Source organism: Armatimonadota bacterium (assembly GCA_013314775.1).
Classification (GTDB): Bacteria; Armatimonadota; Zipacnadia; order Zipacnadales; family JABUFB01; genus JABUFB01.
Genome location: JABUFB010000002.1, coordinates 57,672 through 173,014, shown reverse-complemented (window position 1 = coordinate 173,014; position 115,343 = coordinate 57,672). Strand labels below are relative to the sequence as shown.

Annotated in this window: 94 protein-coding genes (1 of these 94 only partly in view); 43 read left to right on the top strand and 51 right to left on the bottom strand. The window is 63.7% G+C overall.

What is annotated here, in order from left to right; translation table 11 throughout:
• Window positions 1-273: 273 nt before the first annotated feature.
• Both HPY44_02090 and HPY44_02085 read right to left on the bottom strand, forming a co-directional pair.
• Window positions 274-852, bottom strand: a complete 579-nt coding sequence (locus HPY44_02090; GenBank protein NSW54780.1) for a hypothetical protein — start codon at window positions 850-852, stop codon at window positions 274-276.
• Between the two features lie 51 nt (window positions 853-903).
• Window positions 904-1,470 (bottom strand): hypothetical protein, encoded by a 567-nt coding sequence (locus HPY44_02085; protein ID NSW54779.1) that lies wholly within the window; start codon window positions 1,468-1,470, stop codon window positions 904-906.
• A 127-nt stretch (window positions 1,471-1,597) separates the two neighbouring features.
• Between HPY44_02085 and HPY44_02080 the strand changes: the two genes are divergently transcribed.
• Together HPY44_02080 and HPY44_02075 are read left to right on the top strand one after the other, a co-directional pair.
• Entirely contained in the window at window positions 1,598-2,632 is a 1,035-nt protein-coding gene (locus tag HPY44_02080; protein ID NSW54778.1) for a prolyl oligopeptidase family serine peptidase, read from the top strand.
• A gap of 102 nt (window positions 2,633-2,734) precedes the next feature.
• On the top strand, window positions 2,735-3,841 hold the full coding sequence (locus HPY44_02075; GenBank protein NSW54777.1) for a Fic family protein: 1,107 nt from the start codon (window positions 2,735-2,737) through the stop codon (window positions 3,839-3,841).
• A gap of 75 nt (window positions 3,842-3,916) precedes the next feature.
• Here the strand turns inward: HPY44_02075 and HPY44_02070 are convergent, their stop codons facing one another.
• From HPY44_02070 to HPY44_02025, 10 genes are all read right to left on the bottom strand, one after another.
• Window positions 3,917-4,585, bottom strand: coding sequence for a hypothetical protein (locus tag HPY44_02070; GenBank protein NSW54776.1), 669 nt, complete (start codon window positions 4,583-4,585; stop codon window positions 3,917-3,919).
• Window positions 4,586-4,609: 24 nt separating this feature from the next.
• A complete protein-coding gene (pta, locus tag HPY44_02065; GenBank protein ID NSW54775.1) occupies window positions 4,610-5,614 on the bottom strand; it encodes a phosphate acetyltransferase in 1,005 nt (334 codons plus the stop codon).
• Window positions 5,615-5,709: 95 nt separating this feature from the next.
• Window positions 5,710-6,876, bottom strand: a complete 1,167-nt coding sequence (locus tag HPY44_02060; GenBank protein NSW54774.1) for a glycosyltransferase — start codon at window positions 6,874-6,876, stop codon at window positions 5,710-5,712.
• A 78-nt stretch (window positions 6,877-6,954) separates the two neighbouring features.
• The gene (locus tag HPY44_02055) at window positions 6,955-7,764 is read right to left on the bottom strand and encodes a hypothetical protein (GenBank protein NSW54773.1); all 810 of its coding nucleotides are present in this window, start codon (window positions 7,762-7,764) and stop codon (window positions 6,955-6,957) included.
• A 94-nt stretch (window positions 7,765-7,858) separates the two neighbouring features.
• Entirely contained in the window at window positions 7,859-9,124 is a 1,266-nt protein-coding gene (rho, locus tag HPY44_02050) for a transcription termination factor Rho (protein NSW54772.1), read from the bottom strand.
• A gap of 77 nt (window positions 9,125-9,201) precedes the next feature.
• The gene (gene hpt / locus HPY44_02045; GenBank protein NSW54771.1) at window positions 9,202-9,756 is read right to left on the bottom strand and encodes a hypoxanthine phosphoribosyltransferase; all 555 of its coding nucleotides are present in this window, start codon (window positions 9,754-9,756) and stop codon (window positions 9,202-9,204) included.
• Window positions 9,757-9,761: 5 nt separating this feature from the next.
• Window positions 9,762-11,321, bottom strand: coding sequence for a glutamine-hydrolyzing GMP synthase (gene guaA, locus HPY44_02040; protein ID NSW54770.1), 1,560 nt, complete (start codon window positions 11,319-11,321; stop codon window positions 9,762-9,764).
• Between the two features lie 464 nt (window positions 11,322-11,785).
• Window positions 11,786-13,159, bottom strand: a complete 1,374-nt coding sequence (locus HPY44_02035) for an NTP transferase domain-containing protein (GenBank protein NSW54769.1) — start codon at window positions 13,157-13,159, stop codon at window positions 11,786-11,788.
• Entirely contained in the window at window positions 13,156-14,007 is an 852-nt protein-coding gene (locus HPY44_02030) for a hypothetical protein (GenBank protein NSW54768.1), read from the bottom strand. The genes HPY44_02035 and HPY44_02030 overlap by 4 nt, the downstream gene beginning before the upstream one ends.
• A 79-nt stretch (window positions 14,008-14,086) precedes the next feature.
• Window positions 14,087-15,607, bottom strand: coding sequence for a hypothetical protein (locus tag HPY44_02025; protein NSW54767.1), 1,521 nt, complete (start codon window positions 15,605-15,607; stop codon window positions 14,087-14,089).
• Window positions 15,608-15,846: 239 nt separating this feature from the next.
• On the opposite strand from HPY44_02025, the gene HPY44_02020 reads away from it, so the two are divergent.
• From HPY44_02020 to yfcE, 7 genes are all read left to right on the top strand, one after another.
• Complete coding sequence (locus tag HPY44_02020; protein ID NSW54766.1) at window positions 15,847-16,410, top strand: hypothetical protein; 564 nt, start codon at window positions 15,847-15,849, stop codon at window positions 16,408-16,410.
• 67 nt (window positions 16,411-16,477) lie between these two features.
• Window positions 16,478-17,275, top strand: coding sequence for a DUF1449 family protein (locus tag HPY44_02015; GenBank protein NSW54765.1), 798 nt, complete (start codon window positions 16,478-16,480; stop codon window positions 17,273-17,275).
• 202 nt (window positions 17,276-17,477) lie between these two features.
• Window positions 17,478-19,400 (top strand): hypothetical protein, encoded by a 1,923-nt coding sequence (locus HPY44_02010; GenBank protein ID NSW54764.1) that lies wholly within the window; start codon window positions 17,478-17,480, stop codon window positions 19,398-19,400.
• Window positions 19,401-19,776: 376 nt separating this feature from the next.
• Complete coding sequence (locus HPY44_02005) at window positions 19,777-22,470, top strand: hypothetical protein (GenBank protein NSW54763.1); 2,694 nt, start codon at window positions 19,777-19,779, stop codon at window positions 22,468-22,470.
• A gap of 452 nt (window positions 22,471-22,922) precedes the next feature.
• On the top strand, window positions 22,923-24,593 hold the full coding sequence (locus HPY44_02000; protein NSW54762.1) for a hypothetical protein: 1,671 nt from the start codon (window positions 22,923-22,925) through the stop codon (window positions 24,591-24,593).
• Window positions 24,594-24,598: 5 nt separating this feature from the next.
• Window positions 24,599-26,545 (top strand): prolyl oligopeptidase family serine peptidase, encoded by a 1,947-nt coding sequence (locus HPY44_01995; GenBank protein ID NSW54761.1) that lies wholly within the window; start codon window positions 24,599-24,601, stop codon window positions 26,543-26,545.
• 16 nt (window positions 26,546-26,561) lie between these two features.
• Window positions 26,562-27,113 (top strand): phosphodiesterase, encoded by a 552-nt coding sequence (yfcE, locus tag HPY44_01990; protein ID NSW54760.1) that lies wholly within the window; start codon window positions 26,562-26,564, stop codon window positions 27,111-27,113.
• A gap of 109 nt (window positions 27,114-27,222) precedes the next feature.
• On the opposite strand, the gene HPY44_01985 is transcribed toward yfcE, so the two are convergent.
• Together HPY44_01985 and HPY44_01980 are read right to left on the bottom strand one after the other, a co-directional pair.
• Window positions 27,223-27,921: an HAD-IA family hydrolase gene (locus HPY44_01985; protein NSW54759.1), complete on the bottom strand. Its 699-nt coding sequence runs from the start codon at window positions 27,919-27,921 to the stop codon at window positions 27,223-27,225.
• A gap of 31 nt (window positions 27,922-27,952) precedes the next feature.
• On the bottom strand, window positions 27,953-28,831 hold the full coding sequence (locus tag HPY44_01980) for an alpha/beta hydrolase (GenBank protein ID NSW54758.1): 879 nt from the start codon (window positions 28,829-28,831) through the stop codon (window positions 27,953-27,955).
• A 188-nt stretch (window positions 28,832-29,019) separates the two neighbouring features.
• Here HPY44_01980 and HPY44_01975 point away from each other — a divergent pair, with 188 nt between their 5' ends.
• The 6 genes from HPY44_01975 to HPY44_01950 all read left to right on the top strand — a co-directional run bounded on the left by HPY44_01975 (window position 29,020) and on the right by HPY44_01950 (window position 37,622).
• Complete coding sequence (locus HPY44_01975) at window positions 29,020-30,021, top strand: hypothetical protein (protein NSW54757.1); 1,002 nt, start codon at window positions 29,020-29,022, stop codon at window positions 30,019-30,021.
• Between the two features lie 50 nt (window positions 30,022-30,071).
• Window positions 30,072-30,323, top strand: coding sequence for a hypothetical protein (locus HPY44_01970; protein ID NSW54756.1), 252 nt, complete (start codon window positions 30,072-30,074; stop codon window positions 30,321-30,323).
• A 256-nt stretch (window positions 30,324-30,579) separates the two neighbouring features.
• Complete coding sequence (locus tag HPY44_01965; GenBank protein NSW54755.1) at window positions 30,580-32,853, top strand: pyruvate dehydrogenase; 2,274 nt, start codon at window positions 30,580-30,582, stop codon at window positions 32,851-32,853.
• 468 nt (window positions 32,854-33,321) lie between these two features.
• Window positions 33,322-34,530, top strand: a complete 1,209-nt coding sequence (locus tag HPY44_01960; protein NSW54754.1) for a HEAT repeat domain-containing protein — start codon at window positions 33,322-33,324, stop codon at window positions 34,528-34,530.
• A 72-nt stretch (window positions 34,531-34,602) separates the two neighbouring features.
• A complete protein-coding gene (locus HPY44_01955) occupies window positions 34,603-35,436 on the top strand; it encodes a hypothetical protein (protein ID NSW54753.1) in 834 nt (277 codons plus the stop codon).
• Window positions 35,437-35,642: 206 nt separating this feature from the next.
• Window positions 35,643-37,622 (top strand): peptide transporter, encoded by a 1,980-nt coding sequence (locus HPY44_01950; GenBank protein NSW54752.1) that lies wholly within the window; start codon window positions 35,643-35,645, stop codon window positions 37,620-37,622.
• A 422-nt stretch (window positions 37,623-38,044) separates the two neighbouring features.
• Here HPY44_01950 and HPY44_01945 read toward each other — a convergent pair whose 3' ends face one another.
• The 3 genes from HPY44_01945 to HPY44_01935 all read right to left on the bottom strand — a co-directional run bounded on the left by HPY44_01945 (window position 38,045) and on the right by HPY44_01935 (window position 40,361).
• Window positions 38,045-38,908 (bottom strand): hypothetical protein, encoded by an 864-nt coding sequence (locus HPY44_01945; GenBank protein NSW54751.1) that lies wholly within the window; start codon window positions 38,906-38,908, stop codon window positions 38,045-38,047.
• Complete coding sequence (gene lptC, locus HPY44_01940) at window positions 38,905-39,588, bottom strand: LPS export ABC transporter periplasmic protein LptC (protein ID NSW54750.1); 684 nt, start codon at window positions 39,586-39,588, stop codon at window positions 38,905-38,907. Before lptC ends, HPY44_01945 begins: the two co-directional genes overlap by 4 nt.
• 164 nt (window positions 39,589-39,752) lie before the next feature.
• Complete coding sequence (locus HPY44_01935; protein ID NSW54749.1) at window positions 39,753-40,361, bottom strand: carboxypeptidase regulatory-like domain-containing protein; 609 nt, start codon at window positions 40,359-40,361, stop codon at window positions 39,753-39,755.
• A gap of 283 nt (window positions 40,362-40,644) precedes the next feature.
• Between HPY44_01935 and HPY44_01930 the strand changes: the two genes are divergently transcribed.
• Entirely contained in the window at window positions 40,645-41,190 is a 546-nt protein-coding gene (locus HPY44_01930) for a hypothetical protein (protein ID NSW54748.1), read from the top strand.
• A 1-nt stretch (window position 41,191) separates the two neighbouring features.
• Here HPY44_01930 and HPY44_01925 read toward each other — a convergent pair whose 3' ends face one another.
• From HPY44_01925 to HPY44_01900, 6 genes are all read right to left on the bottom strand, one after another.
• On the bottom strand, window positions 41,192-42,304 hold the full coding sequence (locus HPY44_01925; GenBank protein ID NSW54747.1) for a hypothetical protein: 1,113 nt from the start codon (window positions 42,302-42,304) through the stop codon (window positions 41,192-41,194).
• Window positions 42,305-42,313: 9 nt separating this feature from the next.
• Window positions 42,314-43,375, bottom strand: a complete 1,062-nt coding sequence (locus tag HPY44_01920; protein ID NSW54746.1) for a hypothetical protein — start codon at window positions 43,373-43,375, stop codon at window positions 42,314-42,316.
• Window positions 43,376-43,389: 14 nt separating this feature from the next.
• Window positions 43,390-44,181, bottom strand: a complete 792-nt coding sequence (locus HPY44_01915; GenBank protein ID NSW54745.1) for a helix-turn-helix domain-containing protein — start codon at window positions 44,179-44,181, stop codon at window positions 43,390-43,392.
• Window positions 44,182-44,235: 54 nt separating this feature from the next.
• On the bottom strand, window positions 44,236-45,393 hold the full coding sequence (locus HPY44_01910; GenBank protein ID NSW54744.1) for a tetratricopeptide repeat protein: 1,158 nt from the start codon (window positions 45,391-45,393) through the stop codon (window positions 44,236-44,238).
• The gene (locus HPY44_01905; GenBank protein NSW54743.1) at window positions 45,390-47,069 is read right to left on the bottom strand and encodes a zinc-ribbon domain-containing protein; all 1,680 of its coding nucleotides are present in this window, start codon (window positions 47,067-47,069) and stop codon (window positions 45,390-45,392) included. The genes HPY44_01910 and HPY44_01905 overlap by 4 nt, the downstream gene beginning before the upstream one ends.
• A 289-nt stretch (window positions 47,070-47,358) precedes the next feature.
• Window positions 47,359-48,048 (bottom strand): DUF1559 domain-containing protein, encoded by a 690-nt coding sequence (locus tag HPY44_01900; GenBank protein NSW54742.1) that lies wholly within the window; start codon window positions 48,046-48,048, stop codon window positions 47,359-47,361.
• 250 nt (window positions 48,049-48,298) lie between these two features.
• On the opposite strand from HPY44_01900, the gene HPY44_01895 reads away from it, so the two are divergent.
• A complete protein-coding gene (locus HPY44_01895; protein NSW54741.1) occupies window positions 48,299-51,745 on the top strand; it encodes a beta-galactosidase in 3,447 nt (1,148 codons plus the stop codon).
• A gap of 41 nt (window positions 51,746-51,786) precedes the next feature.
• Window positions 51,787-55,098, top strand: coding sequence for a hypothetical protein (locus HPY44_01890; GenBank protein NSW54740.1), 3,312 nt, complete (start codon window positions 51,787-51,789; stop codon window positions 55,096-55,098).
• Between the two features lie 18 nt (window positions 55,099-55,116).
• On the opposite strand, the gene HPY44_01885 is transcribed toward HPY44_01890, so the two are convergent.
• Window positions 55,117-56,418, bottom strand: a complete 1,302-nt coding sequence (locus HPY44_01885; GenBank protein NSW54739.1) for a sigma-54-dependent Fis family transcriptional regulator — start codon at window positions 56,416-56,418, stop codon at window positions 55,117-55,119.
• Window positions 56,419-56,662: 244 nt separating this feature from the next.
• Complete coding sequence (locus tag HPY44_01880) at window positions 56,663-57,517, bottom strand: HDOD domain-containing protein (GenBank protein NSW54738.1); 855 nt, start codon at window positions 57,515-57,517, stop codon at window positions 56,663-56,665.
• Window positions 57,518-57,713: 196 nt separating this feature from the next.
• On the opposite strand from HPY44_01880, the gene HPY44_01875 reads away from it, so the two are divergent.
• The 14 genes from HPY44_01875 (at window position 57,714) to HPY44_01810 (ending at window position 72,701) form a co-directional block, all read left to right on the top strand.
• On the top strand, window positions 57,714-58,763 hold the full coding sequence (locus tag HPY44_01875; protein ID NSW54737.1) for a hypothetical protein: 1,050 nt from the start codon (window positions 57,714-57,716) through the stop codon (window positions 58,761-58,763).
• Between the two features lie 3 nt (window positions 58,764-58,766).
• A complete protein-coding gene (locus HPY44_01870) occupies window positions 58,767-59,660 on the top strand; it encodes a FliM/FliN family flagellar motor switch protein (GenBank protein NSW54736.1) in 894 nt (297 codons plus the stop codon).
• A 111-nt stretch (window positions 59,661-59,771) separates the two neighbouring features.
• Entirely contained in the window at window positions 59,772-60,923 is a 1,152-nt protein-coding gene (locus HPY44_01865; GenBank protein ID NSW54735.1) for an NAD/NADP octopine/nopaline dehydrogenase family protein, read from the top strand.
• Window positions 60,924-60,976: 53 nt separating this feature from the next.
• A complete protein-coding gene (locus HPY44_01860) occupies window positions 60,977-61,858 on the top strand; it encodes a sugar ABC transporter permease (protein ID NSW54734.1) in 882 nt (293 codons plus the stop codon).
• Window positions 61,855-62,724 (top strand): carbohydrate ABC transporter permease, encoded by an 870-nt coding sequence (locus tag HPY44_01855; GenBank protein NSW54733.1) that lies wholly within the window; start codon window positions 61,855-61,857, stop codon window positions 62,722-62,724. The genes HPY44_01860 and HPY44_01855 overlap by 4 nt, the downstream gene beginning before the upstream one ends.
• 58 nt (window positions 62,725-62,782) lie before the next feature.
• Window positions 62,783-63,772 (top strand): LysM peptidoglycan-binding domain-containing protein, encoded by a 990-nt coding sequence (locus HPY44_01850; GenBank protein ID NSW54732.1) that lies wholly within the window; start codon window positions 62,783-62,785, stop codon window positions 63,770-63,772.
• On the top strand, window positions 63,769-64,485 hold the full coding sequence (locus HPY44_01845; protein ID NSW54731.1) for a Mov34/MPN/PAD-1 family protein: 717 nt from the start codon (window positions 63,769-63,771) through the stop codon (window positions 64,483-64,485). The genes HPY44_01850 and HPY44_01845 overlap by 4 nt, the downstream gene beginning before the upstream one ends.
• Window positions 64,486-64,535: 50 nt before the next feature.
• The gene (locus HPY44_01840) at window positions 64,536-65,105 is read left to right on the top strand and encodes a hypothetical protein (GenBank protein ID NSW54730.1); all 570 of its coding nucleotides are present in this window, start codon (window positions 64,536-64,538) and stop codon (window positions 65,103-65,105) included.
• A 57-nt stretch (window positions 65,106-65,162) separates the two neighbouring features.
• Window positions 65,163-65,834, top strand: coding sequence for a hypothetical protein (locus tag HPY44_01835; protein ID NSW54729.1), 672 nt, complete (start codon window positions 65,163-65,165; stop codon window positions 65,832-65,834).
• A gap of 24 nt (window positions 65,835-65,858) precedes the next feature.
• Complete coding sequence (locus tag HPY44_01830; GenBank protein ID NSW54728.1) at window positions 65,859-66,497, top strand: Mov34/MPN/PAD-1 family protein; 639 nt, start codon at window positions 65,859-65,861, stop codon at window positions 66,495-66,497.
• Window positions 66,498-66,506: 9 nt separating this feature from the next.
• Entirely contained in the window at window positions 66,507-67,625 is a 1,119-nt protein-coding gene (locus tag HPY44_01825) for an FHA domain-containing protein (GenBank protein ID NSW54727.1), read from the top strand.
• A gap of 184 nt (window positions 67,626-67,809) precedes the next feature.
• The gene (locus HPY44_01820; protein ID NSW54726.1) at window positions 67,810-69,165 is read left to right on the top strand and encodes a hypothetical protein; all 1,356 of its coding nucleotides are present in this window, start codon (window positions 67,810-67,812) and stop codon (window positions 69,163-69,165) included.
• Between the two features lie 5 nt (window positions 69,166-69,170).
• A complete protein-coding gene (locus HPY44_01815) occupies window positions 69,171-70,910 on the top strand; it encodes a hypothetical protein (protein ID NSW54725.1) in 1,740 nt (579 codons plus the stop codon).
• Between the two features lie 42 nt (window positions 70,911-70,952).
• Entirely contained in the window at window positions 70,953-72,701 is a 1,749-nt protein-coding gene (locus HPY44_01810) for a hypothetical protein (protein ID NSW54724.1), read from the top strand.
• A gap of 8 nt (window positions 72,702-72,709) precedes the next feature.
• Here the strand turns inward: HPY44_01810 and HPY44_01805 are convergent, their stop codons facing one another.
• Entirely contained in the window at window positions 72,710-73,315 is a 606-nt protein-coding gene (locus HPY44_01805) for a nitroreductase family protein (protein NSW54723.1), read from the bottom strand.
• A 113-nt stretch (window positions 73,316-73,428) separates the two neighbouring features.
• On the opposite strand from HPY44_01805, the gene HPY44_01800 reads away from it, so the two are divergent.
• Window positions 73,429-75,117, top strand: a complete 1,689-nt coding sequence (locus tag HPY44_01800; GenBank protein NSW54722.1) for a DUF4091 domain-containing protein — start codon at window positions 73,429-73,431, stop codon at window positions 75,115-75,117.
• A gap of 84 nt (window positions 75,118-75,201) precedes the next feature.
• Here the strand turns inward: HPY44_01800 and HPY44_01795 are convergent, their stop codons facing one another.
• The 11 genes from HPY44_01795 to HPY44_01745 form a co-directional block, all read right to left on the bottom strand.
• Window positions 75,202-75,894 (bottom strand): response regulator transcription factor, encoded by a 693-nt coding sequence (locus HPY44_01795; protein ID NSW54721.1) that lies wholly within the window; start codon window positions 75,892-75,894, stop codon window positions 75,202-75,204.
• Window positions 75,895-75,931: 37 nt separating this feature from the next.
• A complete protein-coding gene (locus tag HPY44_01790) occupies window positions 75,932-78,487 on the bottom strand; it encodes a GAF domain-containing protein (GenBank protein NSW54720.1) in 2,556 nt (851 codons plus the stop codon).
• Window positions 78,488-78,750: 263 nt separating this feature from the next.
• The gene (locus tag HPY44_01785) at window positions 78,751-79,689 is read right to left on the bottom strand and encodes a type II secretion system F family protein (protein ID NSW54719.1); all 939 of its coding nucleotides are present in this window, start codon (window positions 79,687-79,689) and stop codon (window positions 78,751-78,753) included.
• 48 nt (window positions 79,690-79,737) lie between these two features.
• Entirely contained in the window at window positions 79,738-80,697 is a 960-nt protein-coding gene (locus HPY44_01780) for a type II secretion system F family protein (protein ID NSW54718.1), read from the bottom strand.
• 55 nt (window positions 80,698-80,752) lie between these two features.
• A complete protein-coding gene (locus tag HPY44_01775; GenBank protein ID NSW54717.1) occupies window positions 80,753-82,009 on the bottom strand; it encodes a CpaF family protein in 1,257 nt (418 codons plus the stop codon).
• Between the two features lie 317 nt (window positions 82,010-82,326).
• Window positions 82,327-83,508 carry an AAA family ATPase gene (locus tag HPY44_01770; GenBank protein ID NSW54716.1) on the bottom strand — a complete coding sequence of 394 codons (1,182 nt, stop codon included), beginning with the start codon at window positions 83,506-83,508 and terminating at the stop codon, window positions 82,327-82,329.
• A gap of 66 nt (window positions 83,509-83,574) precedes the next feature.
• Window positions 83,575-87,276, bottom strand: a complete 3,702-nt coding sequence (locus HPY44_01765; GenBank protein NSW54715.1) for a pilus assembly protein N-terminal domain-containing protein — start codon at window positions 87,274-87,276, stop codon at window positions 83,575-83,577.
• Window positions 87,277-87,369: 93 nt separating this feature from the next.
• Entirely contained in the window at window positions 87,370-88,392 is a 1,023-nt protein-coding gene (gene cpaB, locus HPY44_01760) for a Flp pilus assembly protein CpaB (protein NSW54714.1), read from the bottom strand.
• A gap of 263 nt (window positions 88,393-88,655) precedes the next feature.
• Window positions 88,656-89,195: a prepilin peptidase gene (locus HPY44_01755; protein NSW54713.1), complete on the bottom strand. Its 540-nt coding sequence runs from the start codon at window positions 89,193-89,195 to the stop codon at window positions 88,656-88,658.
• Between the two features lie 76 nt (window positions 89,196-89,271).
• A complete protein-coding gene (locus HPY44_01750; protein NSW54712.1) occupies window positions 89,272-89,442 on the bottom strand; it encodes a Flp family type IVb pilin in 171 nt (56 codons plus the stop codon).
• Between the two features lie 300 nt (window positions 89,443-89,742).
• On the bottom strand, window positions 89,743-89,922 hold the full coding sequence (locus HPY44_01745; GenBank protein NSW54711.1) for a Flp family type IVb pilin: 180 nt from the start codon (window positions 89,920-89,922) through the stop codon (window positions 89,743-89,745).
• Between the two features lie 445 nt (window positions 89,923-90,367).
• Here HPY44_01745 and HPY44_01740 point away from each other — a divergent pair, with 445 nt between their 5' ends.
• The 3 genes from HPY44_01740 to HPY44_01730 all read left to right on the top strand — a co-directional run bounded on the left by HPY44_01740 (window position 90,368) and on the right by HPY44_01730 (window position 93,705).
• Window positions 90,368-91,549, top strand: a complete 1,182-nt coding sequence (locus tag HPY44_01740) for a glycosyltransferase family 9 protein (protein NSW54710.1) — start codon at window positions 90,368-90,370, stop codon at window positions 91,547-91,549.
• Between the two features lie 89 nt (window positions 91,550-91,638).
• Window positions 91,639-93,219, top strand: coding sequence for a DUF2029 domain-containing protein (locus tag HPY44_01735; protein ID NSW54709.1), 1,581 nt, complete (start codon window positions 91,639-91,641; stop codon window positions 93,217-93,219).
• Between the two features lie 33 nt (window positions 93,220-93,252).
• Complete coding sequence (locus tag HPY44_01730; GenBank protein NSW54708.1) at window positions 93,253-93,705, top strand: GNAT family N-acetyltransferase; 453 nt, start codon at window positions 93,253-93,255, stop codon at window positions 93,703-93,705.
• A gap of 6 nt (window positions 93,706-93,711) precedes the next feature.
• Here the strand turns inward: HPY44_01730 and HPY44_01725 are convergent, their stop codons facing one another.
• The 10 genes from HPY44_01725 to HPY44_01680 form a co-directional block, all read right to left on the bottom strand.
• Window positions 93,712-94,332 carry a sugar transferase gene (locus tag HPY44_01725; GenBank protein ID NSW54707.1) on the bottom strand — a complete coding sequence of 207 codons (621 nt, stop codon included), beginning with the start codon at window positions 94,330-94,332 and terminating at the stop codon, window positions 93,712-93,714.
• A 53-nt stretch (window positions 94,333-94,385) separates the two neighbouring features.
• A complete protein-coding gene (locus HPY44_01720) occupies window positions 94,386-95,066 on the bottom strand; it encodes an exosortase-associated EpsI family protein (protein NSW54706.1) in 681 nt (226 codons plus the stop codon).
• Window positions 95,039-95,911: an exosortase/archaeosortase family protein gene (locus HPY44_01715; GenBank protein ID NSW54705.1), complete on the bottom strand. Its 873-nt coding sequence runs from the start codon at window positions 95,909-95,911 to the stop codon at window positions 95,039-95,041. Before HPY44_01715 ends, HPY44_01720 begins: the two co-directional genes overlap by 28 nt.
• Window positions 95,912-95,916: 5 nt before the next feature.
• Window positions 95,917-96,504, bottom strand: coding sequence for a hypothetical protein (locus HPY44_01710; GenBank protein ID NSW54704.1), 588 nt, complete (start codon window positions 96,502-96,504; stop codon window positions 95,917-95,919).
• 68 nt (window positions 96,505-96,572) lie between these two features.
• Window positions 96,573-98,294, bottom strand: coding sequence for a glycosyltransferase family 39 protein (locus HPY44_01705; GenBank protein NSW54703.1), 1,722 nt, complete (start codon window positions 98,292-98,294; stop codon window positions 96,573-96,575).
• 122 nt (window positions 98,295-98,416) lie between these two features.
• Window positions 98,417-99,397 carry a Gfo/Idh/MocA family oxidoreductase gene (locus HPY44_01700; protein ID NSW54702.1) on the bottom strand — a complete coding sequence of 327 codons (981 nt, stop codon included), beginning with the start codon at window positions 99,395-99,397 and terminating at the stop codon, window positions 98,417-98,419.
• Window positions 99,398-99,451: 54 nt separating this feature from the next.
• Entirely contained in the window at window positions 99,452-100,180 is a 729-nt protein-coding gene (locus HPY44_01695) for an outer membrane lipoprotein-sorting protein (protein ID NSW54701.1), read from the bottom strand.
• Entirely contained in the window at window positions 100,180-101,022 is an 843-nt protein-coding gene (locus HPY44_01690; protein NSW54700.1) for an ABC transporter permease subunit, read from the bottom strand. The genes HPY44_01695 and HPY44_01690 overlap by 1 nt, the downstream gene beginning before the upstream one ends.
• 37 nt (window positions 101,023-101,059) lie before the next feature.
• The gene (locus HPY44_01685) at window positions 101,060-101,977 is read right to left on the bottom strand and encodes an ABC transporter ATP-binding protein (protein ID NSW54699.1); all 918 of its coding nucleotides are present in this window, start codon (window positions 101,975-101,977) and stop codon (window positions 101,060-101,062) included.
• 30 nt (window positions 101,978-102,007) lie between these two features.
• Window positions 102,008-103,360 (bottom strand): aspartate aminotransferase family protein, encoded by a 1,353-nt coding sequence (locus HPY44_01680; GenBank protein ID NSW54698.1) that lies wholly within the window; start codon window positions 103,358-103,360, stop codon window positions 102,008-102,010.
• A 267-nt stretch (window positions 103,361-103,627) separates the two neighbouring features.
• On the opposite strand from HPY44_01680, the gene HPY44_01675 reads away from it, so the two are divergent.
• The 5 genes from HPY44_01675 to HPY44_01655 all read left to right on the top strand — a co-directional run bounded on the left by HPY44_01675 (window position 103,628) and on the right by HPY44_01655 (window position 108,725).
• A complete protein-coding gene (locus HPY44_01675; protein NSW54697.1) occupies window positions 103,628-105,586 on the top strand; it encodes a hypothetical protein in 1,959 nt (652 codons plus the stop codon).
• A gap of 38 nt (window positions 105,587-105,624) precedes the next feature.
• On the top strand, window positions 105,625-106,617 hold the full coding sequence (locus tag HPY44_01670; protein NSW54696.1) for a Gfo/Idh/MocA family oxidoreductase: 993 nt from the start codon (window positions 105,625-105,627) through the stop codon (window positions 106,615-106,617).
• Between the two features lie 93 nt (window positions 106,618-106,710).
• Complete coding sequence (locus tag HPY44_01665) at window positions 106,711-107,187, top strand: hypothetical protein (GenBank protein NSW54695.1); 477 nt, start codon at window positions 106,711-106,713, stop codon at window positions 107,185-107,187.
• Between the two features lie 156 nt (window positions 107,188-107,343).
• Entirely contained in the window at window positions 107,344-108,132 is a 789-nt protein-coding gene (gene folP, locus HPY44_01660) for a dihydropteroate synthase (protein ID NSW54694.1), read from the top strand.
• The gene (locus tag HPY44_01655) at window positions 108,129-108,725 is read left to right on the top strand and encodes a 5-formyltetrahydrofolate cyclo-ligase (protein NSW54693.1); all 597 of its coding nucleotides are present in this window, start codon (window positions 108,129-108,131) and stop codon (window positions 108,723-108,725) included. Before folP ends, HPY44_01655 begins: the two co-directional genes overlap by 4 nt.
• An 81-nt stretch (window positions 108,726-108,806) precedes the next feature.
• Here the strand turns inward: HPY44_01655 and HPY44_01650 are convergent, their stop codons facing one another.
• Both HPY44_01650 and HPY44_01645 read right to left on the bottom strand, forming a co-directional pair.
• Window positions 108,807-109,844, bottom strand: coding sequence for a hypothetical protein (locus HPY44_01650; GenBank protein NSW54692.1), 1,038 nt, complete (start codon window positions 109,842-109,844; stop codon window positions 108,807-108,809).
• Between the two features lie 5 nt (window positions 109,845-109,849).
• The gene (locus HPY44_01645; GenBank protein NSW54691.1) at window positions 109,850-111,478 is read right to left on the bottom strand and encodes a hypothetical protein; all 1,629 of its coding nucleotides are present in this window, start codon (window positions 111,476-111,478) and stop codon (window positions 109,850-109,852) included.
• Window positions 111,479-111,773: 295 nt separating this feature from the next.
• On the opposite strand from HPY44_01645, the gene grpE reads away from it, so the two are divergent.
• Complete coding sequence (gene grpE / locus HPY44_01640; protein ID NSW54690.1) at window positions 111,774-112,355, top strand: nucleotide exchange factor GrpE; 582 nt, start codon at window positions 111,774-111,776, stop codon at window positions 112,353-112,355.
• A gap of 88 nt (window positions 112,356-112,443) precedes the next feature.
• Here the strand turns inward: grpE and HPY44_01635 are convergent, their stop codons facing one another.
• Window positions 112,444-113,343, bottom strand: coding sequence for a hypothetical protein (locus HPY44_01635; protein ID NSW54689.1), 900 nt, complete (start codon window positions 113,341-113,343; stop codon window positions 112,444-112,446).
• Between the two features lie 213 nt (window positions 113,344-113,556).
• Here HPY44_01635 and HPY44_01630 point away from each other — a divergent pair, with 213 nt between their 5' ends.
• A complete protein-coding gene (locus HPY44_01630) occupies window positions 113,557-114,570 on the top strand; it encodes a Gfo/Idh/MocA family oxidoreductase (protein NSW54688.1) in 1,014 nt (337 codons plus the stop codon).
• Between the two features lie 358 nt (window positions 114,571-114,928).
• Here the strand turns inward: HPY44_01630 and HPY44_01625 are convergent, their stop codons facing one another.
• Window positions 114,929-115,343, bottom strand: partial view of an exo-alpha-sialidase gene (locus tag HPY44_01625; protein NSW54687.1) — the final stretch only. Its footprint extends 839 nt past the window's final position; the window shows 415 of its 1,254 coding nt (coding positions 840-1,254); the start codon falls outside the window, past its right edge; the stop codon is at window positions 114,929-114,931.

Here is a 115,343-nt window from a genome sequence, read left to right as displayed (position 1 = left end):
CTCTTGCGCCTGCGGGGGGTATTGGCACGTCTCAGAAAGTGAAGTCAATTCACGGGGCGGTGGGGCAGGGGAGGAGATAGTCGTGCCTTGGCCTTGCTTTCCGAAGGTGCCCGGGCTTCACAGACGCCCCAGCAATCCGGCGAGGGGTGGCGGCGACGGCCGTTTGCCGTCGCCGCGTGCAAGATGCGGGCTTGCGCTCTGAATGCCGTCTACCCTTCCACCTGGCACCCATGCTTCCGGCGAAGCCTCAACAATGTTCACGGTGATTGGCCTTCACCGCACGACACCCTTCTGTGGGCCCTGCGGGCAACCATAGACCCCGCAGCCACCGTAGTACTCCCAGCAGTCCTGATGGTGCGGAGTGCCACACGCCGGGCATGTCACATACAACTCGCCGCGGAGAACCCTGCCCTGGCACACGGGACATTCAGCCATGCTCTTTTCGGCTCGGCCTGGCTCCATTCGGCGGCGCGGGATGACCTCGATCACCGGAATACGATGCGCACTCTCGACCTCCCACTCATCCTCGGCGTCCAGATCAATCACCAGTGTCTCGCGCGCAGCGGCCTCAACGGGCTCCAGCGGGGGAATTGCAGCCGCGGGGGCTCCGGCCGGGTATCCGCCCAGGCGTGAGCGCTCACGCTCGCGCCGGAGTCTCTCGGCGCGCTCAATCAGCGCTTTGCGGGCCCGCTCATCCTGTATCAGGTCCCAGATCATCAGGATCCCGGTGGCAAGGCCGACGATGCCGCAGCCCAGGATGAGCACGGTCCAACCGTACCCGAAGGGCCACGCCATGAGGCTTGCGAAGGCGATCAAGGCGCAGCCGCCCACGGTGAATGTGTCCCTGTTCATCCCGTCACTCGCAGACTCCCAAAGGTTCGCTACAGGTGTGACAGCCCGCCTTCAGAGCCGGGCCTTGCAGCCGAAAACCGCGCAGCCCCCGTTGTACTCCCAGCAGTCTTTGTGATGCGTCGCCCTGCAGACCGGGCATGACACAATCTGCTCCGCTTGGAAGATCCTGGTCTGGCATACCGGGCACTCCTTGAGGTCCTTCTCGGCCCGAATCGCCGCAGGAGTGACCACCCGGTCTGCGGAAGTCGAGGACCCGGCCTGACCCACGATAGGCGCTGTCTTACCCTGGATCGTCGGCGCGCGCGGCACTGCGGCCGGAGGTGTGGCCGCTGCGGCCCTCGCCCTGGCCTGTTCGCGCTCCCTGCGCAGGCGTTCCGCGCGCTGAATAAGGTCCTGTTGCGCCTGGTCGATTCGGCCGCGGTAGAGCCAGACCTGAACTCCCAGGACTGCACCGACCACCAGCGGTCCCCCGATAGCCACCGTAAGGGCGGCCCTGAACAAGGCGCGCGCCTCCGCGTAGTGCCCGTTCGCCTGGGCGATAGCCGACATAGCGAACAGGATGACGAACAAAGCCACCACAGCCGCGCATCCCACGGGGGCCAGGGAATCCCGGTTCATGACTCAGGAACTCCGCAAAAGCCTTCGATCGGAATGAAATTCGCCGCTTTCGCCTCCTTACCTACCCGCGGCGGAAGGAGACCTCGCGAGATTCAGCGAAAACCCACACCCGAAAGGGGGCCTCAACATGGCCAAGCGCAACTTCTCAATGATCGAGTACTTCAACCGCATCGCCGCAGACTGGGAGCCGCTGCTCGCGTTCAGGGGTTCGACCCAGGAGGACTTCGAGGAGTGGCAGTCGCACGCCAGCGAGAAGTACTTCGAACTGCTGGGAGACTTCCCGGAGCCCGTGGACCTGGACCCGGAAGTCATTTTCAGCGTCGAGGAGAACGGGATCATCCGCGAACGCGTGATCTTCGACTCCGAAGAACACATGTCGGTACCCTGCGTGGTCCTGCGGCCGGCGGACATGCCCTCCAACGGCAAAGGCGCGGCCATCGTCTGCAGCCATGGACACGGAGCCTTCGGCAAGGAGGCCGTGGCGGGCAATGCAACGACGCCCGCATTGCGCAGCGACATCGACCAGCACTGCTACAACTACGGCGAGATCATGGCCCGCGCGGGCTATCTCACCATCAGCCCCGACCTGCGGGTGTTCGGTGAGCGCGCCGACGGGGGCAATCCTTACCCGGGTCGGGACAAGTGCAATGTGCACTTCATCCGGGGCGCCATCTTCGGCATCTACACTCTCACCCTGAACATCTGGGACATGAAGCGCTGCGTGGATTACCTGGAGACCCGGGCGGAGGTCGACCCGGCGCGTATCGGGATGATGGGCCTGTCCCAGGGCGGCACGATGACCACCTGGGCGGTTGCCGCCGAGCCCCGCTTCAAGTGCGCGGACATCATCGGTTACCTCAACCCGTGGGAGCGCTTCGGGGTGAACCGCGCCAACTTCTGCGGCTCCCAGATTGTGCCCGAGATTCACAAGTACTTCGACACCCACGACATCGCCGGATTGATTGCCCCGCGGCCGCTTCTGGTGGAGGCCGGGGTTCATGACACCTGCTTCCCTATCGAAGACCAGCTCATCAGCATTGAAGCCCTCAAACGCATCTACGCGGCGGCGGGAGCGGAAGAGGACCTCTGGGTGGACATTCACCCGGGTGAGCACGCCTTCGCGAATAACAAGGCGCATGCGTTTTTCGGGAAGTATCTGTGAGGCAGTATGCGGTGAATGACGGCCCTATTCGCCGCAAATTCTGCGGCGAATAGTTGCGCTTGCGGTGGACACCGAGTATAATCGCCGCATGGGGTGCGGCGAATGAGCCAGTACATCTACGATCAGCAGGATTGGCCACAATTCCGTTGGGATGCTGGACTTCTGTCTCAGCGTCTGGCTGGGGTCCGGTTTCAGCAGGGCCGCCTGCTAGGGCAACTTGAGTCGCTGGGCTTTGCCGTTCGTGACGAGACAACCCTCGGCGTGCTCACTGAGGATGCTCTCCGAACCAGCGACATCGAAGGAGAACACCTGGACGCTGCGCAGGTCCGCTCATCCGTGGCGAGACGGCTGGGTATGGATGCGGGCGGGCTGCAGACCGTAGACCGCCGGGTCGAGGGAGTGGTGGAGGTGGTGGTGGACGCTACCCAGCGCTACCGCGAGCCGCTGACCGCCGACAGGCTCCGCGGCTGGCACGCGTCCCTGTTCCCCACTGGGCGCAGCGGAATGCGGCGGATCACCGTTGGCGCCTGGCGCACAGACGAGACAGGCCCGATGCAGGTTGTCTCGGGCCGCACCGGGCGCGAGCGTGTTCACTTTGAGGCCCCGTCGGCAGACAAGCTTGAGCGGGAGATGCAGGCCTTCCTGGAGTGGTTTGAGGGCGACCCGAAGATCGACGGAATCCTGCAGGCGGGGATCGCCCATCTGTGGTTGGTCACGGTTCACCCCTTCGACGACGGCAACGGGCGCATCGCCCGGGCGGTTGCCGATATGGCTCTTGCGCGCTGTGAGGGCACGGCACAGCGTGCGTACAGCATGTCCGCGCAGATCCGCCTGGAACGCGAGGCCTACTACACGATTCTGGAGCGCACGCAGAAGGGGACGATGGACGTCACGCCGTGGCTGGACTGGTTCATCGAGTGCCTGGGGCGGGCAATCAGCGGCGCGCAGGACACGCTGTCACGGACCATCCACAGGGCGCGTTTCTGGGATGCTGCGGGGCCAGTCAACGAGCGCCAACGCCGGGTGCTGAACCTCCTGCTGGGCGAGTTCGAAGGAAAGCTGACTACCTCGAAGTGGGCGCGAATCGCGAAATGCTCCAAGGATACTGCGCTGCGCGACATTCGCGATCTCCTCGAGCGCGGCATTCTGGTCCGAGGCCCGGGCGGAGGTCGCAGCGTGAGCTATGAACTCGGCCAGCCGGTTGACTGACCGGCCGCCGTATACTCCACGGGCCGCCTTCAGCGCGAAGGCGGCCCGTTTGCTATCTCCAGTCACACTGCGGCGTTACAGCCCGGCGCTCTGGATCTGCTCCATCACCCACGCACGTGCTTCCTGCCCCTCCGCTTGCAGCTTCCCATCAGGTCCGTAGACCCGCAGGTGCGGGATGGACTGCAGGCCGAACTGCTGCGCGGTCGGTGATCCCCAGTCGATGCCTTTGTGTCCCGGCCGGTTGATGTCCACCTTGATCAGCACGATGTCTTCGCGCAACTCGGTCAGTTTGTCGATGTACGCGCCCAAGCTGACGCACGGGCCACAGTACAGACTGAAGAAGTCCACGATATTGGTCTTCCCCGGGATCAGCAGCTTCTCCAGGTCCACCTCTTCCCCGTGCGCGACGACCCGGATGTCCTCCTGCCCAAGAGCGACTTCGCTCAGGCGCGTGGCCTTGGCCTTCTGTTCCGCGGTGATGTCCGGTCTCTCCAGCGCCATGCCGTACAGGTGCGCCATGAGCAGGCTGTGAGCCCCTGCCACCTGCATCAACTCGGCGGTGTCCAGCTTATCCCAGCCCTTCTCAGCAGCGAGGGCAAGGATGCGGGACAGGGCGGGAACGGCGTCGGCAAGCTTCCCCTGCGCTACGAGGGCGGAGGCCGCTTGATACTCCTCGGCGATTGTGGCGGCACTGCATGGCAGAATGACCCACACCAGCATGACCACGAGCAGCAGCGCGCGCATCTCATCCAACTCCTTCGTGTTCGGTTAGATTCCCGCGCCTGCGCGCAGGGCGGCAATGGCAATGACGTTGACGATCTCGTCGGCGGTGGAACCCCGGGACAGGTCCAGGCCGGGCTTGGCCAGTCCCTGAACCAATGGGCCGTAGGCCTCGCCGCCGGTGAGTCTCTGCACCAGCTTGTAGGCGATGTTCCCGGCATCCAGATCGGGAAAGATCAGGACGTTGGCAGTCCCCTGTAGCTTGTCGCCCGGGCACTTCTGGGCGGCCACTTCAGGGATAATTGCCGCATCGCCCTGCAGTTCGCCCTCGATCAGCAGGTCCGGTCGGCGGCTTTGGGCCAGACGGGTGGCCTCGACGACCTTGTCCACGTCCGGATGGGTCGCGCTTCCCTTAGTTGAGAACGACAGCATGGCCACGCGCGGTTCCACCTCGAAATAGAGACGGGCGCTGTCGGCGGTGCTGATGGCGATATCCGCAAGCTGGTCGGCGGTGGGCTGGGGCACCACGCCCGCGTCGGCAAAGATGAACATGCCGTTCTTGCCCAGATGGCGCTGTGGAGTGGTCATGATGAAGCAACTTGAGACCGTATTGCAGCCCTCACGCGTGCCGACGATGCGCAGCAGGGCCCGCAGGACATTGGCGGTGGAGTTGAGACGCCCCGCGACGCTGCCGTCTACCTTGCCCTGCTTCAAGAGTGCGGCGGCGCAGTAGAGCGGGTCTGCAACGGCCTCGTACGCTTCCTCTTCCGTCAGGCCCTTGTCCTTGCGCGCCTCGTAGTAGGTGGCCGCACATTCCTGACGCACCTGCGGATCCTCGGGGTCAATGACTTCGAGGGATGTGAGATCCAGTCCGAGATGCTTACCGCGGGTCTCGACATACTTGGGTGAGCCGACAAGGACGACTTCAGCAAGCCTGGCCTCCTGAGCGGTGAGGGCGGCCTGCAGTGTGCGGTCGCAGTCGGTCTCCGGAAGTGCAATGCGCTTGTGGTATCGGACGGCACGCTCGCGGATGGAGTTGATGACGCTTTGCAAGACAATCGCCCCTCGATAGATTGGGTCTGGTTGAATGACTCAAACCATGTGATATTGAGACTGCGTCGGAACGCAGGGACTTCCGTGGGCCGGACTCAGCGGCGTTCCAGCCTGCAGATTGATGCGGCCCGGTCGTATACTTCCAGCAGCTTATCCGTCACGGCGGAGATGTCATATCGCTGCACGCGCTCCCGGGCAGTGCGGACGATCCTGTCTCGCAAGCCCGGATCGTTGTGCAGGGCCATGACCTGCTCGGCTAGACCTTCCGGCCCGCTCTCCGGGGAGCTGAGCAATCCATTCTCCCCGTGGTCCACCATATCCTGAGCGCCGGGGGCCCGGACGGCCACCAGTGGCGTACCCACTGCCATGGCTTCGGTGTAAGACAGCGGCTGCGTCTCGCTCATGCTGGCGGTCATGAACACGTCCAGGGCCGCCTGATAGTGTGCGACATCGGAATGTGGCACCGCGCCGGCGAAGGTGACCCGGTCTGCAATGCCCAGTTCCTTCGCGAGGGTCTGCAGAGGCTTGGCCTCGGCGCCGCTGCCCACCATCAGAAAATGGGCATTTCGAACCTGCGCCATGACAATCGCGGCGGCTCTCAGGACCACATCAAGGCTCTTCTCGGGGGCAAGGCGCCCGATGAACCCCATGACGAAGCGGTCTTTCAGGCCGAAACGCTCGCGCACCGGCCCGGGTTCAGGCACGGGCAGGGCGCTCAGGTCAATAGGATTGGGCAGGATCTCGATGGGCGTGGTGATCCCCTGTTGCCGCAGGCGGGCGCGGGTGGACGGGACCGGCGTGGTGATCATGTGACACTTGTTGCAGTAGGTGGTGACGCGGGTCTTGAGGTATGCCTCGACAAGCTGTTCCGGCAGCGGCACGAGCTGCTTGTACAGCTCATATTCGGTATGCACCGTAGTGACCAGCGGCAGGCCCACCCACTGCGCGAACCACTGTCCCCAGACTCCGACCCAGACCGGATGCTGGGTGTGCACGAGATCGAACTCCACCCGCTTCAAGGCGTCCAGAACCGGTCTGGAATAGGGGACGGCGATGTCGTAGTCCCAGTCGCCGGGCAGCGGAACCGAGGGGAAACGGCTCACGCGCTCGTGGTCCAGGGAGACATCATAGTCGTCGGGCGCGGGGGCGAAGATAAAAACCTGATGCCCACGGTTTTCAAGACCCACCCGGTAAGCCTCGACACAATTAGCGACACCGTTGAGGGTCGGGTGATAGGTGTTCGTGAAGATGGCGACTCGCACGACCGGAGGCCTCCCGGGGCATCCGCGGGTGCCGAAGATTGGCGCTTCAGTCTACTCGGGCACAAGACGGAGCCTGCGCTACCCCGAAGCCCGGTCCATGGCGGCGGCCTTCTCGCGCAGCAGTGGCAGGATATGTGGATCTGCGAAAGACTGGGCAAGCAACCAGTCGGCCGTCTCGCCCACGGGCAGGAAGGCGGGCTCGAGTTGTTCGGCCATCTTGACCCTGGCGGTGGCGTATTCGTCATCGCTGAAGGTCCGGGCCTCTCGGAAAAGCGCCTCAATCTGGTTCGCCGTGAGGCCCTTGGAGTCGGCGGCGAGGTTGGCAGCGAAGGGGCCAATCTCGGCGTCGAAATCCTCCTGAGTCAGGCTGCGGAAACCGTCGAGCATCTCAAGGGCGTCCGCACGCGCCTGTCCAGCACCCGACGCGATCCGTAGTTGGTCCTCCGACAGGATGCCGCGCAACTCTTTGGCGAGTGCGCTTTCACCACCAGCACCGAGCCACGGCTCGCCGTCCAGACGCGTCTCGAGCGCGACGATCCCTCGCTTGACTTCCTCGGAGACGTCTTCGCCTGCGATCAACGCCTTCCGCCGCTGCTGCAGCAGGGGCAAGAGTTCGGCTTCGGTGGCCTTGCGGGTCTCTCGCGTGGCCTGAAGTGTGGCGTCGACTTTCTCGAGCGCGTCGATGAGACGCTCGACCTGCTCCCGAGACAGCGACAGGTCATTAATAAACTCGATCGACCGAATTTCCGAACGCAGTGCGTCGATGTCCACGGGCTTCTCCGCAGGCGGCGTTGGCCTGCACCCCGCGAGGATGCACACCGCCAGGACAAAGAAGGCGAGGGCACAAAGCGGGTATCTGGGTTGGCGTGCCGCGCCGCGGTGTATCATCGCGTCCTCGCTCGCTCCAGAATAGTTCTTCACGATCAAAGATTCGACAAATGGCGGTGAACACCTGCCCGAGTCGCCAGTGCGGCCCCGCGCATTACCGCCGCTTGAACGAATGGGCGGCCATGGCCAGGAACTCCTGATTAGTCTTGGTGCGGCGCAGGCCCTGCAGGAGGGTCTCGGTGGCGTCGGTGGTATCCATCACGTTGAGCGCCCGGCGAAGCTGCCAGACATTCTGCATTTCGTCGTCGTTGAACAGCAGCTCCTGGTGGCGGGTATTGGACTTCTGGATGTCCACCGCGGGGAATGTGCCACGGTTGGCAAGTTCGCGAGACAAGACCAGGTCCAGGTTGCCCGTGGCCTTGAACTCCTCATAGATCATTTCATCCATGCGGCTGCCGGTCTCGATGAGAATGGTCGCAAGGATGGTGAGGCTGCCACCGTGCTCGATATTCCGGGCGGCGCCGAAGAACCTCTTTGGCCGATACAGGGCGGTGGGGTCCAGACCCCCGGACAGGGTGCGTCCGCTTGGGTCCACAGTCAGATTGCTGGCGCGGGCAAGGCGGGTGATGCTGTCCAGGAGGATGACCACGTCTTCGCCCATCTCGACCAGGCGCTTTGCCCGGGCCATGACGGTCTCGGCCACCCGCAGGTGGTTCTCGGGAAGCTCGTCGAAAGTCGAGCTAATGACTTCGCCGTCGACGGAGCGCGCGATATCCGTAACCTCTTCGGGGCGCTCGTCGATGAGCAGCACCATGAGGCGCAGGTCGTCATAGTTCTCCGTGATGCAGTTAGCAATCTGCTTGATGATCGTCGTCTTGCCGGCCTTGGGCGGGGCAATGATGAGCCCGCGCTGGCCCCGGCCGATAGGCGTGATCAGGTCAAGCATGCGGCCGGTAATGTTCGAGGGCGATTCGGTCTCCAGCCGAATGCGCTCTTGCGGGTAGACCGGGGTCAAGTCCTCGAAATGCGGCCGGCCCTTGAGCTTCTCCGGCGGCTCACCGTTGATGGTCTGCACCCGCAGCAGTGACCAGTAGCGCTCGGTGTCCTTGGGCGGGCGCACGGGGCCGCTTACAAGGTCCCCATATCGCAGGTCAAATCGCTTGATCTGGGTTTCGGCCACATACACGTCCATCTCAGGATTAGGCGTGTACCCGTCGGCGCGCAGAATCCCGCGGCCGTCGGGAAGGGCCTCGAGCACCCCGTAGCGATAGCTGTGGCCGTTCCTCTCGCTCTGGGCCACGAGCAGCTTCATGCACAGATCTTGCTTCTTCGCCGAAGAGTACCCCGGGATGCTCATCTGTGCGGCGATCTGACGCAGTTCATCAACGGTCTTCCGCTGAAGTTCGGCAAGTTCCAACATGGGTGCACCACAGCTCTCGATAGATTGCGGAGCAAAGCCCCGCTCGCGACAAGTAAGGTAGTTGGGCGCCAATGCCCCTACTGACGGTAGGCCTGGGGTTTCAGAACAGCAACGTATGGGAGGTCCCGGTGTTTCTGGGCGAAGTCCAGGCCATACCCCACGACGAACAGGTCAGGGATCTCGAAGCCGGTATAGTCAGGCTTCAGATCTGTCTTGCGGCGCGAGGGCTTGTCCAGCAGGCAGCAGATCCTCAGCGACGCAGGTCCCATCCCCGCGACTTCATGTGCCAGGCGGCTCAGAGTCTGACCGGTGTCCACGATGTCTTCGACGATAAGCACATCCCGGCCGCGGAGATCCGTGCATTCGCCGAGTTTCAGAGTCACTTCGCCTGAGGAACTCGTTGAATCGCCGTAGCTTGCAGCCGACACGAACTCTACCGCAACGGGGACAGTCATCGCGCGCATGAGATCAGCCAGGAAGACCACGGCGCCCTTGAGTACGCCGAGCAGGACCAGATCACGGCCTTGATAATCGGCGCTGATCTGCAGGGCCAACTCGCCCACGCGACGGGCAAGGGTGCCCTCGTCCAGCAAGATGCGTTCGACATCGTCGGGTACGTCGGCGGCAGACACGGGATCTACTCCCACTCAATGGTCCCCGGGGGTTTGGACGTGATATCGTAGACGACGCGGTTGATGCCCCTGATCTCGTTGGTGATGCGGTTGGAGATGCGCGCCAGCACCTCGTGGGGAATGCGCACCCAGTCGGCGGTCATGAAGTCGTCGGTCTCCACCGCACGGACAATGATAGGATGCCCATAAGTGCGGCCGTCCCCCATGACGCCAACGCTGCGCATGGTCGCCAGGACGGCAAAGCACTGGGAGATGGAGCGCTCAAGTCCTGCAGCCTTGAGCTCCTCGCGCACAATGGCGTCCGCCTCACGCACCAGGGCCAGGCGTTCTCGGTCAACGGATCCGATGATGCGTACTGCAAGACCTGGGCCGGGGAAGGGCTGGCGCCACACAATCTCTTCAGGCAACCCCAGTTCCAGGCCGGCACGGCGGCATTCGTCCTTGAACAGCCACCGCAGGGGCTCCAGGTTCTCGTGTTTCATATCCGCGGGCAGTCCGCCCACATTGTGGTGGGTCTTGATGACATCGGTTGCACCCGAGCTTCCGCCGCTCTCGATGACATCGGGATAGAGAGTACCATGGGCGATGAAACGGTATTCGCCCAGCTTCTCGCTCTCTTCTTCAAAGGTTCGGATGAAGGTTTCGCCGATGATCTTGCGCTTTGCTTCGGGGTCTTCGACGCCTTCGAGTTTGGCCAGGAACCGGTCGGAGGCGTCAACAGCCACGAAGCGGTCGCCCAGGAGGTTGCCGAAGAACTCGCGCACTTGCTCGGGCTCGTTCTTGCGCATGAGACCGTGGTCGATGAACATGCACAGGAGGCGGTCGCCCACTGCGCGGTCAAGCAGAGCGGCGCAGACCGACGAATCCACCCCACCAGATAGCGCGCACAGAACCCGGTCGTCACCGATGGTCGCGCGCAGATCCGCAACGGCTTCCTCAATGAAGGATGATGATTTCCAATCGCCACTGCAGCCACAGGCGCGCTTGAGGAAGTTCTCGAGCACCGTCTGCCCGAGGGGCGTATGGTGCACTTCGGGGTGGAACTGCACACCGTATAGTTTCCGCGACTCGTCACCCATTGCAGCCACAGGCGAATGCTCGGTGTGAGCCAGCACCTGGAATCCGTCGGGGACCCGGGTGACCTTGTCCCCGTGGCTCATCCACACCTGCATTTGGTCGCCGCAGCCCTCAAGAAGGGTGCCCGGACGCTCGATGACCGCTGTCTGGCGGCCGTACTCGCGCTGGTTGCCGCCCGGCGACACGACGCCGCCCAGTACCTGCGCCATAAGCTGCTGACCGTAGCAGATGCCGAGGACCGGGATTCCTGCCTCGAACAGGGCGCGCTCCACCCGTGGCGCCCCGTCCTCATACACACTGGCGGGGCCGCCTGAGAGGATGATCCCCCGCGGCTCTTCGGCGAGAAGCTTTTCCACGGGGGTATCGTAAGGCCTGATCTCGGCGTACACGTTCAGTGCACGGACCTTCCGCACAATCAGCTGAACGTACTGTGCCCCGAAATCGAGCACAAGCACGCGTTCGCCACGATGTCCCTGGCGTTCAGTCACGGCCGTTTACCTGTCCTGCGCGGGATTCATGGAATGCGGGCGATACGATGGAGGATTGCCTGCGAAAGGCGCCGATAATGGTTGATTGCCCTCGTGACGGTCCGTGACAGGCCGCCGTATGCTGCGCTTGACTCAGGTTCCCGATCCACACTCACCGTCTGGTCTGCCGGCCTCGGCTGCACTGTGGCGGAACGCCGCCGTTAGCACACCGGCGTGCGGAGCGATCTCCTGACGTGTTCTACCCGGGGTTATCATCAGTGCACGTGATCCGTGCCTGTACGGCCCTGCCCCACCAGGACACGTGCCGGAGGCTTCTGTCGGAATCAAGGAGCGTTGCGCGCTCGGGAAATCTTCGGACAGCACTGGGGACTTACGAGCTACTTAGCGAGTATAACAGTGGCCCCGTGCAGTGTCAACGGTTCCGGGCCTCGTTTTTCGCGGAATCCGGGGCGAATCCGGGCTAACTACCAGCCATAGCGGTTGGGGCCCCACTCCTTGCGAACCGTCTGCTGTTCCAAGAGCACCACGGTGTTGTGGGGCAGATCCTCACTCTGCACCACACCCGGCCCCACGCAGGAGTACGCGCCGACCTTCACGCCGGGCATGATAATCGCGTTCACCCCGGTGCGTGTATAATCGCCGAAGTAGGCCACATTCGCGCCGACTTCCGGGATCTCGCGGCGGCCGGCCACCAGGTGCGTCGTGTTCCCGTCGTCAAAGCGCAGGGTACCGCAGACTGTGGCTGCACCCACATCATGCCGCGCCCCAAAGACCCCGGCCATCTCGCAGTAGTGGTAGAGGTAGACGCCCTCGAACAGCACCCCTCCCAGCTCCGCGCCGTGGCCGATGAGCGAGTCCGACCCCACGCAGGCTCCGCCGCCCACCTGGCAGTAGTCCCGGCACCGGACCTTGCTGCCCAGCACGCAGTTGCCGCCCAGGATCGCCCCATTGGTGATCTGACTACCCGCCCCCGCGATGAGGTTTCCCTGGATCACCACCCGGTTGCCGATGACCGCGCCCGGTCCCAGGCACACGTAGCCGCTGATCTCCGCGCCGTCGTGGATGCGCGCATCCGGGGCGATACGATTGTCCGTCAGGCGGCCGCAGAGATACCGCGCGAAAGCATGGTTTGCTTCGAGCACATGCCACGGCTTGTCGATGTCCACGAACAGCCCGGTATGCTCCCAGGCCATCACGGAGTTCCCGGCATCAATGGCAAGCTGGAGCGACTGAGCGAGTTCGGCCTCATGCGCCGGCATACCGCCCACATTCACGCAGTCTACGAAGCCCGGGTTAGCGCGGATGAAAGGCACGCAGTCCGGTGAGAACCCGTACAACCCGCACAGACGGTGCGATGCCGCGCGCGGGTGACCAGAAATGCCGGTGAGCTCGCCGCTTGCGGACAACGATCCACAGAGCCAGTTGAGCGAGTCACGCTCTCCAAGTGGCGACAATGCGGCTGCTGCGAAAGGCTGCTGATCTTTGAAGGCCTGCAGGAACCCCCGCAAGCCCTCCTCGTCGAACAGACAGTCGCCGTAGATGACCAGGAACGGCTCGTCTTCGCCCGCAATGGCGAGGGCATCCAGGACCGCTCCGGCGGTGCCCGTAGCGCCCTTCTGGTGCACGAAGACGACATCCAGGCCAAGCAGCGCGTGGCGGACGCGTTCGTGCAGGTAGCCCACGACAACGAGTACATCTTCAATCCCGGCGCGGTTCAGGCATTCCACTGTCCAGCGCGCAAGGTACGTGTCGCCAACGGGCAGGGCGGCCTTTTGGCGCGTCAGCTCGTACGGGAAATTGCGGCTGCCTGCTCCCGCGGCCAGGATGATGGCCTTCATGGGGCTTCCTCCTGCAGTGCTTCACCCGTCTTGCTCGCCTCGCGGGCCAGGGAATCGGCTATCTTCTCGCGCGCCTCGTCGATGAGCATCTGGACGTCCTCAGTGCGGTAGGTGCGCTGTTCCCAGGACCGCTGGGCGACGCTTTTCAGAAAGCCTTCGAACTCGTCGAAATACGATCCGTAGATGTGGAATGAGTCCACGACATGGTTGTACTGACCCACGCGGATGGGGCGGCCGAGGCGCTCGCTGATCCTTTCTGCCACCACTCGCTGCAGATCGGTGAAGGCGTACATGTTCATGAAGGCGGCCTTGAAGGCGTCATTGCTGCGCATGTGGGCCGCAAGCACCAGGGCGTCATCGAAAATGCGAAACCACAGGCGCTGCAGGCAGGCCGGGTGATCGATACCCGCATCATCCCAGGCTTTCCAGATGACCGCCTGGGCGCGCCGGGAATGAGGGGTTTCAACGAGCGTGTCCACCACGTACTGGATCTGGTCGATGGGCTGTTCGATGCCGGGCACGGTGTACCTGGCAAAGCGCTCGTGGTAGGTGTATTGCCACTTGCCCTCATCGGGTGCGATCCAGTGGTCATGGATGCCGTCGATGACCTCCTGGCGGTAGACCTCGAGTTCATAGAAGCCGCCGGGCATGGCGCGGTGGATTCGGGGCTCGGCGAAGGGATCGGCCACGGCGAGCATGAGGGAAGCATCGCGGCTCTCCGGGTCGCCGGGCTGGTCATACTGGGTGGCAATGCGCGCACCCCGCTCCCAGGTGGCAAGGACGGCCTTCTCCCAGCCTTCCGCCAGGGTCTGGCTCTCAATGTGGATCGTAGGCAACTGGAACTGCATGATGTCGGGTACCTCCGGGTGCGTCGCGTGATTCAGGCGGCGTTTCTTGTGGGATCGGCGAAGAGCTACTGCCGGCACGTCAGGCGGCGGGGGGCTTCTCCATGGAAGCCATCAGCTCATCCCAGGCTCTGATCTGTTCCTCACTGCGCTCCTCAAGTTCGATGCGCTCCTGCTCGGAATAGCTCGGTATCCTCGACGCCAGCGCACAACTGAGCCAGAAGTAGGTCCCCGCGGGGGCCAGATACAATGCGGAGCCCACCATCAATTGAATACTCAGGTTGATGGCTCCTGCCACAAGGCCCGCGGCGAGCACGCTGTCCCTGCGATTGCCGCCGGATAGCCCGGTGGCGGCGGATGTCATCGCCCTCCAAAGAAGCCAGACGAACAGCGCGAGACCGGGCAGGCCAAGCTCCTTCATGGCGCGCCCGAACTCGTTCTCGATCATTACGGCAGTCTCGCCCTTGACGGCCATCTCTTCCTCGATCATCCCATAAGCCCGCCCGGCTCCGGCTCCACTGGCGACGCCGGTTCCCAAAGGGTACTTCGCGAGCATTTCCAAACCCTTGCCCAGGGGCTCGATAGCCCGGTCCACGATAGCCGGGATATTCAGTCGACTCTGGCTGTAGCGGGCGGACATCATGCGCCCGACGTGGACGTCCGCCTGCCAAAGGCCAATGATGGCCAGGACGAACAGGCCCACGAGAAGCTGTGGGCGTCGGGCCATGATGACGAAGGCCACCACGCCGAAGACCGCCCCAACCAGGGGCGCTCTCCCACCGGTGGCCGCCATCGCAACGACGCAGATCGGACCGGAAATGAGCAGGAGTATCTGGACTAAGGAGAAAGGACGGGCAGCAAGGGCGCAGGCCATGCATACCACCGCCGCGTAGCTCATGGTCGCGCCCGCGACACCGGGGTGGACGTAAGAGCCGGGCGCCCGGAACAGGTCGTTGTTCTGGAAACGGGCGTAGAAATCGAAACTGCTGTTGATCGCCAGCAGGTGTTCGTAGCCGATCTGCCCCTGGACGATAATATAGATCCCCGTGGCCCCGCTGATGAAGGCGATGAACATCAGCAGCCGTTCGAATTGCCTGCGCGTGACGATGCTGTCGTAGGCGATGAAGAAGATGGGTATCCAGATGATCCAGGAGCGCAGCCCGGCGAGAGCCAGCAGACCGCTCATGTTCTCGGAATTGAACATCTGCGCCATGCAGTACAGGATGAACATGATCGCGGGCACGGCTACGCGGGTCTGCAGCGAGGTCCGCCCCAGTCCGTTCATCCCGTCCCAGATCCAGTGGAGCACAGCAAGCATCAGGTAGATGTCCTTGAGCAGGACCGTGAACATCCCCGGGTAGATGCCTTTGATGAGGCCGTCCACGCAGCCGATGGTGATGACGGCGTAGATCGAGGCTTCTGTGGAAGAAATGGCAGCGACAGTGCCCAGGGTCGCGACGCCGGCAGCCAGCGCGAGCAGCGGCTGGTTGGTCGCGATCATCGTGGCCAGACTCACTGCTATGGCGCCGGCGATGGTGCCCATCGTCAGCAGGGCGGTGAGCTGCGAGCCCGGGTTCGACGTCTGCGCGGTTGTCGCGTTCACTCGTGGTGGTTCCGGGAGGTCGCGGCACGCAGGCCATGAACTTCCTGCGCGGGACGGAATGGTGGATCGCGAAGGGCTCGGGAGCCACATGGGGCGGCTGCAATGCGCGGCAGGAATTGCCCCGCCTGTCGCGAAGGTAACCCTGACTGCGTCGGCTGCCGGGCGGAATCCGGTTTCCGTTTGGCCCCATCAGGCCCGGGTATATTATCACAAAGCGAGGTCCATAGCGAGAAGATACCATGTCCATTCTGAGTTGGCTGCAGCGAATTGTAGCTGACTTTTTTTGTGCCGACACCAACGACCAGCAGCGCGCCATTGCCCAGGCTGAAGCGGAACTGGAGGTGGCCAGGACGGCAGCGGCACTCTCCGTGGCCCGGGCGCACAGGGCCAGGCTCGAGCTGCAGGACGCCATCGCCGAAGGGGACGCTCCGGCGTACCAACTGCTGGGTATCGCCGAAGACGCCGACGAAAGAGCGCGCCGTGACATCAGCAACTACCGCGAGCGCCGCGACCAACTGGAGCGGGTCCTGCGGAGGGCAGACGAAGCCGGCAGGCTCGAACGCGAGAACCGTGAGCGGGAGAAGCTGCGAGAGTTTATCCAGCGAGCCGAGGCCGCGCGAGACCGGGCGGCTCTGGAGAAGCTCGAGACGCAGGCATTGGAGCAAGCCGCGCGCTTGGACGTGCTGGACGCGCTTGATCGCGGAGAAGCGCCCGATGCCCGCCACCACGGCGCGGGGTTCGAGGAGCGCGTTCGCAGGTTGTTGGACAGGCCCTTGTCCGCCGAGCTGAACGGCCAGTTGTAGCTCGCCAACGCGGAGTAACCGCACGTTCGGAACCGGACGGGCATCGTCCGAGAAGGGGGTACGCAGCATGGAATTGCTCGCCTGGTACAATCTGATTTTCGTCGCACCCATCGGCCTTGCGGGGGTTTACCTCATCCTCAGCGCCACTGGGTTGGGCGGCGACCATGACGTGGACAGCGGCGTTGACCACGACGTCGACGTGGACCACGACGTCGACCTGACCGTAGACCATGATGTCGACGTGGACATGGACCACGACGTCGATGCTGACATGGACCATGATTTCGATGTGGCCCACGACGTGGACGCTGACTCCGGCCACCTCGATGTTCACCATGGCGGGGTGGAGCACGAGGTGCATGATCACCATGTGTCGGCGCACGCCGGGGACTCTTTCGCTCTCCGCGCCCTTTCCGTCCTGGGACTTGGCAAGGTGCCGGTCTCGATCCTGGTCACCACATTGATGGTGCTCTTCGGGGCCACGGGGCTAGCTTGCAACGGCCTGTTCGGCACCGTGTTCCCGTGGGACTGGGCGCCCAACGTCTATGTCTGGCCGTCCCTGGCTGTCGCCATATTGCTGTCGTTGACCCTTACGAGCAGCATCGCTCAGTTGCTCAACAAGATCATGCCCACCAGCGAGACCTACGCGATCCGCGAAGATGACCTCGTGGGCCGGATCGGCGAAGTCCTTTACGCCGTGCCCGCGGGCCAAAGAGGCATGGCTGATGTGAAAGATGAGGGCGGCACCTGGCATCGCGTCAGGGTGCAGCCCGTGGACGGGGACTTGCCCAAGGGCGCCGATATCATCGTGGTGCGGTACCACCGGGAGGGGGATTACTTCGATGTCAGCCAATCGCCGCTCTAGGCCGGGCATGCAGCCGGTGGCCGGTATCGGCACATCTGACGTGCACCCGCTGAGTGTCCCCGGGCCCGAGATGGCAGGAGGGATGGCCCGGTTCAGGGGGGCTGCCAATCTGCCACCCCCCTGATGTCGCGGATCGGTCGCGAGTCAAGCTGCACTGACGGGCACGACCAGTGATGAAGCGAAATGACAGGAGGGAGCTCTTGTGTTGATGGCAATTGGCATGGTGGTGCTGGGTCTGGGGCTCATTTTTGTCGCGCCGGGGTTCGCCCCTGACCCGATCAGTCGTCTCATTTTCGTAGTGCTGGGCGCATTGGTCCTGATCGCGTCGGCGATTGTTATCATCATCGCCAAGCTCTACCAGCGCACCAGCGCGAACGAGGCATTCGTCAGAACCGGCATGGGGGGACGCCGAGTCGTACTGGACGGTGGCTGCATCGTGGTGCCGGTGGTCCATAAGATTGTCCCCGTGTCCCTGGAGACCATGAAACTCGAGGTCGAGCGTATCGCCGAGGACGCGCTGATCACGAAGGATAACCTGCGCTGCGATATCCGCGGGGAGTTCTACATCAAAGTGCAGGCGGTGGGCGATGACATCCTGAACGCCTCCCGGTCCCTGGGTGACCGCTCTGTTGACGCAAGCGCAGTGCGGGAACTCGTCTTCGAAAAGCTCGTCTCCGCCCTGCGGTCTGTAGCCGCAACGCGAGACCTCGCCCAGCTCCACACGGAACGGGACGACTTCGCCAACGCCGTATCCCAACTGGTGCGCGAGGACCTCAAGTCCAACGGCCTGACCCTTGAGTCGGTCACCATCTCCCGTCTCGACCAGACCAGCGCCCAGCGTCTCAACGAAGGCAACGTTTTCGACGCCCAGGGCCTGCGGAAGATCGCGGAGATCACCCAGAAGGCCCGGGTCGAACGCAACATGTACGAGCGCGACGCCGAGCGTGAGATCGTCGATAAGAACGTGGCGACTCGCAAGCAGATCCTGATGCTGGAAAAGGAACAGGCGGAGGCCGAGGCGATCCAGGCCGCCGAAGTCAGTATCATCCAGGCCGAGCGGCGCCGGCAGGCCGAGACATATGAGATCGAGCAGCGACGCCTGGTTGAGACCTCGGAGATCGATAAGGATCGCCAGGTTCAAGAGGCCGGCGTCGCCCGCGACCTGCAGGTTGACGTGGCCAAGATTGAGGCACAGAAGGCCTTGATCGCCCGGGAGCAGGAGCGGCAGACCGCCGACGTCCTGCGCAACCAGGCGGTGCAGACGGCGGATGTTGAGCGCGAGCGCGAGGTTGAAGTTGCTCGCCGCGAGCAGCAGATCGCCATTGCCGAAGCTGAACAGCGCCGGGCTGCAGCGGAGCAGTTGCGTCTGGCCGCTGAGGCCGAACGCGAGAGGGCTGCCCAGGAAGTGGTCACCGTTGAAGAAGTCGCCGGGGCCGACCGCGAGAAGCGTGTCCAGGTGATCCTCGCCGAGCAGATGGCTGCACAGGAGCAGATCAAGCAGCAGATGGAGGCGGACATCGAAGCGTACAAGGCCGCCAAGGTTGCCGAAGGTGAGCAGCTTGCGGCCGTCAAGATCGCTGAGGCCATCCGCCTCAAAGCCGAGGCCCAGAGAGACGCTGCGACCCTCGAAGCGGAAGGTGAACAGGCCCGCGAGATGGTCCCGGTCAATGTGAAGCGCGAGCAGGTTGCCGTCGAGGCCCGACAGGTGCAGGACGTGGAGGCCGCCCGCGTCGAGGTCCTGCGCAAAGAGCTGAGCGCCAAAGCCGAGTATGAGCAGATCTCCGTGGAACTGGAGAAGGCGCTGGCGCAGATCAACGCCAACAAGGAAGTCGGTGTGGCCTTCGCCAGCAGCTTCGGCGACGCCTTCAGCCGCGCCAAGATCAACCTGTACGGCGACCCGGACATGCTCGGGAACGCCATGTCCTCCTTCAGCCGTGCCGCGGGCATCGGCGCCTTCGTCGACGGCATGAAGGAGACCTTGCCCGAAGGGACCGTGCAGGCTGGTGCCGCCGCCCTGCAGAGCCTCTTCCCCGGGCTGCAGCAGGCGCTGGACCTGATCCAGGCCGCCGGCAAGTCCGAGAAGGAAGATGCGTCGGACGAAGAGCCTCAGGACGTCGAGAAGTAGCCTGCCACGGAAGAGACAGGGGAGTTTCACGAAAGGGGCGTCGGAAAACCCGGCGCCCCTTCTGTCTGGGCGGGGTAGGCATTTGAGCCGACATCGCAAGATTATCCCTCTTCGTGTCTGCCTGCTTTTCTCCGGACACTGTCGCCGACTCCGCGGCCTCCATCTCGGTTCGCACAATCCACCCGTCACCCTGGCCTGCTACCAGCTTCACGGCCTGCTGGACGCGGTGCCCGGCGCATATACCCGTCCACCCTGAGGTCGGCGACCGGATGACCTGGGGCCACCTGGCGCACCGCGTCACAACATGGGAGGGCAGCGGAGCCGGGCTATCGAATAGACGGCCATTCCTTTCTGATGGACTCCGGAGGTTACGACGATGTCGGATTACAAGACCAGCCATCACCCGCGTCCCGATATGAACCGCGGCGTTGACGAAGGCGCTGACTGGGTCTCCCTTGACGGTGTCTGGGACTTCCAGTTCGAAGCCATCGGCACCCAGGACCCGCCACAGTCTCCAACCGCCACCCCGTACACCCGCACCATCCGGGTGCCCTTCCCCTGGCAGAGCCATCTCGCCTGGGGCACGGAACACCTCGCGGGTAACGACAACTGGTACAGCCTCGAGGCTTTCATCGATCCCGCGCAGGCCAACATGAAGCCCCGGGAGCACGGAAACTTGCCCCAGTACGAAGTCGGTTGGTACCGGCGCGCGTTCACCATCCCGGAAGCCTGGGCCGGCAGACGGATCATTCTCAATATCGGCGCCGCCGACTGGCATGTGACGGTCTGGTGCAACGGGAAGCAAGTAGGAGACTCTGACAGCGGGTACATCCCCGTCGCCTTCGATCTGACTGACGCGCTCCAGCCCGGCGAGAACGAGCTGGTCATCCGCGTGTTCGACCCTATGGACCACGCGCAGAAGCCAGTCGGCAAGCAGTGGGACTGGTACACCCGGACTTCCGGCATTTGGCAGCCGGTGTGGCTCGAGCCTCGCCCGGAGACCCATGTCGCGAGTATCAAGATCAATCCAGACGTGGAGCGCGGGACCGCGTTTATTTGCGCGCAGGCCCGGAACGCCCAGACTGGAGATATCCTCCGCGTTGAGGCGCTTGCCCCCGACGGCGCCGAAAATGTGTGCGAGCTCGAGCTGAATGATGGCTGGTTCGCTGGGGAACTCGCTTTCGATGAGGTAATCTTGTGGACCCCGGAGACGCCGGACCTGTACCAGGTCACTGCGAGCCTTATTCGCAACGGGAAGGTCCTGGACGAGGTCTACAGCTACTTCGGCATGCGCACCATCAGCGTCGGGCCGCTGTATGAAGGGGGCCCGAACTACGTGCTGCTCAACGGCGAGCCGGTCTACCTGCGCGGCGCGCTGGACCAGTCTTTCAACCCCTGGGGCGTGTACTCCTGGGCAGACACCGAAGCAGCCCGCAGGGACGTGGAACTGGCAAAGGAATCGGGCTACAACTTCCTGCGCATCCATATCAAGCTGGAGGATCCGCGGTTCCTGTACTGGTGTGACCGTCTGGGAATGCTTCTGCAGTGCGACTTGCCGAGTTGGGGCTACAGCGGGTACTCCGATATCGCCCGCGAGCGCCACGAGGTCATGCTGCGCGGCGCGGTGGAGCGCGACTTCAACCACCCCTCCATCTTCTCCTGGTGCCTGTTCAACGAAACCTGGGGCCTGGGCGATGACCGCGACTTCCAGGCATACAAGCAGGCCACAGACCGCCAGGAGTATGTGGCGGACCTGTACCGGCTGGCCAAGGAGCTTGACCCCACGCGGATCATCGAAGACCAGTCGCCCTGCCACTACGATCACGTGGTCACGGACCTGAACTCGTGGCATTACTACATCAATGACTACGAGAAAGCGCGGGAGCATGTCGAGCAGGTGGTGGCCGAGACCTACCCCGGCAGCGGCTTCAACTACGTGCCGGGACGTGTCCAGGGCAACGAGCCGTTGATGAACAGTGAGTATGGAGGCATCTCCGCGGGCATGGGCGATATGGACGTGTCGTGGTGCTTCCGCTTCCTCACCACAGACCTGCGCCGCCATGAAAAGATCTGCGGCTATGTCTACACCGAACTGCAGGACATCGAGTGGGAGCGCAATGGCTTCTACAACTACGACCGTTCCCCCAAAGAGTTCGGCTACGATCCCGCGCTTCTCCAGGGAGCCTGGTTCGTGGGCTTCCACGGCCCGCCGGCCAGGACAATTGCGCCCGGGCAGGCCGTGGATATGAGCCTGTTCGTCAGTTGCATGGACGCCCCGGAATCGCCGCAGGTCGATGTGGAGTTGGTCGCCACCCACGTGGACAGCTTCGGCCGGGAGACCCCGGTCGGCGAGGCGACTGTGCAGGTGGATGGCATCACCCATCGCGGCGTCTTCGACGCAGCAGTACCCGGATCGCTGCGTAGCTTCGATGCCCCCGGCCTGGTAACCCTCGAAGCCCGCATTCCGGGGCGGCCCGCATGGAACTGCACCGTGTTGGAAGTTCGCGAGCAGCGACTTCCGGTGATGGAAACCGACGGAGCGGGACGAATCATCCTGAGAAAGCTGGCGGGGGAGTTCGAGACTTCCACCGCCTGGCACGAGGCCGAAATCGAGCGCGGCAAAGTGGGCGAGGAGCAGCACCTGATCGCGGGTGTGGGTGCCGGGTACATCGACTACCGCTTCGAGCTGCCCGACGGCTTCAAGGCGCGCACCTTACTCCTGTTGTTCGAAGCGTCCAGCAAGCGTGCCGGCGCCCCGCAGACCAGTTCGGACCGCAGGCCCAGCGACCTGCGCGTCACGGTCAATGGGACGGTGGTTGCTGAGAAGACGCTGGGCGACCAGTACGCAGATTCACGGGGCGCCCTGTCCCACTTGCACGGCTTCCACGGGCGGTACGGCGAGCTCGTAAGGGTGGAGTTTGACGCCGGGCTGGTGGGGGAAGACCGCGTGGTACACGTGCGACTGGAGGTTCCGAAAGAGGCCTGCAACCGGAATGGGCTCACACTGTACAGCTCGCGCGCGGGCAGGTTCCCGTGTGACATCACGCTGATTGGGGAACCGTCAAACTAACGATTGCGTTGGTTCGTATATAGGAAGGTTACAGGCTTGACAGGGCATGAGTCCCGTGCTAACCTTCTATTGTCGTGGGGTGTAACCCCATAACCGCAATCAATCCAGGAGGTGGTGCCAAGCATGTCTGAGAGTAAGGGCTGCTGTACCAAGAAGAAGGAAGAGAAGAAAGAGGAGACCAAGAAGTCCGGGTGCGGTTGCGGTTGCGGTAGCAAGAAGAAGGCGTAACGAGCTATTGCATCCATAGACTGCGCCAGGGCCGAGCCTGAGGGGAGAAAACCTCAGAGGTAGGCGGTCTTCTGCCTTCTTCGGTCCAGCAGTCTCTTCCGATCCGTGATGCGGGGCCCGGTCCAGGTGGCCGGGCCCCGTATCTTCGTAAGCTCCCATGAAAGGCACAGGATTCCAGCTCCGCGAGGCGAACTTGCAGACACCACGGAGGTCTATTGGGAGTAATGAAAGCGATTTCCGCCGCACCATTCATTCTCGCACTCATCCTCACATCCGCCGCCGTCGCCGTGGACCTGCCGAACCCGGGCTTCGAACAGCTGGGCGAGGGGGGCCTGCCCGAAGGCTGGGCCTCTTACAACTGGGGCGCCGCCGGCTCCGACGGTGTCTCATCGCGCAGCACCGAGTTCGCAAACTCCGGCGAGGCATCCCTGCGGGCCGATAGCCGGGACGGATCATCCCGGCCTGGCGTCTATACCCGCGTGCCCCTGGAGCCCGGGCGCTATGCCATACGCTTCTCTGCGCGCGCCGAAAACGGCCGCAAAGCCCTGGTGCGCGCCTATCTGGCCGACCGCTACTCACCTCCACTGCTGGTCACCGATCGCTGGACGACGGTGGAGTTCGAGCACTCCGTCAACCAGAAGCGATTGAACGCGGAGATCAACATCCAGCATTTCGGTGGAGAGCCGGGCAGCGTGTGGTTCGATGATGTCGCACTCGTAAGACTGCCGTCCGTCCGGGCGAAACTTATCCCCGACCCTCGTGATCCCGAAATTCAGCCGAAAATGCTCTACTTCTGCGGCAATACGAACTATGCTGCACAGACAGCACGAACATGGGTGCGCAGAGGCTTCGCGGGGTTCTTCCACAGTTACCTGTTTCACGACTGGATTACCGACATCTGGTCCCTGGATGATGACCCAGACCAGGGCGATGGAGACAGGCTGCTGGAGGAGGTGCGTCAGGCCCTGGCCCGATCGGCGGAGGAGGGTCTGTCCCACAATGTCCTCAAAGTCGCCTTCTACACCCAGTTGCCTGATCCCGCTGACGACGAGGCCTGGGGCCTGCTCACCAGCAATTTCCGCGAAGGGGCGCGCTTCGCACGCCTCGCCGGTTTCCGTATGCTGGCTATCGACACCGAGTATGTGTCCGAGCAGTACCAGTACCAGTGGGAGGGCTACAGTGAGTTCGAGGGCGGCCGAGAAGCCCTTGCGGCGAAGTTCCGGGAGCGCTGGCGGACTGTGGGTACGGTACTGGCCGAGGAGCTGGCGGACCTGGACCTTGGCGTCCTGCCCGAGGGCATGGTTTACTACGGGCCGCTCTGGACGGAACTTTTCGCCGGGCTTCTCGAAGGCCTTGAAGAGGGGCAGTACCCGGGAAAGGTTCACATCTTCTGCGAGGGCACTTACTCCGAACGAGACCCCGACAACATCCGCGACCATGCGGCAGCCGTGCGCAACACCGCCCGGGCCCTGCTGGACGGTCGCGCGCTGGAGTCCTGGAACAGACGCGGACGCGTGGCTCTTGCCGCCTGGCCGTTAGGTTACTACCGAGCAATCAAGGACGCGGACGGCAAGTTCCTGGGCTGGTCCGGACGAGCAGAGACCTTCGGGAACCAGATCGTGGGCTCTTACGCCGATAAGAGTGCCCGCTATCCGGTGGAGGAGTTCGAGACCCAGCTTGCCGCGATCCGCACTTACTCCGACGATTATTGCTGGATCTACGGTCACGGGGCATCCTGGTGGCAACTGACGCCCGAGCAGGCAGACCAGCTCTCCGGGAAGCTCCAGTATTTTTCGCGCGAGAACTATTTGGTGCCGGTGGCCGAGAACATTGACGCCTTCTACGAAGCCGCCGGGAAGCGCAATATTATCCAGCTCGTCCCCCAAGAGGACTGATCATCTTGTATAGTGCCGGCTCCGCGTGGTTCAGAGTTCCGGTCGCCCTTGCTGTAATCATCTGCGCCTCCTGCACCGCTCAAAACGGTGCTCCGGCCGCAGGGAGGACTGCAGATGACCTCGAGGCGGCGATCAACCGCATCGAGGCCTCGGACATCGACCGCTCTACTCTCGCCTACCGCACCAATATGCCCCTCGCGAAGCTGCAGCTCAAGAAGGCGGAACTTGCGGCAGCCAGACGCTGGGGATATTATGGCGAGAGCCCCGCGAAAACACTGGAGAAGGGTTTCGCGGCGCTGGATCGGCTGCAGGCCGGAACCCCCTACTTCGCCGAGAAGACTGTGCTCGACGAGCTGGCGTACGTTGCCGAGAATGACGGCTCCGTGCAGCCGTACTACCTGCACCTGCCCGCCGACTACGACCCCGCGAAGCCTTGGCCGCTCATTGTCTTCCTCCACGGCTATGTACCCACCATCTCTGTCCTGGACCCGTGGATCCTCAGCGAGAGCGTCTGCCAGATCGCCGAGGACAATGGGTGCATCCTGCTGATCCCCTACGGCCGGCGCAATACGGACTTCCAGGGCGTGGGCGAGGTTGACGTGCTCGCCGCCACCGAACAGGTCAAGAGCCTTTACAATATCGACCCCTTGCGCATTCACATCAGCGGGGTATCCATGGGCGGCATGGGCACCTGGAACATGGCCTTGCGGCACCCCGGCATGTACGCCACCGCCACGCCGATTTCAGGCCAGACCGATATGCACGTCTGGTGGCCCCGCGCACTGCCCAACTGGCCCGCGAGTCGCGATCAGATCCCGCCTTTCCGCAGGTTCCTGGTAGAGTGGGACAATCCGATTGATCTCGTCCCCAGCGCACGCAACCAGAACATTTTCGTACAGCATGGCGAAGAGGACAACCTCATCCCGGTCCAGCAGTCACGCGACATGGTCGAGGCCGCACGGCGGCTGGGAATAAACATTAAAATCCACGAGTTCAAGGGCGAGGGGCACTACATCTACTGGGACCTGCCGTGCTTCCAGAACGCCTGGAGTTGGGCCAAGGGCTTCACGCTGGACCCGTCGCCCAGGCGCATCACCCACAAGACCTACAGCCTGGAATATGACACCGCCTACTGGCTGCGCATCGCCGACTTCCTGCGGTGGGGCATCCCGGCCAGTGTGGACTGCCAGGTGAGCGGGAACGGCTCGGGCCTGCGGATAGCCTGCGAGAACGTCCGGCTCCTGGAGATCGATCTCGCCACCGCGCCGCTGAAGAAGACACAGAACTTTGACATCGTGGTCAACGGCAAGCGCGGCACCGCGCGGGTATCCTCCGAAGGCAGACTCCAGATCACCTGCGCCGATGTCCAGGCCCAGGACACCACCTGGCCCCCGCGTAAGCGCAAGGGGCTCTGCGGCCCGGTGGAAGAAGTCTTCGACGGGCCTTTCGTAGTGGTCATCGGCACCTTGGGCGACGAGAAAGCCGACCGCGAGAACACCGAGAGGGCATTGCGTTGGTCGGAGGAATGGGACAGCTTTGCCGACGGCGTGCCCCGGGTGAAGATCGATGCGGAGGTCAGCGAGGAAGACATCCGGCAGTACAACCTGGTGCTGTTCGGCACTCCGGCGAGCAACTCGGTCCTCGCCCGCATGGCCGACCGCCTGCCTATCACCATCGGCGGGTCCAGCTACACTCTCGCCGGGAAGACCTACACTGGCAGTGACATCGGCCTGGTCTTCTGCTACCCGAACCCTCTCGCGCCGGACAGGTACGTGGCGGTGTATTCGGGCGAGCTGTATGGCGCGAAATGCGGGATCAACCACAAGCATGACCTGATCCCGGACTTCATCGTGTTCGACGGCAAGGAGTTCAACTACGACGACACCAACCGCCACCTGGTGGCGGGGTATTTTGACATGAACTGGCAGTTGAGCCCGGAGACCACGTGGTAGCCCGGAGGTGCTCCCCATGCGAATCGGCGTCATCAGCGACACACACGGGAATCTGTGGGGCTGGGAGCGGGCCTGGGCCCATGCGCTGCGGGACGCGGATGTGATCGTGCACTGTGGCGACCTGCTGTACCACGGCCCGAAGTTCAAGCCTGCTGAGGCATACGACCCGAAAGCTCTGGCCGAAGCGATGAACGCAGTGTCGCAACCCCTCCTCATCGCAAAGGGCAATGGCGATTCCGAAGTCGATCAGCTTGTGGTCAATCCGCCAATCCAGACTCCGTACCTGTTCGCGCAGATCGAGGGCGTACGTCTACTGGCGACCCACGGGCACATCATGGCGCCGGATCAGCTTTTCCCCCTCTGCGAGAAATGGGGCGTGAACTGGCTGCTCACCGGGCACACCCACGTGCCGGGGATCATTCCCCACGGCTGCTGCACCCACATCAACCCGGGCACTCCCACATACCCGCTGGATCCGGATGAGAGCAAGCGACGCCCCACCTGCGCGGTAATCGAGGACGGCCAGGCGTGGCTGGTCGACCTGGGAACGGGGGAACGGCTGGAATAGCCCGGGCCCGAGAGGCGCGGAAGCCACGCAAAGCCCCGCCTGCGGTGCTTTGCAGCACACATCGTTTCGAGAAGCACAACCGTTCCGAATGGCGGCGATACCCGCTCCGCTACTCCGCGAACTCGGTCATCATCAACTCCGGCAGATCCGCCACGCTCCGGATCAGGTGTGTGTGGCGGTGTCTTCCCAGTGAAATCGCGTCGTGCGAGCCAGACAGAACCCCGACCACGCCGCCGCAACCCGCGCGCGTTCCCGCTTGCAGGTCTCGCGGGGTGTCTCCGACGGCCATGACCCGGCGCGGCTCGTGGATATCCAGAGTTTTCATGCACTCGAAGATCATCCAGGGCGCAGGGCGGCTCTCGGGCACCTGGTCGCTACAGCAGACTGCCTCTACCAGGCCCTGGTCCCAACCGAACCTCGCCAGGATGCGCCGGGTGGTGGGTGTATCGAAGCCCGTGGTGACCCCGACCCGAATGCCGTGCTTTTTCAGCCACGCGAAGGTCGCGTCCGCCCCGTCCATGGGTCGGGCGATCTCGTCGATCAGCCGCCGCAGGTTGCGCTCGAAGCTACCCATTGTCTTGTCCGCTAACTCGGGGGCAGCATCCGGGCAATGCCGGGCGATCATCGCCTCGATGATGGGGCGCTTGGCCGAGCCTCGGTAGGGCAGCAACTCGTCCTCACGCGCGCCGATCCCGTGCTCGGCGAAGGCGTCCATGAAGGCCTTCTCCACCATGTCCTCATCGGCAACGGTGGTTCCCGCGAGGTCGAAGGTCACGAGGTCGATGGTGAACTGTCTGGCCAGGGTCATTCCCGATAGTCTCCGTTCGTTGGCGGCGGGGTCAGCCCAGCTCGCCAAGGAATTCGTTCAGAAGGCGCGCCGTTTGCTCTGGATGCTCCTCGTGGGGGCAATGCCCGCAGTCGTCGAGGATCTGCAGCTGCGCCGAGGGCAGGAGCTTCACCAGCCTCTCCCCCACGTTCAGCGGCACGATGGGGTCTTGCCTGCCCCAGATGAGCAATGCGGGGATGTTGATCGCCGCATAGCGTGCCGACAGGGCGTCGATATCCCGCGGGATCATCTGCCGCGCAGTGGCCAGCATTGCTTCGCGCCCACCCGGGAGGGCAACCGTGGATGCGTACGCGCCGGCCACTTCCCAGGTGTACGCGCGGGGCTGTCGGCAGGCCAGTCGGAGCGCGACCGCAGCGGCAAGACGCAGCGGCGCAAGATGAACCAGCGCCTCCGCCAGCCCCCGCGGCCGCAGCAGGTAAAGGAAGTAAGGCAATCTCTGCGGAAGCGCCGCACTATCCACGAGCACCAGCCCGCGCAGACGTGCAGGGTCGGTCTCGCACAGATCTGCAGCAACCACCAGCGAGACGCCGCCGCCGAAACTGTGTCCGACGAGCACAAGGTCGCGCAGCCCGAGGGTCAGGATGAACTCACGGATCAGTGCTGCCTGCGAGAACAGCCCGTAATCACCGTCCCGGGGCTTGTCTGACCAACCGTACCCTTTCAGGTCCACGGTGAGTACCCGGTGGCCTGGTATCGCGCGCACGATGTCCCGCCAAGCGTACGAGCTCTGGCCGAAACCGTGGACCAGCAGCACCGGCGGGCCTGCGCCTGCGTAGGAGTATGCCAGATTCACATCGCCGACCCGGACCTTGCTGACGGTCTCATCCGCACTCGTCGTCACCTGAATATGCCCTCCCACTGTCTCCTGCATTCAACCACTTCGCGCCTGGAGGACTATCCCCTCCCCGGTATGACAGCACACCCAACGGAGATGACGAGGGATGATTCTGTGCAGGCCTTCGACGCACCGATTGCGGATGTGGTAATATGACTCCGAGCGTCTTGAGGGCGCAGGTTGGTTTGAGAAGCCGGCCGCCGAGTTGGTGGAGTTGAGGCGAGTTGACGACGGTCACGCCATACCGTCCCAGGCGCAAGCGAGATCCGCGCATTGCAGGCATCTTCTGGGAGGGCATCTATCTTGCCCTGCTGGTCGGACTGCTGGCGGGAGCGGCGCTGTGGGTATTTCTCATCATGGGCGGCGCGCCTTTTGCGGAAAGCCGGGCGCGTGCAGTAGCAACCCTGACGGCCTGCGCAGGACTGGGCGCACTTTTCTCGTGCGCCTGGGGCTGGGGCAGGCGGTCCCTGGAGACATTAGCGCCCGACTGGGTAGCCGATGTCGGTGCGCATCTGGAATGGCTCGTTTGGCCCTTCGTCATGGAGAGCCAAGACGAGCAGTACGATCGGGGCGAGGCGGTGGCGCAGATCGCCCAGAGCATGGCCGCGGCGATCCTATCGCCAATGCTGGGCCTGTCGCTCATGACCGCCTTGGGAGCTTCCGGCAAGTTGCGGGCGTTTTCGCGGGGAGCACTGAGCTTTCTCGCCGTCCTGGGAGCGGCGATCTGGATCGTGCTCGCCGTGGCGCTTTGGCATTGGCTGTTTCCGCCGGTCTCAGCGCAGATCGCGGAAGCCTCGCCCTCGCCAGAGCTTGTGGTCACCGACGATCCTGACCCGGTCTCGAACGATCCGAACTATGACAGCAATCTGGAATTGGCTGTGGCCCGGGCGAAGATAGCCAAGGAGAGCGGGGAGCAGGACCGGGCTGTGCAAATCCTCGAGCAGGCCCTGCGCGACGCCCGGGCGCAGGGCAAAGATGTGGGGCACGTTGAGCTTCACCGAGTGCTCGGATGGCTGTATGCCGAGCGCGGGGAAATCGCGGCAGCGATGGTGATGTTCGAAACCGTCGCACGCCTCACACCCGAGGATTCGCCAAAGCACGCCGAGGCGTTGCAGACACTGGACAGACTGGCTCGTCGGGCCGGGCTTGCAGCTGCGCCCGTTTCGACGCCCAGCCGAGTGCTTGAGCAGGACACAGACAGTTCGGAGAAGGCCGAAGAGCAGTAGGCCTATGTCCTCCAGGATGGCGATGACACAAAGGCAGCAGGGAGGCTAATATGGCAAGGAAACTCGTGGATTGCCCGCATTGTGGCGGGAAGAAGAACTGCACCAAGAGCGGCGGCAGGGGCTGCAAAGCCTGCATGCAGGCCGCCGGGATGGGCCGCGGTTCGTGGTCGGCGGTCCGGTGCTCTTACTGTGGCGGACGGGGCAAAGTCTGGGAGGAGCCCGAAGAGGAGAAGGCAGCAAAAGCCGAGCCGACCACGGAAGAGGTCCCGGAAGAAGAGAGCGCCGATAAGCCTGAAAAGTAAGAGTGCTCGCCGAAGCTGGCAGCCGTCCATGCGCACAACAGCAACAAGATCACCGGATTAGCCCAATGAATGCGGCACGGTGGTCTTTCTTTCATGGGCGGCTTATGGCATAATGCCCCGTCGGGACGAGTCTAGGCGCGGTTGCCGATGGGTCGTATGGTTTCCCCGTTGAAACTCGCGGGCGGTGCGAGTGCCGTCCGGCCACAGATTACGGACCCGGCCGATGTGCCGGCCCGTGAATACAGGGAGTGCCTCAATGCCAAGAGACATCGATGTTCTGCCCGTTTTTCCCCGGGGTGAAATCACCTTCGCCCCCATTCCACTGTTCCAGTACGACGGCGATCTCAAGAGCGCCATGGCCGCGGGTCTGGGCCGCACCGATGCTCTGAAGCTCCTCGAGTACATGCTCACCATCCGCAATTTCGAGGAGATGATCATCAAGCTCAAGAACGGGAAGTTCGAACCCCTCACCCGTTACAAGTTCATCGGCGCCACTCACCTGTCCATCGGGCAGGAGGCAGTCGCGGTCGGCGCAATATCCGCCCTGCGTGGCGATGACTACATCACCAGCACCCACCGCGGGCATGGCCACTCCATCGCCAAAGGCGCTTACGCCCTGGAAAATGCCGACGCCAAGTTCTTGATGGAGTTCGTGAACCAGCAGGGCGACCCTGGTGATCCCCGTGGACTGCTGGACTGCGCGATCCAGGAGCACCTCAACCGGACCATGGCCGAGCTATTCGGGAAGGAAGAGGGCTATTGCCGGGGTCGTGGCGGCGGCATGCACATCGCCGACTTCCACGCCGGGCATCTCGGGGCAAATGCCATCGTCGGCGGCTCGTATGCAATCGCCGTGGGTGCTGCGCTCGCGTCCATGAAGCTTGGGCAGGACCGCCTCTGCCTATGCATCGTCGGCGATGGCGCCACCAACAATGGTATCGCTCACGAGGCTTACAACTTCGCCAGCATGGCTCAGTTCAAGCAAGGCTGCCCGGTGATCTTCCTCATCGAGAATAACCAGTATGGCATGACCGGGCAGGAACGCGGCGAGGTTACGGGCGTTGATTACCTCGCGCGGCGCGGAGCGGGCTACAACCTGCAGAACATGCACGCCGAAGTGGTCAACGGAATGGACGTCCTGGCGGTGCGCGACGCAGTCTCCCGCGCGGCCGACCTGTGCCGGAATGGACAGGGGCCCGTGCTGCTCGAGTGCATGACCTACCGCTATATGGGCCATTCCCTGAGCGACACCCGGGAGACCTACCGCAGCCAGGAAGAAGAGGACGCCTGGCAGAAGGTTGACCCGATCAAGCTCTACGCAACCGCTCTCGTGAAGCACGAGGTCGCCTCCAAGGACGAAATCCGGCTCATCCGGGATATCGCCCGTGAGCGCATCGAGCGCGCGACCCTGTTCGCGTACGAGGCCCATGATCCCGACCCGTCCACCATCTACGAGGGCCTGTTCGCGGACACTACCTCCGACGACCTCGATCCGAAATGGGCAACCCCGAGGGAGTCCCTCGTCTCCGAGCCTTTCGTGCAGAAGCGCGATGCACAGGGTCGCATCCTGTACCGCCACGCGGTCATCGAGGCGCTCATGGAGGAGATGCTGCGCGACAAGCGCGTGGTCCTGTACGGTGAGGATGTGGCCGATTACGGCGGCGCTTTCCAGGCTACCAAGGGGTTGTTCGAGGTCTTCGGGCGCGAGCGGGTCTTCAATACCGCGATCTCCGAAGCCGCGATAATCGGCACTGCTGCAGGCGCATCCATGGCCGGCTTGCGTCCCGTGGTTGAGCTGATGTATATCGACTTCATTCTCATGACCATGGACCAGCTTGGCAACCAGGCCGCGAAGAACCGCTACATGTTCGGCGGCAAGGCCAAGCTCCCAATGGTTGTCCGCACTACCATCGGTGGCGGGAAAGGCTATGCGGGGCAACACTCACAGAGCCTGGAGGCCGTGGCCACCATGTTCCCCGGGCTCAAAGTCATCGCCCCCAGCACCGCCTATGATGTCAAGGGCCTGCTCAAGTCCGCGATCCGCGATGACAACCCGGTGGTGTTCATTGAGCATCAACACTGCTACACCTTCACCGACGAAGTGCCGGCTACCGACTACACCATTCCCATCGGGGTCGCTCGAGTAGGCCGCGAGGGTACAGACGTCACAGTGGTGGCCTACAGCTGGATGTACCACCGGGCCATGGAAGCTGCGGCGCTGGCCGAGGCTGAGGGGATTTCGGTCGAGGTCGTTGACCCTCGAACCCTGGTGCCGCTGGACGTAGACACCATCGCGGCGTCGGTGGAGAAGACCGGAAGGCTGGTCTGCGTCGTGCAGGCGCCCTCCGTGGGTTGTTTCGCCGAACACATCGCCTACAAAGTGCAGGAGCGTTGTTTCGCATCCCTGAAGAAGCCCGCGCGCATCGTGTCCGCACACGATGTGCCCCCACCAATGGCGGCCACCCTCGAGGAGGAGAATCTGCCGACGCCCGAGAAGATCCTGGCGAATATCAAAGCGCTCATGGTGTAGTCGGCACGCTATCGGTCAGACAGCACAACGGGGACGGAATGAATTGCATCCGTCCCCGTTTCTTGTTCTCTACCGGGCAGACTAGTTCATCGCCTCGTGGAAATGCGCGAGCCCGCCTCTGCTCTGCCTTCGCTGCCTGCATTTGGGAGAAGGACTCCCCGGGTGGGTCGTTTCCGACATTCCACCAAAATCGTCGCTTCGGCAGGTTAGGCCAGACGGGCTCGGGTCGCAACTGCGAGATTATCTATTTGACGACCGCTTCCCTTCTTCGCCTGCGCCCCTCGCAGGTTGGTAAGGTACTCTGCGCGAATGGTTTCAATGGCTTCGTCTGCTGCCCTATTGCAAACAAAATATACCCTCTGCGATCCTCTCCCAAACGCGGAACACGGGATATTCCCGGCCTCCCAAGGCGTTCTCCTGTGAAGGACGACACCTCCATGCCGCCTAGCGCGGAGATGGGAGCCCACCATGAACACAGGAGTCTACCTGGACATTCGATCAGGCGGGACAGCCAGCACCGCCGGCGTGGGCAGGGGCATTGTGATGTTCATCGCCGCGCTTCTGGGCCCTATGTGCATGGCAGCCCCGCCCGGTCCCGGCGCACCGATGATGGAACCGCCCGCACCGATGGCTCCTGCGTCGGAGAACTCCGACAACTCCGACGCTGAGCATCTCGGCCGCTTTGATCAGCTTGCATCCCTGCCCAGCCGTCCCACCTGGGCGCCGCTGCCGTTGCTCAGGCAGGACGTGGCCGCCGTGCCCCTCTTGCTCACCGCGCTGCAGTCCCCGGACCATGCACCCCGCGAGCGAGCGGCCTTCCTGTTGGGCCAGATCGGCTCCCCCGATGCTACCCCGGCGCTGGTGCGCGCTCTCAACGACGACTGGCGGCAGGTCCGCATCCACGCGGCGATTGCCCTGGGCTGCATGGGGGATCGGCGCGGCATGCACGGTTCCATCGCCGCCCTTCGCGGTCAGCCGCCCTGGGTGCGTTATTATGCAGCTTTGGCGCTCTGGCATATCCAGGGCAACGACCCAACCGCACGGCGCCTGATCGTGCGGGAACTCCGGCAAGCCCTGAACGGCGCACCGCCAGTTGCAGTCAAGGCGATTGAAGGCGCGCTCTCAACCCCATACGTGGCGCCGCCACCCGTTGATGACCTACCCCTGAAGCCTGCCGAGAGTCCCCAAATGCCTGAAGAGCAAATGTGGGAGCAAGCCGCGGATGTGCTCATCGCCGAGTCAGACTGGTGGTATCATTGCGGCGATTACGACCAGGCAATCCGCTGCAGCGAAGCTAGCATCCTTCTGGATCCCGATTACGTGGAGACCTATTCCGTGATCGCCTGGCTGGAATGGAGCATGGGGCGCAATGTGGACGCAATCGGCACGCTCCACAGGGCCATCGGCGCGGCGCCCATGGACCCGGACTCCTGGAACGCTCTGGGGTTCCACTACTTCAACATCGGCGAGTACCAGAAGGCCGAGCCGCCGCTGTCACAGGCCGTGGCACTCAAAGGCGACCACCTGGCATACCGCACCTATGCCCACTGTCTGGAACGTCTCGGGAAGACTGAGAAGTCCCTGGCGGTCTGGGAGGAACTCATGAAATTGCGCCCCGGCGACGGTTCGGTGAAGCTCAACTACGAGCGGGTCAAAGCCGCGGTTGAACGGCAGTAGCTCCGGCGCAGGCTGAACTCATCCGCTTGTCGCACGTCTACCTTTGCATGCCGTGCTCCGGGAGGTCGCAGAATGTACCGTATTGGCTGGCTGATCTCTGTTGCCCTGTTGTCTCTGGTGGTATGCGCTGCACCCGCTCCCGAGGATGGTCCGCGCTTGCTCGAGGACATCGAACTCCTCCGCCAGATCGCACCATTGAAGCTCACCGTCCCCCAGATCGACCAGGTACTCGCAATGTATGCGAAACTGGGGATTGCCGAAACTGAGGCTTCCTTCAATGAGCAGACCCTCCGAGAGCTTACGGAAATCAAGGCCCGGCTGCTTCGGGGCGGCGAGATGACGCGCGAGGACACTGTCGTGCTCAACGGAGTGCTGAAGCTAACCGGGGCCGGCAGGATGCGTGCAAGGTTCCTTCCCCAGATCGAGGCCGCCTTGCGGGAGATACTCACGCCCAGCCAGATGCTCCTGCTCCGGCAGCCGCAGATCGCGGAACGGGCCGCGGACAGACCGCAGGAGCAGGTGGCCCGGGCGAACCTGAAGATACTGGCGGCGGCGGTTGCCGCCGCGGCCGAAGACTGGCCGGCGGTTCGCGACGCCGCAATTGCCGGACTCGTCCTGAACATCGCGGACGCAGCTGAGAAGCAGGCCGCGCAGCAGGCACTGCCCGCGTTCCTGGATCGCCTCCGCGAACTGGGCCCGGAGGGCATCTCCCGGGAAATCGAAGAACTTGCCGGAGACCTGCAGGCCCTCATGCCCTCGGGGATGAGCCTGCTGACCGCCGACGCGCTGGTGGTGGCGAGAGGGGGCAAGGCACAGGATCGTGCGAGCCTGCGAGCCGTCGCGATTTTCGCCTCCCCCGAACTGCCGCGCATCCTGCAGGAGATGAAAGCCGCGATGGAGCAGTGACGAGAGGCGGGCGCCAATTCTTACGAAGGCCGGTGCAATGCGCCGGCCTTCACTGTTTTGCGGGGAAGGAATGGTTGCGCGGGCGGCGAAATAGTGGGTTCGCAAAGTGGTCAATGTCGTCTGAGGCGGCGGATCGCCTCGGACGCAAACCGCGGACGCCCAGGCTTGGCATACTGTAGTCCGCTGCGGAGTAGACGCCTATGCAGATGCGAGAGGCCCAGGAACTGGCGCAGTACCGCTCGCTGATGGAAGCGCCCGAGACCTACGCGGATGGGTTCGGGCTGAAGACTATCCTCGGCGCACTGTTCATCGGCTTCGTCATGATGCCCGGGTCCATATACCTCGGGCTCGTGGTCGGCCAGTCCATGGGCCCGGCCGCCGAGTGGACCACGATTATTCTCTTCACCGAGGTGGCCCGGCGTTCGTTCACGCAACTGTCCAAACAGGAAGTCTACGTATTGTACTACATCGCCGGCGGCCTCACGGCGATGATCGGGCAGCTAGCACTGTCCGGCGGGCCCTTCGCGATGCTGATCTGGAACCAGTTCTTCCGCTCCGCGGCACCGGCCGGCCTCGGGGACCAGGTGCCGAACTGGGTCGCGCCGCCGGGGACTTCCGAAGCCATCCGCCTGCGGACTTTCATGCACCCCGACTGGGTCCCTGCGATCACCGTGCTTCTGCTGACCCAGGTCTTCAGCCGCGTCGCCTGGTTCACCTTCGGATACACCCTGTTCCGGCTCACCTCCGACGGTGAAAAACTGCCTTTCCCTATGGCTCCTATCGCGGCGCAGGGAGCGACCGCCCTTGCCGAGGCTTCGAAGAAGGAGGAAACCTGGCGCTGGCGCATCTTCTCCATCGGCAGCATGATCGGCATCGGTTTCGGCCTCATCTACGTCGCCATCCCAACGCTGACCGATGTCATCCTCGTCCAGCCGATCCAGATTCTGCCCATCCCCTGGATCGACTTCACCCAGGGCACCGAACGCATCCTGCCGGGTGTGGCCACGGGTATCGTCACCAATATCTCCACGATCTTCCTGGGCTTCGTGCTGCCATTCTGGATGATCGCCGGTAGCTTCTCCGCAGCCGTTGCCACCATGTTCATCAATCCCATCGCGCAGGTCACCGGTCACATGCCCACGTGGCGCCCGGGCATGGAATCCACGCGCACCGTCTGGGCGGCATCCATCGACATCTGGCTGTCCTTTGGCGTCGGCACCGCTTTCGCCGTGGCTCTGCTGGGCATCTACAAAATGGTGGGCACTTGGCTCGAAGCCCGGCGCGCGGGCCTGTCGGCGGCCGAAAAGAGCGTCGGCCTCGGCAAGCCACCAGAGGGCCGGGGTGACTTCAACCTCACCGCCTGCATATTGCTCTTCGCCGCCACGACCACAGGCTACATCATCCTGTGCAAGAAACTGGTGCCCGACTTCCCGCTAGTGTTCCTTATCGTCTACGGGTACCTGTGGACCCCCTTCGAGTCCTACGTCAATGCGCGGATGATCGGGTTGACAGGGCAGTTCATTTCCTTCCCCATGGTGCGAGAGGCGACGTTCATCTTTAGCGGCTACAAGGGCGTGGCTATATGGTTCGCGCCGATCCCCCTCGCGAACTACGGAGCCACCACGGGAAGGTTCCGAGAAGTTGAGCTTACAGGCACGAAATTCACGAGCATCCTGAAAGCCGAAGTCCTCATGCTTTTGGTGGTGATTCCCTGCAGCTTCCTTTTCTGGAGTTACATTTGGCGGCTGAACCCGATCCCATCCATCAGTTACCCCTACGCTCAGAAGTTCTGGGATTTCACCGCGCTGCAGCAGTGGGTCTGGTATTCGGCGACCACCGAGGGTGGCCACCGCGAGATCTTCGAGCGCGCCATCAAGCCCGGACTTATGGTGGGCGGTCTTGGATTCGGGCTCATCGCCTACGCGATCCTGGACCGGATACGCCTGCCAGTTATGCTGATCTACGGATTCATCCGCGGACTGGGGATGATGCCCCACTTCATTTTCCCGGAGTTCATAGGGGCGTTGGTGGGGCGATACTACATGCAGAAGCGGTTCGGCGAGGAGAACTGGCGACGCTGGCCGCCGGTTCTGTACGCGGGTTTCAGCTGCGGCATGGGACTGGTGGCGATGCTGGCAATTGCGATTTCACTGGTCTCGCAGTCGATCACCCAGATGCCGTTCTGAGCCGCTCGGCCGGCCCCCGGTGGGACAGGCAATCCTGCCTGTCAGCCGTCTAGTTATCATTGTGGCCGCCACCTTGCGCCGCGTGGGGCGGGCGGCCCGCGCCCGCCGGCCGTTGCCGTGTCCTTGCAGGCGCGGGCTTGTAACGGGTGGCCGCGCGCGGTCGTCTGCTGCGCCTTTGCCTTTCTGTCGTCGCCTTTGCCGTCAGGCCCCGAATGGGCCGCTCTCGTGGAGTCCGCCCCTGAACACTCCCCCAGAGCCCCAACGGGGCGACAAGCCTTGTTCGGGTCTCTGCCGCCCCCTGTTCGGGGGCTGTGAGACGCAAGGGCAGAAAACCTGGCGTGTCCTCCGCCCGGAATCACTCGGGGCCCGACGACCACCGCCGAGCCCCGTTTCGTTCCCGCTGATCGGCAACCGCTCGCCGGTTATCCGTTCTCGCCTTCGGGAGCTGCTGGCGGTGGGGCGGGCGTGGGAGCCTCCTCAGGCTTGCCCGCTTCCCCGCCCTGCTCTTCGTCCTTGTTGTCAATGAAGAACCCCGTGATGTTTCCCGTCTCCATCCAATCATCTGCGGTGCTGATGGTCGCCCCGTCGGTGGTGAACTCGCTGCCATTGTCCAACTGAATACGTACGGGCGGACTGAGAACCACAATCTCCTTCTCGAGATCGTAGTCCGCTTTCGGGGAGAAGACCGTCTTATCCTCCTGGACGCCCTTCAGGTTACCCGTGGCGATTGCGCGGCGCTTGCCCTCGGTGTAGGTATACTCCACCAGATCGCACACCAGCGTTGTGATCCGGGTCTTCTCCTCTCCTTCTTCCCCCTCTTTCGGCTTCACTTTCTCGGTGGTGACGATCTTGACGCTGCCCTCCACCCGTGCGACTTCCGCATCAAAATCCACGTAGATGTGGGCCCCGGTGATGACGCTGTCTTCGTCCACGATCTTCAGGTCCCCTGCGCAGGCCGCTGTGTCGTCGGTCTCGTTGTAGACCGCCTCATTGCAGGTGAGCTTCATCTCGTCATCCTGGAACTCAATGGGCCCTTTGGAGTTGGTCTTGTCCCGGTAGAGGTAGAACATCTTGCGGGCGCTGTCGTACCGGGCGCGGTCGGCGTGGTTGATACGGACCTTCTTCTGTTTCTTCGCTTCGGTTTGGTCGCGGGGGGCCAGCTTCTTCGGGGTGCCGACTTCCGTGGACAGGCCGGCGTTCCCCTGCGCCCAGGCGCCGGCGCAAGCCGCTGCGAGAATTGCCAGCGCCCAGTACGTCGCCGCCACGTAGCCTCGGGCGCGTCTCATGGATTGCTCCACTCCTTTAGGATCTGCCTGCCTTCCTCGGGGTTGATGACCATCTGGATATCTCGTAGATCAACGTTACCGGTCTTCACGTCATACACCAGCGAGTGCCCCACCACGCGGTTGTCCCCGGAATACATGCGAACCTGGTTCGGGCAGGCCACCTGGTCGGTCTGCAGCGCGTAGACCAGGCCGGTGGTCGCAATCACGATGTTCTTCGCCTTCATGCTCACCGCGCCAGGGCAGTCGATCTTCTGCACATCATTCCGCCAGGTGGCTCGTTCGGTGCGGATCACGAAACCTTTCGGGCTAGTGACGACCACCTGGCCGCTGACTTCGAAGTCCCGGCGCTGAGTGTCGCCCTTCACCTGCTTGGCAGTGATGCGCAACACAGGCTTGCCATTGCTATCGTAGATCAGCCCTTCGCGCAGGCCCTGCACCGCCACATTACCGCCGCCCGTCTGAAGTTCAAGACGATCCAGGAGCACCTTCCAGGCCAGCTTACCATTCTCGATGTGCTGCAGTTCCGGCGACTTGATGACCGCCCCGGCGCCGCGTTCCGCGCTGGGAGGGAGATCGGCCGGCCGGTCGCGGCGCGTCAGTGCCCGGACCGCCAGGAAAGAGAGCGCCCCTGCGACCACCAGCACCGATATTCCGATGAGGATGCGCTGAGTATTTTTCACCCTGAACCGGATTCGCCGCCCGGGCGGATCTTGGCGCAACACGGGGTGTGTCCCCGCAAGCGCGCAATACGCCGTAATGCTAGCATAGACTGAAAAGGCGACCCGCTGGTTCCCAGGGCCGCCTCTTGGTCACGGATTCGTGGCTCTTGAACGTCAGACTTCTACTACAGAGCAGGGGGCGTGGGCGGTGAGACGCTGAGCCCCAGCACCACCGACGTCGTCTGGTCGGCTGTTACGGTGATGTTCGCCCGCGCGATTTTCGCTGAGAACTGCGCGGTAACCGCAGTGGCACCGGGAGCCACATTATAGATGGCGAACTGTCCATTGGGTTTGCTCACTGCGGTCTTCCCGCCCGCCACAATGGTACCGCCGGCAACGGTGCCTGCATTGTCGCGCAACTCCCCCACAATGTGTCCCTGCCCGGGAATGGGCACCGGAGGAACGTACACGGTGCCGATATTGGTGCCGCCCCTGTTGACGGTTATCGGCACGGTCACCGTCTGGTACCCGGAGAGCGCGATCACTAGCTGCCGGGTGCCGACCGGCACGTTCTCGACGGTGAAGAACCCGTTCGGGCCGGTGGGGGCGGATGTGCGGGAATCCACCCGGGCTACTGCGCCCGACAGGCCGGCAAGGCTGCTGTCGTCCTGAATAGTCCCGGTCACGTCGGCGGTGGCAACGTCACCGCCACCCCCGCCACAACCGGACAGACAGAGGGCTGCGAATACCACGGACACGAGCGCACCAGTGATTGCCAGTTTGCTGACAGACACGATGAACCTCCCGCGGCAGGTGGCGACCGCGTTGGTTTGTGAGGACTGGTCGAAGTGTACCAGAAATGAACAAGCCCCTCAATAGCCCCGGCAAAAAACGGGCGACAGAAAGCGCTGTTCAGCCTTGAGACGGCCTCCCCGGCACTCTTGTTCCGCACTCGCTGCCCGTTAGCCTCCTCCGACAAGACAAAGACAAGGGCTGCCAAAGGACCCGACAATGCCCAATTCGCTACCGTCTCGCCGTCGCAAGCAATTCCCGTAGGCCACAATGGAGGCCGCACCGATGAACAAGTCTCGCGACGCGGACAGACGTGCCCGGCAGGATTCCGAACTCGAGGAGAAAGCGGACCGTCTACTCGTAGATAGCCTGAAGACCTTGGGCCGTGGCGAGTATCCTTTCTACAGCCGGAGCTATCTGCGGCGGCTTGCCACCGCGGACGAGCGTTCTCTCGTGGATGACGAGGGCGAGCACCCATCCCAGCAGATGCCCGGAGCGGGGATCATCTGGCGCATCGCGCGCAAGGCCGAATTGTCTCCTCTGGAGACCGACCTTCTGCGCCTTGCAGCCACCGGCCATACCACCGCCGACAGCGCGCGGGTCCTGGGAATCACCCCCGCAAGAGCCCGGAACGGCCTGCGCCGGGCCGTTGTGAAGCTTCAGGCCCATGCGGCGGACGTCGAGCTTCCCGTGGACAGCCAGATTGGAGCAGTGTGGGTCGAGGAGCAGAACCGCCGGGGGCGGGTGACGGAGAGTCACTGCAGACCGGGGCAGGAATTGTGTCGAAAGACTGGGCTGTGCCAAAGACGCTGGTACTTGCGGGAAGGGTGAATCAGTCCGGTCTGCGAACCACGAACAGGTCCAGGGCTCCCAGCGGCTGGCTCATCTGCTGGTCACTCCACAAGGGGTGCGGGAACGGCCCCTCCGGGGCAAGCTCGTCCACCGCCAGCACAAAGGGCAGGGCGATCCCCTGGGCCCGTCGCAGGTCCAGGGCGATGGCCAGTTCGTACAGTGCCGCGCCCTCCATCGACCCGCAATGGACCACCGCTGCCCCGCCAGTTTCCAGCGGGGCGAACAGTTCATCCCATTCGGATACCGACAGCATGCAGCGCCCGGCCGGTAGACGCAGGGGCACCAGTCCGCCATAGCTTTCCGCGAGCGCGGCGCGGATCTCGTCGAATTGCTCGTCGGGAAGCTGTATGAACACTTTCGGCTCCACATATTCGTGTCCGAGGGCGAGCTCGCTCTTCACCAGAGCAACCGCCTGCTGGGCGGACAAGACCATCGAGTTGCCCAGCACAAACTGCTCGAAGGAAAGCGCGGATCGGATTTCCTGGAGGATGTTCGGGTCGCCGGTGCAGAAAAAGTTGGCGCACTTTCCGGGTTTCCAGCGGCCGAGCGTGCAGCCGTGGCGGGCCGAGTGGAACAGGCAGCGGGGTGGGGCGATGCGCCGTCCACGGAATCTGAAGCTCGAGCCCTCTTTCGCGAAGTTCGCCAGGGCCGAGTGACCTCCTGGGAATGCCGCGATGGCGCGCAGGACAAGGGCGCGGATTCCCGCGAACTTCAGCATCTCATCGAGGCTCTCGGGGGTGGCGTCCCACGGGCCCGAGATGAAGGTGATAAAATCCTCCCACTGCCGGATCAGTGAATCAAGGTGGTCGCGCTGCTGCTCGTCGCCGAGATTGGCGGCCTTGAGCAGATTCCCCACTGCTTTCAGCGTCTCCAGGTCGGCGGTGAGTACCTCGGCACGCTCGCGCAGCCCTTCGCGCACAGCGCTGGCCCGTCCCGGCTCCAGCGCCATCCCCTTGATCAGCCGCAGGGCATCATGACTGCCGACCATGGTGCCCTGGTGGCAGCAACTATCCCCACACGCGCCGCAGACGCGCTGGACGATCTCTCGCACTCTGGCTTCGCACTCGGTCGCCCGCGTTGACAGCTCGTCCATAGGGCTCACTCAGGCCTCGAAAATGGCGACAGGTTCGATCCCCTCGGCAAGGTCTGCGATTCCGCTCCAACCCGGCTCATCGCCGAGGTGCAGGAACCCATCACGGACCGCACCGGGAAGTGCGCGGCGCAAGGCTTCCAGCGCAGATGGGGTGATGCGCAGCGGGTAGACTTCTGGCCGCGCGAAAGAGATATGCATCGCCGCGAGAACCGACGCTGGTGTAGACCCAGGCAACACGCTCATGCGCAGGCCACGCATGCCCACCATCACGGAGAGAGAGAGTGCGCCAGTCGGCCCGCCTACCGAGTCCAGGCGGGGAGTGATGATGTCCGCACACGCGCCCTCGATCGGGCGCACAAATCGTTTGTAGCCGATAGTCTGTGAGCCGCAGGCGGTGGCTGACGCGATCCGCTCCCGTATCTGCGCCATTTCGCGCCACTGGCCGTCGGGCAGCAGGCCCTCGACCCAGTACGGGTCGAGACGATCGAGAATCTGCCCCCACGCAACGGCCTCGTCCACATCGGCAGCGGGTGTCGGACACTGCAGAAGCAAGAGAGCCTGGGGTCCGAGGCTGCCTCGCAGCTTGCTCACACGTGCCACGGCGGCATCATCTCGCGGGTCGACGGTAAGCGCGAAAATGCGCACACCCTCGGCGTGGGCCGCCTTCGCATCCTCGACCTGGGTCCCGCAGTCCAGGCAAATCTCCAGCGCTGAGCGGGTTCGGCCGCCCATCACTGCGACGCACGGAAGCCCGACGGATGCGCACCAGGCATCCCATATAGCGGCATCCAGCGCTGACAAGCAGGCGGACATTACGTCCGGCGGGCCTTCCCAGTCCCCCGCCGCACCACACATCGCCTGCCAGATCGCGGTTCGGTTGGCTGAAGGCCGCCCGAGCACCTGAACGGCGAGTTCCTCCACGACTTCGGAGACCTCGTCCAAAGGCGCGTCACACGCTTCTCCCACGCCGGAAGCGCCGGCACCCGTCTGAACGCGCACAAGATATGCCGGGGCGTCGGTGCCGGTCGGAAAAGGCACGACCTGGATACAGTCGATCGAAGGGGCGTTCATTGGCGTATCGGGGCTCAGATTTCGCCCCGCTGCTGGCGCTCCATGAAGTCGAGAATGTCGGAGAGATTGAACCGGCGCTGGTTCCCCGGGGTGCGGAAACAGCGCAACAGGCCGCGGTCCGTGTACCGGCGCACCGTAGTACGGCACACGCCCAGCAATACCGCGGCCTCATGCAGGTTGAGAGTGGGGTCCAGGAGACGCTGAACCAGTTCATCCCGGCGCTCACGGGGACTGGAGGCGGCTTTTTCGGAGACTTCCTGGCGCGCCTCAATGTCCAGCGGCAGCTGTGCCTGGCGCGCGAGCACCTGCTCCAGGCGGTCACGCAAGCTCTGTACGGGCACATCAAGGCGCTCCACCACCGCTCGCACATCATCGCGGGGCGGTGCGGGCTCCACCTGCTCTGGCGCAGGCGGCTCAGCCGCCACGGTGGGCGCTTCCATTTCCTCGTTCTCCGCTTCATCGTCCGACGCAGGCTCGGGTGCCTCGTCCTGGTCCGCGAGCACGTCTTCGGGCCAAGGCGTCATCGCGTCTTCCGAATCTGCCGCAACATTGGCGTGGGGGACTTCGGCGGCATCCTCCCCGGCCGCGTCCGTCGCGGAACTATCGGTTTCCCAGGTCGCAGCAACCTCCGTCGGCCAGGGCTCCTGTTCCAGAGCCACCTCGGCGTGGTCGTCTTCGCCCAGGCCCAGCACGGCGTCCAGGGACGCCTCTTCGTCGAACAGGCGGTCATCCTGCTCCGACAGGCCGTCCTGTCCGAACCGTCGGGTACGCCGGTCGCGCTTGCGCATCCAGTCATGTTTCAGCATGGCGTGAGCACCATCCCGCGGATGTTACCAGGGCTCGGAGATCGGGTGGCGAACTCAGCCCTCGGGACTTGCTGCTCCCTGGTCCACGGTCTTTTTCGCCAGGTCTGCATCCTGTCGCCGGTCCAGCGCGTCCTGCGCCAGCACCGCGTCGCCGGTGTCCAGGTACGAAACGGCATTGACCAGCGTCTCACAAATCAGGCTGTATAGAAGCCGCCGCTGGGCATGAAGCGCGGCCATGGCTTTGGGCGCATGGACGGAATCGATGAATGCGTTGATCTCATTGCATTCGGCCAGCGCCTCTGTGGCCCGAAGGTAGACTTCCTCGCGCTCCATTGCGGGGTCTTTATTGTCCAGATAGTCCTGGAATGGCCGCCACTGGTCATCGAACAGCTTCCAGATGGCCCGGTCGGTCGCAAGAGCCACCCGGCCGTATGACTCCGGGGTGAGAATTACGCCTTCCGCCACCGCGGCGCGGTAGTAGCCCACCGCAACCCCATAGTCTTCGAGTTTGACGCTGATATCCCCCACCTTCATGAGAGCGGCCAGCCGGGTCTTGCCCGTGTCCATCCTGGCGACCTGCTGGTAGTCCACCCGGGCCTGCTCATACTGCCCGACATATTCCCGGGCGCTCGCCAGGGCGAAAAGCACGTTCACGTCATCGGGGATTGCTTTACGCGCATCCAACAGCACCTCGATGGCGTTCTGGAGCCGCTCGCGTTCCTGCAGGAGACGCGCCAGCTTCAGGTACGCCCCCGCCTGCCCCGGTGCCGATGCGATGGCCTGCCGATACAGGTCGGCCGATTCCAGCCACAATCCCCTGCTCTCCTGGATCGCCGCGAGCCGCAGGCAGGCCTCCACCAGAGCCGGGTCCTGGTGCAGCGCGCCGCGCAGTTGCTGCTCCTCCGCAGCCAGGTCCTGCTTTGCAGCGTAAACGCGCGCTTTGAGGAGGTGAACCTTGGCCGCAGGCAGGCCGCGAGCATACGCGCCGTCAACCACCAGCAGTGCCCGATCGTACTCGCCTTTCGCCAAGGCACCCACAACGGCCGTTTCCGTCTCTGTGAAAAGGGCAATCGCCGGGTCCTGTGCCTCAACCGCCGGAGCCCCTTCAGCGTCGGCTTCGCCAACGGCAGCCGGAGCATCGGGCTGCGCAATCACGGGCCCGCACAGGATGGCCGCAAGCAACAGGGATGACACGTGCAACTGGATCCTCATTGAGATGCATCCAGGGCATCGAGAGATCGCTGGCAACTGTCAATGGCACTGCGGCTGGAAGCGGCTCTGGCGGGATTGGCTGCTGCCTCGCGAGCGTAGCCCTCGATGGCGGCCTTGTAGAGCAAGCGGGCCTGCTGGCTGTTGCCCGATGCCTGGGCGCGCTGCGCCTGGGCCCTCAAAGCCGATGCTGTGGAGCCTGACGCCCCGTTGCCTGCGGAAGACCCGCCCTGCTGAGACGGAGTCACTCCCGCCAGGCGCTGCACCTGGGCCGAAGTAGCAACGGGCGCACTTCGCGTCTGGGCCGGCTGGCGGGTGGCCGCACTGGTTGAGGGTCCGTGGTAGTTGCGCGGCTGGACGTGAGCTCCGTTGGTCTCATCTCGCTGGGTGGGCATGACTGAGCCGGTGTACCCGCCGCCTTGCCTTGCGCGCGGCTGATACTGAAGTCCGGAAGCGCCGCCATTATTGCCGCCGTTACCGGCGCGAGCGGTCAGGCGACCTGCTGTCCCTCCAACGCCGGAGCTCGACTGGGTTTTGGGGGCGAACCGGGGGCCGCCGCTTCCATCGCTGTCCATGGCGCTGCCCGAGCGAGTCGTCACCGTCGCGCCGGTTCGGCTGTTGACGGACCAGCGCTCGCGCTGGGACAGAGAAGGCCCCTGGTAACCCTGGCCCTGAGTTGGAGCCTGTCCCCCGCCCCGGTTCCCGCTCACAGGCGCCGGCGAGTCATCCCCCACCCAGATACGCACCTTACCCCGGGATTCCTGGGGCAAGGGCTCAGGTTCACTTGCGGTGGGCGGCCCGATAGCCGATGGCGCCGGTATGGAGGGTGTGGGTGTGGTCGCCGGCTCAGGCGCTGGGGTGGTCAGCGGGCCCGTGCCCTGGGGCTTGCTGTCAACGGTGGGTGGCGGCAGGGGGATCGGCTCCACCGAGGCAGTGCGCGATCGCCCGCCACCTCCGCTGTTCGATTGGCCCTGCTGATAGGCGTTGGGCTTCTGCTGGGCCGTCTGGTCCTGGATCGTCGCACCGATCGGTGTCGTCGGGATCACGCCGCCGCCTGTCTTGAGGGATTCCACGCCCTCACCGGTGGCCGCGGGTTGCCCGACCTGGGGGCTCGTTTCCTGCAAGAGGAAGCCGCCGGACTGACCTTCGTCAAGGGCGGCAGTGTCGTCAGCGCGGTCTCGCGCGCCGGCCGAGATGATCAGCCCGCCCACGAGCAGCACCACCAGCGCGGCACCCACGGCGATGAGCGCGGGCATGTAGCGCCGCAGCCGGTTCTCTTCTTCGGGGATTGCCGGTCCGGCCTCACGCCGCACAAGCGCCCGCATGCGGTCGGCTTTCTCGCGCTCCGCCGTGCGCTCCGGGGCGAGCCGGATGACCGCCTCGTACTCCGCAAGCGCCGCGGCGTAGTTTCCGCGGTCCTCTTCGATCATCCCGAGAAGCGCCCGGGCGGATACGAGCTCCGGATCGATGTCCAAAGCAGCGTGGCAGGCTTCGGCCGCGTCATCCAACTGGTTGGCGGCGTACAGTTCGGCGGCCTCATCCACAAGCCGGCTCGGATCCACCTGGCGGGGAGACTCCAGGGGGCCAAGGCCTCTCGGCGCCGAGAACTGGGTGCCGCAGCGTATGCAGAATGTGCTGTTATCAGCGTTCTGTGCGCCGCAATCCGGACACTCGATCATCTCATCCGTCCCCGATGCCCGCGCGGTTGTGGCTTCGCGAGGCCTGATCCGTTCGGGCCAGGTTCAACTCTGTGTTCATTCTCGGCCCAAACTTCTACAGAATGCAGTATACACTCCGCAAGAACCGAGCGCAAGAAACTCGCGGGCGCGTTCCCCGAAGTCCCGGCCCGGTTCTCTTGGATACAGAACGCCCAGATGTGCCTGCGGTTTCTTTGGTCGGAGTCAACAGCGCCCGGAACCTGCCTCCAGGTTCCGGGCGCCATGCCGCGCGTGGTCGGCCGGTGGTCGGTTAGTCGTTCTCGGTGATGGTCCACATACCTTTGGCCGGCCCGCCGAGGGTACACGGCTCCATTCCGCCGTATCCCTGCCACTTGACGTGACCGTCGCAGTATAGGACGTTGGCGCCCTCATTGTGACGCAGGCTGTAGGGCAGATTCCCTGAGGTCTGGGTCCCATCGGAGGGCCAAACGCCCGGGGGAGAAGCCACGACGCAGTGACTGTCGGCCACGAGAAGCGTGGTTGATGGCGCCGGAATGTCCGACTCCTTCCGGCCGCTGGGAACGGGCCAGGGGTTGAGACGGCTGGTGTCACCGTAGTTTGGGCCATACCCGCCGCGCAGGCGGTAGTAGGTGCCGGCGCAGGCGCAATTCGTGGCGCCCTGGATACCCACGGCAGCAGTGGCTTGCAGGGTGTTGTATGACGGGCAGACCCAGATCTGGGTATTCTTGATGTACGGCTGGAGCAAGCCGGGGACCCAGACGGTGCCCATGGCCGATCCAATCGAGTTCGGAGCGATCCTCTCGTCGTAGTCCTGGGAGTACATGGCATAGGCCAGACCGATCTGCTTCAGGTTCGACTGACAGCTGGACTGTCGCGCCTTCTCTCGAGCCCTGGCGAAAACGGGGAAGAGGATTGCCGCAAGGATCGCGATGATCGCGATGACAACCAACAACTCAATCAAAGTGAATCCACGCCTCATGCAGTTCGCCCTCCGAATAGCTGCCTTCTGGCAACTTGTCGGACCGGTGGCGCTGAAGCGCCGCTTGCAGGTCCGTGACTCTCGTTGACAAATCTACGGGCCAAAAGGTTCATCTCCAAAAGTTATATTACTGTGGACTTTGATGGTGACTTTCGCACGAGTGTGTCGGTGGAGAGCGCTGGCAGGAGATGCAGGGAGAACGGGCGAATCTCCTCGATGCTGGCTAAGACACGCGATCGGAGCTAATACCATGGTCCGCTACGTCCGCCTTCTGATGGTCACATTCGCCATCTTCATTCCATCCGTTGTTTTCCCCGCTCCGCCGCCCATGGCCACCTGGTACGACTTCGAGGACCCGGCCGACCTCGGGCACAGTGTTGGGATGACGGTCTGGCCCGCTGTAGTAACCGGGCACACCAGCGCAGGCGGTGTCCTGAGCCTGCCCGGCACCGGTGGAAACGGGCTCTATCTCCCCAATCCCGTCTCGTTCTTCGGACACCAGGTCACCGCAGGCACCATCGCCATGCGCGCGAAAGCTGGATTTGACCCCGGCGCGGACAAGACCACCCGGGTCCTCATCGACTTCATGAAACAGACCGGGAATACCCAGGTGGACGGATACGAAATCGCCATCTACCTGCACGAGGGCAAGCTCAAGGCCAAGCCCTGGCTCACCGGAGTGATGGAGATCGACAACCCGCTCAGCCAGGAGAAGTGGGTCCACGTGTGCATGACCTGGGACAGCGCACAGGGTGCCACGCTTTACCTCGACGGCAAGAAGGTGGGTGAGCGAAACGGGGCCTTTGCCCCGACGGAACTCGAGGCCGGCTGGCCCGGTCGAGTAGGCTGCCACACGCCCGGCGGCGGCTTCCCATTCTGGGGGCAGATTGATGACTTGCAGCTGTTCAACACGCGCCTCACCGCGGACGAAGTGGCGCGGATAGCCGTGGTCACCAGCGCCCCCGAGCTCTCGGCGACCATCGCCCACCCCCGGGCGCTGGACATTCGGAACAATGGGCAAGCGCCGGCAACGATCACGGTCCAGCGCTGGGAGCCCGGTAAGAGCGCGCCTGCACCCTTGTACGGGCCGATGCCCATCGGATTCGAGACAGAGGGGTTCATCGCGGGTGCGGTGCCGTCTACAGTCATCGACGAGGGCATTCGCCTCTTCCCCGGCGAGCAGCAGCGTGTTCGCCTGCCCCGTGAGGAGGGCTATCTGCAGGCCTGGGCCCTGCGAGTGCTTGCCGGAACCGGCCCGCTCATGCGCGAGGCCCGGGCGAACCTTCCTCAACGGAGCGGCCTGCGGGTTGAACCGGCCCATCCCCACCCCGTGATCTACCTGTCAGGAAGGCCGCTGGTAATCGATCTGCGTGCGGCCAATGGCCTGGGACGCAGCTTCAGCGGCGACCTGCGGGCCGAAGTCGAGCACCCCGACGGCATGCTCTTGGGGAGCGCACAGACACGGCTCGAACTGGCCGACGGAGCGGATGTGACGCTGGCGTTGCCGACGGGATGTTGCCTGGAGCCCGGCAGCTACCGCGTGACCCTCACTGCCACCGAAGAGGGCCGTCTCACGGTGCTCAATCGCTTCCGCCTGCACACCTCGGATGGCGAGGACTGCCGGACTATGTGCGATGTCGCGGCCGCATACACATCGGCGATGGACGACGAGTCCTGGCTGATCCCTATGGAGCGCGATGGCGTGAACGTCCTGCGCATGGCCGGGGCGGGGAATGCCTACCAGTTCGACAAGATCATGTCCGCCACACTCGCCCACGGGTTCAAGGCTTGGAATGGTCCGGCGATCTCATACCGCTCAGTGTGCGCAGATCCGGCGAAACTGGCCCGGATGAAGCACAATGCCCGGGTTTTCGGCGAGTACATGCGTCACAACCCCGCCGTGGTGGCCCAGACCATCGCTGGCGAAGGGCTGTCCTACCCGCCCTGCTACTGCGAGGCCTGCACCGAGGCCTTCCGCGACCACCTGCGGGCGCGGTTCGGGTCGCTGGCGACGCTCAATGCCGCATGGGGATCGAACTACACAAAGTGGGAGCAGGTGGAGCAGCTGGGCAGTCCAGCAGATGTGGACGAGGCCGCCGAGCGCCTGAAAATCATGAAGGTAGCGATGGAGTTGCCCTCGGACAACACCGCCCGCTGGCGCAGGCTGTTCGAGCTGGACCGACCCCGGGCCCTGTGCTGGAAGCGGTGGCATGATGCGGTGCTGGTGGACTGGTACGCGGGTTTCGCCGAGAGCTTCCACGAAACCAACGAGCACCAGGTGGATGTCTGCGAGCAGCCCTGCTGGCCCAATTTCGAGACCCACGTGCTGTTCAGCCTGGGCGAGATCGCAGACCTGGGCGGCATGGACCTGTACCTGCCGGGCGAGATGCCCACCACATTGGGCTACGCGGCGGAACTGTTCCTGAACTTCGACATGAACGCCTCTATCTTCGCTTCACGGGGCAAGCCACTGATGGTGCATGAGCTCTACGTGCAGGACAATTCGCCGGAGCTTCTCCCCGAGGCCCAGGGTTGGTGGCTGCTGGGACGCGGCTACCCGCTCATGACCTACTTCACCTACAACTACTACTATGAGGGCATACGCGCCAATCTCCCACTGGTCTTCGGGCTGTTCGACAAGGACCGCAAGCCCTACCCCACCTACCCTTCCTTCAAGCGGTTCAGTGCGGACATCAAGACCTTCGACCAGCAGTATGATTACCACTCGCTGGAGCCCCGGGAGACACCCGTCGCTCTCTTCATGGGCGACGATGTGTCCCTGGCGAATAACCTGGAGACCGGTGGGGCAACCTGGGAAGCAGCGGGCGTGCTGGGGCACAATGGCGCGTACTGGCTGACGGAACGCAACGGCCTGCCGGTAGACTGCGTCAATGACGAGGGCCTCGACCGACTCAGGGGCAAGCGGGTTCTGATAGTCCCCTGGTGCCACGTGATCCGTGACAGTTCCCTGGAGAAGATCGCCCGGTTCGCTCGCTCCGGCGGCACGGTCATCGTAGACGGTCCGCTGGGGCTGTTCGACGAGAACTACCGACCCTACACCCATTTGCCCGGCGGCGGCGAAAAGCGCTGGGGGCTGGCGTTCGACGCCTTCGAGCCCACTGCAACCACCATCCCGTGCGCTTCCGGTGAACCCGCACCCGCCCGGGGCGTCGTCAGGAACCTGCGCACCGGGCGCGGGGAAATCATCCACCGCGACGAGAACGGTGGTCCGGCGGTGGTTCGGGTCCCCCTGGGCAGGGGTCAGGTCTACTGGTTCCTGTCAGCGATAGGGCCCACCCACCGGTCGCGAGTGCCGGGCATCGCCGGCATGAACCTGTGGCTGGAGGCCCTGCGGGGCGCTGGCGTGAAGCCCCAGTGGACGTTCGCAGCGACATCAGAGCAGGATGCCACGGGGGAAAGTCGCCAGGAATCGCTCTTCGACGTGAGTATGCGAACCCGGAATGGCAATGAGTTGTTTGTCTTTGCGGTAAGCTTCTTCGGGCCGAGCCAGGGCACGCTGGAGCTCGGTGTTCCGAGGGGTTCCTATAAGGCCTTCGACGCGATGACAGGCGAAGAGATCGCGGTGCAATCACGAGACGGTGCACTGCGAATGCCCATTGACCTGCCCTCCTTCGGCAGCCAGGTCATCCGCATCGTCGCAGGGAGCGGCAGGCCCTTCGCCTCGGGGCGCTGGTAGACAGCTTTCGCCGTCGAATACGCCGCACAGGAGAGACAATCATGTTCAGGTTCATCGCCGTGTTCGTCCTGCTCGCAACCCTCTGGGCATCCGCTGCGCCCATGAGTTTCGAAGTAACCGACACCGGCGTGCTCAAGGTCTCCGACGGCCAACCACTGGCGCGCGCAGTCGTGAACATGCACGCCGTGGGCTGGGCCGGTGCGAACAATGAGACCCAGGCCGAAGGCGCTACTCGCGAGGGCGATACGGTGCGCGGCGCGGTGCGGCTGCCGGCGCAACTGGCCGGGAGGCTGGCATACTCGGTCACGGCGACGCAGGATGGCGAAGCCCTCAAGGCCGACTACTCCCTGCGTTTCACGGAGTCCACCGAGATTCAGGGAGCCTACATCAGCTTCATGCTGCCCGCGGCGCGTTTCCAGGGCAGGCAAGCCACCCTCTGGCGCACCGGTCAGAGCAAGCCTCTCCCGGCACAGGGGCAATCACTGAACCTGAGCGGTCCCGCCTGCGCCTTTTCCGTGGAGATCGGAGAAGGCAAGAGCTTCGTCATCGCATCCGCTGCAACAGCCCAAGTGGTGGTGCAGGACAATCGTGTGTACGGAGCCAGCGACTACGAGGTGCGCTTCAACGTTTTCGGCAACGCACAAGTGGGCCCAGCACTCATTGCCGACCGCTCGTTCCGTGTCCTCATCGCGAATACCTCGGAGGTGGCCGCAATCGTGGATGCCATCAACCCGCCGGCGGTGTTTGACCCCGAGAAGCCTTTCGCCCTCCTGGAGAGCAAGGGGCAGGTGCGCATAGGCACCCGGGACAATGCGCTTCTCGACGTGTTCGTGGCAATCCACGGTGTGGGCTGGTCCTACGCCTCGCAAGAACAAGCACAGGTGCAGGTGTCCGGCGACGACCGAAACAGGTTCGTCACGGGGGCGCTTGCGGTGCCCGGTGCGGCCGGGGCGACGATGGTCTTCCAGGAGACCGCCCAGGCACGTCCGGACGGTGCACTGGGGCTCTCGTATGGACTCAGCTTTCCTCAGGCGGTGCGCCTGAACGGGTACCAGGTGTCATTCAACGCGCAACTCGACGACTACCAGGGGGCGGCGGTCCTCCTCTCCACACCCGACGGAGAGAAGACCTTGACTATCCCCGAGAAGCATGGAGACAACACCCTCTTCGCGGGCCCTGTCAGTTCAGTCACCGTGGCGCCGGGCAAGGACACCGGCTTCGTGCTGGACGTGGACCAGCCCTCGAACCTCCTGATCCAGGACAATCGAGGCTGGGGCGGCAGTACGGTTGAGTTCCGCTTCAACTTCCGCCGGGGTGAGCAGGGTGAGGAAGTCCCGGCCGGTGAGAACGTCCAGCGCACCTTCGCCTTTCGCCTCAACACCCCTCTTCAGGTGATCCTGAATGAGGCGCTGGCTACCAGCGAAACGGATACGTCGGACTGGGTCGCATACACGCTTCCCTGGGACTCCGCGCCGGTGGATGTGTCCTTCCTCAACCACAAGCCCGCCGGAAGCAAAGGTTTCGTGACTGTCCGTGACGGCAAGTTCGTGTTCGCCGACACCGGAGAGGAAGTGCGCTTCTGGGGCACGTGCTTCTCCGCCGGCGCAAACTTTCCCAGCCACGAGCAGGCCGAGAAAATCGCGCGGCGTCTGGCGCAGTTCGGCATCAACATGGTGCGCACTCACCATGCCGACGCTCCCTGGTCGGAACGCCATTTCTTCCCGAAGGACGTGGACAATACCCGCACATTCGACGCCGAGAACCTGGACCGCTTCGACTATCTCATCTACTGCCTGAAGCGCGAGGGTATCTACATCTACCTCGACCAGCTTGTGAACCGGTATTTCAAGACCGGGGACGAAGTGGATGCTGTGGACAAGCTTGACGCCTGCGCAAAGCCCTACTCCAACTTCGACCCGCGGCTGATCGAGCTTCAGAAGGAGTTCTCGCGCAACCTGTGGACCCACGTGAACCCATATACCGGGCTAGCCTACAAGGATGACCCGGCGATCGCGCTCATGGAGTTCGCCAACGAGAATGACCTGTTCACCCAGCAGGTGACCCTGGAACCGTACCGCACCCGCTTCGAAGCCATGTACCGCGAGTGGGCCGAGAAGCAGCAGATCGAGCTTCCCGACGAGCCCATCAACTTCCAGGTGAAGACCAATGAGCTGATGCGTTTTCTCGTGGAGGTGCAGCGCAACTACTACCTCGAGATGCAGCAGTACCTGCGGAACGAGGTTGGGGTGCGCGTGCCGATGACGGGGAGCAACTGGACCCGCAATGCCGCACTGCTGGCGGCCCTGCGGGACATGGACTACACGGATTCGCATGCTTACTGGAACCACCCCAGCTCCGAGGGCGCCTTCGGCAACAACCCGATGGTGGCCTCGCGAGGCACAATCTTTGATGGCCTCGGATTCCAGCGGGTGGTGGGCAAACCGTTCTTCGTGAGTGAGTGGGACGAGCCGTGGCCCAATGAATGGCGCGCCGAACTGCCCGTCTGGATCGCAGCGATTTCCGCATTCCAAGACTGGAACGGGCTCACAGTCTACACGTACCGCCATAGCTCCGCGGTGCCGATCGATCGGATTTCGGGAGCCTTCGAGACTTTCAATGACCCCGCGCGTTTCGGCCTGTTCGCCCACTGCGCGCTGATTTACCGGCGGGGCGACGTGGACCCGGCCCGCGAGAAGGTGGCGATCCACATTCCTGAAAGCTTGGCGGTGAGTGCCCAGTCACCCGGACCTTGGAACGCCCCCGCATACCGCGGCCTGTCGGAGATTACCCGGTTCGACACCGCGCTCTTCACCCGGCCCGAGGGCTATGACCGGGTGGTCGAATGCAGTGAGCCATCGGAAGTTCCGGACGATGTCCGTGTCTCGGATACGGGCCAGATCAGCCGCAACATCGCGGACCGCGTCGGCAAGGTGGATTCGCCCCGCAGCCAGGCGGTCTTCGGTTTCCTGCAGGAGGCCGGCCCGCAGCAGACCAGTGACCTGACAGTGGACAGCGCGACGAACTTCGCGACCATCGCCTTGTCTTCGCTCACGGACGAGCCCATCGCCCAATCCTCCAGACTGCTTCTGGCCGCGGTGGGCAGGGCCGAGAATACAGGCTTCCGATACAATCTGCTGCGCAAGAAGAAGGTCGCCGACGGTTCCGGGCCGATTCTCATCGACCCGGTGCGCGGGAGAATCTCCGTCCGAACCGGTGTCGAAGGCCTTACCGTGAAGGCCATCGGCGCAGACGGCAGCGTGCTCGGTGAGGTTCCAGCACAACGGGCCGACGGGAAGCTGAGCTTCACCATCGGCCCTGACTGGAAGACCATGTACTACGAGATCAGCCGGTGACAAGCGGATTGGGACGGATTATGAGGCCGCTTCGCGACCCAGGGCGAAGTATTCGCTCCCACCGGAGCGGATGATGCCGCCCGGGCGGGTCATCCGCTCGTCCCCGAAGGGCAGCGTGGCCTGGCGCGGATTCCCCGACACTGCGCGAGAGGCTCCGCCGAGGAACACGTCCGAAGCCCCCAAGATCTCTCCGGGCGCCAGCAGAGCGCTGCGCTGGACGACGTTGTGCAGTTCCCGCAGGTTTCCGGACCACGGGTGGCCCTGGAGTATCCGGATGGCTTCGTCGGAGAACTCGGCCGGTCCGCGGCCAAGCTCTTTCCGGATATCCCGCAGGAAGTGCTTCGCGAACAGTGCCACGTCTTCGGGCCGTTCGCGCAAGGGCGGCAGGTACAGGGGCATCACGGCGAGGCGGTAATAGAGGTCTTCCCGGAATTGGCCGCGCGCCACGGCATCCAGCAGGTCGCGGTTGGTGGCGGCGATGACGCGCACGTCCACGTCCACACTCTTCAGGCCACCCAGGCGGGTGAAGCTGCGCTCTTGCAGGAATCGCAGGAGTTTCACCTGCGCAGCCGGGCTGAGTTCACCCACTTCGTCGAGAAAAAGCGTCCCCCGGTGCGCCATCTCGCAGATGCCGGCCTTCGCGCTGGTAGCCGAGGTGAAAGCGCCCTTTTCGTGGCCGAACAGTTCGCTCTCCAGGAGAGTATCGGGCACCGCGCCGCAGTTGAGAGCCACGAAGGGCGCTTCTGCCCGGGGGCTCATATAGTGGATCGCCCGGGCGAGGTACTCCTTGCCCGTGCCCGTTTCTCCCTCGATCAGGACGGGGGTCGTGCTGTCGGCTACCCGGGCGGCATGAATGTAACAGCGCCGGGCTTCCTGATTGCAGCTGACGACGTGGCGGAATCCGTGGCGTTTCTCGATGGATTTCCATAGGAATTTCCACTGCTGGCCGGACTGCCCCTCCCGGGCTCTGCGGCCGATAAGGACCAACTGCCGGGGTTCCAGCGGCTTGCCGAGGTAGTCCGTCGCCGCCATACCCAGAGCGGCGGTTGCGCGCTCCAGGGTGGGGAATCCCGTGACAATGACCGCCGGGCCATCGTAACCGTCGGCCCGCAGTTTCTGCAGCAACTCCACCCCGTCAGCATCGGGCAGCCGCTGGTCCAACACCAATAGGTTGTAGTCGGTTTCGATCACCTGCTTGTATGCGTCTGCACCCGTCGCCGCGCCATCCACTTCCCATCCGTCGCGCGACAGAACCTCAGCCGTCAATTCCCTCAAAGCGTCGTCATCTTCCACGACAAGTGCTCGTGTGGCGTAGGCCATGAGAAGCGTCCCCCTGTCAAGGCCTGGCCGGCGCCGCCTGGCAGCTCTCCGCACCGTGCACCCGGCGATGCGTCGGCTGTACTCCAGGCTGCCCTTGCGCCGATAGTGGTGCTGCGGCTCTCACCCCAACTTCTCTCCGAGGGGTCGACAGCCGCTATCGACGATACTATCGGCAGAAGGACGCAGTTCTTTAGATTTTTCACCATCTAATTCACATTTTTTCCACACAAACCGGGCCTGACGGTCAGACTATTGATCCCAGCATCGCCTCGATTCGCGGCATCTCGTTGGTCAGCGCCCATCGCGCCCGAGACATGATCCCCGCGCCAATGCTCGTGGTCATCGTGGTGAGCGTCATGGTGGCATCCGCGTGTGCCTGGGTGATGAGCGCGATACCCATGTCATTGGCCACCTGGTTCCCCACAAGCACGTGAGATGCCAGGGGCTGCAGGAGGCCGGCACCCAGGATCTGATGATGCCGGCGGATCGCCTCCACGAGATCTGGCGCGAAATGCCATTGCTCCGCGGCATCCGCGCCGATTTCCGCGTGGTCGGTGCCCAGACGGGAACGCTCAACCAGGTACAGGTCCTTCCCTGTGGCGAGGGACTCGGCGATGCAGTCGGAGTAGACCTGGCCGATCTCCGAAGCGAGGATCATCTTCCCAACATCATGCATGAGGCCCGCGAAGTAGGCGTTGGCACGCTCTGTGCCCGGTCCTGCAGCGCCGGCGCTTGCGGCGGCCACTGCCAGGTTGTGCCGCCAAAGGGCCTCCCGGTCCAGGCCGGACTGAGAGAACGCCCCCGAGAACACATTGCCCAGGAAGTAAGCCGAAGCCATGCCGCGAATGGCCGAAGCACCCAGGCGAGAGACGGCATCAGCGACATTGTCCACGGGGTGCACCGGTGCGAGCGCGGCCGCGTTCGCCGCTCGCACCACCTTCGCTGCAAGGACTTCCTCCATGGACACCGCCTGGGCGATGTCGGCGACGCTGGGATCGCTGGCCGAGCAGCTGTGCAGGATTGAAACAAGAGCTGTCGGGAAAGGGGGAATGCGCTGCAGGACATTATCAACGGGCCGCGTGCTGGATGCGGAAATCATTGGCGTCTGTCTCCTGGGGTGAGGCGGTGGACTGCATTGCTCTGAACAACGGCTTGCAGGGACTGAACTTGAGCGATCGCTTGTAACGGGCCGGTTACCCCGGAGTTGGCAACTGGTGGCGCGCCACAGCTCAAGGCTCACCGCAGCGAGCCGATGCCCAGCCACGAGAACCCAGGAACAGCGGCCGGAGGAGCCCATGACAGACCTTGCAGTGCAAGCGCCGGAAAGCGCCGTACAGGAGCAAACGGTCGGCGGCCACGACCCCATGTCGCCGGACTTACGGAAGGCCGCCATCGTCATCTCGATGATGGGCCCCGAGTTGGCCACCGATATCTGCAGGCGCGTGGACCCACTTACGGCGCACCGCTTGATCCGGGCCCTGGGCAAGCTCGGCACCCTTGACGGCGATGAACGGGCCGTCGTTGCGCGAGAGTTCATCGATCGCCTGGACGGTGCCAGCAGCGCCGATTCCCTGGCCGCAAGGCTCAAGGAACAGGTCCTGGGCATCCGCAGCGGGCTCGGCGCGCTCGCAGACCAGGATGCGGAAAGCTCCCTGGAGAAGCTCGCCCTCCTGGACAAGGCCGACCCGAACCTGGTCTGGCGCGCCATTAGCGACGAGACACCCCAGGCCATCGCGCTCGTGGCCCGGCACCTGTCGGCCTCCAACTGCGCGAAGCTCCTGGCAATCATGCCCGACGAGACCCGGCGCGAGGTGACCTTCCGCATGTCCAATCCTCATCCCGCTTCGCCGGGGGCGCTCAAGGCCTTCGCGCGCGTGGCGGGCTCGCTTCTCCGGGGCTCGGCAGGCGGCTCGGATACCGCCGTCGCGAACCTGCAGTTTGTGGCCGAGGTGGTCCAGCAGCTGAACCGGAAGATGGCCCAGGACGTGCTCAATGCGGTGAAGGAGCGTTCCGAGGAAATCGGCGTCTCCATTGAGCGGATGATCTTCAAGTTCACGGACCTGCTGCGCATGCCCACCCCCAGCCTCCAGGTGGTGCTGCGGAACACATCAACGAACGACCTCGCCCTGGCCTTGAAGGGCGTTCCGGGGTCCCTGCGGGAGGTCGTGTTCAACAATTTGTCCCAGCGTGCCCGCAGCGTACTGGAGGAAGAGATGGACCTCCTGGGCGCGGTACCGGCCACGGAAGCGGAACGAGCGCAGCAGGAGATCGTCCAGATCGCCCGGGCACTGGAGTCGGCCGGCGAAATCACCCTGGACGCGGGCGACATCGAGTATGTGGAGTAGATTATGAACATCCGACTGTCCGATGCAGTGCGCGCCACGCCTTACGACTTCCGGCAGGCCCACAGATTCTCCGCGGACCAGCTCCGGGATCTGCAAGATCATTGCCAAGACCTGTGTCGGGCGCTGCACCGGCACATCCCCGAGACCACCGGACTGCCCGCACGCGTCAGCGTGGGCAACCTGCGGCCCATGACCTACAACGAGTACCTGGACTCCCTGCCCGAGATGCCGATCATGGCCGTCTGCCAGTTCGCAACCAACAGTGCCCCGCTCATCTGGCAGGTGGACGCATTGCCCATGTTCGCCTTCATGGACGCGATGCTCGGCGGCGATGGTTCCAGCAGCCCGCCGCAGGAACACGAATTGACCATCCTCGAACGGGCGCTGGCCATGCAGGTCGTTGAGGAGTTCATGTTCACCTGGACCGACGCCTGGCCTGCCCTGGGGGCCCTGGCCCCCCATGTACTGGAGATCCGCCAGACCACGGGGCGCTTCGGCAGCGGCTTGCTTCAGGAAGCAGTGGTGGCGGTGAACCTGGAGTGTGAGGTGGCGTCCGTGCAGGGACTTATGCGGGTCGCGGTGCCATCAGCGGTGCTACAGGCGCTGCTGAAGCAGTCGGGATACAATCCTTCGAGGACCGAAACCGCCGACCTCCACCGTAAGGCCGGAGCCAGCCAGGTCAGCCACTGCACCGTCCAGGTAACGGCAGTGCTCGGCCGGGCCAAGACTTCCCTTTCCGCGTTGGCGCAGTTGAAGCCCGGCGACCTCATCCCTCTCAACTGCGGCCCGCGGGATGAGCTGGAGTTGGCCGTGGCGGGTTTGCCCAAGTTCCGGGGCATCAGCGGACTGTCCCAGGGCAGGCTCGCTGTGCGGCTGACGGCTCCCATAGATGAGTGATCCCTGCCCCCCATCGCTGTGAAGGAGCGGCAAGCCCTGCGGACGAAATCACTTTCCTGCGTTGCCGCCAAGGACGCTGCGACTTGAACCAGAGCTGAATGAGGATATGCCGTGGACATCACCGTCGAACGCTTTGAGGACTTCCGGCTGATCCAGAACGTCGCCGTTCTCGGCGCTGGGAACGGCGGCAAGGCCGTGGCTGCCGATCTCGCGCTTCAGGGCCTCAATGTGCGCCTGTTCGAATGGGCCGAGTACCGCGCCAACATCGCTGAACTTCTGGAAACGCCGGTCATCAGGGCTGCCGGGGTGATCGAGGGTGAGGCTCGACTGTCGCTGGTAACCACTGACCTCGCGGAGGCCATCGAGGACGCCGAGGTGATCATCGCCTGCCTGCAAGGCCTTGCCCACGCGCGCCTTGCAACGGAGCTCGCGCCGATTATCCGCGACGGGGCCATTCTCGTGCTCAATCCCGGCTCCACCGGCGGGGCGCTGGAACTGCGTCGAATCTTCAGCGAACACCGTATTGACAAATACCTCCTCCTGTGCGAGACCGGGACCCTCACCCACTGCTGCCGGGCCCGCGGCCCGCGTGAGGTGCAGATCGGCCTGCGGGTGAACCATGTCGCCTTCGCCGCGCTGCCCGGCGTGGCCACTGCCGACCTGCACCGGGCACTCCAGCCCATCTTCCCCGGTCTGAGAGCCAAGAGGGATGTGCTGGAAGTCGCTCTGTGCAACGGGAACCCGGTGATCCACCCGGCGATCATGCTCGCGAACGCAGCGATCATCGAGCAGCGCGGCGCGGATCACAGGTTCTATCGCGAGGGCGTGACCCCCGCTGTGGCGCGGATCATCGAGAGTGTGGACCGGGAGCGAATGGCCCTCGGCAAGGCACTGGGGTATGACCTCCTCAGCGAACCGCGCATGTGCTTAGAGCAGGGGTATTCGCAGTCCGAAGATTACCTGGAGTGCTATGCAGGGAGCCCCGTCTTCGGGGACCTGGCTTCGCCGCCGGGCATGGAGCACCGCTACCTCCACGAGGACTGTGGTCTTGGCCTGGTGACCTACGTCTCGCTGGGAAAGCTGCTGGGGGTGCCTACTCCTGTCTCCCGATCGCTGGCCACCCTTGCGGGCACGGTGACCGGGCGCAACTACCTGAAGGATGGCCGCCGCACAGTAGAGCGTCTCGGACTGGCGGGCATGGATGAGACGGCGCGCGAGGAATATCTGCAGGCGCCCCGGCGGATCGGCGGCGTGGGAACATAGGAGGTCCCTGCCGGACTGAGGCGAAACTGGGGTCCGGAGACCTTTCCGAACCCATGCGCCAGCGCAAACTCACGCCCTACCTGCTCATCGCCCCGGCAATCCTCTTCTTCGCGATCTACGTGCTGTATCCGATCGTGCACACCTGCGTGCTCAGCGCCTACTCGTGGAGCACCGTCAATCCCGCCCGAGTGTACGTGGGCCTGGACAACTATCGCAACCTGCTCCAAGACCCCTATTTCCTGCTGTCCCTGAAAAACAACCTGCTCTTCGTGGTGCTGTCCATCATCGGGCAGCTTCCAGTTGCCCTGCTGCTGGCGGTGCTCATCGGCTCGGCCAGCCCCGTCCATCGCTTCCTGCGTACTCTTGTCTTCGGACCTTTCGTGGTTCCGGTGGTGGCTGTGGGTCTGGTCTGGACGATGATCTACAATCCGGGCTTCGGCGCTCTGAATGCCATCCTGACCCACATTGACCCCTCCTTCCAAGGCCGCGGGTGGCTCAGCGACCCGCCCTGGCTCGCGATCTATTCCATCATTTTCGTCTCTTGTTGGCGCTACGTGGGCTTTCACATGATGGTCCTTCTCGCCGGCCTGCAGGCGATCCCCGATGAGCTGTACGAGGCGGCGAAAATCGACGGCGCGGGACACTGGGATGCGTTCTGCAGGATAACCCTGCCCCTGATGCGCCGGGTCATCGCCATGGACGCCCTGCTGATCACTGTGGGCTCCGTGAAGATCTTCGACCTGAACTGGGTGATGACCCAGGGCGGCCCGAACCATGCCAGCGAGGTTCTGGCGACCTACATGTACACCTGCGGGTTCAGCGACGACCGCATGGGCTACGCGGCGGCGATTGCCACGGTCATGCTGGTCCTCACCCTCATCGCCACCGTGGTCTATGTTCGTGTGTCGGGCAAGGAGGAGGTGGGCGAGCTTTGAGCCGCCGGGTCTCCTCCTGGTCTGTGAATGCGCTGATGGCCCTGATCGCCCTGGCTTTCGTGGCCCCTGTGGTCTGGTCGATGATGAGCGCCTTCAAGACCCAGTCCGACATTCGCCTTCACCCGTGGGCCTGGCCGACGCACCCTCAGTGGAGCAATTTCGTAGCGGCATGGCAGGGAAATATGGGGCTGTACCTGCTCAACAGCCTGATCGTCACGGTCCTCGCGGTAGCAATCATCCTTGTCCTGTCGGCTCCTGCGGCGTATGCTTTCGCAAGGCTGCGATTTCCCGGATCGGCAGTGCTCCTGGGGTTCATTCTCAGCGGCCTGCTGATCCCGGTACACGCGGTGCTGGTTCCCTTGTACCACTTCAATCCGGGCTCCCTGCTCCTGCAGAATGCGGCGCGAGGGTCCGTGCACGTGGCCTGGTTCGCGGAACGTTTTGGCGACTGGATTGCAGTACTCGGGCCGTATGTGGCTTTCGGGCTGCCGCTCACGGTGTTGTTGCTGCGGGCGTACTTCATCGGCATACCGAACGAACTGAGCGACGCGGCGGTGATCGACGGCTGCGGGCACCTCACCATCCTGCGCAAAGTCTTTCTACCGGTTGCGCGCCCTGCGGTGGCTACGGCGGCGATATTCCAGGCTTCGTGGATCTGGAACGAACTTGTGCTGGCGATGGTCTTCATCAATGATGACCGACAGAAGACCCTGACCGTCGGTCTTATGAGTTTCCAGGGCGAACATGCGACAGACTGGGGCGTGGTGATGGCGGGAGTGTTCATGGCCGTTGTGCCGGTGCTGATCCTGTACTTCGCTTTCCAGAAGCACATCATCAAAGGGCTCACCGCCGGCGCGGTGAAGTAAGAGCCGGAGCCGCAGTCACGCCCAGCCAGAGACCCGAACTTCACCGGGAGCCGTGATCATGTCCGACTTCGACGATCTGGACCTGGAACTGGGACCCTTGACTTCGCGACCGGCATCGAGCGGACCGGTTGTGCTGATCCGGCGGGAGGCGCTGGAAGCGGTCCTCGACCACAGCGCACAGGACACCAACACTGAACTGGGCGGCGTGCTTCTCGGGCAGGCATCGTCCTCTGCCGAAGGCACTCTGGTGCTGGTGCAAGCGGCGATTCCTGCTCTGCACACCCAGGCCGCGCGCGCCCACGTAACCTTCACCCACGACACCTGGGAACAGGTGAACGCGGTCCGGGACCGAGAGCACCCGGACATGCGCATCGTGGGCTGGTATCACACCCACCCGGGTTTCGGCCTGTTCCTATCCGAACACGACCTGTTCATCCACCGCAACTTCTTCAACGAGCCCTGGCAGGTGGCGCAGGTGCTGGACCCGCGCACCGGGCAATGGGGGTTTTTCGTGTGGGAGGGCGGGGACATCCGGGGCCCCTATGGGGCCGAGGTCGTGGGCGCGGCTGCACCGGCACCCACTTCTGCGCGGCCCTACGAAGTCGCGGCGCCGGACCCGGGAAAACCTCGGGGCGTCTCCTGGTGGCATTGGGCGACGCTTCTCGCCGCGATCCTTATCGCCGGCTGGATCGCCCGACCGCCAACAAGTCGCCCCCTACAACAACCCGCGGGCACCCAGCGGGGGCAGAGACTGGCGGCGATTGAAGCGAAGATCGACGCACTCGACCGCAAGGTGACGCAACTGGGGAAGGCAAGTGCCCTGGAGACGGCGCCTGCGAAACCATCGCCAGTCCCGGCTGACGAAATGCCCGAGGAGTACACGGTTCTCCCCGGCGACAGCCTGTGGCGGATCGCGCAGGTGAAGTACGGAGATGGGGAGAAATGGCGTATAATTGCCCGGTTCAACAACATTGCGCCATCTGACCTGGAGCCCGGAATGGTGATCCTTGTCCCACGCTTGGCGGAGGATGGAGGGTCTGTGCGGTGAAGGAGGAGCGTGTCCACGGGGACGGCCAGAACCCCGAAGACGAACTTGACGATCTGGGCATCGAAACCACGGGGGTGTGGGAGGAGCCGCTGGGTGAGGGTCTCGACCCGCACCATGACGAAAGCCTCGCGGTCATTCCCTGCGGCAAGCCCAAAGGCACCCCGCGGGTCTACATTCACACGGACGCGCTGGAGCGAATCGTCGACCATGTGCGCGCCCAGCCGAAGCGCGAAGTGGGCGGCGTGCTGGTGGGCAGCTTCTACACGACCAAGCAGCAGCGGGTGACCGAAGTCCGTGCAGCGATGGATGCCCCCGATGCTCGCGGCGGCGTGGCGCACGTAACCTTCTCGCCGGAGAACTGGGGCGTCATCCACCAGCGCGTGGAGAGTGAACTGCCGGGCGGATCGGTGGTCGGATGGTACCACAGCCACCCGGGTTTCGGTGTGTTTATGTCGGACCAGGACCTGTTCATCCAGGACCACTTCTTCGATGGCGAGGGGCATGTCGCGCTGGTGATCGACCCCCGCAGGCATGACGTGGGCGTGTTCACTTGGCAACTCGTGGGAGAGCGGCGGGCGGTGCGCCCCGCACCGGGCTTCTGGATCTTCTCTCTCCGGAAAGAGACTGCAGAGAAGTACCGCAGCATGCTGGACTACCGCATGGCCAACCAGAAGCAGCCCCAGGGGCTGCTCTCACGGCTTTTCAGACGTTAGCACCGAGGCGCCGACGCGAACAACTTGACTGATGCAAGAGAGCGAGCGACATGAGCGCAAGGCTGCGCAGGCTGTATGCTGACCAGCAGAAGATCAAGGACGAGTTCACCGGACACCCGCACATTGAGGTGTACGCGCTGGAGGGCGACCCGCCGGAGAAGTACAGGGTCGTCTATCATGTACCGGGGCTTCGGCTGGATCGTGCCCGGAATCGCCCGGTTAAGGTCCACGAGCACAGCCTGATCATTTATCTACACCAGAACTACCCGCGAGAGAAGCCCAAGTGTGTAATGGAGACGGAAGTCTTCCATCCGAACATCGATCCATCCTGGGTCTGCATCGGCGACGACTGGGCAGCGGGCGAGACCATCGTCGATATTATCATCCAGATCGGGCAGATGCTGCAGTACCAGAACTACAACACGCGCAGCCCCCTGGACCCGGTGGCCGCGCGCTGGGCGGAGCAGAACGAGAAGCTGTTCCCGATCGGGGACGTGGACCTGTACCAGCCCGATGTCGAGATCGACTTCGTAGATGCGCAGTCCGCGCCGCAGCGACCGTCCTCGCGGAGGATACCGCCGCGTCCCGGGCATGTTGAGATTGATATCGACCTGAACTGACACCGAACATCTGCACGTGCACTTCAGCCAAGCCTGTCCCCCGGGTGAGAGCCCTGCATGCGTTGTCCGTACTGCCGGCACCCCATCACACGCGAGACCATCTTCTGCCCCCACTGCGGGCAGGAAGTCTACGCTGCCAGCAGCGCGCGGGAGCCTGCTCCAGGGCCACTGACCGATGAGCCACCGTCCACCCTCGCGGCCAACGAACTGGTGGGCCGAACGTGCCCGTACGACCAGTTCCCCATCGCCAGCGGGGACGAGGTGCTGGTCTGTCCGGAATGTCGGACGGTTCACCACGTGGACTGCTGGCGCGAGAACGGAGGCTGCACCACACTGGGATGCTCGTATGCTCCCGGAGCCCGAGCAGCGGCAGCGCAGCCAACCCCTCCCCTGGGCCCGCCTCCATCGCCGTACATGCCTCCGCGGCCGCCGGAGTTGCCGCCCGGGCCCACGCCGGCAATCCGCGTGGCCCGCGCGGAGACTGAGAACCGGGCCACCACCGCCCTCGTTCTCTCGCTGGCCGGCCTGTGCACCTGCTGCCCCATTTTCGCCGTGATCGGCTTCTTCCTGGGCCTGCAGAGCTACATGGCCTCCAGCGACCGCATTATCTCCACCAGCACTGCCCGAGTGCGCGCGGTCTGGGCGATGATCGTCGGGGTGATCGCGCCCATCGTCTGGGTGGTGTTTTTCGTCGCCGCGAACCAGGGCCCGAGTTCCCCCGCATGGTAATCCGGGCGAGAGGGTGTCCACTGCTTGACCACTTGTGACCCTCCTGGCGATCTGATCATTGAACTGGGTGAGGTCGAGGGCCCTGAGATGCTCCGGTGCCCGCGCCCGGACCCCTGTCGCTGCGCGGCCCAGGCGGTGGGCAATCCCCAGGACGCGAACTCGCCCGTCTTCCTGCATGTCCGTGCGGTGGAGGCGATGTTCAGCGACGCGGAGACTCACGAGCCCATGGAGACCGGCGGGATCCTGGTGGGCAGCCCCTGCAGCGACGAGGCAGGGCAATATCTGCGCATCGTGGACGCTATTGCGGTGGGTGATGCGCCCCGAGAAGCCGACCGGTTGACATTCACCCGGGAGGCGTGGCTGAGGATGCTGGACCAGCGCGAGGCGCTGTACCCCAACGAGCAGGTCGCGGGCTGGTACCACACCCACCCGGGGATGCGCGTCTTTCTCTCCGAGCCCGACCTGCTCATCCACCGCGCCTTCTTCTCCCGACCGTCGGACATCGCTGTGGTACTCGACCTGCCGCGACGCGAATGGGGAATCTTTGCCTGGCACGGCGATTGCCTCGAACTCACCCAAGGTTTCTACCTTTACGGTGACGCACCCGGGGATGGCGCCGGTCTCGGGGCCATTCTCGGGCGTTTCGCCGCGCGCACCAGGTGAGGTGTCGGCATGACGAAAGAGACAGAGCCAGGCCGGGCCGAGACCGATGAGACAGCAGACGACGTGCTGGAGGTGGAACTCGCGGAGACGGATGACCTGCCCGAGTCGGTGCTCGACGTGACCCTGGAGGAGGAGTTGGAGGAGCCGTTACCTCCGCTGGAACCCGAGGCGAGTGGCGGCGTCTTGCCATCAAAGAGCATTCATCAGGGCAGCCTGCTGATCCGGTCGCTCCCGCTTCAGATGCTTCTCGCGGGAGCCATCGGCGGTTTTCTGGGGTGGCTCGCGCAGGAATCCGGAGCGCGCGCCGTGGAGGTTGCCGGCGGCTCGCGCGGAATGGGTGAACTGCTGCTGGAGATGGGCCGTTTCGGCGCGGTCGTGGGAGGGTCCGTCGGCATTTTCGTGTCTTCGGCAGAGTGGCTCGTTGCCGGAATCTGGCCGCGGGCAGCCAGAGCCGGGCTGGCGGGCCTCATCACCGGAGCACTGGGTGGCGCCGCAGGAGGTGCGCTGGGGCAAGCATTGTTCACCCTCATCCTGCCCGCAGAGACTTCAGGGCTCTGGGGTGCCGGGGGAAGCGTCCTCGCCCGGGCTCTGGGATGGGCGCTGATCGGTTCGTCCGTGGGCATCGGCCCGGGGATCGCGGAGCGCGCGCCCGCGCGGATTGTCAATGGCCTGTTGGGCGGACTCGCAGGCGGATTCACCGGTGGCCTCCTGTTCGATGCCGTGGCCTGGATCTTCGCCGACGTTGCTGGAATGGGTGGCGGCCCGTCCCGGCTCATCAGCATCATGCTCGTGGGAATCTGCTCCGGTCTTGGCGTGGGGCTGGTGGAGCAGACGGCGAAGCAGGTGTGGGTTTGCATTCATGCTGGACCTTTAAGAGGTAAACAGTTTATACTCTATAGATTCCCGGCAACAGTCGGTCGCTCACCTCAGGCGCAGGTACCACTGACCCGGGACAAACAGGTGGGGCTGGAGCACTGCTTTATCGAGCGGCAGGGCACACGTCACAGGCTGAGGGCGATCCTGCCAACGCGGGTGAATGGCAGGTCAACGCAGACCGCGCTTCTCCGCGACGGCGACCGCATCGAACTTGGCGTTTCGACCCTCGAGTTCCGCGAACGCGCCGTCTGACCTGGGCGCGGGCCTGGTCCGTGCACAGCTGCTCCGACCTCGGCCACTGAATCGGCTCCATGCTGACAGCCCCCGCTCGCCAAGGTATTCTCGGGGCACGGGGGAAGACTGAAGAACGTACGCCTCGATGACGCGACCCGTTGCGGGAAGCGGTGAATCGCCAGGCTCAGGAGGCCGCAGCAACATGCTGTGCGGTTCGAGTCGTGCCAGCACTCCCCTGGTTACTTCCACCATAGTACTGTTGACACTCATCGCGCATCTGGCCCCTGCCGCCGAGGGAGGCAGGCCACCGGGACGACCTCAGGGCGACGGGTCATCCGGTTCATCCTCTTCGAAGGCCGCGAAGTCGGAAGTGGATGTGCGGGTCACGCCCGAGGGCGTCAGCGTTTTCGCGGTGAACGGAGACGTTCACGATGTCTTCTCCCGCCTCGCCGCGTCCACCGGCACTCCTCTCATCGTGGACGACACCGTCTCCGGACAGGTCACCATCAACATCGTCAACAAGCAGCCCCGCGAAGTCATCGAGCTTCTGGTGGATGCCTACGGGCTGAGCTTCTCGGAAGTCGGCAGCATCTACGTGGTCAGCGAGGGCGTGCCGAAGAAGCCCTCCTCGTATCTCCTGGGTGAGATTGAGGCCGTCACCACCAAATACGTGCAGCCTGCCCGCGCCCGATCCCTCCTGCCCCAGTTCCTGCAGAGCGAAGTCAAGGTCAACACGGACCAGAACGCGGTCGTGCTTTCCGGGCCGCGCGCGGTTCTGGACAAGTTCCGCGCCGACGTGAACCAATTTGACATCCCGGCTGCACAGATCATGCTGGATGTGTTGGTGGTCGAGTATACCGACTTTGACACGGACGCCTTCGCCTCGGCGCTGCGGTACAAGAACGCCAATTTCGGGCTGACCACGGACTCGGTGACCGGCCAGAGCGTTTTGACCGCCGTGACCGAGCTGACCCAGGACTTTTACGCTAACCTGAAGGCGCTTATAAGCAAGAACCGGGCCCGGGTGCGCGCGAACCCCAAGGTGGCCACGGTCAGCGGCCTGTTCGCCAGCATTTTCATCGGTCAGGAGCGGTTCCTCAGCAAGCCCGTGCGACTGCCCGGCGAGGGCCAGAGCAACTCTATCGACGCCGGCGTGCGCCTTCGCATGCGGCCACTCACAGGCGGCATGGGCGAGATCATCCTGTACCTCGAACAGGAGATAAGCACCCTCAGCGCTCCGGACGCCACCACCGGCCTGCCCAATAAGACCAAGCGCACGGCATCCACAACCGTCCGCGTACGTGATGGCCAGACCGTGGTTATCGGCGGCCTGCGACAGATGGAGAGCCGCCGCAAGAACAGCCGGATCCCGATCATCAGCGAGATCCCCCTGTTGGGTGAGTTGTTCAAGTCGCACCGCATTGAGCACACCAATGTGGAGCTGGCGGTTTTCATCACCGCGCGCATTCTGGACGACGCAGGCCACCTCCCCGCCGACGAGGAGGAGCGACTGCGGGAGCGCTTCCTCGAGCCGGAGAAGCCCAACGGAGAACGTTGAGACGCATGAAGTCTTTCGGTCGGCGAGCAGGTCATGCTGCGGCTGCGGCGCGAGACACCCTCGGGATGCGTGCGGCTGTGTGCTTCCTCTCGGTGCTCACCGCGAGCTCCGCCGCTATCGCCCAGAACTGGTCCGGATCGTCGAATGCCGTGACCATCACCGAGGCGCGGGTGGAGCAACTCTCAAACGCGGTGCGCGTGTTCATCAAGGCGGACGGAACGCTTCAGTGCGATGTCACTCCCGGCCAGTTCTGGGAAGTCCGCGACGACCAGTGGGACCTGGCCTGGCTCAAGCGCTTCAATATCGCCCTGCTCAACGCCCGCTCGGGTATCGGACATTACGTGGACGTGGACCGCTATCCCGTGAGTCATGTGACTCTGTCGGTTCCCACGAACGCGAGCGAAGGCGTGGGTCTGGCCGTCAGCCTGGTGCTGTACGAACCGGGACGCATTGGGAAGTTCCAGCGCCGGACGGATGCAGTGCGCGACTGGGGCTGGTGGATGGGAGGCATCGGGGTGGACATGCTCCTGTCGGACAACAAGCAGGAGCTCATTCTGACCGTCCACACCGAGGAGCACAGGGACGAGACGGCCACTGAGGCCAAGGCAACGGCGCTGCCGTACACGCTGCGCATCTACGAGGCCGGCGAAGGCTGGCGGCTGCATGCGGTTCGAGCGCCCTTCGCTGATGTCATCAACAAGTTGGCCGACGCCGCAGGTACTTCGGTGACCCTGGACCCGGGGGTGGATCGCCGCATCACCGCCAACCTGCCGGCCATGGGCGCACGCGAGATAATTCAGGCATTGTGCGACACGGCCTGCCTGGAACTGACCAACAGCGAACGCGGCTACTATATCACCACCGGCGCCTCGGACAACGTGGGCTCTTACTGGGCCGGCAGCGGGCGACGCATTCTCCTGCACAACATGCCCGTTGACGAGGCGTTACGCTGCCTGCCAGGCTTTGTTCTACGGTATCTGAAGGCGGACACCGAGGGCAATGCGGTGATCGCCTACGGACCGCCAAAGTTTCTGGACAAGGTAGAGCGCGATCTGGTGGAACTGGACCGCGTATCATACCAGATGAAAGTCAAGGTGCTGGTGGCGCAACTGCGCCACCCGGAATCGGCTTGGAAAAGCCTGGCTGCGCTTTTCGAGCGAGGGACAACTTCAGTCGGGCTCGAGCCGGTCGAGGGCGCCATACAAGTCGGCGTCGTTGATCAGTCTCTGCGCCGCATGAAACTCGAGCTGCAGCGCCTCCAGAGAGCGGGCGTCGCTGAGGTCCGGGTTGAGCCTGAGATTACGGTGCTCAACGGCGAGCAGGCCAGGGTGTTCATCGGCAAGCAGCAGTTCTACCAGTTCATGAGGCCCACGTGGTACGGCGTGGAACCCGAGCTCCAGCGTGTGGATGTCGGTGTACGCCTGATCTCCAGTCCATGGTCGGGGGATGGCCGCATCATCACAGTGCCTTTCACCGTGGCTTCGGACCTCATCGTGGGCAAGACTGATGACGGCCTGCCCGTGGTCTCGCGCCAGCAGGCCCAGGGAAACCTGCGCATTACCGATCAGGACTGCATCGTGTTCGGCGGTCTGCGAACCCGGGACAGATTCATTCAGCGACTGGGCTTTCCGTCACTGAAGGATGGTATCACCATCGGCGGGCCATTGCGCTTTGAGACCCAAGCCACGACAGATGAGGAGATTCTGCTCTGCGTCGGGGCGGAGACCGTTGCAGTGAAGCCCTGACTTCAACCCGGGGCCAACTCCCCGGCTTTCGGAGACGAGATCATGCCAAAGACCAAGGCCATACTCGGCCTCGCCATGCTGCTGGCGGGACTCTTCGTCCCAGGCGGAGCGCTGGCAGAATCGTACTGCTACATCACCGAGGTCAACTGCAACGCGGTCTCCAACGCGGTGCAGATCGAGGTGAAGTCCGACGGCATTCTGCGGTGGGACTGGACCTGGGGCGATGATGAGGGCAAGCGGGACCTGATCAGCGTCACCTTCAGGAATGCGCGTCTCAAGCTGGACCAGCATTACCTGGATGTGGACACGCCCCCTGTGGGCACCGTCATGTTCTACACGCCCCAGGATGCTCCGCAGGGGATCGGCGTGGTCATGGAGGTCACACTCTCCGAGCGCAGCAACTTCAAAGGCCGCAGCAGCACGGACGAGCGCACATTCGTGCTCACGGTTGACGCACCACTGCGATCGGACAGTGGAGACGCCAAGAGCAAGGAGAACGGTAAGGACGAGGACGACGCGATCCTGTCCGTAGATGTGCACGACGATCTGGTCACGGTGCGGGCTCTGAGAGCCGACATTCACCGGGTGGTCGCTGAGATCGCCAGGCAGGCCGGGCTGAACATCACCGTTGATGATGCTGTGACCCACAAGGTCAATGCGAACCTCACCCGCATGGCGCCGCTGGACGCAATACGCGCCATCGCGGCCGGCTATGGTCTGGCGCTCTCCTCGAAAGGCGATGTGACCATGCTCAGCGAGGGCGTCCCGCGAGACCTGACCACTTACAACCGCAGCGGGACCGCATCTTTCCCCGTGCGTTATCTGCGCGCAGAGGACGCCAAGGAGCTGCTGCCCTCCTTCCTTGTCAAATACGTGCAGTCCAACGAGGAACAGAACGCCGTGGTCGCCACCGCGCCCGACCAGATGCTGGCCAAGATCGGCAGCGACCTCAAGAGTGTCGATCTCCCGCCGCCGCTCATCATGGTGGAGGTGGTGGCTGTCGAGCTCACGGGAACCGGAGACTACGAGCGGGATATCACCGCGCTCTACACCAGCCACCACGAGCGGCTCGGGGTGAGCAGCGCCACCGGAGTTCTGCAGTACGAGGATACCGTCGCGGGTGGCCTCACCGGCGGCGTGATCGCGAACACCGCCAAGCTCACGGGGACCCTGATCGCTCTACAGACCGAGGGCAAGGCGCGGATCCAGTCGAACCCGCGCGTGGCCGCGGTCAACGGGAAGCCCGCGGAGATCTTCATCGGCCAGGACCGGTTCATCCTCGTGCAGTACCAGTCCAGCGGCACCACCCAGGAGCGCATCGATCCTGTACCGGTCGGCGTGAACCTGGAGGTCCGCCCCTGGACCGGCGGCAACGGCGAGATAACCACGTACGTCCGCGTGACGGTCAGCAACATCAGCGAGGTGGACCCGGCTACCGGCCTGCCTCTTCTCAGCACCCGCGAGGCCACCAGCACGGTCCGCACGCGCGATGGCGAGACCATCGTCATCGGCGGCCTGCGCCAGACCCAGCAGGAGACCACCCGCCGCAGAATCCCGATCCTCAGCGACATCCCCATACTGGGCGCGCTGTTCGAGGGCCGGACAACCAGCAGCGTTGAGAGCGAACTGGTGATCTTCGTCACGCCGCGGATCATCAGTGTGGACGGGGAGATCCTGGACACGTCGCAGGAGGAGATTCGCCAGCGACTGCTGGAACCCGGCGACTGCGGCTACACGGGCGACCAGAAGCAGTGGCCCGCGCTCACTCAGGAGACCAAGGACACCCAGTAGCCGGGCGGTCAGTCGCGCCTTCCCCCGCGGCACTGCAGGCGAAAAAGCCGGCCGAGCACTTCCAGCGGCCCCAGCAGGTGAGGCAGGCGCAGACCGGCGCCCTTGAAGGTGTCATGGTGAACCATGCTGTCCAGGGCGCGCTTGGGCGGCGCTTGTGTTTCCCCTGCCGGGTACCCGACGGTGCAGAAGCCCGGCAGAATCCAGTCTGACGGGATCGACAGCAGTTCCCGCATCTTCCTCTCGTCGAAGCCCCCGATCCAGCATGTCCCCAGGCCACGGTCCGCGGCGGCCAGCATGATGTTGGCACCCGCGAAGATGCAGTCGTCACGCGTGAAAGGCGTGACTCTCCGGGCGCAGACCATGATGAGCGCCGGGGCCTCGTGAATATGAGGCCAGCCCAGGCCGAAGTAGCGCGCATTGTCGCCGACCGCATCCTTCACCGAGGGGTCCGTGACAATGATGAACTCCCACGGCTGGGTGTTCACGGCGCTGGGAGCCCAGCGTGCGGCCTCGACAAGCTCAAGCAGGAGATCCTCAGGCACTGCATCGGGAAGGTATGTCCGGACACTCCGCCGTGCTCTGGCAAGGTCGAGGAAACTGGTGATGGTGAACACTCCCTGGTCCTCCAAAGAGGACTGCGTCCCCGCCGCGCCGAACCTCCCCGCAATGTCCGTGGGACCGCGACGCGACAGGTGGGCGCGCCGGAACCACACGGGAGGTCATGCACATGGAGTCCCTTGTCTTTATGCTGGTGCTTGCGCTGATTCTGCCTCTGGCGATCCTGTCCGAGGCTGCCCCGCCTGATGTGCCCGAGGCCGAAAAGGCGCTGCTGGATACTGTTGACCCGTGGGGCCTGGCCTTCAGCGACCAGCTCGCCCGCTTCCAGGCCCACTTCGCCGAGAAGCCGAACGCTCCCTTCCTGCTGGGAATCACCCATGACCTCGTGAAGATCTGGCCTGTGAAGTACTGGTTCCGCGGAGAGACCACGGTTGCCGGCGCGGAGCGCGAGCTGGTGGCACGCGAGCGCTGGGCAGCCGCGGGGGAGACGCAGGGCTTCCAGGTGGTTGCGCTCCCCCGCATGGGCGCGCCGCGAGCCCAGTACCGGGTGCAGGTGGATGCGCCCGGCGCCAGGGTGACGGTATACCGGCAGGTGTTCGTGAAGACATCCGACGCTGCCGCATATCCCCGTTACAGCCCGGAGCGCTGGCCCGACCCGCTGCTCGAGGGCGAAGACACTTTGCCACTGGAGGGCCTCGACTGTGGCGCCTTCTGGGTGGACGTCGCGCTCCCGGCCGACCATCCCGGCGGCAGGATCGAGTGCCGCGTCAGCCTGACCTCGGGCAATGAGACCGCTCGTGCCGTGGTCCCGATCCAGGTGGTCCCCGGCCTTAGTCTGGAGCCCAAGGCGTACCCGTTTGTCGCGTGGTTCCGACGCGGGAAGATGACGCCCGAGCAATTCCGGCAGCACTGCGGGCTGGTCCTGGACCACCATGTGGTACCCGTGGACGCCCTCAAAGGTGCCTGGGATCCGGCGAATCCTTCAGCATTTGACGACCTCCGCACCTTCCTCGCCGAACGAGGCCAGTGGATGTTTGAGGTCGATTCGCCGCGCGGCGATGATGCGAAGTTCGAGAGCCTGTACGCGCACCTCAAGGAGAAGGGCTGGCTCGAAAACACCTGGGTCTACAGTTTCGATGAGCCGGACGAGAGGACGTGGCGCGAGCAGAATGTCCCCTTCGCCCGGAAGATGCGGGAGAAGTTCCCGGGCATCGGAGTGTACGTTGCGTCCGACTGGCACGAGAACATGGCGGAGGGCGTGGACGCGTGGATGACCGACATCTCCGCCAGCGGATATGACCTAAAGCGCCATGCAAGTCTGAAACAGCCGCAACTGTGGCACTACTACTGCCACCTGCCCGTGCGCTGGCAGATGCGGGCGCCGCTCGTGGATGCGCCGAACATGCAGATCGACAACCCGGCGCTGGAGCAGCGGCTGGCCCTGTGGGTCTCCCAGGCGCTCGGCGCGAAGGCGGTCTTCCTGTGGTCCGGCGATGCATACACCTTCGGTGACGACTTCTGGGAAACGCTGGAGCTCAGCGACAAGCTCTCGCCCTACCCGTACGCCGGAGTGCACAACGGGAACGGCTGGATCGTCTACCCCGGCCCTGACGGGGGGCCGACGATCCCCTCCCTGCGGCTGAAACTGGTGCGTGACGGGTTGGAAGATCTGGCGCTGATGCAGGCAGCGAAGGACGCCATCGCGCGCGGGAGGATCTCGGGAGAACGGGCTGAGGAGTTGGAGAGGCTGCTGGACCCCGTACCCGGGGTGTTCGTGCACCCACAGTACTTCGACCGCCTGCCGGAGACGCTGCTGGACCGGCGCGAGGCGATCCTGAAGGTCCTCGCTGGGCGATAGCGCCCGCGCCTGCCATATCCCGGACAACAACAAGCGGGCCGCTCCATGACGGGGCGGCCCGTTCGCGTGTCTCGCGATCTGCCTTTACCCGAAGCGGTAGCCGAATGCGCGGAGAGTGTGGATGCGCTCGGGGTTCTTCGGATCGGGCTCGATCTTGCTCCGCAAATTGGCGATGTGAACTTCCACCAGGTGGGTGTCGTACTCGTCGTAACCCCAGACAGCTTCGAGGAGCTTCTCGGCGCTGAGCACCTCGCCCTTGTGCTTCATGAGGGCGACGAGGAGCTTGTACTCGGTAGGTGTGAGCGAGACCGGCTCGTCATCCACGAGGACCTCATGTCCGCGAAGGTTCACGCGCACGCCGTTGCCCTCGAGCAGCGTGGGCTCTTCAGCCTGCTGCACCTGGCGCTTGGGCTCGGTCCGCCGCAGAACCGCACGCGCGCGGGCCACGAGCTCGCTGAGACTGAAGGGCTTCGTCACATAGTCGTCGGCCCCCAGTTCGAGACCCACGATCCTGTCGGTCTCTTCCGCGCGCCCGGTGAGCATGATGATCGGGATGCCGCTTGAGGCCCGGGTGTCGCGGCAGATGTCGGTCCCGTCATCGTCGGGCAGGGCGAGGTCGAGCACGATGAGATCGGGCTTGTCGCGCTCGATGAGCTGCCGTCCCACGGTTCCCGTCGTGGCCACACTCACATCGAACCCGGCGGTTTCAAACTTCTTCTGGATCGCGCCGACCAGAAGCTCGTCGTCGTCGATGATGAGGATCTTACGGCTGTTCATTGGCTTCACCCTGTGTGCCGCAGACTCCGGCAGCCAGTCATGAATCGGTGCTATCCGCCTGGATTCCGTCGACGGGCTCCAGGCGCAGAGAGACGTAGAAAGTACTCCCCTTGCCCATTTCGCTCTCCAGCCACAGCTTTCCTCCCATGACTCCCACGACCCGGCGAGCGATGGCCAGACCGAGGCCGGCGCCCTCCTTGGCGCGGGAACGTTCGTCGGTGCCGTGTTGGAACTCCTCGAAGATGATGCTCTGGGCTGCGCGGGGGATCCCGGGCCCGTCGTCCGCTACACTGATGACCGCACTCATCCCGTCCTGAGCCAGCGTCACGTCAACCGTGCCGCCGGCCTCGTTGAACTTGATCGCATTGTCAACCAGATTGGTCAGGACCTGCTCGAGCCGCCCCTGGTCGGTCATCGTCATGGGCAGCTTGGCCTCTTCATGGAAGTTCAGCGTCACGCCGGCATTGGCCGCCTTGGGGTGCATGGTATCAAGCACACCGCGGATCACATTGGCCAGGTCCGCCGGCGCTTTCTTGATGGACACGTCGCCGGTGCGGAGCTTCGACAGGTTCATCAGGTCCTGGATCAGTCGCTCCAGACGGTCACATGCCCGCTCCACGCGCCCGAGAAACAGCTTCTGTTCGTCGTTCACCTCGCCCACGTCGCCGCCCATGACCAACTCATTGTAGGCGCGGATCGACGCCAGCGGTGCGCGCAGTTCGTGGGACACCGAGGAAATGAGGGTGCCCCGGAGTTTGTCCACGCGAGCGCGCTCGATGGCCACGCTTGCGAGTCCCGCCAGAGAGTGTAGGAGCCGGGTTCGCTGGGGAGAGACCGGGTTCCCGCTGCCGGGATTATCGGCCACCAGGAGCCCCACCAGTATTCCCTGCCCGACCAGCGGGATCAGCAGCCGCTCCTCCGCCCGCCCATCGTCCGGTTCGGGATGGGTGATGCCTTCGATGACGTACGGCGCCGAACCCATCGCAGCTTGCGCCAACGGATGATCGGACTCCTGGTGCAGCGGGATCGCCTGGTCCAGCAGGGGCGTGGGATCTGCGTTGGCGCGCGCCTCCATCTGCCCCACCAGCACCTGTTTTTCATGGTCGGTGAGGTAGATCCTGGCGCGCTCAAAGCCGACTTCGGTGCAGGCGCTGCTGGTCACCGTCGCCAGGATATCCGGCAGGTCCATCTTCTCGGTTACCGCGGTGGCCACTTCGAACAGAGCGCGGGCACGCGCCTCCTCCTGCCACGCCTGGGCAGCCACCACTTCCATGTGACGGCTTCGCCGATTGGCGATCTCGTACAAGCTGGCATTGTGGATGGCCACCGCTGCCTGGGCCGCCAGGAAGCTCAGAGCGCTGATCTCGTGGGCCCGGAAACCGGTTCCCGAGCGCCGTGTTAGGTACAGCGTGCCTACAGGCTGACGATCGAGCTTGATCGGGATCGCCACAGATGGCCCGGTCCCGCCGACTCCCGGCTTCACCGCCGTCTCCCCGGCATTGACCGCCAGCCATTCGAGGTCCGAGGCCTCCAGCGGGTCGTCCGTGCATGCCGGATCTCGGGGCTCGGCGCAGTGGACGGCGGTGAACCGTCGCCTGTCCTCCGCGAGCACGCGAATCGCGCAGTCCACACCATTGGCCACGTCCTGCCCGCTGCGGGCGATGACCTTGAGCACAGCGCCGAGATCATTACCGGCACCCAGAGAAACAGATGCATCCAGCAGCCTTGCGCGTGCATGTTGGTTGCGCGCGTCCAGACGCCCATACACCAGCCGCGAGACCACAAGCGCGGTCTCGAGACCCAGTTCGGTGAGCCGCAATGCCTCCTCCGTGGTGCAATCCCACGGCCGGGTGGTGGCAAGAACAAGGGCCCCGACAACGGTCTCCCCAATGGTGAGCACGACGCGACAATGACCGACGATGCCCCGTTTCTCGTACGCTTGACGCAATTGGGTGCGTTCGGCAGTGCCGCCAATATCGCCGGTGCGCTCGATGAGGACCGACGGGGTGCAGGCCTCGCATGCGTCCACGGTGAGTTGAGCGAGGACCGCTTCCGCGATTTCCTGTCCGGCATCGGCCGACAGGCCGCAGACGTAGTGTTCGAGCTCTCCCGTTTCGGTGTCAAGGATCGCGATAAGACCTATATCGTAGCCGCCTTTCCGGCTGGCGGCCGAGACCGCGTGCGTCAGTGCGGTGGGAAGGTCCTTCGCCTTGCACAGGCAGTCGGCCAGTTTCCCTCCTACCTGCTGCGATGCCGATGTAACGGCGTGCTCACAGGTGGGCACAGCCCGGCGAACTACCTCGATGAGAGTTTCTGTCCAACGCCCCGAGCGCAACAGGTGAGGAAGATCACTGGACTGCAGCGCGGCGAGAAGTCGATCGCGCTGATCTTCGTCTGCCCAGAGAATGGTGCGACACTGCTCGCCGCTCAGCGGATCCTCGGCTGCAGCCACGTCCCAGATGACCAGATCCCAATCCTCAACACGTGGAACCGCACCGCCGCTCACGGTGTACGCCGCGACCTCCCACTCGGGGTTGTGAACGCGCAGCGCATCCGCGGCGACATTCGCCGATCGTGAATCGACGTCCGTCACGAGAATTCGCATAGTGGCCAGGCTGAGACCAAAGCTGGGGAGAGGCCGTAGTCGAGCAGGAAGGCCATCAACCGCATTCCCGCCAGGTCCGGCGTCCCTATACCCTTGCCGTGCCAGGTCAGACGTCTCTTAGAAAGCGACGGCTCTGGAGTGTATCTTGAGGACATAATAAGCTATTACATGGTATTTCGTCAATATATCCTAAAGGACTGAAGTCGATAGACCGATAGACCACCTGTCTCCAGGATCGGCCTGGTTTGCGACTACCACCCCATGCCCTTGAAGCCCTTTGTGATCGACATCAGGCCCGGGCCAAGAACCACGATGAACAGCGCCGGGAAAATACAGAAGATCATTGGAAACAGCATCTTCGTGGAGAGCGTGGCAGCGGCTGCCTTGATGCGCATGCTCCGCCGCGTTCGCAGTGAGTCTGACTGAGCGCGGAGCGTGTTGGCGATGCTGACCCCCAGTTCCTCCGCCTGGTGCAGGGCGGCCACGAGGTTATGCACGTCGTCCACGCCGCAACGGTTCGCCATGTCCTGCCAGGCTTCCTGACGGCGCTTTCCCAGGCGGATCTCGGTGAGGACGCGACCGAACTCGTCAGGCAGCGGTCCTTCCTTGCGTCGGACGACTTCGGCCAGCGCGCCGTCCAGACCGGTTCCCGCTTCAGCGCTCACAACGAGCAGGTCAATGAGGTCCGGCAGGCTTTTCGTAATCTGGTACTGGCGCTGCTTGATGGCGGAATCAAGCATGGAATCGGGAAGCACCATGCCACCAAAGATGAGGAATGCGCCCGCGGTGTAGACGAGCATGGGGTTGTCGAACTTCCACAGCGTGACTACAGCGACTGCAGACAGGATGCCGACCCCGAGTGAGATCGCCTTGAGGACCATAAATGTCGCCACATCAAGGGAAGCGGGGTTGCCGGCCATCTCCAGCTTCCTGCGGGTCTGCTCCACCGCGCCGCCGGGGGTCCCGCGCAGTACGGTCTCCCCGATGCCGTTGAGCATCGGTGCGATGGCCCGTTCCCAGAGGGATCGCTGGAGTTCCTGCTCGATCGGTGAGCCAGGGGTAATTCGCGGGCGCTTGAGCCGCTTGATACGCTCCTGCACCCGCACACTGCGGCTTTCCAGGTAGATGCCGACAATGGGAATTGCCACACCCACAAAGATCAGCGCGGCGATCGCGTAGAGTATGAGCATTCAGACCCACTCCAGGTCGGCCCGCGGTCGGAGTGCTGCGCGGCCGTGTCAGATGTCAATGTCAATCAACTTGCGGATGATCAGCGAGCCGACCACCATCAGAAAGACGCCCACACCCAGCAGGATCAGCCCGAGCTTCTCCTTGAACAGTGGGTCCAGGTAACCGGGGCTGATGGCGGCGATGGCAAAGGCGAGAACGAAAGGCATTGCCAGCAGGATGAGCGCCGACATCCGTCCTTCCGCGGTAGCCGTCTGGAGTTCGCCCATGAGTTTGACGCGCTCACGGATCATCTCGGCGATGTTATCGAAAATCTCTGCGAGGTTACCGCCCACGGTAAGCTGGGTCTGGATAGCCGCCACGATCAGTTCCAGGTCGTAACTGCCCGTGCGGACCACCATGTTCCCAAGCGCGTCCGTGACGTTGACGCCGTAGCTGACTTCGTCGACAACGCGCCCAAACTCCTCGGCGATAGGGGGGTGCATCTGTGAGCGCACAACCTGCATCGCGCGCAAGAGCGCGCAACCGGCGCGCATGGATCCCGCGAGCATGTCCAGCGCATCCGGGACCTGGGATGTGAGGGTCGCGAGGCGCTTCTGCTGATTATTCTTCAGGACCGCATACGGAACCATTGCCACGACAGCGCCCAGCACAAGGCCCTGCATGACATTGTGAAGCACCAGGGCGAAAATCCCGGTGGCCACGAGGCCGATACCAGCGCAGATCGCGACGAACTCCGAAGGACGCAGCATCCAGCCGCCACGGATCAGCTGGAGTTGCATGTCCTGCCACCAGTCGGTCTCCTGCAGCGCGCGGGTGAGGGCGGGAACAGCATCACCGCGCGGACCGGCGACGGCCCCACTGTCCTCGCTGGCTGCCTCTGCGGGCGTCAGAGCAGCCAGGCGTTCACGGCCACTGCTCGAGGAACCGGCGAGCAGCCAGATCAGAGCACCCACGGTGCCGGCGCTGAGAAGCACGATGATCCCTATGAATACGGCAGGCGGCAGCATTACGCGTCAACCCCTTCGGCCGCTTCTGTACGGCCAGTTGGCGCCGAACCCTGTCTCAGGAGTCGGGCAGGAAGATGTCCGCGGGGAGGTCCTGACCTTCCGCGGCGAGTTGCTCCATGAACAACGGGCGGACGCCAGTTGGCCTGTGGTACGCCAGGATCCGTCCGTCTCGTCCTACTCCCTGGCGTTCCAGGCGGAAGATGTCCTCGATAACGATGCTCTCGCCTTCCATGCGCTGCACTTCGGTGATATGCGAGATCTTGCGGCTCCCGTCGCGCAGACGGGTCTGCTGAACCACCAGGTCGATGGCAGATGTGATTTGCTCGCGGATCGCCTTGACCGGTAGTTCGGTGCCGGCCATAAGCACAAGGGTCTCAAGACGCGCGAGGGTGTCGCGCGGTGAGTTGGCGTGGAGTGTGGTGAGTGAGCCGTCGTGGCCGGTATTCATGGCCTGCAGCATGTCCAGCGCTTCGCCACCCCGGCACTCCCCAACGATAATTCGGTCAGGGCGCATGCGCAGGCAGTTCTTCACGAGTTGCCGGATCGTGATCTCGCCCTTGCCTTCGATGTTTGGCGGGCGGCTTTCCAGCGTAATAACATGGGGCTGCTGTAACTGCAGTTCCGCCGCATCTTCGCACGTGATAATGCGCTCGTCTTCCGGGATGAAGGACGAAAGAGCGTTCAAAGTGGTTGTCTTCCCACTGCCGGTACCGCCACTGACCAGAATATTGAGGCGCGCCTTCACACAGGCCTCAATGAAAATCCGCATCTTCTCGGAGAGGGTTCCGAAGGCCACCAGGTCGTCCGGCGACAGTGGATCGGCGCTGAACTTGCGGATAGTGACCACGGGGCCAATGATGGACAACGGCGGGATGATGGCATTGACGCGAGAGCCATCGGGCAGGCGGGCGTCTACCATCGGGCTGGCCTCGTCCAAGCGCCGTCCGAGGGGCGCGATGATTTTCTCGATGATCCGCATGACGTGGCCGTTGTCCACGAAAACCGCATCGGTACGCGTGATCCGCCCGTCTCGTTCCACGTAGATCGAGTTTGGGCCGTTGATCATGATTTCACTGACTGTCGGATCGTCGAGGAAGCCCTGGATCGGTCCGAAACCGATGACCTCGTTGCGCACATCCTGTTGGAGCTGGTCCCTTGCCTTGGCCGAAAGGGAGATGCCGAGTTCATCGGCAACCACATCGGTCAGGTACTGGATGCGCTCCAGCAGCTGGGCTTCCGTCATCCGCTGCAGCACTGAGAACTCCGTCTCTCGCAGCAGCTTCTGATGAACCTTCGTTCGCACTTCGGCCATCTGCGACACGGGCGTGGACACCGCTTCCGCTCTGGCAGGTCTGGCCTGTGGCCTGGGTTGTGGCAACACTTTGCGAACTCCCCTTCTGGCGCGAGGTTCGCGCGTTGATTGTTCTAGTCCGAGCCTCTCAAGATAGCGGCTCTTGCATGCCGTCGACGTGGTTCCGGATTCGGCGACGCCCGGCAGGCGCAACTGCAGGCTCTCTCTCGGAGATTCCCTGGCCAGCGGCGACGCAACCGGGCGCGATTGCTGGAATGGTCTTCAGTGTGTGCTGCGTCCTGCCTTTAACGCTGCCCGGCAGCGTGGAGCAAGACGATCTATCGTCTGCGCTCCGCTCCCGAGAACTGCGTCTGCAACTTGTCTGCGAGCCCAACCAGGGCCCGGCCCAGCCCCGAGCCGGGCGCATCGGTGATCAAGGGAATGCCTTTGTTGAAAGCGCCCCTTGCGACATCCGGATCATCTGGCAGCTGGTGGTAGACCTTCTGCCCGGCCGTCTCCTCGAGGTCCTGTAAGCTGAAGTCGCCCCGGAACGGGAAGCGGTTCAGAACAAGTTTCACGCGTTCCTTGTCCCCCACGGCGCCCCTCGCCAACGCGACCAGGGAGCGTGCATTCCGGATAGCCGCCAGATCGAAAAGGGTCGTGACGATAATGATCTCCTGGCAGCGAGACAGGATGTACTCGCTCGTCGGCCACACCAGCGGCGGCAGGTCGAAGAAAACGAACCGGAAAGACCTGCGCAGGTGGCCGATCAGCGATGCCATGAATTGCACGTTCAGCCGTCCCAGGTCAGCGTCTTCATCCAGGGGCAGGTCTGGGGCCGCGAGGAGTCGCAGACGGGACGGACCGTGGATTGTGAGGTGGGTCTTGACCAGTTCAGGATCAAGTTCCTCGAAAGACGCCAGGTCGACGATGCTGTCATGGGGCGATAGGTTGAGCGCCACCGCAGCATCGCTGAACTGACTGTGACAGTCAACGAGGACCACCTGATCGGGAAAACGGTTGGCAAAGGCGACCGCAAGATTCACGGCAACCGTGGTTTTCCCTGCGCCGCCGCGGGTCGACGTAACCGCGATGCTGATCGGCATCCGCTGCGGGTCGGTCACCAGTGGGAACTCGGGCTCCTGGCGGATCTCCTTGAGCGTCGCGGCCTGAGCGATGGCGTCCGTCAGACGCTCAGGCGAAGCATTCTCGGGGGCCACACCCCGTGCACCGGCAGCCATTGCACGGCGCAGGCGCTCGGGGGATTCGTCCTGCAGCAGCAGAAGCACTGCTACCTGGGGAGCCGCAGCGCTGACCAACTCGGCCACGCGGAAACCGGACAATTCAGGGAGCGCTTCGTGAACGACCAGCACGTCGGGGGTCAGCTGAACCGCAAGCTGCGCGGCTTCCAGGCCATCCCTCGCATACCCCACGATCTCGTACTCGGTGCTGGATGCCAGGTATCGCCGGAGGCTGTCGACCAGACCGAGACTCGCTTCAGTGATCACTATGCGTATCAATTTCCCGCGCTCCTTCGCTCCCTCACAGATGCCCCGTCGGCCACATCTGCCCTGCACATCAAAGTGTCAGTTGCTTGCAGGCTCTGCCTGTTCGGGCTTGACAGTGTGCAGGATCTCGGGTGTCACCAGGATAACGAGCTCGCTGAATCCCTGACGCCACTCTTTGCTCTTGAACAGCTCGCCGATGATCGGGAGCTTGCTCAACACCGGGATTTCCCGCATCACGCGGGTCTGGTCATGCTGCAGAAGGCCGCCGATGACCAGCGTGGCGCCGTCCGGCATGTTCACCACTGTCTTCGCCTTCCGTGTGCGGAAAGCCGGGATTGAGATCCCGCCGATGCTTACCTGCGTCGCGGGGTCGATGGAACTGACCTCTGGTTCGACTTCCAGGCGTAGGGACTTCCCGTCGGGCATGATCTCCGGCTTCAGGCGCAGGACCACGCCGTATTCCTTGTACTGAACCGTGATGGAGGTGGCCCCGGTACCCAGTTGCGGCACGGGGATAGGCACCTCGCCACCAACAACCATATTCGCGCTTTCGCCCTCGTTCACGACCAGGTTGGGCTCGGCAAGAATCCGCGCCACGTCTCCCTGCTTGAGGGCGCTGACGTTCACGCCCAGAGTATTGATGAAGTCCACACCTTCTTGTACTTTGACCAGGAAGGGCTGGTCAGCGAAGGTGAACTCGCCGGTCTCACCGGTGAGTTGCCCCCAGTTGATACCGACTTGCTTGAGGACGCCTCGGTTGATGTCCAGCACTTTGACGTGGGCGAGTACTTGGCGCTTCGCCGGGTTCGCCACCGTGACCAGGTCGACCAGCGGCACATCGGTTCCCATCGCCGCCATGATCGCTCTCGCCCGTGAGGCCTCCTCGGCGGTCGGAACCGTAGCTTCGACCACGATGGCTTTGCCCTGGAGCGAACGCACCTGGTACAGATCGCCCAGGAGAGCCCGCAGAGACTCGGCACGGGCAACCAGCGGAACGCTTGGAGTCGGCGCTACGGTGGCAAGGTTGATGACGCTGACTTCCTCAGCCCAGGCTTCCAGGAGCGTGTTCAGCCGGCTCATGGCCGCCTCGTCGGGAGCCACGCCCTCAACCACAATCTTCCCGGGCTTGAGCATCCAGACGTTGTATGGCTCACCGACGGCTTGCGCGATGGTCTGGGCCAGTTGCCTGGTGGTCTCCTCGGCCATCCCCGCCGCGCCGCCCTGGCCGTATGTGACGACGTCGCCGACCTTGAAATCCTTGTCGGCGGCTTCCAGAATCTTGCGCACTTTCTCAAGCTCAGCTGCGTCGTCAATTGTACCCTCTACGAGAACCGTGTCCTCATCCCAGACGATGTAATTGTACTTGTCCCCAAGGATGCGCTTGAGGTGTTCAATGCGCCGGGCCGCAGGGGTCTTGGCCTGCATCTCGGACAACACGAGAGTTACGATACTTGCGCCACCCGACTTGGACATGGCGGTGGCGATCTTCTCCACCTGTTCGCGCTCGATTGTCGTCGGCACGATGCCCTCAATAAGAACCGTCTGCTCGTCAAGCGCAAGCAACTTCAGGTTTTCGGGGACGGCCTGCTTCAGCGCCGCGATCAGACGATCCGCGGGACTGCGTTTGTCTGCCTCGTCCTGTGCGAGGATCAGGTTCACCAGAGTGAAGTCGCCCGCGACTTGCTGCAGGACGTTTCCCAGACGCTCTTGCTCGGACTGGCCGGGCGCCGTGCCGGAAACGACGATCGTCTTTTCGTCCACGGCCCGGGCCGAGTAGCGCTCGCCGAGAAGCTGTGAAATCAAGTCGGCTTTTCGGGACGCTTCCGACTGCGCCATGGCATCCGGACCGGGTTGAATGCCGATCAGGTCCAGGATCGTCAGCTCGCCGGTCAGGGAGGCGATGATTTTCGATGCTCGCTCTTTCTCGCCGGCGTTCTTCACGTAGCCCTCGATCAGGAGGGTCTTGTCATCGATGGCGCGGTATGTCAGCTGCTCCCCGAGCACTTCCTTCAGGGCAATTTCATACCGTGCTGCGACGCTGCCGCCGCCGTCGGTCGTCACCAGGTTGACCACGCGAGCGCCCTGGGGACTGGCGTTGATTACCAGATTGACACGGTCCAGTTCCGCCTGCCCGGGCGCGGTTCCCTCGACCAACACTACGTCTTCGGCTACGGTACGCACGGTGTAAGCGTTACCCAGGGCGTCCTTGAGCATGGCCACAGCGCGCTCAGCCGGACTCTTCGACGCGGCGTTCGCATCGGCCGGGAGCGTAACAAGATCCAGCACCTTCACGGTTCCGTCGAGTGAGGCGAGAATGCGCCCAATGCGTTCGCGCTCCTTCGCGGTGGCCACAGTGCCCTCCACGAGAAGAGTGCCGTCATCCAGGGTGGTGTAGGTGAGTCCTTCGCCCAATATGGGCCGCAAGGCCTGTTCATACTTGCGGGCCAGACCGGTGCTGGAGGTCAAGCCGGAACGCGCGACCGCATTGACCACCGTCACCGTTTTCGGCACTGCGGCGACGAGAGCGTCCACCCGTCGGGCTTCTGCCTCACCGGCGGCGATGCCCTCCACGAGCACGATGTTCTCGCCGAGGCTGCGGACCTGGTAGGCTTCACCCAGTCCGCTGCGCAAGACCGCCACGGCCTTCTCGGCCGGGTCCTGGGGGCTGGTGGCGATGAGGTTGACCACTTCCACCTCGCCCTCAAGAAGCTTGAGCACCTCAGATACCCGCTTCGCTTCCAGTGGGGTCGCCGCTACGCCCTCTGCAACGAGACCTTTCTCCCCCAGGGGGGTAAAGGTGTAAGCGGCGCTGAACAGCGGCTTCAGACGCTCCGCGTACAGTTGAGCCGGCGAGCGGGTGTCGGATTCGAGCGTGACCACGTTCACGACCGTGATGTCGCCTTTTGCAGCACTGATGATCTTGTCGATGCGCTCACGTTCGCCCTCGTTCGGCGCCTGTCCGCTGACTACGAGGATTGAACCCTCCAGTTCAAGGTATTCGTAATCAGGACCGATTGCCTTCTTGATACTCTCGATGCGCTGTGCTTCGGGGGTATCCAGACCTTCGAGGGACTTGACCAGATCGACCACGGTGATGGCGCTCGCGGCGGCCAGGATCTTCTCCACCCGGCGTTTTTCCGCCGCTGTACCCACTTCGCCCTCGATCACAAGCGTCTTATCGTCGATGGTCGAATATCGGAACTGCTGGGGAAAGAGCTTCTCGAAGGCGCGTCGGTGCTCTTCGGCGGGTGTGACCTTGACCTCGCGGACAGTCACGAGTTCCAGCACCTTCAGGCCCTCGCTCTTGGTGGCCACGATGCGGCTGACCCGGGTCTTCTCCGCCTCGGTGGCCACTTCGCCCTCGATGAGAATGGTGCTGTCGTCCACGATGGTGTAAGTGAAAGACCGCCCAAGCAGACTGGACAGTTCACGCAACACCTGTTCGGGGGAGGGAAGCCGGGTGACCTCAACCGAGTACTCGTGCCTGCCTTTGGCATCCCACACGTAGAGCTTGGTTCGCCCCACGGCCTTACTGTACAGGAGCAGTTCGTTGTAGCTGCTGACCACGACATCGATGATTTCAGGGTTGGTCACCCACACCCGTTTCATCCGGTCGAAGGTCATGACTTTGCTGTCGTCCTGTTTTATCTGCAGGACGTTGACCGCGTGAGCGAAAGGGGCGGCCAATACAAGCAGGCAGAAAATGGCGGAGACGGTCAGAGACACCCCGCGGTAATTGCGAGGACTCGGGACCGGATCCTGCCGGCGCCGTCGCTTCATGTTTGCTTCCTCCCCGGGCACATGCGTTGCGGGTTGTGGCGATGAGTGTTGTGTCGTTGGCTGCAATCAGTTCAATGCACGGGACGGTGCTGGCTATGGGATAACCCGGGTTGTGGTGTCGCCCCGGATGATCTCCACCTCGGGCTTCTTTTTCTCCGGTTTCGTGGCCGGTGCGGTAACGGGCTGGGGTACCGGCGGCGCCATCATGGGCTGCTGCACGGGAGCCGGTGCAGGCTTGGCTTCCTCTTCCTTCTTCTCCTCGGGGGGGTTCTGGGCCTTGAGAATGGCGGCGTACTCGGGCCCGGCCACTGAGGTCATGTCGTGCACGGGCACTGGAACGAAGTCATACTCCCCGACAGGGCGCAGGACAAGGCGCAGATCGCCGCGAAGGTCAGCCAGGATCAGTTTCTGAGCGTCCTCAGGGGTCACCGCTAGAGTGGCATTGGGGTAGGCCTGAGCGCGCGTCCGGCCGCCTCCGCTTTCCTCTTCCTCAGCCGGTTCCGCAGCTTTTTCCTCTTCGGCCGCGGGAGCACCGCCACTTGTTGCCTGGCCTGCAGCGAGACGCTTCTCCTGCTGCGCTGTGCTCGCGACAGTCTGGGCCCCAAGTGCGAGAAGCTCGATATCCTGGAGGATCGTGCGGGCGATGAACTGATCGCCCACTTCGAAGGTCGCGATGACGTCTACATGGTCCCCGGCCTTGAGCAGACCGGCAACACCCGTGACCGGGTCAACTTCCACTGTCACCGCGCGCATGCCGCCTGGAACCATGCCCGACAGGCCAAATGCGCTCCCACGCGCCATCACCTGGCTATGCGAAATGGGGCGCTGCGCCGTCAGATCCTCCACGGCGACGTAGCCGACGATGGACTGGGGTGTCTTGACGGGCAGTCGCGGAGCATCCTCGACCTTCACCGTAATCACCGAAAGCATGTCCTCGGTAATTACCGTTCGCGCGGGGATGTCCACGCGAGGCACCACGACCTCAGTAGTCTTCGGGGGCTCGGGAGTGGCCGGCTTCTTCTGGCCCTGGAGGTACACCACGGCCAGAAATGCGGCTAGGGCTCCGCAGATGATAGCGATGCCGACCGCCGCGCGTCGCGTCAGACGCATTGGCATGAGGTTGTCACCTTCTATGGCTGCGTAGAGAAGTGCTTCTATTAGTGCGGTGACGCCTGTTCGCTGCTCTGATGCCTACTTAGTCCGAGTATAGCACACTTGACCACCTCTTTGACAAGACTTGAGGCCATGAAGTCTTGTCAGCCGCGCGATCTGAGCGCCGGTCAACGCAGTCGGCGCCCCAGTGCATTGTCAAGGTGCGCGGTCGCGAGGGGGCCGGCGGACGGGTGGGACTTGCTTGTGCAACGCCCGCGTTCGGGCCGTCACATGGGCGGGAGATGCAATGCGCAGAAGGCGGCGAGGCTGCCAGTGGCGATGGGTATGGCATACGGAAGGCGTGCCGTGACAGGGGTGCTGTCGCCTACATCGATAGGAACCCGAGCGAACAGGCGCATGGTCAGGCCCAACCAGAGCCGCCGCATGCTCGCCATGAAGTCCTTCCGCCACAACGTGATCGCAATTGCCATGATCCCGCCGGCAATTGCCGTGTAGATCAGGGTCCACAGGAGGAACTCGGGGCCCTGCAGTGCGCCCACTGCCATGAGCAGCTTTATATCTCCGCCACCGAGAATGCGCCCGAAAAGAGAACTGAAAAGGAAAACTCCAAAGCCCGCCGCCAGCCCCAGGAGGCTCGCGCTTATACCATCCAGACCACGGAAAACGCCATTGAGGATAACGCCAATGATCGCGCCTGGGAGGGTTACCGCGTTGTAGATTTTGCCCGACCGAACGTCAGTGATGACGGCGATGCAGACCACCGCCACCATGACTGCCGTCGTGCTGAGTGTCGCCCAATCAATCACTGTACTCTAGCCCCTGTGCTGCGAAGATGCCCCGAATAGAGACGCAAAAACGCCACCGCGGCGCCCAGGGAGGCTTCTACGGTGACGCTAATGAATCATTGACTTGCTGTAATGCCTGGATCATCCTGTCCCGTAGCGTCGTCCAGGCCCCGAGACAGCCCACCACGATCACCACGAGCATCATCGCGTACTCAACAGAGGTGTTGCCGTCCTCGTCCGCCCACAGTCTCAGCAATACCCCGTGCATGGGAGTGCACTCCTTAATTGCCTGAGCCAAACTGACGAGTGCTCTAAGTTCCCCCAATCCCGACTGCGCGTTGCCCCTGCCCCCGGGAGTGCTCGGCGTTGCCCCGCCGCTTGCTCGTCCGCGCGATTGTACACGAAATCAGGCCGCCGGACCAGCGTCTCCCACTTGCAGAAGGGCGACGACCTGCTCGCGGCTCAAGCCGTCGCCCTGCCTATCATCCAATTTCTTGCGCGTCCGTTGCTGCGTCAGTCGCATTCTGCGCTCGCAGCTTCTGCCCGTTGCCCCGGGCATCTTGCATCACTAGCTGGTTGCAGCATCCTGCAGCGCGGCGTCACTCTGCGAGATCGAGCTGCGGACGGTGCCACCGAAGGTGGTCCAGATCGTGATCGCGGCCACGACGAGCAGGGCCAGCAGCAGGGCGTACTCAACGGTGGTGAGTCCTTCTTCGTCCTTCCAGAGCTTCTTGGCCATCTCGAACATTTGGGGTCCCTCCTGGGGGTGGTTTGTCTCGGTTTCAGTCCCGCCTTCGGATGGGTCCGCAAGGACCTTGTGTCATCCTTCAGCGGTCGCGCGACTGATCCGAGTTTGCTGCCTTCTGGGAAGGTTCTCTCCCTCAGCTTAGGTTCATAATACTCAAGACAGGCTCAAGAGTCAAGGCCCGAGAAAGATTTTTTTCAGTTTTTTTTCTGGTTCAATGCTATATCAGCTCAAGTTATTCTCAAGGTGCGATGCAGCCACTATACCCCCGCTTCGGTCACCGCAAACATCGCTTCACACAGGCGCATCCACAGCCCCGTGCCCAGGGAGGAAAGATTGGCGCGACTGCGAATAGTATCTCACGACACCCAATTCCGCCGTCGCACGGCCGCAGGCCCGATCCGGCTCCGCGGCCGTCGAGGCTAGAACAGACTGGGGCTTGCGATCCATGCGAAGCAATCCGGCCCTCAAGACTGGAGACAGTATCCTCGGTCGCGTTGCGTTCGGCCTCCTGCGTACATACGGTGCAGTCTGCAGGCGGGCCTCGCGCCGCGAGCCCGTGCTGCCGCCGGACCACCAGGTTCAGCGAATCCTGGCCATCAAGCTTTGCTGCCTGGGGGACGCGGTCTTGGCTGTTCCTGCCCTGCGCGCCCTGAAGCGACGCTGGCCGCAGGCCCACCTGACTGTCGTCTGCACCCCCCGTAGTTGTGCGGCCTTCGAGAACCTGAACTATGTCGATGACATCGTCTGCATCCCGGTTACCGGCCTGGCAGGAGTTGGAGAGCTGATCGCCAACCTCGGAACGGTGCGACGCTCCCTGGCGAAGGTTCGCAGGGAACGCCCAGACATTGCTGTCGACCTGGACCTGTATTTCAGGGCAACCCCGGTGCTCGCATGCATGTCCGGTGCCCCCGTCCGCGTGGGTTTCGATACGGAAGGTTTCGATCGCGCGGGTCTGTTCACCCACAGCGCGCCGCGGGAGCGTGACCGTTGGGAGGCCGAATGCTTCATGGACCTGCTCCGGGCGATCGGCGTGGACTCGGATGACCTAACCCTGGAGTTCCCCATCCCGATTGCGGCACGTCAGGCGGCGGACCAGATCCTGTCCGCTCACGGAATAGCCCCCGGCGCTCAGTTCGTGACCATGTGCCCCGGCAGCAGCAAGAACTGGCCAAGCAAGCAGTGGTCTACCCACCGATTCGCAGAAGTCGTGGATTTCGTGCACCAGAAGTACCGCCTGCCCACCGTGCTCATCGGCGCCAGTTTCGAGGTGGACCTTTGCAACGAGGTTGCGGGACTGGCATCCGTCGATGTCGCAAATCTCGCGGGCGAGACATCTGTTCCCGAGACTGCCGCTATTCTGCAGCGATCCAGCGTGCTGGTGACCAATGACACTGGCCCCCTGCATCTCGCCACTGCCGTAGGCACTCCCGTAGTGGCGATTTTCGGTCCCACGAACGACAAGAAGTGGGGTCCCCGGGGCCCCCGGGATGTGGTGATCGTCCATGAGGACTGCGACTGCCGCCCTTGCTATTACCTGAGCTACATGCCGGACTGCGAGCATCGGCGCTGTTTGGCGGAGATCCCCGCGTCGAGAGTGAAGGAGGCAGTGGCCAGGACCCTTGATTGACCTCGGCCAGGTGACGCAAGCTCACCCGGGCAGGCGACGGGTCTGTGCTCGGGGTCCCGCTGCATCCCAACGTCCTTCAGCGAGGCGCTATGGATAAGAAGCACCACGACACCCTTGCACGGCGCGCTGCGCTGCTCGCTGCGCCGCTTCTGATCATCCTGGCGATCGCCTGGGCGACGCGCGACTGCACCGTCGATGACGCATACATCGGCTACGAGCATGTCCGGAACCTGATTGCAGGACACGGCCTCCAGTTCGACCCGGCGGAGCGCGTGGAGGGCGTCACCAATGTTGGCTGGCTTCTGGTGCTGGCTGCCCTCTCTCCTATCGGCGAGCTCCCGATAGTGGCGAAGATCGCCGGTCTGCTTTCGCTGCTCATCGCCACGTTGTGGTGCTTCGGTTTCGGGGCGCGGTTCTTCGGAAGCGAACCAGTGGGCCCGCTTCTGGCGTTGCCCATTGCGCTATTCACCGCAACCCATTTCGAAGCCGTCTATTACGCCGTGTGCGGCATGGAATCGGGCCTGCTTGCGGCCATGCTGTGTCTGCTGGTCTGGCTGGTCTCGACGGGGCGGATCACGGCTGCGGGGATCGTCAGCGGTCTTGCTTTTCTGGTGCGCCCGGAGTGCGTTCTGCTCTACCCGGTGTGGTGGGCACTTGCGATGAAGTGGGCGCCATCCGATCATCGCCGGGGTATGCTGGGCGGGCTGGTCGCCTGGGCGATGCTGATCGCCTCCGCGACCGCAGCCCGGTACGCGTACTACGGCGACTGGGTGCCCAACACGTTCCTGGCAAAGCCCACGACCACGGGTAACCTCATCATCATGGTCTCGCGGACATTGACGGGCATGAACGCGAACCTGGGCGCACCCTTTGCCGGGGTGCTTGCCATTCCCGTGCTCATACTGGGCGTGCGTGCTCTCACGAAACGTTTTGGTGCCGCAGGCCTGATGATGGGGAGCGTCGTCCTGGTCGGCTGGCTGTTCTCAACCTACGCCGTGGTGGACTGGACCTGCAGTGCGCGCTACTTCGCACCCTATGCCCCCCTGGGTTTCGTGGTTTTCTGGGTCGGCCTGGTGGAAGCTGCCCGGGGCGTTCTGGCATATGCCGGCGCCATTGCGCGGTTGAAAGAAACCCTGGAAGCCCTGGCGGTGCTTCTGCTTGTGAGCAATGGCCTGACGCTCGCACTGCATCTTTCTCCCAACGGCATGGAAAGCTACCCGGGGTACGTTCTCAACAGCCGGCCGCTTCGCGAGCCTTGCCTTTGGATGCGCGAGAACCTGCCGGCGGAGGTCACGATCGGCACGCGCAGGATCGGAGCTGTGGGGTATCTGACCGAGCGGAGGGTCTTTGACTACTGCTTTGGTCTGAACCACCGTCCCGTCGCCAGACTCATCCACGACAAAGGCAAGCAGTTCGATGACCCCCACGATCCGGCACTGGCGCCGCTTTGGGCGCAATATGCCCCGGATTATCTCCTCGAAGACCAGGACATCATGGAGCGCATCGCGGCCGACGCGGGGGGCAGTCTGGAGCGCTTTGAGGTCCACGGGATGACATACAGCCAGATGAAAACCTTCCCGCTGGGTCCAGACGCGTCCTGGGTTCTCTGCCGCAGGCTGGAACCGCGGGAGCCGGCCAGCCCCGCGCGACCAGAGAGCAAGTCTACCTGAAGAAGGGCAGGTCGATCCGAAGTGGCCGACTTGATGGTTCGCTGGATTACCCGCTGGGACCGGGAGCCTGTGACGGAAATGCTGCGCGAACTCGCGCGGCAACACGGCGTTGAGCCATCTGACGACGCCCTGAACGAGTCCTTCGACTTCGCCCTGAGGTTTCCCGAACAGGTGCGTTTCTGCGTGGCGGTGCGGGATGGGAAGGTGGTGGGGATGGCCTCTATCCACCGCGCCTTCAGCACGTGGCGCGGGCAGCCCAAGGGCACCATCGAGGACGTCTTCGTGACACCGCAAGCCCGCAGGACGGGGGTGGCCACGGCGCTCCTCGCATTCCTGATTGCTGAAGCGCGCAGACGCGCGTATTGCGTCCTGTCACTGGATGTGATGGCCGACAATGAGGGAGCGCGAAGCCTCTACACGCGCTGCGGAATCACCGATACGGGCTACGTGGTCTGCCAGATGGATCTCAGCGCAGAGACGACTTGAGGCGGTTTAGTAGGCCCCGCGCGCCGTCAGGACTGCGGGGATGGTGAGCAGTAGCAGCTTGATGTCCAGCCATAGATTGCGGTTGCGAACGTACTCGATGTCCAGGCGGACCCACTCATCGAAGCCGATATCGCTGCGTCCGCTCACCTGCCAGATGCAAGTCAGGCCCGGCTTGACGGCCAGTCGCTCTGTCTGCCAGGGTTCGTACCGCTCCACCTCCGAGGGGATTGGGGGGCGCGGGCCCACGAGGCTCATCTGCCCGAAAAGGACGTGGAATAGCTGGGGCATTTCGTCGATACTGTACTTCCTCAGGATCCGGCCTACGCGAGTGATGCGTGGGTCGGCTTTGATCTTGAACACGGGGCCACTCGCTTCGTTGTCGTTCTCGAGGCTGTCGCGGATGTCCGGTGCGGAGGCGGTCATCGAGCGGATCTTATAGAGCAGGAACGGCTTGCCGTTCCGCCCCAGACGGTACTGCTTGAAGAAGACGGGGCCGGGGGTCTCAAGTTTGACTGCGATGGCGGCCACGACCATGATCGGCGTGGCGATGACGATCGCCGCGGTTGCGCCCAGTATGTCCAGAAGCCGCTTGGCGAACAAGTACCAAAGTGGATCGGCAGGCCGCACCCGCGGGAGAGTACACGGTCCAGTGCCGATAGGAAAGAGGCGTGCGATGCCAATCACTCCCCGGCTTTCGGGGTATCGACCTTCACGGCGTTCTTGCCCTTATACCACATGGCCACGGAAGCGGGATAGACGGCGCGGAGTATCTCGATGAGCGGCTTGACAGAGGTCGCCAGGTCGTCTGTACGTGGGTACGAGCGGAGAATGATGATCATCCCGCCTGCGCCGCGAGGGCCTGTGGCTACGTGCCAACCGTGGGAAGTCCAGTCCGCGGTGGTCGCACCTGGCCGGGCATAGACAAAGAGAGACACCTCGCGCGCATCCCCTTTCACTGCATATACTGCGCGCGCTTCCAGATCGCCCGGGTGGGGGCAGTCTTCGGGCGCCTCAATCCGCAGCACCTCGTTCTCCTTCATCTTCCAGCCTTGTGCCGGATAGCACCCGGTAGGTGCGTGGATGGATCGCCAGTCCGTGCCGTAGATGGCGGTGTAGCTGATCGTGTCGTCGGGCGCCTCGTAGATGCGCTGTTCCATGGCATCAGCGGCCAGGTATTCGAAGATTCCCTGGTCCACCTCGCGCTCCACTGCCCGGTACTTGCCCACAACCTTCGGCACTTTGGAGAAATCCGGCGTATAGGCCGCCTCGGTCTTCCGCAGCACCGTGGCGCCCTGGGTCAGCCCGGCTCCGACCAGAAGCACGATGCCGGCGATCAGATATCGTCTCGTATCTTGCTGCACTTGAGCACCGTCCCCACGATGAACAACCCGATGAGGGCCATCAGGAACACGAAAAGGCCGGATGCCTCGTGGAAGAAGCCCTCCGCGGCCTTCGAGCCGAAGATGCGCCCGAGTATAAGAGTGAGAGCGATCCGCGAACCATTGGCGAACAGAGCAACGGGCACGGAGAGTACAACGATGGCGACGCGCTTCCACATGGGCGCAGCCACCAGGTAGGCGTAAAGCGCCCCCAGAGCGGTCATGGCGATAGCGGACTTCAGGCCACTGCAGACAATGGCCACTTCGAAAGTGTATTCCGGAATGTGGATCACCGTGCCTTCACGCACGGTGGGAATGCCGATGGCGGTTGACAGGGCCGCCCCGAACTGGGCGCTGAAGATCTGCAGGGGCTGGGCGAACTGGTCCACGAGCAGACGGGCGATGGGCACACCAAAGGCGAGATAGGCCAGGGGAAAGGCGGCAACACGCGTGGCGGGCCACCCATAGAGCCAGATGCAGACGCCGAACATGGTCACGATCAGCGCGAAGCCCGACCCGAAATTGACGTCCCACCAGGTGGCGACCAGGTGCATGGCGATGCCGACGGCGATCAACGGCAAGCCGATGTGGTGCCCGACAGACGGCTGAGCCAGGAACTCGTCTCTCTTGCGATAGAGCAGGAAGCCACTGATGATCGGGATGATCAGACCGTGGCCGTAGTATTCGTCATTCCACCAACGGTCCAGCATCCACAGGATGTACTGGCCGAAACAGAGCAGCAGGGCGACCACCACGAAATACAGGTACGCCGAAGGCACGCGTTCAGGGCTCTTCTGGATCGGCTCGATCCGGGCCTCTTCGGACATGCTGCTCAGACTCGCCTCCGCCTTTTGACCTCAACCAGCCGGGGGTCGGATCGGCGCCGTGGAGAGAAAGCGCCCTCGCGATGGAGATAGATCAACACGCCTACCACGGCTCCCACCAGCCCCAGGAGAACCAGGACCATGGAGCCCCCGATGCGTTCGGAGAAGGATTCCGACATTCGTTGCAGCGTCTTGCCAATTGTGTCCAGGGCCAGCCCCAGGCGCTCGCCCAGGTCCTGCGGGAGCTCAGTGCTCTCCACCGTCTCGTTCTGCAGAGCCAGCCCGCCGATTACCCCGTTCAAGAGCGCCGCCACCCCCAGGGCAACCAGCAGACCCACCGCGCCGTAACCCAAGGCGTCCAGGGGGCTGACGCGCCGGTGACGTTTCCGACGCCGGACTTTGACGATCCCCTGCCATTCCGCTCCGCAGTTGGGGCACGCGTCTTCACCGGGCAGAAGTTCCTGTCCACAGTAGCAGATGCGGGTCTGCATACGCCCGCATGCCGGACAGCGCCCATCCGCGCCCACGGGTGCGTTGCACCACCTGCATTCCAGTTCGCTCTGGCCCGGACTCCCCGGGCCGTTTTCGTTCGCCATCCGCATCTATCCTTGTCGACGATGCCCTGAGCCGACCGTCCCACGCAGTGCAGGAGCAGCCCGCGATGCTATTCGGTTCGGCCGGTCGGGGCACCGCCGCCCTCGGCGTCTTCCCTCGGTTGCATGCGTTCCATTACTTCAGGCGGAAGGTCACGCTCGGCGTTGGGATCGGCCCGCAGCAAGACCCAACGTCCCTGGGAGAGCCGCTTACTGGTCACGTACCCCTCGAAATCGCGGTCTTCGGTGACGTTCACGGCGTACGCCGGCCCCCACTCCTTGAGCATCCGCTCGCTCGCGTCAAGTGCCGGGTTGGCCACCGCCGGCGTAAGGAGCATCCACCTGATCTTACCCACCTTGTCTTCCATGTTGCGCAGATCGCCGCGGGTCTTCGGCAGCCAGATTGCCGTCCGATCCCCGAACCACGCGATGGCCCATGGTGCATCGGTTAGAATGGGCCCTTCGGTGGTCGCCGTCACTTCGCGCGCGGACTGGGCAGTGCCGATGAGCACGCGCTGTTCGGGAGTGATCTCGCGGAAGCGGAAAAGCTCCAGGCCCACCGGCAGGGCGTTGATCACGAAGAGCACCCCCATGCCAATGCGCAGCAGGCGCATGCGGCGCTCTTCAACCGGTTCATCGATCCGCGCATTGAGCAGGCGCAGGAAGAATCCCGCGGCGATGACGATGGCAAAGGGAGCCAGCGGAGCAAGCTGGCGCGCGTCGGGGCTCACCAGGGCCAGCGTCATGAACATCAGGATGAAGGTCGCGTACCACAGGTAGCGCATGCGTTCGAAGGCCCTGGGCCCCAGCGTGACAATCACCGCCACCAGGAAGAACGGCGTGACATACAAGCCCGCGATGCCGGGCAAGACGTTGTACAGTCCAGCAATTCCGTCCCGGAATTTCTCCAGAATCTCCACCGGACGGTCCAGGACGTACCATGGCCACGACGGGAACTCCTCGGTGAACTGGCGATAGAGGGTGTTCCCGGGGTTCGTGCGAGTGCCCATGATCGATTCGGCCGCGCGGAAATTGAAGAACGGATCTCCGACCACGTTCACGTTGCGGATGCACCAGGGCGCGATGACCACGGCGAAGACCACGAGGAACAAGAGCAGCGTGGTCCACCGGCCTGAACGGTCACTGGACACCAGTATGTAGATGGCGATGAGCGGCAGAACCACGATCCACAGGACCTGGGTAAGATAGATCAGGCCCATGAGGATTCCGGCAATGGTGGCGAGGATTAGCCGCCACCTCTGCTTGCGAGCCAAAGCATGGAGCACCAGGAACAGCAGGGAGACCCACAGGCAAAGCCAGGATGTCTCCAGTCCCGAAATGGAGTAACCCAGCAGCAGCAGATTGGTGGCGTACAGGGCGGTCGCAAGGTACCCGGTTCGGATGTCGAAGAACTGCCAGCCCAGGAAGAAGACCACCGGGGCGGTCAGGAGGAACCCCAGGCCGCAAGAGAGAGCCAGCGCCCGTGAATCATCAGGCATGAACTTCATGAACTGCGCGGCAATCCACGGATGGACGGGCGACAGGGTCAGCTCAGGGTGTTTCTCGATCCGAGGGACTCGCGCAAGGCTCAACGGACGAACGATCTTGGTGGTATAGCCGTCCCCATTTGCGAGGTTTCGGGCCACCTGACCGTAGTCCATGGCGTTGATGTCGCTTATCCCCTTGAACCGTCCCGCATGGTACATAAGGTACGAGACGATGACCAGCAAGGCAACCAGCAGGATAAGCCCCACCTTGCCGACGGTCTCCATCCACGTCTTTGTGGTGTCCATCCGTCTAGCCAGGCCCCCTTCGAGGCGTGTGAAGGCTCATTACGGCAGTCGACGCATTCTACCACAAGAAGCGCTCAAGCAACAATCGCCTGCGGGGCGCGAGGCGATGAGAGCGACAGGCGTCACAGCAACGACGCGTCTATCACGGTTCCGTCACGCATAGACAGCTTGGCGGCCTCAAGCGCCACCATGGTCCGCCGGACATCGCGCCCCGAAGCTTCGGGCTCGCGCCCTTCCAGGATCGCGGCCGCGAATTCTCCCAGTTGCTCGCGCATCCCGCCGCCGTCCTGCAAAGGCGCATCGATGATCTGGTCACCCAGGACCAGCCCATTTGTCTCGATCTTGAGCGCGTTCTCCTCGCCGATCACGATGCAATCCCACGCGCTGAAGACGCAGTTGATGGAATGCTGTTGGGTCGCCATCGCGCCATTGGCCAGGTTCATCTGGATCGTGATATCGTCGTAGTCCCTCCAGTGCGGATTGGTGCGCCTGCCGGTGGCGAAAACCGTTTCCACCGGGGAATCCATGAGCCACAGGATGGCGTCCACTTCGTGGGAACCGTACCCGTACAGCACCCAGCCCCCCGCGAGGTCCGGATCTGCCGACCAGGGCGCGTTGGGGTACTCCTTCATTAGCCCGAGCCTGCGGCGCAGGACGTTCACCGGCCGCCCGATGGCACCCTCGCGGATCATCTGCTTCGCGAGGCGATTGGCATTGCGGAACCGCAGAACCTGACCGATCATCAGCACGGTGCCCGCCTGATCTGCCGCCGCAATCATCTCATCGGCATCGGCGAGGGTGGTCTCCATGGGTTTCTCGCACAGGACATGCTTACCCGCTTGAGCGCAGGCCACAGCGGGCGCCCGATGCAAGTGATGCGGCAGGCAGATGCTCACCGCCTGCACCGCGGAATCAGCGGCCATCTCCTCGACGCTGGTATATGCCCGCTCTGCGCCGAACTGGCGGGCACATTCCTCCGCGCGCTCGGGTTGGATATCGCAGGTAGCCAGGAGCTTGAGCCCGGGCACGAACTCCAGGGCGTTCAGATGGGCGCGGGCGATTCCGCCACAGCCGATGATGCCGTAGCCGATGGTTGCTGGCATGGATGTTCGATGATCCTTTCGTGTTTGAGAAGCAGGTAGCGCTGCGGAGCCGGGTCAGGGCCGTCTGTCCCTGTGAGGAGGTCCGAAGTGGCGATTGCCGGAGTCCTGGCGGCTGCGCGAGGCTTCAGCGATCTTCCTGTCCATGAACTCGTCGGTCAGGCCCGTGTTCACCTGATAGTCCTTGAAGCTTGCCGTGACCCGGGCCTGTTTGCCCCCGCCGGCGAAATCGCCCTTCACCACGCAGTCAACCCTCGTGGGCATCCAGAATCCGCCGGACTTCGCGTAGCTGAAATCCACGCTGAGGATGAGCTTGTCGCCGGAGTAGACGTGCACCTTGTCGGTGGTCCAGCGGTCCGAGCGCACCCAGACCAGCACCCGGGCGTTCCTGGCCTCAGTGTTGTCCTTGTTCTTCGGTACGAGCTTCACGCAGTATGTGGTCACTCCGCCGTCCGTGCGCTTTCCGACGAAAGAAGCCGTGGTCTCCTTGTCGATCTCTTTCGCGAGGTCCCCGAACAGCAATGCGCGACGTGGGATGAGGATCAGGCCGCGAGAGTCCACGAAGACCTTGTCGGGGCGTTTCACGTACACCTTCGCGGAACGCACGGGCATATCCACATCGGGGATCTTCGCATCCACGGTTACCGTGGCCGTGTAGTCTTTCACACCGTCCTGGGCCTTCATCGCCTTGCGGACTACATCCATGGGCGCGAGGTCCGCCAGGGCGAGGGTCTGCGCGACAAAAAGAGCGCAGGCGATCAGGGTCATCCGGCTGCGAATAGACATCAGCAGGTCATATCCTTTCGGCAGAAGACGGCCAGCGTCACAGCGATGGCCACCCCGGTATAGGCGCCCACATAGGCCAGGTCTTTCCAGATCGCGGGCCAATCCACCGGACGCACAAAGACGTGGCGGAAAGAGTGGAAGTGGCTTGTCAGCAGGTACGGTTGAAGCCATTCGAAGTATGGGATCGCCATAAGCGCGCCGCTCACGATGAGAAACCCCACGGTCACGCCGGCTGCAGTAAGGGAGCGTTCGAAGATTGTGGAGCAAAGCAGGGCAATGGCTGCCACCGAGAACAATGTGACCATGGTAAGGCCGTAACCCACCGCCAGACGCAGGAGCCCGTTGCGCTCTTCAAAGATGCGCAGGCCGCGCTCCACAGTGATGATATCGCCGCCGCCGAAAAGTATGTAGCCAGCGATCAGCGAAGTCAGCCCCAGGAACAGCACCAGTGAGCCCGCATGCACGAATGCGGCTACCAGCTTGCCCAATACAACCGCCCAACGGTGCACGGGCCGGATCAGAACGGTTCTCAGGGTCCCGCGCTGCGCTTCGCCCGCTACCAAGCCGCCGGCGATCATGCTGATGAGCAGGGGGATGAAGACGTTGATGGCCACGGGGATTTCCAGCAAGAGGTAGGGCACCAGGCCGCCGCTCACAAGGTTCCCCCCGACGGCCATTTCCGCGCCGAACCTGCGGTTTACATCGCCGCTGGACGGTCCCTCGGCCCAGATGCCCCACATGAACATGGCCACCAGGAACGCCAGCAAGGCATACCCGGCATAGGTGCCCTTCTGCCGGTACATCCGCTCCAGTTCCCCGGCGACAATAGCCCAAAGGCGCATGGTGAACTCCTCGAGTCCTGGCCGAAAAACGCCTCGCCTACCCCATGATCTGCAGGTAAAGGTCCTCCAGGGACATCCGTTCGTGACTCAGTGACGATACCCGCAGCCCTGCGGAAACCAGCGCAGCGTTGATATCCGCCGCGGCATCGGCAGGGCAACTCAGGCGCAGCAGCCCGTCGCGCAGCTCCGCGGACTGCACGAAATCCATCCGCCCAGCGATCTCCAGAGCCTTCTGGCCGTCATCTACAGTGATGTGCAGCACCGCCTGAGCCCCGGATAGAAGGTTCGCGACCTTGTCTCGCCGCACGATCTTCCCCTTGCGCACCATGGCCGCGTCGGTGCAGATCAGCTCCACCTCATGCAACAGGTGGCTTGAGAGGAAGACCGTGATACCCTCCTCGCGGTTGATGCGCTGGAGCAAGTCGCGCACTTCCACAAGACCCCGTGGGTCCAGGCCGGAGGCGGGTTCGTCGAGAATCAGGAGCTTCGGCCGGGGAATCAGCGCCTGCGCGATGCCCAGCCGCTGCTTCATACCGTGGGAGTAGGCGCGCACCGGGTCCCGCTCGCGTCCGGTGAGGCCCACAAGGTCGATCACTTCATCCACACGACGCCGGTCCAGCGGCCCGGAGAGGGATGCCAGAAGCTCGAGATTGCGTCGGCCCGACAGGTACTCGTGAAACGCCGGCTCTTCCACAAGAGCGCCCACTCTGCCGCCGCTGCGCGAAACGACACTTCCCGCAGGCAGGCCCCACATCCGTGCAGTGCCACTTGAGGGCCGTATCAGCCCCAGCAGAATACGGATCGTGGTGCTCTTCCCCGCGCCGTTGGGGCCGAGAAAGCCGAAGATCTCGCCCGGTTGCACGGTGAGGTCCAGGCCATCCAGTGCCTGGATTCGCCCGTACCGCTTGCGCAGGCCGGTGATCTCGATTGCGGGCGCATCGCGAAGCACAAGCAATCCCCGTCAGTCTTCTGAACGGATGCCGCGTCACACGTACCCGAACTCGCGCTCCACCTCGTCGATGCTCTCTTCGATGATCTGCAGGGCCTTTTCGGCCAGTTCCTTCTGCATGACCACGGGGGGCGACAGGCGCAGCACATTTCCAGCGGGCACCCAGGCCAGGCCTTTCGCGAAGGCCCGTTGGTACACTAGACGCCCTTCGTCCTCCGCGGGTTCCCTGGTGGACCGATCCTTGACCAGTTCCAGGCCGAGAAGGCAGCCGATTCCGCGCACATCGCCAATGAGCGGGTGGCGATCCATCATCTCCCGCATCCGGGCAAGCAGGAAGTTGCCCAGTTCCGTGGCCCGGCGGCAGAGATCCTCTTCCTCAATGACCTCGATGCTCGCGAGAGCCGCCGCGCAGGCCATGGGATTGCCGCCGTAACTTGTGGATGCGCTGATCTTCTCCACCTGGTCCTTGTACTTGTCACGGACCAGCATCGCAGTCACGGGGAACCCGTTGCCCAGGCCTTTACCGAGGGTGAGGACGTCGGGCACCACATCCCAGTGCTCTACCGCGAACATCTTCCCGGTGCGGGCCATGCACGTGAGGACCTCGTCGGCGAACAGCAAGATGCCGCGCTCATCGCAGAAAGCCCGCAAGGCCTGCATGTAGCCGTCCGGCGGCACGGTGGAGCCTGCCCAGCCCTGGATGGGCTCAAGCACAATCGCCGCCACACGCCCAGCGGTCTCCTCGCGGATCACCGTGTCGATGTAATCCAGGCAGAACAGGCCGCAGTCGGGATAGGTCTTGTCGAAGGCGCAGCGGTAGCAGAAAGCCCGGGGCGCGAGGTGGAACCCCGGCGCGCGCAGGCCCTGGGTGGGGTCAAGGCGCGCCAGAGACACCGCCCCCAGGGTTTTGCCATGGAAATCCTTGTGGAAGGAGATGAACTCCAGGTTAGGGTGATTCGCGGCCCGGCAGATACGCAGTCCGGCCTCCACGGCTGCCGTTCCTGAGTCGTACAGCTGGATGCCGCCGAGGTCCCCCGGCGCAATCTCCGCCAGCTTCTCCAGCAGCTTCGTTTTGACGGGTGTGGTGAAATCATGGCAGTTCATGAGCGTCTTCGCGGCAGCGGCCACGGCCTCGGAAATCTTCGGATGGCAGTGGCCCAGGGTGGTGACGTAGATGCCGCTGGAGAAGTCGATATACTCGTTGCCGTCCACGTCCTTCAGGATGACCCCGAAGCCGCTCTCGAAGGCCACCGGGAAGAGGCGCACCTGGCTGGAGTAGCCCTTCATGTACTGAGCGGCGCGGTTGTGCAGTGCCCTGGACTTCGGCCCCGGCGGCGGACAGACGATGCGCGGGTATTGTGAGGGGTCAACATCGGCCCAGTAGGTCATGGTAAGAGGCTCCTTTGGATCGAGGGACTTGACACACGTATAGCTTCCCCCGCAGGGGTGTCCAATCCTGCTTCCATTCGAGGATGAACAGGGAGTCTGTGGCCCGAAAGCGAATAGAGGCCAATGAAGGGGCGAAGGCGCGTTGGCGCATTTGGTCAGGAACACGATCGCGGCCCGGCTTGTTCAAGGCCTTAGCACTTCCCCGCATCTGCGCCCGGGGGATCGCGCAGCAGCTTTGCCCGACGCAACTGAAGGAGACCCATACACGTGACTGACTGGGATGACCGGGTGACGCCCGGCGATGAGGCTGATTCTGAGGACACGCCGGAAGAACCAACGGAAATCGCTCCCGACGAGGCGGACGAGTACTCCACCGACGAGCCGGAGTCCGTGGACTCTTCGGGCCTGTGGGAGCCTGCGGGATACCGCTGGTCCACGGCAGCGGATGCGCCTGTGGAGGCGCTGGAAGAGGCCGAGACGGTTGATACCACGGGCCTTTCCGGCGGCCTGCGCGCGCTCTTGGTGGCCCTCGGGTGCCTGTTTGTCATGGTACTCGCGGTGGGCGGGTTTGCGCTGAAGCTCTGGTTCGACCGTCTTGCGGCCCAGGAAGCCCTCGGTGCTTCGGCCCGGGCGCTCAGCCTCACCATGTCGCCGGCTCTCGCGGGAGCCCTGAATCCGCGCCTGGAAGCGGTGAATGAGGCCATTGAACGCGGGCATTTCGCGGAGGCCGCCACGCGCTTGGACAACATCCTCCGCGGAGTGGGAGGCCAACAAGGCGCTGAGGGGACAGGCGAGGGTTCTCCTTTCCCGGGGCCGAACTTCGCCATGCCCCCATCCGGCAGCAAGAGTGAAGGCCCGGGGGCTGACGCCCCCGGCAATCGGCAGGGCACTCCCGGGCGTGCGGGCCGCCCTGGAGGACCTGGTGGCGCTCCGCCCGGTGCACAGGGCGGACTTGAGGAGCTGCCTCCGGCCGCGGTGGCGTTCTTCCAGAAAAATCCGGATATCGGCAAGCTGGTGGCTCAGGCGAATATGATGGGGCTGCAGCTCAAGGAGCGCGGCGGAGACGTCACGAAACTGCGCGACCTGCGCAGATCGATCATCGAGGCCGCGCGTCTGCAGGATGCCGACGAGGTTTTGGACCTGCTGAAGCAGTTCGACGCGGAGTTCAAGAAGCAGGCCGCGAAGATCATGGGTTCGCGGCCCGGAACGCGGCCCGAGGGCGGCAGGATGCCTCGTCCCGGCCGTCGTCCGCAGGGACCTACCCAGCCGCCGAAGCGGTTCCTCACCATGGCCCGGCAGTGCGGCGAAGCTCTCCAGAAGGCCCAGATGGAAGGCCGAGACGTGCGCCCGGCACTTCAGTTCATGCGCCAGGGGGAGCTTGCTGCGAGAGCCGGCAACTTCAAGAAAGCCATGGAAGTGACCCGCAAGGCAATGGATGCGCTGAAGAATGCGCCCGCAATGCCTGCACAGCCCAAGCTCTTTCAGAACCCCATCGTCCACATGCTCCTGGGCCTCATGAAAGTGGAAGATGACGAACTCAGGGGCGCTCTCACCTCCCTGCGCAACACATACGCGATCGCGAAAAACACCACCGTGACCGAGCTCTCCAAGGCCATGGGTGGGGCCATCGAGACCCTTGAGCGCGTGGGCAAGCGCCGGCAGTCCGTTGGTCGTCAGCTGGAGATGATTCGGAGCGGCAAGAAGCCGGATCAATCGGCGGAGGAGATGGCCAGGCAAGCCGAAGAGATGCGTGAGAAGGCCAGGGAGCGGTTGGAAGCCACCCGGGAGGAGATGGGCAAGATCCTGGAACGCGCCCGGGAAATGTCGCCCGAGGAGTTCGCGAAGGAGAAGGACGGGCTGCTGGACGCCATCCTCAAGCTCATCTTCCCACCTCGTCCGGGAGAGCCGGGCGCCCAGGCGGGTAAGCCGTCCGAGCCCGAGCGGCCCGTTGACCTGCCCACGGAGGACCGAGTGCGCCAGAAACTGCTGCTGGCCGCCGAACCGTACCTGAAGGTGAAAGCCGACCCGGAGCAGAAGGAATTGGCAACGGAGCTTGCCGACCTGTTCCGGCGGTCGCGTGAACTGCTGGCGAAACGCGACTACGACCAGGCCGAGATGCTGGCAGAACGCGGCTTGGCCCTGCTTGGTATCGGGCAGGACAGTGCAGGCTCCGCACCGAACCACGCGCCGGAGAGCCCGCAGGACCCCGCCGGGCCGAGCGACTGATGTCCCTTGCCCCGGCGCACGCAATGAGGTGTTGAGCCATGCGAGTCGCCATTCTTGGGGCAACCCACTGGCACGTTGACCTGTACTACGTCCCTGCACTGCAGAAAGCGGGGGCGGAGATCATCGCGGTTCATGACCCGGACGCCGAAGCACTGCAGCGCGTGTGTCCGGGTCTGGAATGCCCCCGTTACACCGACCATCAGGCGCTTCTGGAAGCAGAGGCGCCTGACCTCGTCTTCGCCCACGCTCCTCATGCCGAGATGACCGCGCTTGCCGACGACCTGATTGAGCGCGGTCAGCCCTTCCATATGGAAAAGCCCATGGGCACCCACTGGCCGAGGGTCGATGCGCTCGCGGTGAAGGCCGCCACCAACCGCGTCTGGACCTCGGTGGCCCTGGTCAGCCGCTATTACGGACTGGTGGAGGCCCTGCGAGAGGCCCTGACTGCAGGCGAACTGGGCAAGCCCGTGCACTACTACCACAGCCTGTTCGCCGGGTCGCCTCTGCGCTACAAGGACTGGGGCGTGGGCTGGATGCTGGACCCGGAAATCGCCGGTGGCGGCCCCCTGTGGAACTTCGGGCCCCATGTGGTCGACCTGTTCCTGTACCTCGTGGACAGCCAGGTGACAGAGGTCAGTTGCTGGACCAGCCACGGCATCTACGGGCTGGAGATTGAGGATATCGCGACCATCAGGCTCACCGGGGCTTCGGGCGCCATGGGATTGGGCGAGGTGAGCTACACCATGCCCTCGAGCTACGAGCGGTTCTTCTCCATCACTACCGACCGGCTTCATTTCGGCGGCACGAAGATGGGTTGCGGCGCGATCCTCTTTCGCGACGGGACCGAACGCATCGTCGAAGGTCCCGATTCCGACACCGTCTACGAGGCCTACGTCGCCGACACACTGCGATGCTTCGAGGCCGGGGAACCGGCCCGCGCGTCGGTCGCCGACATGGCCCGGGTGCTCAAGGTACTGGATGCCGCCCGGACATCAGCGAAGACCGGAGAGCCAGTTACGGTACGCCCCTGATGCGCGCGGAACCGAATGCCCCCAGAGTTGTTTGCCCATCACAGGGGAAGCACCCTCTTGTGTGCGCAGTACTATCGTGAGAGGAGCCTGAAGATGACCCGAAAGATTACTCTCGCTGCCGTGGTTGTCGCGTTGCTTGCCGCCGCCGTGTTTGTCCCCGCCTTTCTCCGGGACCAGAAAGCAGATGCCGCGAAGGACTGGCTAAAGGACTTCGACGCAGTGGCGAAAGAGTTCAAGGCCTGCCTTGTCGTAACCGAGGAGGCCGAAGGCCAGGAGCCGACCGAGACCGTTGTCGAGCTTGAGGGCCCGCGCCGGATGATCTACTACACGCCCGAGACATCGAAACACAATCGGGTGTTCGCAGGGGCCGTGTACGCTTTCCATATCAACGGGAACCCGGAAGTGATTATGGCCATCGAGAACTCCGGCACCGATGAAGAGCCGGACACCTTCATCGAAATCAGCCGGCTCAGCGGCGGCGCGGTGCGGGTGTACCGTGGCGAGGAACTCGTGGCCGACTTTCCTCAGAGGATGCGCGTGGACGGAGCGTATGTTGGCCTGACGCGGTAGGTCCGGCGTGTCGGCACCTGGGAGCCATCCGCTACCGCCGACGGGAACTCCTGACCGGAGGGTCAGCAAGCCATGGAACATGCCGCAGCCCCCTGTCCTCCGCCGGTCACGCTTCCCGGCGGGGGCGAACTGTGTTTCGACCACCGGACGCTGGTCATGGGCATCCTGAACGTCACCGATGACTCCTTCTCGGGCGACGGCCTGGGCGCCGACAGCATGTCCGCCGTGGAGCAGGCCGCGCGCTTCGTGGCCGACGGCGCGGACATCCTGGACATCGGCGGGGAATCCACTCGACCCGGCAGCGAACCGGTCCCTGTCCAGCAGGAACTGGACCGGGTCGTGCCTGTGATCACTGCGCTCCGGGCAGCTATCGATGTGCCTCTGTCCGTGGACACCAGCAAGCCCGAAGTGGCCCGGCAAGCCCTCTCCGCGGGCGCGCACATCATCAACGACATCAACGGCCTGCGGGCCGAAGGGATGATCGAGGTGGCCGCTCAGTACGGCGCCCCGGTGGTCATCATGCACATGCAGGGCGAGCCGCGCACCATGCAGGTCGCGCCGCACTATGACGATGTGGTGGAAGATATCAAAGCATGGCTTGCGGAGCGCATTGAAGACTGCGTCGGGGGGGGAATCCCGGAGCACCAGATCATCATCGACCCAGGCTTCGGGTTCGGCAAGACGGTGAATCACAACCTGGAGATGCTTCGGCGGCTCAAGGAGTTCACTGTTCTCGGCCGGCCAATCCTCATGGGCACCAGCCGGAAGTCCACCATCGGGAAGGTGCTGGACGTGCCCGTGGAGGAGCGCGTTTTCGGCACGGCGGCAACTTGCGCCGTGGCCATCCACAATGGCGCGAATATCATCCGGGTGCATGACGTAGCTCAGATGGCCCAGGTGGCGCGCATGACCGACGCGATCTTGCGGGGGTGGCCGAGGGAATGAGGTCCCCCGAAGATCGCAGGAAGAGAGAACTGCGTCAGGCGATCCTGGCAAGACGCAGGGCGCTTTCACCGGAGCACATCGCAGACCGCAGCCTGATCATCACCGCCCGGGTACTGCAGTCGTGGGAGTACCAGCAGGCGCGGACGGTGTTGCTCTATTCCAGTTTCGACAGCGAAGTGCTTACCGGGGACCTGATCGCGGCGGCGATGCGGGATCGCAAGCGGGTACTCCTGCCACGAGTGAACCGCGCCAAGCACGCCCTGGACCTGTACTATGTGGAGGATGTCGACACGCAGCTCGCCCCCGGCGTATGGGGCATCCGCGAGCCGGTGCCGGAACTGTGCGAGCCCGGCAGGCTGGAGGACATCGAGTGCGTCATGGCCCCCGGAATCGGTTTCGACATCTACGGCGGCCGTCTCGGGTATGGCGGCGGTTACTACGACCGCCTGCTCAACTCTCTCACACCAGCCCAGGCACGGGTAGCAGTGGGCCTGTGTTTCGAGTTGCAGGTCGTCCACGAAGTGCCCCGCGGGTTTTTCGACGCTGGCGTGAGCATCATCTGCACCGAGGCGAACCTGATCGACTACCGCTGAGGCACGAAACGAAGTGCTGTCTACCGGACTGCGCCGGAATCCCGTGCCTGGTTCATCCCTTGCTCCCGGCGTGGCGCTCGCCTACGCCATCTGAGCCGCCAGATCCGCCATCGCCATGAAGTTCCGCGCAGCCCGTTCCGTGTAAGTTCCCGATGCTGTGCCTCCCAGCACGAATCCCCAGCCCTCGGACTCGATGATCCTCTCCCGCGCCATCTCTAGAACCCTGGCCTCGGGCAGCTTGTCGATGACTTCCATGTCATCGAGATTGCCCACGAAGCAGATTCGGTCGCCGATACGCTTCTTCGCTTCGGGGAAATTGAAGTCTCCCCAGGGCGGGGCTTCGAAGCAGTCACACGCATCCATGCCGATATCGGCCAGCAGTTCCAGGTACTTCATGGTGGGCCCGTGATTGTGATAGTAGACCGTGGCGCCGTGGGAGTGCATGATGTCGGTGACCTTGCGGTCAGGCTCGGTCACGGTCTGGCGATACGCGGCCGGGCCAAGCTGTGTACTGGCGTATTCCCCGCCGAGCAGCCTGAAGGCGTCGATACCCGCCTTGCAGCAGCGGTCGGCCTGCTCGCAGACCCGCTCATTCGCCGCGTGGATCAAGGCCATGAAGGCATCCGGCGCATCGACCCACAGGTATGAGAAGTCTTCGGGCGAGAAGAACTGGGCCGGGGTGCAGATGGCGTCGGCGAAACCAAAGAGCACGATGCCCTCGTCGCCGATCCGGTCCTTCCACTGCAGGAATTGCGTGGCGTCAATGGGCGGCGGCTCGTAGGGAACCGACAGAAGCTTCTCCACATCGTCCGCGTCCTTGCAGGCGAATTTCACCTGCGCGCCAGTGATCTCCGTGCGCTGGTAGACGCTGGTCAGGTCCCCCTTGGGGGTGTGCAGGACGGTGACGGTGCGGTTGCCTTCGGTGGTTGATTCCGACTTCGCCGCCGCACCCAGGAAGCCGCCCGCGCCGCCGACACACTGGATGAAATCGGTGCGCTTCACAAGCTCCAGCCCGATCTCGCTGTCAGGATTCACATGGCCGAAACCGAAAGGCGCTACAGGAACGCGATCGGGCTTGCCCCGTTCGAATGCGCAAAGGAGTCGCTCACGTGAGGTCATCGCTGTCAGACCGTCCCTTCGGGTATTGTCACGAACGCCCGCGCGTCCACTGCTTTTGGCGCGCAGGCGCTGATTCGCACCCTATCGCCCGGCCGGGCGCGCACGAACCACTCCAGATCGCGATAGCCTGAGACGCCCGCCAGCTGCCCAAGCTCCGCAACGCCGCCGCGTGACACAACTTCAGCCCCCTCGATCTCCACACGCACAGGCTCATTCTGGACCACCCGGTGACCCAGCTCAGTGATCTGCGTGGGCAGGTCGCCGGTATTCATCACCGTCGCCCGAAGGCGGTAGATGCGGCCCTCGATGGGCGTCACGTTCACCTTCGTGATGGCCAGCCTGGGGTATCTGCGAGCATGATCCAGGACGAACTCAGTGCAGCGCGGAGCGATTGCGGCCATGTCCTCACTCAGGGGATTGGCGAGGAAATGCCGGCGCCAGCCACCGATCTCCACCGGGCCAAGCTGCGGATGATCGAAGGGCTGCCAGTCGACGTAGGCGCCCTTCTGGGGATTCTCGTCATGCCATTGGAGCGCCAGCAGGTCGTACTCGCGGCGCTCGACATCATCCGAAGCAAAGTACTGCTCGGTGGTCACTCCGCGCGAGTTGTAGATGTTGCCCAGCTCGATCTCGTAGACGAACAGGCCCAGGTGGCGGTAGCCCCAGTCATGGAAGTGTCCTCGGAGCGCGATGGGCTTGCTCTTGTCCAGTCTGTAATCCACCACCGCGCGCAGGCGGAAGCCGGTGATGTCCTCGCCCCGCAGGCCGATCTCCCGCATCTTTTCAAGGTCCGCCGGGAGGATGTCGTCATCGCTCCCGGTGGATGGTGGCCGCAGGACGGAATTGCACCCGCAGTGGTATCCGAGAATGCCGAAAATGTTGGGGTGCGCGTAGATGAACTCGGCCAGCGCTCGCATTTCGGGCTGCGAGAAGGGGAAGTCTCCAGCGCCGCCCTGCTCGTACTCCGGCCGCCAGTTGGCGCTCCAGTTGCGGTTGAAGTCCGCCGAACGTTCAGCGTGGACCACCGGGCCGCCGTCCCAGTCCTGCACGAAGCCCTCGGGATACACGAAGTAGAACGGCCCGGCAACATCGCCGGCCTCGCGCGGGATGAGGAGGCGACCGTCCTGCGGGTGCTCGCGCAGGTTCCCGCAGGGATCCTCCTTGCGCATCCACAGGATCAGCCCATCGCCGTTGACATCGCTCTGGACCAGGCCGTTCTTTCGTACCCGGGGAGCATTGCGGCTGCGAATGCTCCCCCCGGTCTGGAGGGCGAATTCCGCGCCGTCCGGGTTCATGCGAGGGACCACGTAAAAGACCACGTCTTCCAGGAGTTGGCGTATCCCCGCGTCCCGCTCCCAGCCTTCGAGGAGATGCTTCACGAGATGCAGTGCCGCCGTGGTGCCGGCGACCTCCTGGGCATGCACCACCGCCTGCACGAGATAGGCGGGCTTGGCCGACGGGTCATCACACGGCGCGGTGATCTGCGCGCACCACAATTGCCTGCCTTCGGGGGTCCGGCCGAGCGCATCCAGGCTGATCAGTTCTCCAAAGACAGCCCTAGCGTCGTCCAGGAAACCGGTGGTCTCGTCCCAGGTCAGGTAGTGGTCGAAGGGAATGGGCGGCAATTCTCTCACGGCGCATCTCCCTCCCATTGGCGTGTTGCTCCCACCGTGACCATTTCCTCGGTGTGACAGGGATATCCTTTGGGGGCTCCAGAGATCAGCATCAGGGACTGAGTTCCCCTTGAGCACGTCCTTGCCTGCACCGGCGGTTCCCGGTAGACTCTGAGAGACGGGCCCTGGAAGGCCCATGAGCCTGTCGGGGCGTTCTACTCAGAGAGAAACGCTCCACGAAAACGGATGACATCAACTACTGTTCGGGCCGGTGAGCTCTGCCGCCTGAACTGCACGCCACATGGAGGACCGACGCATGACCAGCGACAAGCCAACCCGGAAATCAATACCTGCTCCCCAGGCCGCTGCGACCGACCTGCCCGCGGAAGCCTCGGAACCACAGCAAGCCGAAGAGCAGCCGCAAGAGGATCTCCCGCGGGACCGCATAGCCGAACTGGAGGCCCAGGTTGAGGCCGAGAAGGACAAGGCCCTGCGCGCCATTGCGGAGCTTCAGAACTACCGGCGCCGCGCCCAGGAGGAAGCCGCGCAGCGAAGCCTGTATGCTAACGAGGGCATCCTGTTTGACCTGATCACCGTCCTGGACCATTTCGAGATGGCTTGCGAAGCGGCCGAGGCCAACGAACACACCCAGGTCGTCTGCAAGGGTTACGAGATGATCCTTCAGCAACTGCGCGACGTGATGAGCAGGCACGGATTGCAGATCATCCAGGCCGAACCCGGGGAGGACTTCGATCCGAACCTGCACGAAGCGGTAGAAGGCGTTCCAACGGAGGAGTCCAACGAGGGGACCATTGTGCGGGTGTTGCGCAAGGGCTACCGACTGCACGACCGCGTCCTGCGACCGGCGCAGGTTGCCGTGGCTGTGAGGCACTCGTAGACGGACTGCGAGACGAAAAGGGGGACAGGCGCTCGGCATCTCACGAAGTCGCGCCTGCCCCCGAACCATCATTTCCGGTTTTCTGAGATCAGTCCGTCTCTTGGATCAGCGGCAGGAGCGCCTCGTCGATGCTCTCTTCGCTGTCCCCTACTGACACCCCGTCGAACAGGTACCAGCGCTCCTCATGCTCCACAGCTTCCTCAGGTTCGAGCCAGGTCAGTGGCCCGAGGGACTCGACTTCTAGGATCGCGTCATTGGTAAAGACCTCCACCGCCGCCCCCCAGTCCGGATACTCCGCCTCCGGGTCGTAATCGAACCGCTTCACGAAAAGAAGGCCATTGCGCAGGTAGCACAGCCAGCCGTCTTCGGCACTGAGACCGAACTTGCAGCGTCGCTCCATGTTGGGGTTCTGGCGCATCCGGATGTACTTCTCGCCCCAGGTGAGTCGCGGGTCACTCATGTTGGTGTAAGGCCACAAGGTCAGCCGGCGGTTGGGCAACAGCGATTCGAAATCCCCCTGGGGCTGGGGCACGATAGCCTCGCCGTTCTTCGCCATGACCGTCAGCGCCCACGGGGCCAGTTCGATGCCCCACACTCCCCGGTTCGTGAGCCGATGCTGCACGGTGACACAGTTATCGCCCTCGAGCATCACCAGCATTTCCTTCTGGATGCCCGTGTCCGGCTCGGTGGGCTGGACAAGGTGGACACCCCCCTCGATCTCGTTGGCCTGAATGGGATCATTGTCCGGCGAGTAAGACCGGGGCTTCTCCTCGGGTGAATGCCAGAGCCGGTGGCCACCGAACAAGTTCCATTCCTGACCGCCCTGCACCCCCTTTGTCTCCTCAATCACTCCGAAGGCATTCTCCCCGCCCGCCATACCGAAGTGGATGATGCGCGGGCCGACGACGGTGGTGATGACAAGCTCAATGGTCCCGTTGCTCAGTCGGATGCAGTCCGGCCAGCCAAGATACTCGATGCGTTCGGTCATCTGCATGGCTCCTTTTCAGCCTGTGGTTTCGCAGTGTTTGAGCGCTGCTCATCCACGTGTGTTCTGAGAAAGCAGTTCCCTGCTGACGCCCGTTCTCCTTGCACGTTCTCCCGGGATTCTTTGGCCCGGGCAGTGACCCTGCGAAGGACCTATCGCGGCAAAGGAGAAACCTAGGGTGAGGGCGATGACGGTTGCGTCCTGGAGGTGCGCAGGATGGATAAGGTCAGAATCGGCGTTGTAGGTGGCGCCGCCGGGATCGGCCTGGGGAGCCATCTCCCGGCAATCGATGCACTGACACAGGCGGAACTGGTGGCGGTCTGTGATGTGAACGAGGAGGGTCTGCGGGAGGTTTCGGCCCGTTATGGCGTGGCGACGTACACCGACCTGGACAGCATGTTGAGTCGGGATGACATCGACCTGCTGGACATCGCGTCGCCCGATCACCTGCACGCAAGCCACACCATCGCGGCAGCGAAGGCAGGCAAGCATGTGCTGTGCGAGAAGCCCATGGCGCTGAGCCTGGACGATGCCCGGGCGATGAAGGAAGCTGTGGCAGCACAGGGCGTGAAGTTCATGGTGGCTCAGTGCATGCGCTGGTTGCCGGAATGCATAAGCTTCAAGGAGGCTTGCGGTCGTATCGGCCCGGCGGTCTTCGGCGTGTACCATGTCAAGGGCCGGTTCTACTCATATCCCGCCAACAGCCCGTACCGAAAGAAAAACTCCCTTGGGCAGTTCGTCCACAACGGGATGCATTACGTGGACTTCTTGTCGTGGTGCATGGACAGCTTGCCGGCGCGAGTGCATGCCCGCAGCCTCAGCCACTACCCCACCGAAGACCGCCTGGAGACGGACAACTACCTCCTCGCGATGGTGACCATGGAGAGCGGCGCCACGGCGTTGTATGAGCTGAACCTGTTGCTCATCGACCCTCCGGGCTATCCGGGGGAGACGTGGTGGAGTGTGATCGGCACCCAGGGCACCGCGGATTGGGGACGCAAGGGATCGCGCAATCTGGAAATGTTCAGTCGTACGGGCATGAGCCACCCCCGGCCCGGCGTTGCGGGTACTGACCGGGATTCATTCCGGGGCGAAATCGGCCACATGTGCGATTGCATCATACGCGACGAGCCACCGTGCATCCCCATCGACTGGTCGATTCGGGTCCTCGCCACATGCCTGGGCGCGGTGGAATCGGCGGAAACGGGGAACGTGGTGGAGCTGGCGTAGCGCGAGACTTCCGTCCGGTCGTCTGCCGTCTGTAGGCGCGGGCTCGTACCGCGCCGGCAGTTGCCCTTGGGTCGCGTCGGGCGGGCGTCTCGCCCGCCAGCCCTTGCCATCGTCCGTCGCAGCGTCACACCACGCCCTGCGAGGTGTGCTGGGCGCGGAAGCACTGTTTCGGCTTCGCCGGAAGCAGTGGCACCCGGAACCCGCCGTGTGTCGCTGACCGTTCGCCTCTGCCGTTGAGCCCCGCAAGGGCGGCACCACTTTGCCGCCGGCGTGAGCTGGTGGAACAGGGGCTGACCTCGATCCCACATCAGCCCCCGAAGGGGCGGCAGAATCCCGAATCGCGTACCCTCGGCGCCCTCTACTCCCCCACTCCCACCCGCCATTGCCAGGGCGTGCTCGCGGTGTAGCCCGGGGCGTAACGCGCCCCGCTGATGATGATGTCCCCGCTGGGCCGATCCTCGAAGGCCCACCAGTGGGACAGGTTCAGCCCACTCTCTTCAGGCTTCTTCGTGTCCACCACCAGCACGCTGTCGCGGATGAGACAGAGGGTCTCCGGGTCCACTTCGCCGATGACCAGCGGGTAGCGCGGGTCATTGCCTCGAGGGTTGGTCTCGCAGATATTCCCGAGCCAGAAGTACCGGCCGCTTGAATGCTTCAGCAACTGGGACATGCTGGAAGGCGAATGGAAGGCCTGACCGTCGTCGTAGGTCCAGGGCTGGGGCGCGGTCCAAGTGTAGCCGCCGTCTTCGGAGACCGAGAACCAACGGTAGCCC

Coding starts and splice junctions, on each gene's coding strand:
- HPY44_02090 (NSW54780.1), bottom strand. CDS start 852: ATGAACAGGGACACATTCACCGTGGGCGGCTGCGCCTTGATCGCCTTC.
- HPY44_02085 (NSW54779.1), bottom strand. CDS start 1,470: ATGAACCGGGATTCCCTGGCCCCCGTGGGATGCGCGGCTGTGGTGGCT.
- HPY44_02080 (NSW54778.1), top strand. CDS start 1,598: ATGGCCAAGCGCAACTTCTCAATGATCGAGTACTTCAACCGCATCGCC.
- HPY44_02075 (NSW54777.1), top strand. CDS start 2,735: ATGAGCCAGTACATCTACGATCAGCAGGATTGGCCACAATTCCGTTGG.
- HPY44_02070 (NSW54776.1), bottom strand. CDS start 4,585: ATGCGCGCGCTGCTGCTCGTGGTCATGCTGGTGTGGGTCATTCTGCCA.
- HPY44_02055 (NSW54773.1), bottom strand. CDS start 7,764: ATGATACACCGCGGCGCGGCACGCCAACCCAGATACCCGCTTTGTGCC.
- rho (NSW54772.1), bottom strand. CDS start 9,124: ATGTTGGAACTTGCCGAACTTCAGCGGAAGACCGTTGATGAACTGCGT.
- HPY44_02035 (NSW54769.1), bottom strand. CDS start 13,159: ATGAAGGCCATCATCCTGGCCGCGGGAGCAGGCAGCCGCAATTTCCCG.
- HPY44_02030 (NSW54768.1), bottom strand. CDS start 14,007: ATGCAGTTCCAGTTGCCTACGATCCACATTGAGAGCCAGACCCTGGCG.
- HPY44_02020 (NSW54766.1), top strand. CDS start 15,847: ATGTCCATTCTGAGTTGGCTGCAGCGAATTGTAGCTGACTTTTTTTGT.
- HPY44_02015 (NSW54765.1), top strand. CDS start 16,478: ATGGAATTGCTCGCCTGGTACAATCTGATTTTCGTCGCACCCATCGGC.
- HPY44_02005 (NSW54763.1), top strand. CDS start 19,777: ATGTCGGATTACAAGACCAGCCATCACCCGCGTCCCGATATGAACCGC.
- HPY44_02000 (NSW54762.1), top strand. CDS start 22,923: ATGAAAGCGATTTCCGCCGCACCATTCATTCTCGCACTCATCCTCACA.
- yfcE (NSW54760.1), top strand. CDS start 26,562: ATGCGAATCGGCGTCATCAGCGACACACACGGGAATCTGTGGGGCTGG.
- HPY44_01985 (NSW54759.1), bottom strand. CDS start 27,921: ATGACCCTGGCCAGACAGTTCACCATCGACCTCGTGACCTTCGACCTC.
- HPY44_01980 (NSW54758.1), bottom strand. CDS start 28,831: ATGCAGGAGACAGTGGGAGGGCATATTCAGGTGACGACGAGTGCGGAT.
- HPY44_01970 (NSW54756.1), top strand. CDS start 30,072: ATGGCAAGGAAACTCGTGGATTGCCCGCATTGTGGCGGGAAGAAGAAC.
- HPY44_01965 (NSW54755.1), top strand. CDS start 30,580: ATGCCAAGAGACATCGATGTTCTGCCCGTTTTTCCCCGGGGTGAAATC.
- HPY44_01960 (NSW54754.1), top strand. CDS start 33,322: ATGAACACAGGAGTCTACCTGGACATTCGATCAGGCGGGACAGCCAGC.
- HPY44_01955 (NSW54753.1), top strand. CDS start 34,603: ATGTACCGTATTGGCTGGCTGATCTCTGTTGCCCTGTTGTCTCTGGTG.
- HPY44_01950 (NSW54752.1), top strand. CDS start 35,643: ATGCGAGAGGCCCAGGAACTGGCGCAGTACCGCTCGCTGATGGAAGCG.
- HPY44_01945 (NSW54751.1), bottom strand. CDS start 38,908: ATGAGACGCGCCCGAGGCTACGTGGCGGCGACGTACTGGGCGCTGGCA.
- HPY44_01930 (NSW54748.1), top strand. CDS start 40,645: ATGAACAAGTCTCGCGACGCGGACAGACGTGCCCGGCAGGATTCCGAA.
- HPY44_01925 (NSW54747.1), bottom strand. CDS start 42,304: ATGGACGAGCTGTCAACGCGGGCGACCGAGTGCGAAGCCAGAGTGCGA.
- HPY44_01920 (NSW54746.1), bottom strand. CDS start 43,375: ATGAACGCCCCTTCGATCGACTGTATCCAGGTCGTGCCTTTTCCGACC.
- HPY44_01915 (NSW54745.1), bottom strand. CDS start 44,181: ATGCTGAAACATGACTGGATGCGCAAGCGCGACCGGCGTACCCGACGG.
- HPY44_01910 (NSW54744.1), bottom strand. CDS start 45,393: ATGAGGATCCAGTTGCACGTGTCATCCCTGTTGCTTGCGGCCATCCTG.
- HPY44_01905 (NSW54743.1), bottom strand. CDS start 47,069: ATGATCGAGTGTCCGGATTGCGGCGCACAGAACGCTGATAACAGCACA.
- HPY44_01900 (NSW54742.1), bottom strand. CDS start 48,048: ATGAGGCGTGGATTCACTTTGATTGAGTTGTTGGTTGTCATCGCGATC.
- HPY44_01895 (NSW54741.1), top strand. CDS start 48,299: ATGGTCCGCTACGTCCGCCTTCTGATGGTCACATTCGCCATCTTCATT.
- HPY44_01890 (NSW54740.1), top strand. CDS start 51,787: ATGTTCAGGTTCATCGCCGTGTTCGTCCTGCTCGCAACCCTCTGGGCA.
- HPY44_01885 (NSW54739.1), bottom strand. CDS start 56,418: ATGGCCTACGCCACACGAGCACTTGTCGTGGAAGATGACGACGCTTTG.
- HPY44_01880 (NSW54738.1), bottom strand. CDS start 57,517: ATGATTTCCGCATCCAGCACGCGGCCCGTTGATAATGTCCTGCAGCGC.
- HPY44_01875 (NSW54737.1), top strand. CDS start 57,714: ATGACAGACCTTGCAGTGCAAGCGCCGGAAAGCGCCGTACAGGAGCAA.
- HPY44_01870 (NSW54736.1), top strand. CDS start 58,767: ATGAACATCCGACTGTCCGATGCAGTGCGCGCCACGCCTTACGACTTC.
- HPY44_01860 (NSW54734.1), top strand. CDS start 60,977: ATGCGCCAGCGCAAACTCACGCCCTACCTGCTCATCGCCCCGGCAATC.
- HPY44_01850 (NSW54732.1), top strand. CDS start 62,783: ATGTCCGACTTCGACGATCTGGACCTGGAACTGGGACCCTTGACTTCG.
- HPY44_01840 (NSW54730.1), top strand. CDS start 64,536: ATGAGCGCAAGGCTGCGCAGGCTGTATGCTGACCAGCAGAAGATCAAG.
- HPY44_01835 (NSW54729.1), top strand. CDS start 65,163: ATGCGTTGTCCGTACTGCCGGCACCCCATCACACGCGAGACCATCTTC.
- HPY44_01825 (NSW54727.1), top strand. CDS start 66,507: ATGACGAAAGAGACAGAGCCAGGCCGGGCCGAGACCGATGAGACAGCA.
- HPY44_01820 (NSW54726.1), top strand. CDS start 67,810: ATGCTGTGCGGTTCGAGTCGTGCCAGCACTCCCCTGGTTACTTCCACC.
- HPY44_01815 (NSW54725.1), top strand. CDS start 69,171: ATGAAGTCTTTCGGTCGGCGAGCAGGTCATGCTGCGGCTGCGGCGCGA.
- HPY44_01810 (NSW54724.1), top strand. CDS start 70,953: ATGCCAAAGACCAAGGCCATACTCGGCCTCGCCATGCTGCTGGCGGGA.
- HPY44_01800 (NSW54722.1), top strand. CDS start 73,429: ATGGAGTCCCTTGTCTTTATGCTGGTGCTTGCGCTGATTCTGCCTCTG.
- HPY44_01795 (NSW54721.1), bottom strand. CDS start 75,894: ATGAACAGCCGTAAGATCCTCATCATCGACGACGACGAGCTTCTGGTC.
- HPY44_01785 (NSW54719.1), bottom strand. CDS start 79,689: ATGCTCATACTCTACGCGATCGCCGCGCTGATCTTTGTGGGTGTGGCA.
- HPY44_01780 (NSW54718.1), bottom strand. CDS start 80,697: ATGCTGCCGCCTGCCGTATTCATAGGGATCATCGTGCTTCTCAGCGCC.
- HPY44_01775 (NSW54717.1), bottom strand. CDS start 82,009: ATGGCCGAAGTGCGAACGAAGGTTCATCAGAAGCTGCTGCGAGAGACG.
- HPY44_01765 (NSW54715.1), bottom strand. CDS start 87,276: ATGAAGCGACGGCGCCGGCAGGATCCGGTCCCGAGTCCTCGCAATTAC.
- cpaB (NSW54714.1), bottom strand. CDS start 88,392: ATGCCAATGCGTCTGACGCGACGCGCGGCGGTCGGCATCGCTATCATC.
- HPY44_01750 (NSW54712.1), bottom strand. CDS start 89,442: ATGCACGGGGTATTGCTGAGACTGTGGGCGGACGAGGACGGCAACACC.
- HPY44_01745 (NSW54711.1), bottom strand. CDS start 89,922: ATGTTCGAGATGGCCAAGAAGCTCTGGAAGGACGAAGAAGGACTCACC.
- HPY44_01740 (NSW54710.1), top strand. CDS start 90,368: ATGCGAAGCAATCCGGCCCTCAAGACTGGAGACAGTATCCTCGGTCGC.
- HPY44_01735 (NSW54709.1), top strand. CDS start 91,639: ATGGATAAGAAGCACCACGACACCCTTGCACGGCGCGCTGCGCTGCTC.
- HPY44_01730 (NSW54708.1), top strand. CDS start 93,253: ATGGTTCGCTGGATTACCCGCTGGGACCGGGAGCCTGTGACGGAAATG.
- HPY44_01715 (NSW54705.1), bottom strand. CDS start 95,911: ATGTCCGAAGAGGCCCGGATCGAGCCGATCCAGAAGAGCCCTGAACGC.
- HPY44_01710 (NSW54704.1), bottom strand. CDS start 96,504: ATGGCGAACGAAAACGGCCCGGGGAGTCCGGGCCAGAGCGAACTGGAA.
- HPY44_01705 (NSW54703.1), bottom strand. CDS start 98,294: ATGGACACCACAAAGACGTGGATGGAGACCGTCGGCAAGGTGGGGCTT.
- HPY44_01700 (NSW54702.1), bottom strand. CDS start 99,397: ATGCCAGCAACCATCGGCTACGGCATCATCGGCTGTGGCGGAATCGCC.
- HPY44_01695 (NSW54701.1), bottom strand. CDS start 100,180: ATGTCTATTCGCAGCCGGATGACCCTGATCGCCTGCGCTCTTTTTGTC.
- HPY44_01690 (NSW54700.1), bottom strand. CDS start 101,022: ATGCGCCTTTGGGCTATTGTCGCCGGGGAACTGGAGCGGATGTACCGG.
- HPY44_01680 (NSW54698.1), bottom strand. CDS start 103,360: ATGACCTACTGGGCCGATGTTGACCCCTCACAATACCCGCGCATCGTC.
- HPY44_01670 (NSW54696.1), top strand. CDS start 105,625: ATGCGAGTCGCCATTCTTGGGGCAACCCACTGGCACGTTGACCTGTAC.
- HPY44_01665 (NSW54695.1), top strand. CDS start 106,711: ATGACCCGAAAGATTACTCTCGCTGCCGTGGTTGTCGCGTTGCTTGCC.
- folP (NSW54694.1), top strand. CDS start 107,344: ATGGGCATCCTGAACGTCACCGATGACTCCTTCTCGGGCGACGGCCTG.
- HPY44_01655 (NSW54693.1), top strand. CDS start 108,129: ATGAGGTCCCCCGAAGATCGCAGGAAGAGAGAACTGCGTCAGGCGATC.
- HPY44_01650 (NSW54692.1), bottom strand. CDS start 109,844: ATGACCTCACGTGAGCGACTCCTTTGCGCATTCGAACGGGGCAAGCCC.
- grpE (NSW54690.1), top strand. CDS start 111,774: ATGACCAGCGACAAGCCAACCCGGAAATCAATACCTGCTCCCCAGGCC.
- HPY44_01635 (NSW54689.1), bottom strand. CDS start 113,343: ATGACCGAACGCATCGAGTATCTTGGCTGGCCGGACTGCATCCGACTG.
- HPY44_01630 (NSW54688.1), top strand. CDS start 113,557: ATGGATAAGGTCAGAATCGGCGTTGTAGGTGGCGCCGCCGGGATCGGC.